Genomic DNA, 95,895 nt, shown 5'->3' with positions numbered 1-95,895 from the left:
CGTGCGGTGAAGACTCGACACCTCCACCACACCGGAGGTCTTCGTCGTAATCAAGACCCGCGAGTGTCAACAACGCTCGTGATCAATACACCTAGCGCCACGACGCCCTCACAGCCCATTCCGCCGAAGAACCGCCCGACCCAGACCACCGAACGTCAACCGGACGCCCGCGACTTCGTGCAGCTTCCCAGTGGCATCTTTTCGCTGGACGGGCTGCGGGATGGGACACCGCCCCGGCCCATCTCCCGGCGGCTGGCGCGCGCCTCGACTGGGCTGCGATGAGGCGATCGGCAGCGCATCGGGCAGGCCGCGCGCTGCCTCCCAGTGGGTGGAGGCGGCACGAGGTGTGGACGGGCGTCACCTGACCGGGTGCCGCGGTCGGCACCCTTCGGTCGCACGCCACCGCCCGGCTGCCCCACGGGTGGGTTTGCCTGCATAAAGGGGGTGATGCACCGCCGTGCCGCCCGGCCGGTGAGCTGTGGAGCTTGCCTGGTTTAGAACGTACTTACCCGGCATGTCGCGAGACAGCACGCGCGTTCGCAGTCGTCTGATCCGACGATTTGACCGGTCATGGAAGGCGCCGGTAGCAATTTGCGGTGCCGCACCGCTTTCTGGTGTCCAGCCGCCACCTTTCCGGCCCGGCACTTTCTCCCTGTGATCTGCGATCTCGACGTCGCATACCCCCCCGTTCAAGAGGAGCGAAGACTCATGTTCTGTGCCCGCAACCGCATCGCGGCCGCCCTGGTGGCCGTCGCCGCGTCGATGATCACCTTGGGCCAGGCGTCCGTCGCCCTGGCCGCGGATCCCGGGGACAACGGTCCCGCGCGTCTGCCCGTTCAGATCACCTTCCCCGCCCCGGGGAAGATCACCCAGGAGCGCAAGGTGACGAGCACCTACCAGTACGACCCCAAGGCGTCGGGCTCCTCGAGCGACTCCTCCAGCTCTTCTGCCGGCGGCAGCTCCTCCCCGGCCCCGGCCGCGCCTGAGCCGGGTCCGGTGAGCCAGGTCAAGGACACCGCCAACGCCGTGGTCTCCACGGTCGCTTCCGGCGCCTCCGGCACGGCCGACTCGGCCCTGAAGTAGGCACGACGGTCGGGGCCGGCGCAGCTGCCGGCCCTGGCCAGCTATGACCCCAGCTGGTGATCGGCGACCGTTCCACCGCCTTGCCCCCGGCCATCCACCGGCCCCTTCGACGGCAGGCCGAGCGCGCTCAGCACGCTTCCGCCATCGGCCGCACCACCGAGCGCACCGCGTGGTCTTTCCCGGCTATACCGCCGGAACTCACCGCTGCCCCGACCCCCTTGGCTGCAAAATGGCGACGGCACGGACTGCTGACCCACCCCTGCTGCAAAACCGCGCTCCTCGCCCCCGCCGCAGACCTGCCGGCCGCCGTCCTCAGTGACCTCCTCGGCACCAGCATCACCTCAGCCGACCCAGCGTCCGCCGGGACAAGACGGCCTGACCCGCACCAAGGGCAGGCCGGAGCCGGGAGTCTTTCAGCCGCGGGCCGTGGCGGCACATGAAACCGCCGTCCGGCGCCACCTGTTGGATCACCTTTCCGGCTCGTCGGCGACCACGGATCCGGGCCGCCCGTCACTCCCTGCCCGGCGCCCGGTTCCGATGCCGAAGGTACAGACCTTTCCATCCCGCTATGACAGAAACGGAAAGAATCACCCTCATGACGACACACACGAGTCGGCGTGCCGCCGCGCGCCGCACTGCTCTCGCGGTGACCGCGCTGACGTTCGTCACGGCCCACCTGGCCATCGCGCCCCAGACCGCGTACGCGGCCGACCCCGCGGGGTGCACGCGCAGCGGTTCCCACATCACCTGCACCAACGGAGTACCCAAGGGGCAGACCCTCACCGGCACCAGCGGCAACGACACCATTGAGATCACCGGCACCGTCGCCGGCACCGTCGACGGTGGCGATGGAGACGACGTCATCGTCATCAGGGGACGCAACGGCGCCCCCGGCGCGACCTGGCAACATGGCGGCAAGGGAGAAAGCGCCGTTCAAGGCGGACGTGTACTCGGCGGGGCCGGCAACGACATCATCACCATCATCGGAGGAAGCGGCGGCACCGGCGGGGAAGGCATCTACAAGGGGGGCGTCGGCGCGGCTGCCGGAGACGGCGGCGATGGCGGCAACGGCATGTGGGGCGGATATGTGGACGGGGGGTCGGGCGTCAACATCATCACGGTGCAGGGCGGCAACGGCGGCAACGGCGGCTCAGCTAAGAGCGAGCTCGAGCCAGGCCACGCCGGTATCGGGGGCGGGGGCATGGCCGGCGGACAGATGGTCGTGGGCAAGGACAAGCACAGTTCCCTCGACGTCCACGGCGGTAACGGAGGAGCCGGAGGTTCGAACACGAGCGGACTTCGCGGCGGAGACGGGTCAGGTAACTACGGCGTTGAATACGGGGCCAGGATTGAGGGTGGGTCATCACCGGATGGCGTCACCATCTCCATCACCGGCGGCAACGGCGGCACCGGCAGCAAGGGCGGACACGGCGGGGCTGGCATGGTGCGCAGCAAGGTGACAGGAACGCCGGGCGACGACGAGATCACCGCACAGGGAGGCAAGGGCAAGGAGGGCACGGGAGCCGGCCTTGGTGGCAGCGGCGACATCGACGCCAAGGAGGGCAACGACACTGTCACCGTATACAAGAACGCGGGGGGGGACGTCGTCTGCGGCGACGGCAATGACACGTACAAGTGGGCACGGCAGCGTGGGCTGTACGACCGGAAGAGCTGTGAGCACGTGCAGCAAATCAGGTAGCCGGACGGGCGCGGGGCGGGCAGTGGCAACCAGCCGAAGGTGCGCTCGATGCCCGAGCCGGAGCCAGGCCCGGTAACCACCCGAAGGACACCGCCAAATCCGCTGCCCAGTCAGTCACTCCGGCGCCGGGGCCACCGTCTACGCTGCTGCGAAGTAGCACAGCGCCGTCCCGGGCCCGCACGCCGCACCAGCGGTGGTCACGAGCCCGGGACGGCGCGACGCGCCCAGGCAACCCGCAGCGCTCTTGTCCACATCCGTCCGGCCCTTCCGGGCTGTCTCATCGAAGTGGGAGATGTCGTGACACGCGCTAACACCGACCGGGCGCCCGGGGTGCTGGCCGCCCTGGCTCTTGCCGTTCCCATCGCGCGTGACGCCCAGGCCGTGCCCAGCCACATCAAGATGTTCTTCCCGGGGACATCGACCTTCACCGTGCCCGAGGGCGTTTCCTCCATCACCGCCGACCTCTGGAGTGCAGGTGGCGGAGGCGGCGACGGTGGTGCTGCGGGCTCCGCACCGGGGCGCGCGGGCAGTAAGGGAAGCGACGGCCAGGACGGTGGTGACGGTGGCACCGCCACGCTGACCGTGCCCGGCCGTGGCATCGTGGCCACCGCCGGAAGCGGTCAGGGCGGACAAGGAGGTAAAGGAGGGCAGGAAGGAGGCGCAGGCCGCGACCCGGGCGTCTTTCACAGCGGAGGAGTCGGTAGGGATGGCTTCCATGGAGTTGACGGGGCGGGTGGAAGCGGTGGCTCAGGTCAGTGCACCGGTGGTGCCAGCGGCACCAGCACACCCGGTCTCAACGGGCACACAACAAAGGGCGGCCTCCCTTCGGGAGCACATCCCCGCGACGCCGGTGAAGGCGGCATGGGCGGTTCTGGAGGCGGTGGTGGCGATTTCGCGCAGACCGCGCAGGACCACCCGGTGAAGGGAAAGGCGGGCCGGGGTGGTAGCTCCTCTTATGGCTGGTTCGACCGAGGTGAACCAGGATGGGCCACGATCTCTTGGTGAAGGGGTAACCGCTCATTGCCGTGACCGACTTCTCCTCATCGGCCGTGTGATCCGGGTAAGCGTCAGCGCCGGTCCTGCGAGCCTTGGCCGCTCCGCGGCCTGCACTTGTCGCAGAGCGACACGCGCGCCAGCGTTGGTCAGGCCCACCGGGCGGTTCCTCACCTCGGCCCCCTCACGGATCGACACCCCGGGCGGTCGCACCGGCTGCCCACCGTGCCGCCCGCCCAGGTCGCCCGACGGAAGCAGCACCGCCGAGAATCCCGCACAAGCCCGTGAACGGGGCCCCGGGCGTCCGTAGCCGACGAAGACCCGGCGGGGCACCGGCCCCGGGATCCGACGGCAGTGGCGGCAACGGCTGCCGGAGCCATGGCGGCTACGTGGGCACAGATGGCCACGGCCAGAGCGGCAGGACCGAACACCACCAGCCCAGAAAGCACGGCTCACCCGGCCCTAGGGGACAGACCCGCCAACAGGCACTGGCCTGCGACGGCGCCGTCCTCATCGAATGGTGAACCGTCCACAGACGGGCCCCCTGAGGGCGCAGTAGCCGCCGCGAGAACAACATCCACGAACGTAAGGAATTTGGTGTGCCGTACTGTGAACAGCCGCTGAGCGCACGCTCGGCGGTATGGGTGGGGACGGGTCTTGCCGTGACGAGCCTGCTGGCCGGGGCGCTGACTGCGCCCGCGCAGGCCGCGCAGAAGCCACACGGCAACCGCCTCTTCACCAGGAGCAATACATTCAAGGTCCCTGAGGGTGTCACCGAGCTCACCATCTCGGCCTGGGGCGGTGGCGGTGCCGGAAGTGGCGGTGCGGGCGGTGGCGGAGGGGGTGGTGGCGGAGGCGGCGCGAAGGCCGGCGGCACCGCCGGTGGTGGCGGTGGCGGCGCTGGAGCCGGCGGCAGCGGTGGCGGAGGCGGCGGTGGTGGAGGCGCGGGCACCTTTGTGCAGTGCAAGATCACGGTCGGGTCCAAGGGCACGTCCCTGACGGTCGACGTGGACAACACGCCTGTCGGCGGACTCTCTCCGTCGCAGCCCGGCGTCGGCAGCCAGGGAGGGTCCGGCGGCGGCGAGGGCAAGGCGAAGGGTTCCACCTTCGGCGGTGGCACCAACGGCTCGGCCGGCGCGTCCAGCCCCCAGGCCGGCCCCGCCACCGACAGGCCCCTGTTCCACAAGACGGAAGTCGCTCTCTACATGCACAAGCGCGGCTATGTCTCCTACGTCGTAGCTCCGGGAGGAGCCCCGGGCGGCGCGGCGCAGGCCGCTCCAGGGGGCGGAGGCGGTGAGGGCGGCTACAACGGCGAGACCAGCAAGGGCCACCCCGGCGAGGGCGGCGCGCCAGCGGGACCGGGCAAGGGCGGCACGGGCGGCGGTCCGACCGAGCAGGGCATGAAGTGCATCGGCGCTCCGATCAAGCTCGTGAGCGGCACGCCGGGCAAGAGCGGGGGCGACGGCAAGCCCGGCGACCCTGGTGGCGACGGTCGAGACGGAGGCTACGGCGGCATGTCCTTCCGGGGCGGCGACCGCGGCAACGGCGGTCACGGAGCGCCCGGCGTACACGGCAGTATCTACGGCTGCGGTGGCAACGGCGGCAATGGCGCCGGCGGCGGCAACGGCGGTTACGGCGGCCAGGGCGCAAGTGGCCGGTCGAAGGATAACCAGGTGGCCTACGACGGGGGGAATGGCGCAAAGGGCCAGAAGGGGCAGAACGGCACGCCGGGCTGCAAGGGCGCCGTCCGTATCGAGTGGTGAGTTCGGCGGGCCGCAGCCGCAACGGCCTGCGGCCCGCCGACCGCACGCGACACCGCTCACCCGCACCCTTGCCAGCCGGCCCCACCCGCACCGCCGTCGCCGACGGCGAGACCTCCTCGCCCAGCCCGTCGAGAAGACCACTGCCCTGGCCCTCGCCAGCCGCCGCACCAGCCAGCAAACCACCTCTGAGCTGGCATTGAGGTAGAGGCCGCTCTTGTAGGCGCCGTTGACGCCGGTGACGAGCTGGGTGAGCAGGCGCTGGCTGGTCTGGACGGCGATGACGGCGGTGCCGGCCGCGGCGAGCGGGACGCGGCCGGTGGAGGTCAGCCAGATCAGGGTGGCGTAGACGCCGACGGTGCAGGTCCCGGCGAGGGCGTCGCCCGTGATCAGGTAGCGGGCGCTGGTTCTGCCGACCCGCGCGGCATGGTCTTCCAGGCGTGTGGTGACCGTGGTGAACCGGTCGAGGAGCCAGGTGCGCAGGGTCCCGGCGCGGACGTCGAGGGCGGTGGGGCGGCCGGAGGTGTGGAACATCCAGGTGTGGCGCAGGCGGCGGTCGGCCAGGACGTGGCGGTCGGCGAGGTAGGCGGTGCGTCCCGGCACGTGGCCCACACATCAGGCCCGACCGGACGCCTGGGCGGCCGTCCCATCATGCCTACAACTCTGGCCCCGCACCGCATGATCCAGGGCCAAAACAGCCCAACATCTTCACTGGATTCCTAAGGCGTGTACGACGGATCGAGTGGCCATGCCGTGCTGGTGTCGTTCCAGCTAACGTGGGGCGAGGTGATCTACCGGATCGGGAGTGGGCCCGGCTTGAGCCGCACTGCCGAAGAACGCGGGACGGGGCGGGCGGTGGATGTGCCACCGCAGGATGATCAACGGGATCTTGTTCCGGCAGCGGACTGGTATTCCGTGGCGGGATCTGCCGACGCGGGCGGTGCGGGCGCGGACTCGACTGCGTTTCACGCTGGCCGCGTTGGCAACGGCACACTCGCTCAGGCCCTGGGCCAGGAGGCGCTGTACGAGCTCGCGTACTGGTTCGGCGTCCGTCCAGGGGCCGCCAAGTGCCGTTCACGACGGCGATATGCCGCCGGTAGTTGTAGCGGCTGACGCTCCGGCGGCAGGTCGCGCAGCGCCAGCCTTCGATCTTGTACTTGGCGTAGCCATACTGTCGTTCGGCCATGGCTGTGGTTCCGTTCCGGTCGCGGACGCCCCCGGCGGAACGCCGGGGGCGTTTAGGGGGCGTCCGCCGTGAAGCTGGGGGTGAAGGCTCACGGCAATGTTCGCTCGCACAGGTGTCGACGTGTCGGTTAAACCTGCCGGGGCCTGCACATGAGGGTGGTTTGACTGACCGGGTGGTTGTGAAGTGGCGCGTTCTCCGCCGTACGGCGGGAACGCTTGTTTGCCCGTGCTGCCGGGCTTCGTATGGGTGAAACCTTTCGCCGGCTGATGCTATTGCGTGATGGCCGGTCGGCGGGTATTTCTGTATTGCTCTACCTTCTCGACCGTCGACCCCAAATGATGCGGGGCGGCTCTTCAGAAAATCCATGCGCTTCCCGTGGATTCCACGAGGCGCGCAAACGACTCCAGCCTGCGGGAGAAAAATGAATCTTGGAAGGCCCACCCGCTTTGCGACCGCCTTCGCTGCGCTCACGCTCACCGTCGGCGCAATGACGCTCACCGTCCCGACACCTGCTCATGCCGACACTGGCTGCCGCGAGCAGGCGCAAAAAGCCAAGAAGGAATACGACTTGGCCCTCATCCGAGAGAATCACTTCAGCAGTAACCGAGGGGATGCCCTCTGGGAACACCACCTACCGCTTCTAGAACAGCAATTAGGGAAAGCCTATGAGGCAGCACTACGGGGGGCACTGGATTCGTGTAAGGGGACAAAGGCCGGGTCCATTTTGGAGACAGCATCTTACGAAACATATTATAAAGTTCTGCCTCTCGTACCGGGACGCGACCGGAGAAAAAAGGAAGTCCTCTATGTAGCTTACCTGGCTAACTATGCTTTTTTGCTAGCCAGTGGGAAGAAATGAGCCACTACTGTGGATCGCGGATGCTTTCAGTCGGCGTGCGCGAGTACGGCGTCCTCCCGCCGGTTGCGGTCGGCGTGGAGCCACAGGCCGTGGTTGAGGACGACGTCGTCCCCGGCGGCCAGGTGCTCGGCGAGCTCGGGGTGGTCGACGCCGTGGAGGCGGTGGACTTCCTCGTCCACGGGCGGCCGGACCCTACCCCGGCCGGCGAGGACGCGGGCGAGCGGGGTCTTGCCGGAGCCGGTGACGCCCACCAGTCGCGCCGCCGTCGGCTCGCGCGCGCTCACGTCCACCTCTACCTCGGTCGGGTCTCGCGTGGACATGCGGTCACGAGCTCAGCAGGCTCACCTCGCCGGCGACGGACGCGCGGGCCAGCCGGCGAAGCTCCACTCGGCCCGCCGACGAGGCACCGGGGCCGGAAGACCAATGCGGATGCCATTTGGATCTCGACGGACAGCCGCGGGAGGCGGCGACGCAGGGCGGCGGTGCTGGCCCCCGGCTGCGGAGCGGTGAGTGCTTCGTAGGCGGCAAAGTTCACCTTGACCGGACCCCAAGTACCGCAGGGTCGGCTGAGGCCGTCCCCGGTAGCGCGCGTCGTCGTTGAACCCGGAGACCGCCACCGCCAGGAGCCCGCCGCCATGCCCCCTGTCCTCTACTACCGCACATGCTGACCCCCGCTGATCAGGCGTCGTACCGCTGTGCTGGTGAGCTGACGGCCCGGGAAATGCCGGTCCTCTAGGCCGCGCGCCACGACCTGTCCACCGCGCGCCGTCACGCACTGGACTGCCAGGACCCGGCGTGGGCACAGCCGGTTGTGTGGGATACCGGTCGCCAAGGGGCGTCGCAGCCGCCACCGGTTCACGTCGTTCTTGACCGCGACGAGTACGTGTGGGAGCCCCAGCGTGGCATCGAGGACGGCAGTCCCTCGGCCGTCGACCGGTGGACCTCGCTATGCCGTGTGCCGGCACCGCCGCTTCCTTCCCGGGCCGAGCTGACCGGGCACCGTGCTCCGCTGGCGGACTGGGTGCGGCTGTACGGGCCGCAGGCCCCGGCGGCCGAGCGGGCCGAAGGGGCCGGCTGTCGGTGATCCCAAGCCGATGCTGGTCAAGCCCGTCGCCTCGCTCCCTTCCACCGGCCACTACGAGGTCAAGTGGGACGGATACCGGTGTATGACCGCTGTGCTGGACGACGGCTCCGTACAGATGGTCTCGAGGAGGGGCGCCTCCTTGGGGCGCGCGTTCCCGGAGCTCGTCGCGGCCGTGCGGCGCGACTTTCCCCGAGGGACGCTCGTCGACGGCGAGGTCGTGGTGTGGGAGGAGGGCCGTCTGTCGTTCGAACGCCTGCAGCAGCGGGCCTGTCCACTCTCACTCGCCCGCGGTCATTCCCGTGTGGCGTGTGTGCGGTCGAGGAGGGTGACGCTCCTTCACGGCTGGAATAAGGCTCCGGCCCGGGTTGAGTGACCTGGACAGAGCGTGGGGTGGAAGGGTCAGGGAAGGTCACCCACTGCCTGGTTTGTTCCCGGAAGGTGTTCGCGTCACCCGCGCCTTCCATGACCGCAAAACCGGTATAAAGGGCGTGTGCCCGGATTCAGCCTCGCGGAGAGGCCGAATCCGGGCGCCCACTTCTGTCGCATCAGTCCGACTCATCACTTGCGCGGCATGCGCGAGGGTCGGGATACCCGTCCCCGTCGATCACCTTGCGCACGAAGTAATGCGCCTCTTGGAGTCTCTCTTTTGCCGTTTCGGGATTATCCTCCGCCATAAAGGCTTGATGCGCGAAACCGTACGCAATGCACAGTGCGTTTTTGAAGTCGCCCTCGCACCCTGCCATTCCTTGCGCTATGGCAGAGCCGGCCCGACCGATTCGTTCCTCGTTGGGTTTGATGATGGCCAAGTTCAAGGCCTTTTCGGCCTCTTGTGCCAGCTGGCGGCAGCTTTTTGGTTTGGCCGCGTAAGCAGATGGCGGGGCGGCGATGACTGTTGTGCCGGTGGTGAGTGCGAGCGCGGCGAAGGCGGTGAGGACGCGCCTGAGGACGGGGGTGTTCATATTTCTCCAGCCGGGCGAGGTGGTTTCAGGGCATGACGACGAGTGCGGGGAGGCACGGTGCAGCCACGGGCAGCCTGACGGACTGTCTGTCTGGGTGAGGGGGCGGCTCCGGGGTCGAGCGGCGGGTAGCGGTGTCCGCGCCGGTACGACCGCGGTGGCGGGTGGCCGGCCCAGGCTGTGCGGGGCTATTGCAGGGCGGAGTTGGCGGTGGCTCCGGCGCCGGCGGTGATGGACTGGACAGCGGAGTTCGCGGTGTCCTTGAGGTTGGTCACGGCGCCGGGTTCCGACTGGGAGGTGCTTCCCGAGGAACCGGAGGAGGTCGCTGACGAGGAGCCGCTGGAGCTGGATGACTTGGGGTCGTACTGGTAGGTGTCGCTCACCTTGTGCTCCTGGGTCAGCTTGCCCGGTGCCGGGTAGGTGATCTGCGCGGGGACACGCAGGCCGTCGGGGCCGTCGTCCGCCGCCGCCGGGATGGCCGGGCAGGCAGACAGCGCCCCCGCCACAGCGAGAGCGAGAACGGCCGACCGAATACGCACCAGAGACACGTGTGGCTCCTATTGGTAGATGGGATTTCGCGTGTGCGAGAAAAGCCGTGGGGTCGCACCGTATGCGGCTGGAAGAACAGCGACGGCCCCACGACTTCCAGGAAGCCCTCCAGGTGACGCAGAACAGAAATACCTCCCGATCGGCCATCGCGCAATAACATCAGTCTGATGAAAGGTTTCACCTATACGAAATTCGACGACACACGCAAACGGGCGTTCCCGCCACACGGTGGACCACAGGCAACTCCGCGAACACCTTGTCCACCAAACCGCTCTCACGTGTGAAGGCCGGCAGGTTTATCCGCAGCGTTGACATCTTTGCGGGTGACCTTATTCGCAGAGCTTGAGGCCGGTGGCTTCCTGAACTCCGGGGCTTGATCACGGCCGTAGGCGATACGTACCTCCCGTAGAGGGTTGGTTGGCTCACTCCGCCCCTGCGCACTGCGGGCCAGCCGCATCCTCGCCCAGCTCGAAGGCTCCACGAGGTAGGCGAACCCCGCCGCAGGGACTCCCGCGCCTCAACTTCTCGGGCCGATCCACGCCGAGCCCGGACGAAGTCGACTCCAACCCCAAGATCAACTACTGGCGGCCTTCGAGCTTACCTCTGGACCCCTGGAGGGAGCGGCCGTAGCGGTCAAGGGCGGGGACCGCCAGGGTGTCGTCGGCGTCGAGGAGGGCGTGGCATGCCGTGAACTCGGGGCGGAGATCGTTCTTACCGGACGTCTTGTCTGTGACGATCACCCGGCGTCCAACGGCATACCGCCCTTCGGCGGGTAAGAACGTGTCACCGGCTTTTGGGCGGTCGAGGAGGCCCATAGCAGCGCAGGCGCCGGTGAGAGCGCGCTGAGGATGGCGTTTCCGGCATCCGTGCAACCGTGTGCTCCTCCTGAACGGCCCGGCCCTGGCCCATGCCCTCGGTCTACAAGGTGTTTTGTGGGGTGGGGTGGTTTGCGTGGTGGAGGTGGTGGCTGGTGGCGTTGTGGGCGAGGGCGAAGCCGAGGATGAAGACTTTCTGGCGGGCGAGGCCGTAGGAGACCATGCGGCGGTTCCAGAGGCTGGAGTCGAGTTGTTGGTGGAGGGATTCGGTGTCGCTGCGGTAGGGGTAGAGCTGTTGGTGGGCGAGGGTGTTCTGGGGGATGTGCTGGAGGTGTTCGGCGCGGTGGAAGCCGCGCTCGGTATCACTGGGCGGGCGCCGGCCAGTGGCTGGGTCGGCGGCGATGCGGTCGGTGGGGGTGGTGGTGATGCCGACCGGGACGCGGTGGTTGTGGACTCCGTTGCGGCAGGGGATGCGCAGCAGGTGGTACCAGCGGCTTTTCGTCTTACCCCTGCGGTGTTCCAGGCGGAGGATGGGGACCGGTAGGAGGTGGGTGGTGCCGTCGTTGAGGAGGAGGCGTTCGGCGACGCGTCCCTGGTCGCACCACAGCTCATGGCGGCAGCGGGCAAAGCGCAGGAGCTCGTAGGCGCGGGGGTGGGCGGAGCCGTGCTGCTTGTTGATCACCAGCAGGCCCTGGCGGGCGAGGGTGTCGCGGTGGGTGCCGCGGAAGGCGCCGTCGTAGAGCACGCCCATGCACCCCGGCAGCCGGCCGGCGAGCGCGGTGAAGGAGCGCACGGCGACGGCGGCTTCGTCTTCGTAGGCGTCGCCTGGGACGTGGTGGAAGGCGAGGATGATGCGCCGGCTGTAGCCGGTGTGGCGGGCGGAGGCGAAGAACCACTTCGTCCCCCGCGCCACCGTGGCTGTCGGCGGCCACGTGCCTTCCACCCGGGCTTCTACGGTCATGCAGCTGAGCGCAGAACGTGGAGGTACCGAGGGCCGAAGCCTGGCCGAGGCCTTCTGCCGGACTGCCTCGACCGGGTTGGCAGATCAGCCGTCGATGGCCTGGTAGAGCGTGGTCCAGAAATCGTGGATGGCTCGTGCCGAATCCAGAGTGGACGTCCCGGTCGTGGTGAGCAGGATGCCGACGAGCTGGATTGTGAATCGGCGTAGGTCGTGGTGCCAGCTCCGCCGTCCCAGTCGAACTGGCCGATGGACGCCGGAAAAAGGCCCTGGCTCTTCCCAGGAGCACCGAAATTCCACGTCAGCTGCCTGGAACCGCTTTTCGGGAGGGTTCGCCGTCGGCAGAAGAGAACGTCGGCAAGAGGACTCGACGTCATCCTGCTGGCATGTCAACGTATAGCGTCCCCTCGAAGACCGCCGAATTGGAGGAGGGTGGGGAGAAAGCCGTGGTGTGGAACTGCTTAACGGGATTACTTACCCTCATCAGCGTTTGGAGTCTTGACCGTCTAGCCGATGACGGTCTGAGGCGTGCTCTGGGACGCCGATCCTCTGTGGCTAGGGCTGGGGCTCCAGTCCGGAGTACGCTGAGCGCTTTATAGGCGACGATCCCCGGTTAGCGAAATCGGGAATCTTCCGGATCATCGATGTCGTTCGCATCGGCTGTGCTTGGCGGTGGAGTCGAGCGGACACAGTGGGCCGCGCCGCGCGTTCCTGAGAAGTGTGCTTGGCGCTGTTGCCTGCTGTTCTTGCTCCCACGTGCTGTCCGCCAGGCGCTAGGTGACAAACACCTGAGTGGTGAGCGGTAGGACTTCCATATGCCTCCGGCAACCTCTCCGAAGAGATTCGCTATGCGCCGTACCGCACTTCCGCCCATCCCTTCCGCTTCCGACTTCCCTCCCTGTGCTCCACGCGCGGCTTTCCTGACGGTAAAAGACGCCGCTGCGTATCTCGGCCTTTCGCCCCACACGCTCTACGTCTGGCGGCACCGGCGGCAGGGGCCGCCGAGCTTCCGCATGGGGCCGCGCGGTCGCGTCATGTACCGGAGGGAAGCTTTGGATGCCTGGGTCCATGACCAAGAACAGGCGGATTCCCGTTCCAACGAAGCCCTGAGCCCGCTCAGCGACGCCGCTCTTCAGCGTCGGTCTGGCTACATAACCAGAACCTGACCCGCCGGACGCCGTAGAGCGCCCCACCTTCCCCCTCGAATCAGGAGAAAAAGATTGGCCGGATACATAGAAGATCGCTGGATTAAAAAGAAGAAGGACCCGGTAACGGGCAAGAGGGAAAGAACGGCCCGATACGGCAAGGGCAAGCGATACAAGGTCGCCGGCATACCAGGGGTTCGGGATCGTTCCTTCGAGACCTTGGAGGATGCCAAGGCGTGGCTTCGTCGCGCAGCCACCGACGAGGAGCGCGGGGAATTCGTGGACCCGCGCGACGGATCCATCACGCTGGCCGACTACATCGCGATGCACTGGGCGCCGGGCAGGGGAGGAGCTCCGAAGACGCAGCAGAACCAGGAGCGGAGGGCGCGACTGCACATCGTGCCGTACCTCGGCGAGCTGCCTCTCAGAAGCATCACGGCCGCCGAGCTACGCGCCTACGTCGCGAGATTGGACGCCACTGTCTCCTCGGTCGATTACCGGCGCGGCATCCTGTCCGAGCTATCGAGCATCCTGGAGGCGGCCGTTGACGACAAGCGGCTCGCCAGGAATCCCATGCATGCGAAGTCTGTGAGGTGGCCCAAGGCGCCGCGGGAGCGTCGAGAGGCGTGGTCGTTGGAGACGGCGCTCCGAGTCCGGGACGTGATCAATTCGCGGAACCGGATAGCCGTCGTGCTCGGCCTGGGGTGTGGGCTACGTCAAGGAGAGGTGTTCGGGCTGAGCCCCGAGGACATCGACCATGCGAGGGGGGTTCTTCACGTCCGTCGGCAAGTTCAGTCGGTCGGCGGGAGATTGTACTTTGCCCTGCCGAAGGGGGCGAAGACGCGGATTGTCGACATGCCTCCGTCCGTGGCTGCGGAGTTGAAGCGGCATGTCGAGGAGTGCCCTCCGGTGGAGGTAGAGCTGCCGTGGGGGAGGCCTGAGGCCGACAGGCAGCGCAGAAAGTACTCCCTTCTCCTCACCACGCGATTCGGCAACGCTGTGGCCGTCAACACGTGGAACACCTACACCTGGAAGCCGGCGCTGGCCAAGGCGGGCATCATTCCTCCGCGCCCTAAGGAGGCGAAGCAGTGGCAGTGGGAGGCGGCTCCGAAGGACGGGTTCCACGTGCTGAGGCACACTTACGCCTCGATCATGCTGGAGGCGGGGGAATCGGTGGTGACTTTGGCGCGCTGGCTTGGTCACTCGTCGCCGGCCGTCACGCTTGGTTACTATGCTCACTTCATGCCGGAGGCCGGAAGTAAGGGCCGCACCGCCATCGACGGGCTGTTCGGGAGGGGAGGGGAGTGACAGGTCAGCCGAAACTCCCCATATTCTCCCCAAGGCTGATTGCCGGGTGCCTCCCCGAAGAGCACCCGTTGGAGTGGGTCATGGATTGTAAGGTAAAAGAGCTGCGGAGCCTGGGATAATGCTGCCAGAAGTCACCGCGACCCGCTATGTCGCGCCCTTGCGTGAGGGTGGTTCGCTCCCGGGCATCGTCGAGGCCGACGATCTCGGGACGTACGTCGTCAAGTTCACCGGGGCGGGCCAGGGGCGCAAGACGCTCGTGGCCGAGGTGGTGTGCGGGCGGCTCGCCCGCGCGCTCGGGCTGCGGGTGCCCGACCTGGTCGGTGTGCGGATCGACCCGGTGATCGGGCGGGGGGAGCCGGACCAGGAGGTGCAGGCGCTGCTGAAGTCGAGCGGCGGCCTGAACCTGGGGATGGACTTCCTGCCCGGCGCGCTCGGCTTCGACCCGCTGGCCTTCGAGACGGACGCCGCCGAGGCCGGGCGCGTGGTGTGGTTCGACGCCCTGGTGGGCAACGTCGACCGGTCCTGGCGCAACCCCAACCTGCTGGTCTGGCACGGCGCCCTGTGGCTGATCGACCACGGCGCCACCATGATCTGGCACCACAACTGGCCCTCCGCCGGCGCCGCCGCGGAGAAGGGGTACGACGCCTCGGACCACGTCCTGGCCACCTTCGCCCCCGACCTCGCCGCCGCGACGGCCGAGCTCGCCCCGCGCGTCACCGAGGAGCTGCTGACCGAGGTCGTCGCCGCCGTCCCCGACGTCTGGCTGGAGGACGAACCGGGCTTCGACGGGCCGGACGCGGTGCGCCGGGCCTACGTCGAGGTGCTGCTCGCCCGGGCGGCCGGCATCGGTGACCGGATCACGCTCGGCGAACGCAGCGCCGACAAGCCCTCGCAGGCGCCCGAATGGGTGCGGGTCAGGCTGGACCACAGGAAGGCCGGGAAGTGACGGACCGTATGAAGGACGTCAGGACGAAGGACGTCAAGGAGCGGGACGTCTTCGAGTACGCGCTGCTGCGGGTCGTGCCGCGCGTCGAGCGCGGGGAGCAGATCAACGCGGGCGTCGTCGTCTACTGCCAGGCGCGGTCGTTCGTCGAGGCCCGCGTCCACCTCGACGAGGCCCGGCTGCTCGCGCTCGACCCCGCGGCGGACGTCGCCGGGGTGCGGGCCGCGCTCCGCGCCGTCGAGGGCGTCTGCGCCGGTGGCGAGCGGGCCGGGCAGGCCGCCTGCGACGACGCCGGACGCCGCTTCCGCTGGCTGATCGCGCCGCGCAGCACGGTCGTCCAGCCGGGCCCGGTCCACACCGGGCTGACGCTCGACCCGAGCGGGGAGCCGGAGCGGCTGCTCGACCTGCTGGTCCGGTGAGCCGGGGCCGCCCGCCGGGGCGTTGACAGCGGGTGGCGGGGCTTCTAGCGTCTGATCGGCCGAAGCTACTGAGCGGTTGCTCACCCACCGTCCGAGGGGCCGCCCGGCCCGCTCGCACCGGCCGGGGACGCCGCCCGAGGTGAGGAGAGTCCCCATGTTGACCAGCGAACGGCGGGTGGCCGTCGTCACGGGCGCCGCCCGCGGCATCGGCGCCGCGACAGCCCTGCGCCTCGCCGTGGAAGGCCGCGCGGTCGCCGTCCTCGACCTCGACGAGGCGGCCTGCGCGGACACCGTCGAACAGATCACCCGGGCCGGCGGCGAGGCCCTCGCCGTCGGCTGCGACGTCTCCGACGCGGACCAGGTCGCGGCCGCCGTCACCCGCGTGGCCGCCGAACTCGGCGCGCCGACCGTGCTCGTCAACAACGCCGGGGTGCTCCGCGACAACCTGCTGTTCAAAATGAGCGAGGACGACTGGGACACCGTCATGAACGTGCACCTGCGGGGCGCGTTCCTGATGGCGCGCGCCTGCCAGAAGCACATGGTCGACGCCGGCTGGGGCCGGATCGTCAACCTCTCCAGCAGCTCCGCCCTCGGCAACCGGGGCCAGGCCAACTACTCGGCCGCCAAGGCCGGTCTGCAGGGCTTCACCAAGACCCTCGCCAAGGAGCTCGGCAAGTTCGGCGTCACCGTCAACGCCGTCGCCCCCGGGTTCATCGCCACCGACATGACAGCCGGCACCGCCGCCCGGATCGGCATCGGGTTCGAGGACCTCCAGGCCGCGGCGGCCGGCGAGATCCCCGTGGGACGGGTGGGGCAGCCGGACGACGTCGCCCACGCCATCGCCTTCTTCGCCGGCGAGAACGCCGGCTTCGTCTCCGGCCAGGTGCTGTACGTGGCCGGCGGGCCGCTCGACTGAACGGGGACGCGCAGCCATGACCACCCAGGACACCCGCGGCCCTGCCGGCGGGAAGGTGACGCTCGTCACCGGGGCGAGCCGCGGCATCGGGTACGCCATCGCCGAGGCCCTGGTCGCCCGCGGCGACCGCGTCGTCATCACCGGCCGCGACGCCACCGCCCTGGCGGAGGCCGTCGGCCGGCTGGGCGAGGACCGGGCGCTCGGCGTGCCCGGCAAGGCGCACGACGAGGCCCACCAGGCCGCCGCCGTCGAACGCGCCATGGAGACCTTCGGCCGCGTCGACCACCTCGTCAACAACGCCGGAACGAACCCGGTGTTCGGTCCGATCACCGAGACCGACCTCGGCGTCGCCCGCAAGGTCTACGAGACCAACGTCGTCTCCGCCCTCGGCTTCGCCCAGCAGACGTGGCGGGCGTGGCAGAAGGAGAACGGCGGGGCGATCGTCAACATCGGTTCCATCACCGGCCTCTCCGCGTCCCCCTTCGTCGGCGCCTACGGCATGAGCAAGGCCGCCATGGCCAACCTCACCCTCCAGCTCGCCCACGAGATGGCCCCCGGCGTCCGCGTCAACACCGTCGCGCCCGCCGTGGTGAAGACGAAGTTCGCCGCCGCCCTCTACGAGGGGCGCGAGGAGGAGGCCACCGCCGGCTACCGGCTCGGCCGGCTCGGCGCCCCCGAGGACGTGGCGGGCGCGGTGGCGTTCCTGCTGTCCGACGCGGCGGCCTGGATCACCGGGCAGACGCTCGTCCTCGACGGGGGCCTGTTCCTCAACGCCGCGCTCTGAGCGGTGGGGACCGGGGTCCGCGAGGGCCCCGGACCCCGCGCGGCGGGCGTTGTCAGTGGTCACCGGTAAGTTCTTGGACGAGATCGAGAACCGACCCCGGAGGTTGCTGAAGTGACGGTCACCGACGTACTGCCCGAGTCCTGGCGCGCAGTCCTCGGCGAGGAGCTGGAGAAGCCCTACTTCAAGGAGCTGACCGACTTCGTCGAGGACGAGCGGGCGAAGGCGCCGGTGTACCCGCCGCGCGGCGAGGTCTTCGCCGCCCTGGACGCCACCCCCTACGACCAGGTCAAGGTCCTCATCCTGGGCCAGGACCCCTACCACGGCGCCGGCCAGGGCCACGGCCTGTGCTTCTCCGTGCGCCCGGGCGTCAAGACGCCGCCCTCCCTGCGCAACATCTACAAGGAGATGCGCGAGGAGCTCGGCTACGACGTGCCCGACAACGGCTACCTCATGCCCTGGGCCCGGCAGGGCGTCCTGCTGCTCAACGCGGTGCTGACGGTGCGCGGCGGCGAGCCCAACTCCCACAAGGGCAAGGGCTGGGAGAAGTTCACCGACGCCGTGATCCGCGCCGTCGTCTCGCGGCCCGACCCGGCGGTCTTCGTGCTGTGGGGCAACTACGCCCAGAAGAAGCTCCCGTTGATCGACGAGTCGCGGCACGCCGTCGTCAAGGGCGCCCACCCGTCGCCGCTGTCGGCCAAGCGGTTCTTCGGCAGCCGCCCCTTCACCCAGATCAACGAGGCCGTCGCGGCCCAGGGGCACGAGCCGATCGACTGGCGCGTGCCGGATCTGGAGGTCTGACGGGGCGGGGGCCGGGGCTGGTGGGGGCCGGTGGAGGGCCGGCCCCCGTCGCCCGGCGGTGTTCAGCCGAGGCCGAGGGAGTGCTCGAACCGGTAGGGCACGGCCTTGACGCCGTGCTCCGCCGTGTACGAGCCGCTGCCCGTGAGGCCGGTCAGCTCGCCGCTCCCCGAGCCGGGCACCACCTCGAACGAGCAGCGCACCGTGCCCCGTTCGTCGAAGGTGCCCTCCTCGCGCACCGCGAAGCCGCCCTTCCGCCCCGCGACCGTGCCCTCGAGGAGCTGGTAGCCGGAGAAGGTGCCGGTCCCGTCCGGGGCGTAGGCGATGGTGTACGCGCAGTGCGTGTCCGCCGCCTCGACGGCGCCGCGGTACGTGTTGCGGACGTACGCCCGGGCGAGGCGGGTGCCGCCCTCCGTCCGGCCGAGCTCGTCCTCTTTCCAGTCGAGGAAGGTGAACGTGGAGTCGGCGTGCGTGGTCATGCGGTGGTTCCTCCCGGATCGGACGGCCGCCCGTACGGCCCGGGCGGCTCCCGTACAGCTTCCTGCCCGTACCTGACACCTTCTGTCAGGTTGGCAGCGGAGAGTTGGCCCCGTTCCCGGGCACGGTCGGCGGACGACACCGACACAAACCTCCATACGGATCCGGGCGTTCGGATGCCTCGGCGGGCCGACGCCATGGCCCAAGGGCTGAGGCCGGTCTGACAGCCGGCGATCTGCTGTCAGCGAATCCCCCTGGCCGGGTGATGAAGCCGGTGCTTGTGTGTCGGCATGGAGATCCTGGTTCTGGGCGGAACGGCATGGGTGGCGCGGGAGCTGTCACGGCAGGCGATCGAACGCGGCCATCGGGTGACCTGCCTCGCGCGTGGTGAGAGCGGACAAGTCGCGGACGGGGCGAGACTGGTCGCGGCCGACCGGCGCGACCCGTCGGCGTACGAGCCGCTGCTCGACCGTGTATGGGACGCGGTCGTCGAGGTGTCATGGCAGCCGGGCTTCGTGCGTGGCGCGCTCGACGCGCTGGGCGGCAAGGCCGGGCACTGGGTGTACGTCTCGTCCGTCAGCGCCTACGCGTCCCACGCCACGCCGGGGGCGGACGAGTCCGCGGCCCTGCTCGCCCCGACCGACCGGAGCGAGGTCGACCGCGCGATGTACGGCGAGGCGAAGGTCGCCTGCGAGCAGGCGTCGGCGGCGGCTGTGGGCGACCGTCTCCTCATCGCCCGGGCCGGGCTCATCGGCGGCCCGGGCGATCACAGTGGGCGCTCCGGTTACTGGGCCGCCCGCGCCGCCCGCGATCCGCGGGGGCCGATGCTGGTCCCCGACACACCGGCCTTGCCCACCCAGGTGGTCGACGTGCGGGACCTCGCCTCCTGGCTGCTCGACTCCGCGGAGACGGGAACGACCGGCACGTACGACGCCGTCGGGCCGGTCGTTCCGTTCGCAGAGTGGACCGAGTTGTCCCGCGCGGCCGGCGGGCACACCGGTCCGGTGGTCACCGCCGAACCGGCGTGGCTGCTCGCCAACGGCGTGGCCCAGTACATGGGGCCCGAATCGCTGGCGATGTGGCTGGTCGAGCCGGGCTGGGAAGGGTGGTCGGCCCGGGACGGGTCCTCGGCGCGCGCCGCGGGGCTGCGTCACCGGCCTCCGGCGGAGACGCTGGCCGACACGCTGAGCTGGGAACGCGAGCAGGGGCTGGACCGGGAAAGGCGTGCGGGCCTCAGTGCGCAGCGCGAGCGCGAGCTGCTCGACGCCCTCGGCTGACGGCGCCGGGCCGGGCTCTCCCCGTCCGAGCGGCTGTACAGGCGCCCTCCGTTTCGGCTTCCCGATCCCTGGCGGGCCGGGCCGGGAACCGGTACGGCCGTCCTTGAAGGCCCCTGGGCTTCGCCGGACTCGGCCGGCCGGGGTTCTCGGGCGAGGGTGATGCGGAGCGCCGCGACGGTGGTCAGGCGACAGCCCGGCGGCGACGTGCCGACGCGGGCACCGCGGTCTGCGACAGCACGACAGCCACCGCATGTCAGGCACGGGAACCGATGGTGGGAGCATGCCGGAATGCGTGCAGACCGCCTCCTCTCCCTGCTCCTCCTGCTCCAGAACCGGGGCCGGATGACCGCCCCCGAACTGGCGGCGGAGCTGGAGGTCTCGGTCCGTACCGTCTACCGGGACGTCGAGGCGCTGAGCGCCTCCGGCGTCCCGGTCCTCGCCGACCGCGGTCCGGCGGGCGGCTACCGGCTGCTCGACGGTTACCGCACCCGCCTCACCGGCCTCACCGAGGACGAGGCGGGCAGCCTCGCCCTCGCCACCGTGCCCGGCGCCGCCGCCGAACTCGGCCTGGGCGCCGACCTCGCCGCGGCCCGCCTCAAGCTGGAGGCCGCCCTCCCCACCGGCATGGGGGAGCGGGCGCGGCGCGTCGCGGAGCGCTTCCACCTGGACGCGCCCGGCTGGTTCCGCGACGCCGAACCCGTGCCGCACCTCGCGGTCGTCGCCGACGCGGTGTGGCGGCAGCGTGCCCTGCGGGTGCACTACCGGCGCTGGAAGGGCGAAGTGCACCGGGAGCTGCACCCGTTGGGCCTCGTCCTCAAGGGCGGCATCTGGTACCTGGTCGCCCGCGCGGTGACGGCTGAGGGGGCGGATGGGGCGGATGAGGTGGATACGGGCACCCCTCGCACCTACCGCGTCTCGCGCGTGCTCGCCGTCGAGCCGCTGCCCGGCCGCTTCGAGCGTCCGGCCGGCTTCGACCTGGCGGCCGTCTGGACGGAGACCTCCCGCCGCCTGGAGGGGATGCGTTACCAGGGCGAGGCCCGGCTGCGGGTGTCACCGGGCGTCCTCCGGCTGCTGCCGGCGAAGTTCGGCGCCGCCGGCGCCCGGGCCGCGGCGGAAGCGGGGGCCGCGGCCGCGGACGGGTGGGCGGAGGTCACGCTCCCGGTCGAATCCCTGCCGGTCGCGGTCTGCGACCTGCTCGGCCTCGGCGCGGAGGCCGAGGTGCTGGCACCGCCCGAACTGCGCGCGGCGGTCGCCGCGGCGGCGACGGCCCTCGCCGCGCGGTACGCCGCGGGGGACTGAGGCGGGAGGGCCGCGGGAGCGGGGGCCGACGAAGCGGGCGGCCGGCGGGCCGCGCGGCTGTGGCCGAGGACGCGCGACCGTCGAGCGTCGTCGGGAAGGCGGGCCCGCCGACCCGCGGGTTCGCCGAGTCGCGAACCTGTGGCTCCGCCGAGGCGCGCCGCCGCCGGGGCCGGCGGCTCGGACGGGCCGGCGGCCGACGGGCCGAAAGGCGGCGGGACCGCACCATCGCTGGGTCGAGGAAGGCCGAGCCGGGCCGCCGCCGGGCCGGGGAGGCTCGACGAGCCCCGTGACCCGTGACCCGAGCCGCGTGACGTGTGACCGTCCACGGCCGGGTGATCGTCCCCGCCCGGCCCGAGAGGCCGTCAACCCCCGTACACCTGACGGCAGATGCGCGACGCGTCGCTGCCCGGCTGCCACCGGCCGTACTGCTCGCCCATCGCGCACGTGCCCATGCGGCCGCGGGGCGGCGGCGCGGGGTGCTGCTGTTCGGGTGCCGGGGCCGGCGCGGGTGCCGGGCGGGGGCGTTCCGGCTCGGGGCGGGGCTGGGGGCGGGCCGGGGGCGGGTCCGCTCGGGGCGGGGACGGCGGGGCGTGGTGTTCGGACGGCGGTGGAGCGGCCGGCGGCGGGGGCGCCTCGGAGTGCCGGTCGTCCGCCCGGTCGCTCGCGCTCGGCGAGGAACGCCGGTGCTCGGGGGCGGCGGCGGAGCCGCCGGTGGACGGCGGGGGAGCGGCGGGCCCCCGGGCGTCCGGCCCACCGCGGTACGGCGCCGACGGCCCGTCGCGTCGCGCCGCGCCCGCCCCGGCCGGAGGGACGGCGGACGGCGCGAACGGCGGGCCGAGCACGTCGGATCCCGGGATGCCCGCCCCCGGAAGACCGGGGAGCACCGGCATCGTCGGTAACCCCGGCACCCCTGGCGTCCCCGTCCCCGGAGGCCCCGGCACGCCCGGCACCCCGGGCCCGTCCGTCCCCCGCGGCTCCGGCCCGGTCCTGGCCAGCGACTCGCGGTCGCGCTCCTGCCGCAGGTCCCAGCCGGCCCGGGCGGGAGCGGGCCGGGACGCGTGGTGGCCGGACAGGGAGACGCAGCCGGAGGTGGCCGATAGCGCGGCCACCATCAGCACGGCGGTCATGGGGATCCTGGACATCCGCCCAACCATGCCCGAACAAGGGGCGGTTGGGGATTCCCCTCAGGAGTGACGCCGAGCCGTCACCGGGTCCGCGCGCCCCCGGCGGGCGTCACGAGCCGGTCGCTCCGTCGACGCGCTCCCGGATGAGGTCCGCGTGACCGTTGTGCCGCGCGTACTCCTCGATCATGTGCAGGTGGATCCACCGCAGACCGATCGGCTGTCCCGTCTTGTGGTGCCGGCCGGCGCTCGTCTCCTCCAGGGAGCGGCCGCGTACCGCCGCGCGGGCCGCCGCCACCTCCTCCCGCCAGGCGGTGAGGGCCTCCTCCCAGGTGGCGTCCGCCGGGAACTCGAAGTCGCCGTCCTCGTCCTCGTCGCTGTAGAACCGCGGCGGGGCGTCCTCGCCCGCGAACACCCGGCGGTACCAGTGGCGTTCGACGTCCGCCATGTGCCGGACGAGCCCCAGCAGCGTCAGCGGGGACGGCGGCACGGAGGCGGTGCGCAGCCCCGCGTCGTCCAGGCCCGCGCACTTGTGCTCCAGGGTCGCCCGCTGGAAGTCGAGGAACGCCTCGAGGGACGTGGTCTCGTCGGCGATGTGGGGCGGCTTGTGCCGCTGGGGTTCGGTCATGGCGGTCATCCTGCCCCGGGACGCGGAAACCGGCACACCCTTTTCCGGGGAGGCCCGCGTCCCGGCAGCCGTCGGGGCTCCTGGGGGGCTCCCCCGTATGCTGCACGGATCCACGCATCAAGGAGGATCCGTGAAGATCGGCTGTATCGGACTCGGGGACATCGCGCGGAAGGCGTACCTGCCGGTGCTCGGCGCCCTGCCCGGTCTGGAACTGCACCTCCAGACCAGAACCCCCGCCACCCTGGCCCGCGTCGGGGACGCCCACCGGATACCGGAGGCGCACCGCCACGCCGACCTGGAGGCGCTGCTCGCCGCCCGCCCGGACGCCGTGCTCGTGCACGCCCCCACCGCCGTCCACCCGGAGATCGTCGGCCGGCTCCTGGAGGCGGGCGTGCCGGTCTTCGTGGACAAGCCGCTCGCCCGCGAACTCGCCGACTGCGAGCGGCTGGTCGGCCTGGCCCGGGACCGCGGCGTGCCGCTCGCCGTCGGCTTCAACCGCCGGTACGCGCCCGACTACGCGGCCTGCCTCGACCACCCGCGCGACCTGATCGTGCTGCAGAAGAACCGGGTGGACCTGGCCGAGGAGGCCCGGTCGATGGTCTACGACGACTTCATCCACGTCGCGGACACGCTCCGCTTCCTGGCCCCCGGCCCGGTGACGGACGTGGACGTGCGGGCCAGGGTCGTCGACGGCCTGCTGGAGCACCTCGTGCTCACGCTCGCGGGCGACGGGTTCACGGCGCTCGGCGTCATGAACCGCCGCGGCGGATCCGTCGAGGAGATCCTGGAGGTCTCCGGGCAGGACCGGAAACGGGAGGTCCGTGACCTCGCCGAGGTCGTCGACCACCACGGGGCGCGGACCGTCCGCCGGCGCGGCGACTGGACGCCGGTGGCCCGGCAGCGCGGCATCGAGCAGTGCGTCACGGCGTTCCTCGACGCGGTCCGCGAAGGAAGGATCCCGGACGCCGAGGACGCCCTGCGCACCCACGCGCTGTGCGAGCGGATCGTCAACGCCGTGGAGAAGCGGAGCGCCTGACGCGGGCCCGTACGCCCGTCACGCCGCCGTACAGCGCCAGCGCGGCCAGGGCCGCGTACACCGCCCAGTCCCCGGCGCGTACGTAGGGGCTGGTGCCGCTCGCCAGCGGGACGTCGTACACGGCCGCAGCCGACGCGTCGGTGCCCAGCCGGCGGCCGACCGGGTGGCCGTGCGCGTCGGCCACCGCGCTCACCCCGGTCAGCGTGGCGTGGACCATCGGCCGCCAGGTCTCGGCGGCCCGCAGCGCGGCCAGCGACGCGTGCTGGGCCGGTGCCCAGCCGTGCTGGAACGACGAGGTCGAGGACTGGGCGACGAGCACCCGGGCGCCGTCGGCGGCCAGGTGCCGGCTCATGTCGGGGAACGCGGTCTCGAAGCACACCAGCGGGCCGATCCGCAGGCCCGCGCCGTGTCCGGACGGCAGCGTCATGACGACCTGCCGGTCGCCGCGCCGGCGGTCCTCGGTCGCCGCCTTGCCCACCGAGGTGGCCCAGCCCAGCAGCGAGCGGGCGGGCACGTACTCGCCGAAGGGCACCAGCCGCATCTTGTCGTAGCGGTCGCCCGTGGGGCCGTCCGGGCCGACCGGCACCGAGCTCTTGAAGATGCCGGGCCGGTCCGAGCGGCGCGCGTCCACGTTGACGAGCAGGTCGGCGCCGACCGTACGGGACAGCGTCGCGAGCCGGGCGCGCGGCGCGGGGTCGGCGCCGAGGTCGGTGCCGACGCTGCTCTCGCCCCACACCACCAGGTCCACGCCACGGCCGGCCAGCGTCCGGGTGAGCGCCTCTTCGCGGTCCAGGCGCCGGCCCGGACCGTCGATCACGCCGGGCTGGACGACCGCGATCCGCGCCGTCCCGGCCGCCCGGGGCTGCGGCGCCCACCACCACACCCCGGCGGTGACCGCGGCGCAGCCGGTCAGCCCGGCCAGGCCGGCGAGCCGGGCGCGCGGCAGCGCGAGCACCGCGGCGAGCGCGGTGTTGACGGCCACCAGCAGCAGGCCGACGAGCCAGACGCCCCCGACGGACGCCAGCCGCAGCGCCGGCGGAACCTGCCACTGGCTCGCGCCCAGCAGCCCCCAGGGGCCGCCCAGGTACTCCCAGGAGCGGACGAGTTCGGCCAGCAGCCAGCCCGCGGGCACCAGGACCAGGGCCGCCGCCACCCGGCCGGGCCCCGGACGGCCGCCCAGCAGCCGGTGGACCAGCAGTCCCCAGGGCACCCACAGCAGCCCCAGCAGCGCCGCCAGCACCAGGATGAAGACATGGAGACTGGGCAACAGCCAATGATGGACGGCGAGCAGGAAGCCGGCGCCGCCCAGCCACGCCTCCCGCGCGGCCCGGCGCGGCGAGCCGGCCGAGCGGACCAGCAGCAGCCAGGGGACGAGGGCCGCGTAGGCCAGCCACCACAGGGACGGCGCCGGAAAGGCGAGGGCCGGGAAGGCGCCCGCGACGACCGCGCCGGGCACGCGCCACCGCCCCCCGGCGGGGGACGGCCCCGACGCCGGCGCCGGGAACCTCCCGGACGTCCGCTCCGGGAACCTCACCCTCATCACGTTCTCCCTCGTCGGGGCCGGATTCCCGGCCGGAGATCCAGTGTGCGCGGCACGCGGCGGGAGCAGCCGTGGGGCGGCTGCGACGCACCGCGTCGCCCCGGAAACAGGGGGACGCCGTGAAAGGGCGCACCTTCACAAGTGGGAGCGCCCCCTACGTTCGTCCGCACACCATACGCACGAGCGGGATCCGGCCATCTGCCGGGCGTCCGGATATCGGTCCTTGGCGAGGCCAAAACCCCGACAACAGCGTGCAAGTTTCAGCCTTTCTCATCTCAACGAGGCGGGGAAACGGCGCTATACGGTCCAAAGTGAAGCGAAACGATCCTGGCCCGCGGCGTCAGAAAGGCGTAGGCCGGTACGTATCACGGGTTATCGCCGTCCCGCCCTGGGCAGGTACCGGGCAAAACTGGACAGGAATGCTGGTCGCTTGTTGCTGGGGGGCGGCGTGACTCGCGCATGTGATCGAACGGCAATCCAGTCGCCGCCGGGCACGGGGACCACCCGCGGCCTGACTCCCCTTCCACCCGTCCACCGATCGTTGACGTCCCGGAGGGATCCCATGGACAACCTTGTCGCCGAGGTGACCGCAGTTTCCGATGCGGCGTGTGATGAGGCCCAGGTGCCGTCGTACTACTCCAGGAAGACCGCCGAGATCCTCCACAAGTACGGCCCCGGCCCCCGGATCCACTTTCACGTGGGCATGTTCGAGCCCGGCGTCCACCCCAACACCACCGTCTCGCAGCGCGTCCTGCGCAACCGGCTGCGCGCCTCGCAGGAGACGGTCCTCGACCACGCCGCCCGCCTCTGGGGCGTGCCGGACAACCCGCCGCACCAGCTCTTCGACATCGGCTGCGGCATCGGCGGCGGCTCCATCTACTGGGCCCAGGAGTACGGCAGTTCCGTCACCGCCATCACCGTCACCGCCAAGCACGTCCCGGTGATGGCCGACCTCGTCCGCGAGGCCGGCGTCGAGGACCTCGTCACCCCGGTCCTCGGCGACATCCACGACCTCTGCGAGGAAGCCAGCTACGACGCGGCCGTCGCCATCGAGAGCTCCGGCTACATGGACCGCGAACGCCTCTTCCGGGTCGTCGCCAAGTCCCTCCGCCCCGGCGGCTGGTTCGGCATCCAGGAGCACTTCCTCTGCCGGCCCGAGTGGACCACCTTCATCGACGGCTACTACAAGACCCGCCTCGGCACCCTCGCCGAGTACATCTCCGCCGCCCGCGCGGCCGGCTTCGAGCTCGAACAGGACGAGGACATCACCGACCGCGTCGCCGAGTTCTGGGTCCAGTCCATGGCCTGGACCACCGCCGAACTCGACCGGGTGCAGCGGACGGAGGACGAACCGTCCCCCATCACCGTGGAGCGGCTGCACGAATCCGCCCTCACCCACGGCAAGCTCTTCCGCGCCTGGCGCGATCACGCCGTCGAAACCCGCCTGCTGCTCTTCCGGATGGAGGGCAACTGAGCATGGTCGTCCCCTACGGACCCCCGCCGCGCGCCAGCGCCATCGGCTGGCGGCTGCCCCCCTTCTACTGCCCGATCCCCGACGCCGTCCACCCCCGGCGCGATGAGCTCGAACGGCGCGCCATCGACTGGCTGGACGCCACCGGCATCTTCCGCGACGCCACCGACCGCGCCTGGAGCATCGCCACCCACAGCACCGACTTCAGCTGCCGGATGATCCCCCACGGCCGCGACGAACCCCTGCTCCTCTTCATCGAGTGGAACCACTGGGCGTTCGCCCTCGACGACATCTGGCACGACACCGGCGCCGCCGATGTCAACACCGCCCACATCGTCGACCTCAACGCCCGGATCTCCCGCTGCCTGGAGGCGCCCGGCTCCGCCATGCTCGGCGACTCCCCGTTCGACCGGGCCCTGGAGGACCTCGCCGCCAGGACCCGGGCCGTGGCCACCCCGGTCCAGCTCCGCCGGGTCGCCGAAGGCATGCGCGACTGGCTGTTCGGCGCCTCCTGGCAGGTCAGCAACATCGAACGCGGAGTGATGCCCACGCTCTCCGACTACGTGGCGCTGCGCCCCTCGATCAACGGCACCCGCTTCTCCCTCGCCTGGAGCGAGATCGCCAACGGCATCGAGGTGCCCGCTCCCGAGCTGGCCTCCGCCCCCGTGCAGGCGCTCATCGAGGCCGCCGGGTTCATCGTCAGCTGCGACAACGACCTGTTCTCCTACGCCAAGGAGGACGACCACGAGACCACCGACCAGAACATCGTCAACGTCCTCGTTCACCACAACGGCACCTCCGCCGACCGGGCGCTCCGGGAAGCCCTCGCCATAAGGGACCGGGCCATGACCCTGTTCCTGGCACTCCGCGACCGGATCGCCCGTGACGCGGGACCCGACCTCACCCGTTACCTCGAAGCGCTGGGCCACTACATCGCCGGCTGCATCCGGTGGATGAACGCGGCCCCCCGCTACGCCAGCCCCCGGAACCGGTACGACCTTCCGGTGCCGGGGGCCACCTACGGCATCACCTGGCGGGACACGCCCAGCGATCCGGCGACCGGACCGCTGCCCATCCCCTCCGCCGCCTGGTGGTGGGACCAGCTCGACGCGCTGTTCCACGCGGCGGATCACTCACCCCGGAACCACCGGACGAACGACCGCCACCACGCGCCGCGCGACCGGCCCGCGGTCGAGGGAGCGTCGGCGGGCGGCGCCGGGACGCGCGTCGAACGGTCGCCGGCCGAGGTCTGACCACCGGAGCCGCCGTTCTCCTCCCGCACCGGGGGCTCGTACTCCGGCTCGGGAGGGGCCGGCGGCAGCGGCGCCGCCGCCGTGAACTTGGTGGGCAGAGCCACCAGGTGACGGGACATCAGCGACGACGACCAGCGCAGCTCCGTCTCGGAGACCGCCAGCCGGACGTCCGGCAGCCGGGTGATCAGCGCGTCGATGCCGGTGTCCGCGATGGCCCGGCCGATGTCCTGGCCCGGGCACTCGTGGGCGCCGCCGCTGAACGCCAGGTGCGAGCGGTTGCCGTGCACCGGCGTGGTGGGGTCCGGCCGGATGGCCGTGTCCACGTTGGCCGCGGCCAGCCCCAGGACCAGCGCGTCCCCGGCCCGGATCCGGTGCCCGGCCAGCTCGGTGTCCTGGGTCGCCCAGCGGCCGAGGATGGTGATGAACGGCGGCTCGTCCCACAGCGTCTGCTCGACCGCGTCCGGCAGCGTCATATGGCCGCCGGCCAGGTTGGCCCGGCACCGGGGATCGGTGAGCACCATCCGCAGGGTGTTCGCGATCAGGTTCGCCGTGGTCTCGAAGGCCGCGATCAGCACCAGCCGCAGGTGCTGCTGCACCTCCTCGTCCGACAGCTTGGACTCGTGCTCCAGCAGCCAGCTGGTGAAGTCCGGTCCCGGCTCGCGGTGCTTGCGCTCCACCGTCCGGCGCAGCGCCGCCTGGACGAACGCGTTGCTGCGGACGGCGGTCTCGGTGCCCTTGATCATGTCCCGGGCGGCCTGCACCAGCTCCGGGCTGTACTCCTGGTGCATGCCGAGGAGTTGGGTCATCACCATCATGGGCAGCGGTTCCGCGAACGCGTGCACCAGGTCGGCGGTGCCCGTCGCGCAGAACTCGTCGATCAGTTCGTTGGCGAACCGGGTGATGTGCCGCCGTACGCCCCGCCGGTCGAAACGGGCGATGGAGTCGTTGATGGCGCCGCGCCACCGCTCGTGCGCCTGCCCGTCGGCCATCGAGCAGATGGGCTGCCAGGTGGCGATGGGCGCCAGCGGGTGTTCCGGGCCGATCCGCCCCTCGCGCATGTCCCGCCAGATCCGCGAGTCGCGGGAGAACCGCGACGGGGTCCGGGTCACGTCGAGGTTCTCCCGGTAGCCCAGCACCAGCCAGGCCGGGACGTCCCCGCTGAGCAGGACGGGGGCCACCGCCCCGTGCCGCTCGCGCAGTTGCTCGTACAGGCCCATCGGGTCGTCCTCCGCGGTCGGCCCGTACAGGCGGGCGACGCCGCCGTCCCCGTAGGCGTGGGCCGGGCACTGCGGCGGGGGGGCCGCCTGGGCGGCGTCGGCGCGGGAGTGCTCGTCGGGAGGGGTCACTGTGGCTCCGGGGTGGTGTGAGCGAGGCTGTACAGGTACCGCATGAGGGTCATCAGGGCGTCGCGGCAGGAGGCGCGGTCCCGGGCGTCGCACGCGAAGATCGGTACGGACTCGGGGAGGTCCATCGCCGCCCGCAGCTCGGAGACCGGGTGGACGGGGGCGCCCGGAAAGGCGTTGACGGCGACCACGAAGGGCACGCCGCGCTCCTCCAGGATGCCCACGACCTCGTAACTGACCTCCAGCCGACGGGTGTCGAGCAGCACCACCGCGCCCAGGGCGCCCTCGAAGAGGCCGTCCCAGAGGAACCAGAACCGCTCCTGCCCGGGGGTCCCGAACAGGTACAGCACCAGTTGCTCGTTGATGCTGATGCGGCCGAAGTCCATGGCCACGGTGGTCTCGATCTTCTGCTCGATCCCCGCGATGTCGTCCACGCCGACGCCGGCCTGGGTCATCGTCTCCTCGGTGGTGAGCGGTCTGATCTCGCTCACCGAGCCGACGAGGGTGGTCTTGCCGACTCCGAAGCCGCCCACGATCACGACCTTCACCGCCGCCGCGGCGGTGGCCGGGAGGATGTCCTCCCTCCTGGGGCCGGTGTAGGGGTCAGAGGTTTTGTAGTCCATGCATCACCGCCTCCAAGAGGCCAACGTCAGGAAGGGCAGCGACGGGGACCGGGGGCCTGGCTTCCACGTGACCGCGGCTGAGCAGGTCGTTGAGGAGGACGGTCACCGTGCTGACGGGCAGCGTGAGGTAAGCGGATATCTCGGCGACGGACAGCGGGTAGTCGCACATGTGCACGATCGTCCCGTGCTCGGGCTGGAGACCGGGGTCGGTCTCCGTACGGGCGACGATCAGGGTCACCAGGTCCAGCCCGGTGGAGTTCTGCTTCGATTCGCCGCAGCCCTTGGTGACGATGTACAGCCGGTCCGGATTGCCGGGATCCCATACCCTTTCGGGTTTGCTCATGCCACCGGCCCGGTGACGCGCGGGGGACTGGTGAGATGCTCGCCGATCCTGGCCACCAGGTCGCGCATCCGGTGCCCCATCAGCCCGGCGTCGACGTCGTCGTCGGCGAGCACCGCCAGGAACGCGCCGGCCCCGGCGGCCATCAGGTAGAAGAAGCCGCCGTCCACCTCGATCACCACCAGCCGCATCTGCCCGTCGCCGTGCGGGAATTCGGCGGCCACCGCCGTGGACAGGCTCTGCAGTCCGGCGCACGCGGCGGCGAGGCGGTCCGCCGCGTCGGTGTCGGTGCCGTGCTGAGCCATGCGCAGGCCGTCCGAGGACAGCACGATCACGTGCCGGATCTGGGGCACGCTGGATGCCAGATCCTTGAGCATCCAGTCCATGTTGAACCGCTGCTGCGTCACTTGGCTACTCTTTCTCGTCTGACGGGTCATCACTTGACTGGCCCCGGTCGCCAGCCGGAGCGTCGCCCTTGAGGGCGCTGGTGAACGCGGCCAGCCACAGGCCCGGCTGGGTGGGCTCGGTCTCCGGCTCCGTGCGCGGGGCGGCCTCGGCCGGTGTCGGGGCGACCGCCGCCGCGCGGGCGGCCATGCCGAGGGCGCGCCGGCGGCGCTGCGGAAGGCCGTTGGCGGTGTGGGTGCCCACGGCGGGGGTCTCCATCGCGGGCGGCGGGTCGGGGAGCGGACGGCCGGGCTTCTTGCGGACCTTGGGGGGCGGCAGCGTGGCGGCGCGGGCGATCTCGCCGCCCGGGGTGGCGCTGGCGGTGACCAGTTCGGCGGGGACGATCAGGACGGCGCGCACCCCGCCGTACGCCGAGGGTCGCAACGACACCCGGAAGCCGTAGTTCTTCGCCAGCCGGCTGACGACGGCCAGGCCCAGCCGCGGGGTCTCCCCGAGGTCGTCGAGGTCGAAGCCGCGGTCGGCCATCTCCAGCACCCGGTCGGTGCGGCGGCGGTGTTCGTCGGTGAGGCCGACGCCCGCGTCCTCGATCTCGATGGCGACGCCGGACTGGATCTCGACGGCCGTGAGGTGCACCCGCGTCTCGGGCGGGGAGTACCGGGTGGCGTTGTCGAGCAGTTCGGCGGCGGCGTGGATGACGGGCTCGACGCCCGGCCCGGTGATGGCGACGTCGGCGACCGAGTGCAGGTCGACCCGGCGGTAGTCCATGATCCGGGACATCGCGCCGCGCAGCACGTTGTACAGCGGGATCGGGTTCTTCCACTGGCGGCCGGGGCGGGAGCCGCCGAGGACGGCGATGCTGTCCGCGAGCCGGCCGATCAGCGCGGTGCCGTGGTCGAGGTGGAGCAGATCGCTGAAGACCTCGGGGGTGTTGCCGTGCCGGTCCTCCATCTCGCGAAGGTCGGTGGCCTGTTGGTGGACGATCGCCTGGACGCGGCGCGCGATGTTGACGAACGCCCGGTGGGCCGAATCGCGCAGGCCCTCCTCCGCCTGGACCGCCTCGACCACGAACCGGATGACCTGGCGGTGCTCGGCGGCGTACGGGGAGCTGTCCGAGGGGGACGGCGCGACGGCGCGGACCACCTCGTCGGCGAAGGCGCCGCGCTGGAGCATCTCCACGGCCCTGGGGAGCAGCTCGCTCGCCAACCGGGCGGTGGCCGCGTCCTGTTGGGCCAGCTGGTGGCGGAGGGCTGCCTCCTGTTCGGCGCACCGGCGCCGCAGGGAGTTGATGACACGGCCCCGGCGGGCGGCCTCCGACGAGGTCAGGGCGACCGCCACGGTGGCGGCGGCCCCGCACCAGGCCGTCGGGGTGCGGACGTCCAGGGGGGCCAGCAGGGCAGCGGTGGCGGTGCAGACCGCCAGCACCACAGGAGGGACCAGCCATATGAGGGACGAGGCGGGCCGCCTGACTTGAGGTGACGATCCAGTACCAACCATCGAGTTCCTCGGGGGCTTGGGGGAAATGAGTCGGGGGGCGACGTGGAACCACTGGGGAGGCGTCGCCGCCGGCGCCCGACAGGGGATGCGGACGGTGCGAACGGGTGCGAGCAGAGGCCGAGGTTCCCGGATTCCCCGGGATCTCCCCGGGTTCACCGGGGTTCGCCGGGGTTCTCCGGTCGCGTCGGCGCGGCGGTCGGCGGCAGCGAGCCGTAGTCGCCACGACCGCTGCGGGAATGGAGCGTAGCCTGTCGCGCGGTCGTCCGGCGCGAAGTTGTCATATTCGCGGAAAGGGCTGACGGGGGAATTCGAAAGGCATCACAATGGCCCCGGGGGCGGATTCTCGAAAACATTTTTGAGTGGCCTGAAAATGCGTTCGGGGGATCGGCGGATCGGACTCTCGGGGCCCTCGGAGACTCCCCGGGGCTCTCGGCAACCCCCGGGAGCCCTCGGGGTCTCCCGGGTGGTCAGTCCGACGAACCCTCCCCCCGGCGTCCGGACGTCCGGCTAGGCTCGCTCCACCACACTCATACGGGAGACACGTCATGACGCGGCAAGAGCACGAACGACGCCCGTACACCGCCCTGTTCGAGCGCGAACAGGAGGTGGCCGCCGCGGAGCGGGCCGTGGAGGCCCTGTGCGGCGGCGCGGACGGAAACGGCCGGCCGTCCGGCGGACTCCTCCTCTTCAACGGCGACGCGGGCGTCGGGAAGACCGCCCTGCTCGGGGAGATGCGCAGGCTGGCCGCCGAGCGCGGCGGCTGCACGGTCCTCGCCGCCCGCGGCGGCGAGCAGGCGCAGTCCGTCCCCTTCCACGTCGTACGGCAGCTGCTCCAGCCCGCCCTGGCGCCGATGGAGGAGCGGCAGCGCCGGGAGATCCTCGGCGACTGGTACGACATCGCGGGCCCCGCCCTCGGCATCGCGCCACCGGTCGGACCACAGGCCGACCCGCAGGGCGTGCGCGACGGACTCGACTGGCTCGTCACGCAGTTGGCCTGTACGAAGGAACGGCTCGTCCTCGTCGTCGACGACGCGCACTGGGCCGACGCGGCGTCGCTCGCGTGGCTGACGTCCTTCACCGTCCGGCTGACGGAACTGCCGGTCCTGCTCGCCGTCGCCTACCGGCCGGACGAACTCCCCAAGCACTCACCGGCCTTCGCGGACCTGGTGAACGGCCGCGGCAACCGGCCGGTCACCCTGCACCCGCTCACCCCCGGCGCGGTCGCCCAACTGGTGCGCACCGCCATGGGCCGGGAGGCCGACGACCCGTTCTGCCGCGAGGTCTGGGCCGTCACCGGCGGCAACCCCTACGAGGCCGTCGAGCTCGTCGCCAAGGCCAGGGACCGCAGCCTGCGGCCCATGGAGGAGTCCGCCGCCCTGCTGCGCGAACTCGGCGCCGCCGCCCGCGGCAGCGGACTGGTCGCCCGGCTGGAGCGGCTGGGCAACGCCACCACCCGGTTCGCCTGGGGCGCGTCGGTGCTCGGCACCGAGATCCAGGTACGGGTGGCGGCCATGCTCGCCGGCATGAGCCCGGCCGAGGGCGCCGTCTGCGCCGACCGGCTGCGCGAGGCCCGCATCCTCACCGGCGCGGCCGAGCTGGAGTTCGTCCACCCGCTGATCGCCACGGCCGTCTACCGGGCCATCCCGCCCGCCGCCCGCACCGCGATGCACGGCCTCGCCGCCTGGGCGGTCACCAACGCCGGCCACGGCCCGGCCGCCGCCTCCCGGCACCTGCTGGAGGTCCACCCCGACGGCGACCCCGACCTCGTCCGGCAGCTGCGCGAGGCCGCCCGCGAACACCTGGCCGTCGGCGCGCCCGAGGCGGCCCAGCGGTGTCTGGAGCGCGCGCTGGCCGAGCCGCCTCCGGAGGAGGAGCGCGCCGAGGTCCTCTTCGAACTGGGCTGCTCCGCCCTGCTCACCTCGCCGCCCACCACCATCAACCACCTGCGCTCGGCCCTGGCCCTGTCCGGGCTGCCCAAGAACCTGCGCGTCGACGCCACCTACCGGCTCTCCCAGGCGTACGCCCACAACAGCCAGCTCGCCGAGGCCGCCGAAGTGGTCGCCGAGCACGCCGGGCAGACCCCCGACGGCCCCGGCCGGATGCGCCTCCAGGCCGCCCACTACCTCTGGAAGGGCATCCAGCTGGAGGAAGAGGGCGCCCACGCCCGGTCCCAGGAGATCGCCGACCTGGCCGAACGCCTCAGCGGCCGGGACAACGCCGAACGGGCCCTGCTCGCCCTGCGGGCCTTCGACGCCATGATCCAGGGCGAGGACGTCCTCCAGGTCGTCGAGCTCGCCGACCGCGCCCTGGTCGACGGACGGCTCGCCGACGGCATGGGCTGGACCAACACCGAGTGGGGCTTCGAACTGCCCAGCATCATCGGCATCACCTACGCGTTCTGCGACCGGCTGGACAAGGCCGGGGAGCTGTTCGAGGAGGCGATCCGGGAGTTCGAGATCTCCGGCTGGCGCGGCGGGCATCTCGCCTTCGCCCACGAGTTCCTCGGTCTCGTCCACCGCCGCCGCGGCGACCTGCGGAAGGCCGAGGCCCTCCTCCGCGAGGGGCTGCGGCTCGCCGACCGGCTGGGTCCCGGCGTCCCCATCCAGTGGGACGGCAGCTGCCTGCTGATCGACACCCTGCTCGCCAAGGGCGACGTCGCGGGAGCCCAGGCCGTCGCCGAGAAGTACTCCTTCGGCCCGCCCTACCCGCCCGCCATGGTCATGCCCGACGCCGCCTGCGTCCTCGGCAGGCTGCTCCTCGCCCTCGGCCGCACCAAGGAAGCCGTCACCGAACTGGAGGCGGCGGGCCGGCGGCTGGACGAACGCGGCAGGCACAACGTCCTCTGGGCGCCCTGGTCCCTCGACCTGGCCACGGCCGTGGCCCCCGAGGAGCCCGAGCGGGCCCGCGAGCTCGCCGACCGCTCCCTGAAGTACGCGAACCGGTTCGGCACCGAGACGGCGATCGGCGAGGCACTGCGCCGGGTCGCCTCCCTCGCCGGCCCGGACGCACCCGAGGAGGCCGTCCCCCGCCTGGAGCAGGCGGTCCGGCATCTGGGCGAATCTCCGTGCCGGTACGAGCGGGCCTGCGGCTTGATCGACCTGGGCAAGGCCCTGCTGCGCGTCGGGCGCGGCGAGGAGGCGGTGGACCGGCTCCGGGAGGGGTTGCGGATCGCGGAGGAGTGCGGGGCGGAGGGGGTGGCGGGCGTGGCTCGCGCGGAGCTTGCCGAAGTCGGGGTGGGGTGAGCCCCGGTCCCGCCCTTTCACCGTTTCCTGCGGGGGAGCCCCCAGACCCCCTTGTCCTCAAACGCCGGACGGGCTGAAATCAGCCCGTCCGGCGTTTGACGACAGCGCCCGAAGGGCGCTTCGGGGGTGCGGGGGCTCCCCCGCAGGAAACGGTGAAAGGGCGGGACCGGGGCACTCCGACATGCGATCTCCGCCGCACCGGGGTGCCATGGAGGAAACCCTTGAGGCGGAGGACGTCATGGCGCACGCGGTCTGGAGCGGAGCCCTCACCTTCGGACTGGTAGCCCTACCGGTCCAGATGTTCTCGGCCACCGAAACCCACACCATCCGCTTCAACCAGCTCCAGCGCGGCACCTCCGACCGCGTCCGCAACAAGCGCGTCAACGAGCGCACCGGCGAGGAAGTCCCCCTCGCGGAGATCGTCAAGGGGTACGACATGGGGGACGACTACGTCGTCGTCGAACCCGGCGAGCTGGAGGAGATCGCCCCGGGCCGCTCCAAGGCGCTGGAGATCAGCGGGTTCGTGGACCTGGACACCATCGATCCCATCTACTTCGACAAGACGTACTACCTGGGCCCCAAGAGCAAGGAGTACGCCAAGGTCTACGCGCTGCTCCACGAGGCGCTGAGCCGGTCGAACCGGGCCGGGATCGCCACGTTCGTGATGCGCAACCGCGAGTACCTGGTCGCGGTGAAGGCCGAGGGCGACATCCTCACCCTGCACACCCTCCACTGGGCCGACGAGATCCGCGACCCCCGCACCGAGATCGGCACGCTCCCCGAGCGCGCCAAGGTCGCCGAGCGCGAACTGGCCACGGCGGTACAGCTCGTGGAGGCGCTGAGCGTCGACTGGGACCCCGAGACGTACCACGACACCTACCAGGAGAAGGTCCTCGAACTCGTTCAGACCAAGCGGGCCGGCGGCACGGTGGAGAAGAGCGAGCCGGCGCCGCGCTCGACCAACGTCATCGACCTGATGGGCGCCCTGCAGGCCAGCATCGAGAAGGCGAAGACCGGCGGCGGCAAGGCTGAGGAGGCCGCGGAAGGGGCGGAGGAGGCCGAGCTCCGGCCGCCCGTGCAGCTCAAGGACGCGGCGGAGAAGCGCCGCACCCGGCAGGCGGACAAGGCGGCGGCCAAGAAGGGGACGAAGAAGGCCGCCACGGCGGAGCTGGAGGGGCTGAGCAAGACGGAGCTCTACCAACGGGCCACCGACGCCGGGATCCCCGGCCGCTCCTCGATGAGCCGCGAGGAACTGGTGAAGGCCCTGGCGTCCCACGCCGCCGAGCCGTCCGGCGGCGGCCGGCGCAAGAAGCGGGCGTCCTGAGGGAACGGGCGCCCTCGTGCCCGCCGCACCAGGCCGCCAGACGGTGGAGATCGAGGGCCACCGGCTCTCCCTCTCCCACCTCGAACGGGTCCTGTTCCCCGCCACCGGCCAGACCAAGGCCCACGTCCTGCACTACTACGCGCGGATCGCCCCGGCGATGCTGCCGCACATCAGCGGGCGTCCCGCGTCCTTCGTCCGGGCCCCGGAGGGCGCGGCGGGCGAGAGCTGGGTCGCCAAGAACCCGCCGCCCGGCGCGCCGGACTGGGTGCCGCGGGCCACGGTCCGGCACCGGGACGGCACCACTCAGCAGGTGGTGATCGACTCGGTCGCCGCGCTGGTCGCCATGGTCAACCTCGGCGCGTACGAGGTGCATGTACCGCAGTGGACGGCCGCGGCCGGGCGCGACGCCCACGACCGCGTCGTCCTCGACCTGGACCCCGGCCCCGGCACCGACCTCGTCGTCTGCTGCCGCGTCGCCGAACGGCTGCGCCAGCTCCTCGACGAGGACGGCCTCACCGCCTTCCCGGTCGTCTCCGGCTCCAAGGGGCTCCACCTGTACGCCCCGGTCCACCCCGCCCCCGGCCGCGCCGTCAGCGCCTACGCGAAGGGGCTCGCCACCCGGCTGATGAACGAGCACCCCGGGCTGGTGGTCGTCTCCATGGCGAAGCTGGAGCGGCGGGGGAAGGTCTTGATCGACTGGTCCCAGAACGCGAGCGCCAAGACGACGGCCGCGCCGTACACGGTGCGGGTGCGGGGGGAGCGGGAGGGGGTGGCGGCGCCGGTGACGTGGGATGAGGTGGGCTCCTGTCGGGAGCCCGGGGATTTGGGGTTCGGGTTGGAGGGGGTGGTGGAGCGGGTGGAGGAATTCGGGGATCCGTTGGGGCCGTTGGTGGGGGATGCGGTGCGGGGTGCGTTGCCGTGAGGGGTGCCCCGGTCCCGCCCCTTCGCCGTTTCCTGGGGCTGCGCCCCAGACCCCGCTTGTCGCGGCTTCGCCGCTCGTCCTCAAACGCCGGACGGGCTGGTTTCCAGCCCGTCCGGCGTTTGAGGACAACCGCGCGGAGCGCGGTTTGAGGGGGTCTGGGGGCTCGCCTCCAGGAAACGGCGAAGGGGCGGGACCGGGGCCTACTTCCCCCGCGCCCACTCCAGCAACGCACCGCACCCCCACGTCGTGACCACCCGCTCCGCCGGCACCCCGCACTCCTCCGCCCGCGCACACCCCAGCACCTGCCAGTCCAGCTGCCCCGGCGCGTGCGCGTCGCTGTCGATCGCGAACAGCGCCCCCGTCTCCAGCGCCAGCCGCAGCAGCCGCCGTGGCGGGTCCAGCCGGTCGGGCCGGCTGTTGATCTCGACGGCGGTGCCGAAGCGTTCGCAGGCGGTGAAGACGAGTTCGGCGTCGAAGACGGACTCGGGGCGTTTGCCGCCGACGAGGCGGCCGGTGCAGTGGCCGAGGACGTCGACGAGAGGGTTGGCGACGGCGGCGACGAGGCGGCGGGTCATGCTCTCGGCGTCCATGCGCAGCTTGGAGTGGACGGAGGCGACGACGACGTCGAGCCGGTCCAGGAGCTCGTCCTCCTGGTCGAGGGAGCCGTCGGGGAGGATGTCGCACTCGATGCCGGTGAGCAGCCGGAAGCCGTCCCCGAGCTGCTCGTTGACCTCGGCGACCACGTCGAGCTGCTGCCGCAGCCGCTCGGCGGACAGGCCGCGGGCGATGGTCAGGCGGGGGGAGTGGTCGGTGAGTACGGCCCACTCGTGGCCGAGGTCGCGGGCCGCGCGCGCCATGACGTCGATGGGGCTGCCGCCGTCCGACCAGTCCGAGTGCAGGTGGCAGTCGCCGCGGAGCGCCGCGCGGAGCGCCGCGCCGCCCTCGGTGAGCGGCCGGTCCGCCTCCTGCTCCAGGCGGGCCAGGTAGGCGGGCGTCTCGCCGCGCAGCGCCTCGGCGACGACGGCCGCGGTCTTCGGCCCGATGCCCTTGCGGTCGGTGAGCGACCCGGCCTCCACATGGCGGCGGACGTCCTCGGCGGGCAGCGCGGCGACCACGCCCGCCGCCGTCCGGAACGCCTGGACGCGGTAGGTCGGCGCCCCGTCGCGCTCCAGGAGGAAGGCGATCCGTTCGAGTGCCTCCACGGGGTCCATCCGGTTGCCTCCTCTCTCCGGAATCACGGCCGCCGCAGCGCCGCCGGTGGCAGGAACTCGCGCACCAGCTCGCGGTGCCACCACGCGCCGGTCGTGCGCAGCTCGCGCCAGGTGGTGAAGCGGTAGAGGTAGAGCCGGGCGCGGACGTGGGCGGGTGGCGCGTCGGGGAACGGGTTGTGGCGGAGGAGGCGCAGGGTGTCCCGGTCGTTGTCGAGCAGCCGTTCGACGAAGGGTCCGAACCAGTCCCGGGCGTAGGCCGGGGAGATCCCCGCGAACCACATCAGCCAGTCGAGCCGCAGATGCCAGGGCGCGAACTGCCGGGGCAGGCGGTACGGATCTCCGGGCTTGCCCCGGAAGCCGTACTCCTTCCACTCGGTCTCCGGGCCGAGGACCGGGTCCGACGTCCCCTCGACCACCACCTCGTACCGGCTCCGGCTGACGCTGCCGAAGGCGCCGTACGTGTTGACCAGGTGGTACGCGTTGAAGGACATGTTCATGCGCTGTCCGCGCGAGAGCAGGTTGCGCACCGGCCACCAGCTCAGCACGGCGACGAGCACGGTCACCGCGACGACCAGGACCTCGTACCAGACCGGCGCCGAGGGGGCGGGGGAGGGGCCGGTCACGGAGAACAGGTCCGCCATGGCGTCGCCGTCCACCGCCGCGAAGGCCAGCACGATCGTGATCCAGTTGAGCCAGGCGAAGTTGCCCGAGGCGACCAGCCAGAGCTGGGTGACGATCACCAGCCCCGCCGCGACGCTCGCCACCGGCTGCGGCGCGAAGAGGCCGAAGGGCACCACGAGCTGGGCGACGTGGTTGGCGGCCGTCTCCACCCGGTGCAGCGGGCGCGGCAGCCGGTGGAAGAACCAGCTCAGCGGGCCGGGCATCGGCTGCGTCTCGTGGTGGTAGTACAGGCAGGTCAGGTCGCGCCAGCAGCGGTCGCCCCTGATCTTGATCAGCCCGGCGCCGAACTCCACCCGGAAGAGGAGCCAGCGCAGCAGGAACAGCACCAGCACCGGCGGATCCGTCCGCGCGTTCCCCAGGAACACCGCCAGGAACCCGGTCTCCAGCAGCAGCGACTCCCACCCGAAGCCGTACCACGTCTGGCCGACGTTGACGATCGACAGGTACAGCCCCCACAGCACCAGCCACATCAGCATCGCCGCCCACAGCGGCACCAGGTCGGCGGCGCCCGCCGCCACCGCGGCGGACAGGAGCGCCCCGCACCAGGCGCAGCCGGCGAAGAAGCGGTCCGAGTAGTGCCACCGGAAGAGGGTCGGGATCCGGCGCGCGGGGACGTACGCCAGGTAGCGCGGCACGGGCAGCATGCCGCGCTCCCCGATCAGCGCCCGGAACTGCAGTGCCGCCGAGGCGAAGGCGACCACGTAGAGGACGGCCAGCCCGCGCTGGAAGACCAGCCGGCTCAGCCCGTACCCGGAGGCCGTGAACCACTCCATGCCCCTCCGAGTACCCCGCGCGCCCCCGTCGACCGCGCAGTCACATCGAAGAAACGGACAAAAGGTGGCAGAGTGAATCCATGGTTGATCGGGGAGCCACGCCTGCCTCCGGAGCGCTGCCGGACGACTGGCCCGCCCGTCCGGAGCGCTGCCTCGCCCTCAACCACGTCGGCACCTTCGACTGGGACCTCCTCAGCGGACGGCTCCACCTCGACCCCATCGCCCTCGACATCCTCGGCGTGCCGCCCGGCGAGTTCCACGGCAGCGTCACCGACCTCGCCGTCCGGGTGCCGCGCGCCGACGGCGCCCGGCTGGACGCCCTGGTGTCGCGGGCCCTGAAGGACGGCAGCGAGAGCTACGGCGCCTACCACCGGGTGCGCTGCCCCGACGGCCTCCGCTGGGCCTACACCCAGGGCCGCATCGAGCGGGACGCCGCCGGCCGGCCCCGCCGGATCCTCGGCATCCTCCGCGAGGCGAACGAGGAGCTGCGGCTGCCGGACCGGCCGGGCGAGCGGAACGGCGACCGCCGCCACACGACCACCGTCGTCGAGACCACCACCGCGGCCCTCGCCCACGCCAGGACCGTCCAGGACGTCATCGACTTCTTCAAGGACGCCCGCGCCGTCGAACACCTCGGCTCCGACCTCCTCGTCCTCGGCCTGGTCGAGTCCGGGCGCGTCCACCTCGTCGCCGAGGGCCCGTCCGAGCACTTCATCCCCGGCACCCGCTACACCCGGATCGACGACGACTTCCCGATGAGCGAGGTCATCCGCACCATGACCCCGCGCTTCATCGAGTCCCGCGAGGAGTGGGCCCGCTGCTACCCCTGGCTGTGGGAGCGGATCAAGGGCATCGGCATCTCGTCGGCCGCCTACCTGCCGCTGATCGCCCAGGCCCGGCCCATCGGCGCGCTCGGCCTGCTCTACCGCGAGGCCCGCGGCTTCACCCGGCAGGAGCGCGACCTCTTCATCGCCCTCAGCAGCAGCCTCGCCCAGAGCATCGCCCGCGCCATGCTCTTCGACCAGGAGCACGACCTGGCCGAGGGCCTCCAGCAGGCCATGCTGCCGCGCCGGATCCCCGAGGTGCCCGGCGCCCAGATCGCCGTCCGCTACCGCTCGGCCCGGATGGGCCGCGACATCGGAGGCGACTGGTACGACGTGGTCCCGCTGCCCGGCGGCCGGGTCGCCGCCGTCATCGGCGACGTCCAGGGCCACGACACCCACGCCTCCGCCGTCATGGGCCAGCTCCGCATCGTCCTGCGCGCCTACGCGGCCGAGGGGCACTCCCCGGGCACGGTCATGGCCCGCGCCTCCGCCTTCCTCCACGAACTGGACACCGACCGCTTCGCCACCTGCTCCTACGCCGAGGCCGACCTCACCACCGGGTCCGTCCAGCTCGTCCGCGCCGGGCACATAGACCCGCTGCTCCGGCACGCCGACGGCACCTCCCGCCGGCTGCCCGTCGCCGGCGGGCTGCCGCTGGGCCTGTCCGCCGAGTTCGGGCGGCTCGACTACCCCGTCACCACGGTGGAGATCGAACCCGGCGAGACGCTGATGATGTTCACCGACGGCCTGGTCGAACAGCCGGGCTCCGACCTCGACGAGGGCATCCGGCTGCTCGCCGGTCTCGTCCAGGAGGGCCCCGACGACCTGCACGACCTCGCCGACCGGCTGTGCGACGTCGTCGAGGAGCGCGTCGGCGAGGACGACATGGCCATCCTCCTGCTGCGCCGCCAGGGCACCGTCGCCCGCCCGGGCGGGCGCCTCCAGCAGCACATCGCCCCCGCCGACCCCGAGGCGCTGTCCGCCGCCCGGCACATGATCCGCACCGCGGTGCGGGCCTGGGGCGTACGGGACCGGGCCGACGACATCGAGCTCGCCGCCGACGAGCTGGCCACCAACGCCCTGCTGCACACGGACGGCGCGGCCGTGGTCACCATCCGCATGCTCCCCGGCGCAGGACGCCGGCTGCGCGTCGAGGTCGAGGACCGCTCCAGCGCTCTGCCCCGCCGCCGCGAACCGGGCGAGTCGGGCGTCTCCGGACGCGGCCTGCTGCTCGTGGACCGGCTCGCGGACGTGTGGGGCGTGGAGTCGCGGGGGAGCGGCAAGTCGGTGTGGTGCGAGTTCGACCTGGGGCCGGCGTCCCGGGAGGGCTCCGGGCCGCCGGAGCGGCGGAGTCCGTAGGGCCGCCGGAACCGTGCTGACCGGAGGGCGGGTAGCGTGCCGCCATGGACACTTCCGGGGGAGACACCCTTCAGTCGGCCGTCATGTCGACGGCCCGTCAACTTCTCGCCACCACAGGGCCGGCCGGGCTCACGCCCGACGCCGTGGCACGGGCGGGCGGTCTGCCCGCCACCGAGGTCGCGGGCGTCTTCCCGCACCGGGACGAGCTGCTGACCGCCCTGCTGATCGACGCCTACGACACCTCCGCCGCCGCGCTGGAGGAAGCGGACGGGCGGGCCCGCGAGGCCGGGGCGCCGGCCGGCGCGCGGCTGCTGGCCGTCGCCCGGGCGGCGCGGGCCTGGTCCCTCGCCCACCCCGCCGAGTTCGCCCTGCTCTACGGATCGCCCGTGCCGGGCTACCACGCCCCGCCCGAGACCATCCCGCCCGCCGCGCGCACCCCCGCCGTGCTGGCCGGCGTCCTGCGGGCCGGGCTGGAGGCCGGGGAACTGACCCCGCCGCGGCGGGCCGTGCCCGGGCCGCCCCTGATCCGGCCGGAGGCGGTGGCGGTGTTCGGCGAGACCCCCGGCGAGCCGTTCGCGGACCTCATCGAGCGTGGGATCGTGCTCTGGAGCGGCCTGATCGGCCTCCTGTCCTTCCAGGTCTTCAGCCGCACCCACGACAGCGTCCGGGATCAGGCGGCGTTCTTCGACTACGCGGTCGCGGTGGTGGCGGAGGGCGTCGGACTCACCGTGCCCGCGGGCGAGGACGGTCAGCCCGCCGGGGGCTGATCCGCCCGCCGGAAGACGACGGCGGCGCCGAGCACGGCGGCACCGTTCGGGTGCCCGGTGAGGCGGGAGGTCCGGGCCGCCGGGGCCAGGTCCGCGATCACGCCGACGCGGCCCTCGGCCACGGCCCCCCGGCCGCCGCCCGTCGAACTCCGGCTTCGCGCCGGCACCCGCCGGACGGCGGAGCGTGTTCACCCCGCCGTGCCGCCCCACGGGCCGCTCCCGGCCCGGCCGGTGAACCGGCGCGCACCCGCGCACGACCGGCACACCCGCCGCCCCGTTCACATCGCGAAGAGGCCAAGGTCACAGCCTTGTCCCCTGCTGCACAGCGCGCCGGACCCCCTAGCCTTCCCCCCATGACGGTCCTGCCCGAAGAAGGCTTCTCCCTGGCCGCCGAATTCCCGGACGCGACCCGCGAGCAGTGGCAGCGCCTCGCCGAGGGCGTACTGCGCAAGGCGGGGACGGAAGCCGGGGGAACGGCGGCGGAGGACGCGCTGGCCACCGCCCTCCAGGACGGGCTGAGCACCCGTCCGCTCTACACGGCCGACGACCCGGCCCCGGACCCCGGCCTCCCCGGCTTCCCGCCGTTCGTCCGCGGCGGACGCCCCGAGGGAACGGCGGTCTCCGGCTGGGACGTACGCCAGCTCCACGCCGAGCCTGACCCCCGCCGCGCCAACGAGGCCGTCCTGGCCGACCTGGAGAACGGCGTCACCTCCCTCTGGCTCACCGTCGGCCCCACCGGCATCCCCGTCGACGGCCTCGCCGCCGCCCTGGACGGCGTCTACCTCGACCTCGCGCCCGTCGTCCTGGACGCCGGAGCCGACGCGGAGGCCGCGGGCCGGGCGCTGCTGCGGCTGTACGAGGAGCGGGGCGTCCGGCCCGGCACGGTCCCCGGCAACCTCGGCATCGACCCGCTGGGTACCCTCGCCCGTACCGGCGGCGAAGGCCCCGGTACCGCCCTTGCGGTGCGCTGCGCACGGGAGTTCCCCGGCCTGCGCGCCCTCGTCGTCGACGCCCTGCCCTACCACGAGGCCGGCGCCTCCGCCGCGCAGGAACTCGGCTGCGCCCTCGCCACCGGCGTCGCCTACCTCCGCACCCTCACCGACGCCGGCCTGGACGTCGACGCGGCGTGCGGGCAACTGGAGTTCCGTCTCTCCGCCACCGCCGACCAGTTCCTCACCGTCGCCGCCCTGCGCGCCGCCCGCCGGCTCTGGGCCCGCGTCGCCGAGGTCTGCGGCGCGTCCCCCGCCGCCCGCGCGCAGCGCCAGCACGCCGTCACCTCACCGGTGATGATGACCCGCCGGGACCCGTGGGTGAACATGCTGCGCACCACCGTCGCCTGCCTCGGCGCGGGCGTCGGCGGCGCGGACGCCGTCACCGTCCTGCCGTTCGACAGCGCCCTCGGCCTCCCCGACGCGTTCGCCCGGCGGATCGCCCGCAACACCTCGTCGATCCTGCTGGAGGAGTCGCACCTGGCGCGGGTCGTCGACCCGGCGGGCGGCTCCTGGTACGTCGAGCGGCTGACCGACGAGCTCGCGCACGCCGCCTGGGCGTGGTTCCAGGAGATCGAACGGGCCGGCGGCCAGGAGGCCGCGCTGCGCTCCGGGATGATCGGCGAGCGGCTCGCCGCCACCTGGGCGGACCGCTCCCGCCGCCTCGCCACCCGGCGCGAACCGGTCACCGGCGTCAGCGAGTTCCCGCACCTGGACGAGCGGCCCGTCGAGCGGCCGGCCGCGCCCGCCCGGCCCGCCGGCGGCCTGCCGCGCGTCCGCCGCGACGAGGCGTTCGAGGCGCTGCGCGCCCGGTCCGACGCCCACGCCGCCGCCACCGGCGCCCGCCCCCGCGTCTTCCTCGCCGCCCTCGGCCCGGCCGCCGCGCACACCGCGCGGGCCGGCTTCGCCGCCAACCTCTTCCAGGCGGGCGGTATCGAGCCCGTCCACGACCCGGTCAGCGTCGACGCGGACACCGCCGCCGACGCGTTCCGCCGCAGCGGCGCCACCGTCGCCTGCCTCTGCTCCTCCGACGCGCTCTACGCCGAGCGGGCCGAGGACGTCGCCCGCACCCTCAAGTCCGCAGGCGCGACACGGGTGTTCCTCGCCGGCCGCCCGGGGGACCGGCGCGACGACTGGCAGCGCGCGGGCGTCGACGCCTTCGTCTCCGCCGGCGACGACGCGGTCGCCCTCCTCTCCTCCGTCCTCGACCACCTCGGAGTGGCGCGATGAGCATCCCCGACTTCTCCCGCATCGACCTCGACCCGGCCGGACCGGGGGCGCAGGCCCCCGCCGACGCCGGGCAGTGGCGGGCGGCCCTGAAGGAGAGCACCGGACGGAGCGCCGACGACCTGCTCTGGGAGACCCCGGAGGGCATCGGCGTCAAGCCCCTCTACACCGCCGACGACCTGCACGGCCTGGACTTCCTCGGCACGTACCCCGGCATCGCGCCCTACCTGCGCGGCCCGTACCCGACGATGTACGTCAACCAGCCGTGGACGATCCGGCAGTACGCCGGTTTCTCCACCGCCGAGGAGTCCAACGCCTTCTACCGCCGCAACCTCGCGGCCGGCCAGAAGGGCCTCTCCGTCGCCTTCGACCTGCCCACCCACCGCGGCTACGACAGCGACCACCCGCGCGTCACCGGTGACGTCGGCATGGCGGGCGTCGCCATCGACTCGATCTACGACATGCGGCAGTTGTTCGACGGCATCCCGCTGGACAAGATGAGCGTGTCGATGACGATGAACGGCGCCGTGCTGCCCGTCCTCGCGCTCTACATCGTCGCCGCGGAGGAGCAGGGCGTACCGCCCGAGAAGCTGGCCGGGACCATCCAGAACGACATCCTCAAGGAGTTCATGGTCCGCAACACCTACATCTATCCGCCGAAGCCGTCGATGCGGATCATCTCCGACATCTTCGCGTACACCTCGCAGCGGATGCCGCGGTACAACTCCATCTCCATCTCCGGCTACCACATCCAGGAGGCCGGGGCCACGGCCGACCTGGAACTCGCCTACACCCTCGCCGACGGCGTCGAGTACCTGCGGGCCGGCATGGGCGCGGGGCTGGACGTGGACGCGTTCGCGCCCCGGCTGTCGTTCTTCTGGGCGATCGGCATGAACTTCTTCATGGAGATCGCCAAGATGCGGGCGGCGCGGCTGCTCTGGGCGAAGCTGGTGCGGCAGTTCGACCCGAAGAGCCCCAAGTCGCTGTCCCTGCGCACCCATTCGCAGACGTCCGGCTGGTCGCTGACCGCGCAGGACGTCTTCAACAACGTGACGCGCACCTGCGTCGAGGCGATGGCCGCCACCCAGGGACACACGCAGTCGCTGCACACCAACGCCCTGGACGAGGCCCTCGCCCTGCCGACGGACTTCTCCGCGCGCATCGCCCGCAACACCCAGCTCCTGCTGCAACAGGAGTCCGGCACCTGCCGGGTGATCGACCCGTGGGGCGGCAGCGCGTACGTCGAGCGGCTGACCCACGACCTGGCGCGCCGGGCCTGGCAGCACATCCAGGAGGTCGAGGCGGCGGGCGGCATGGCCCAGGCCATCGACGCCGGCATCCCCAAGCTGCGCGTCGAGGAGGCGGCGGCCCGCACCCAGGCCCGCATCGACTCCGGCCGGCAGCCGGTCATCGGCGTCAACAAGTACCGGGTGGACAGCGACGAGCAGATCGAGGTCCTCAAGGTCGACAACTCCTCCGTCCGCGCCCAGCAGATCGAGAAGCTGCGGCGGCTGCGGGAGGAGCGGGACGAACGCGCCTGCCAGGACGCCCTGGACGCGCTCACCCGCGCCGCCGGCGGCGACGGCAACCTGCTGGAGCTCGCCGTGGACGCGGCCCGCGCCAAGGCCACCGTCGGCGAGATCTCCGATGCCCTGGAGAAGGTGTACGGACGTCACGCCGGCCGCATCCGTACCATCTCCGGTGTGTACAGGCAGGAGGCCGGACCGTCGTCCGGCGTGGAGCGCACCCGCGCGCTCGTCGAGGCGTTCGAGCGGGAGGAGGGCCGCCGGCCCCGCATCCTGGTCGCCAAGATGGGCCAGGACGGGCACGACCGCGGCCAGAAGGTGATCGCGACCGCCTTCGCCGACCTGGGCTTCGACGTGGACGTCGGCCCGCTGTTCCAGACCCCGGCGGAGGTCGCCCGGCAGGCGGTGGAGGCCGACGTGCACGTCGTCGGCGTCTCGTCGCTGGCAGCGGGGCACCTCACGCTGGTGCCGGCGCTGCGCGAGTGCCTGGCCGAGGAGGGGCGCGAGGACATCATGATCGTCGTCGGCGGGGTGATCCCCCCGCAGGACGTGCCGACGCTGCTGGAGATGGGCGCGACCGCCGTCTTCCCGCCCGGCACGGTGATCCCCGACGCCGCCCACGACCTGCTGGGGACCCTCGCCGGGGCCGTCGGCCACGCGCTGTGAGCCGGGCGGCCGGCTGATGGCGCGCGCGATCGATCTGGACGCGGTCGTCAAGGGCGTCCTGGACGGGAAGCGGGCGGCGATCGCCCGTGCCGTCACCCTCGTCGAGTCCACTCGCGCCGACCACCGGGAGCTCGCCCAGCGGATGCTGGTGCAGTTGCTGCCGCACGCGGGCGCGGCACGGAGGATCGGCGTCACGGGCGTGCCCGGGGTCGGCAAGTCGACGTTCATCGACGCCCTCGGCACGATGCTCACCGGGCTCGGCCACCGGGTCGCCGTGCTCGCCGTCGACCCGTCGTCGACGCGCACGGGCGGCAGCATCCTCGGCGACAAGACGCGCATGGAGCGGCTGGCCGTCGACCCCGCCGCCTTCGTCCGGCCGTCGCCGACGGCGGGCACACTCGGCGGTGTCGCCAAGGCGACCCGCGAGACGATCGTGGTGATGGAGGCGGCCGGTTACGACGTCGTGCTCGTGGAGACCGTCGGCGTCGGCCAGTCCGAGACGGCCGTCGCCGGCATGGTCGACACCTTCCTCATGCTCACCCTCGCCCGCACCGGCGACCAGCTCCAGGGCATCAAGAAGGGCGTCCTGGAACTGGCCGACCTCGTCGCCGTCAACAAGGCCGACGGCCCGCACGAGCGTGACGCGAAGTCCGCCGCCCGCGAACTCGCCGGTGCCCTGCGGCTGTTGCGCTCCTCCGACGCGGCCTGGAACCCGCCCGTCCTCACGTGCAGCGCCCGCGAGAACACCGGCCTGGACGTGCTGTGGGACCGCCTGGAGCAGCACCGCCGCGTGCTGGAGGCGACGGGCGAACTGGCCCGGCGGCGCAGTGAGCAGCAGGTGGAGTGGGCGTGGGGCATGGTCCGCGACCAGCTGCTGGGCGAGCTGCACGCGCACCCGGGGGTGCGCGCGGTGACGCCGGACGTCGAACGGGGGCTGCGCGACGGCACGTTGACGGCGACGCTGGCGGCGGAGCGGATCCTGGGGGTGTTCCGGGGGGAGCGCGGGGGGACGGAAGGCGGGCCCGGCGCCGGTTAGGGCTCGCGTGGGTGCCGGGGCGGAGGTTCGGCACGCGGACGGGTCCCGGAGCGCCGCCCGCGCGGGCGCCCTACACCGGCGCCGGGCGGTGGCTCCCCCGGCCTCACCGAGGAGCCCGCAACCCGCTGATCACCATATGGATCAGCAGGTCGAAACTCTCCTCCAGCCGCTCGGGGAGCCCGAACGCGGCCTCGGCCTCCAGCACGGCGAAGCCGTGGAGCGCGGCCCGCAGGCAGCGGGTCGCGTGCACGGCCGCCGACTCCGCCATGCCGTACGCGCGGAGCGCGGCGAACACGATGCCGAGCAGGCGCTCCCCGGCCTCGGCTGTCCGGGGCTCGGGGCGCTGTACGAGCACCGCGTACCGGTGCGGGTGGCGCAGCGCCCAGTCCCGCCAGGCGAGCATCAGCGCGCGGATCGCGTCGTCCGCCGAGCGGCCGAGCACGGCGCGGCCGACCTCGTCCGTGAGGTCGTCCAGGATCCGCGCCGACATCAGGTCGCGCAGCTCGGCGAGGTTGCGGACGTGCTTGTAGAGCGACGGGGTGGCGACACCGGCCCGGCTCGCGACGGCGGACAGCGTCAGGGCGGCGGGGGAGCCCTCGTCGACGATCGCCAGGGCGAGATCGACGACGGCGTCGGGGGACAGGGCGGCCCTAGGCACGGACGCCCTCCCCGAGGCCGAGGAAGGCCAGCACGGCGGCGGTGACGCGGTCGGGGCACTCGACGTGCGGATAGTGCCCGGCGCCCTCGATCATCTCCAACCGGCCGAGCCCGGGCGGGAGTTCCGCCACGATGCCCTCCCCCTCGGCCCGGGGGTCGGGCCAGTCCGGATCCAGACCGCCCTGGACGATCAGCACCGGGCGCCGGACGCCGGCGAGCCGGGCCCCCGCGTCGGTGGGCGCGGACATGCCCATCCGGGCCACCGCGGCCATCCGCCCCGGCCTGCGCAACTCCGCCTCCAGGGCGGCGAGGCGGGCGGGTTCGACACCGGCGGGGTGAGCGTGCCGGAGGTACCGCTTCCACAGCCCGACGCTCCGGAATACCCCGGCGCCCAGGAGCAGGGCGAGCCCCTTCCGGTACCGGGCGTCCGAAACCAGCGCGCCGACATCGACGCGCTGGGCGCGGGTGAACGGCCCGATGCCCACGACGGCACGGACGAGCCCGGGCTCCTCGGCCGCGGCGATCACGGCGGCCCCGCCGGCGAACGAGTGCCCCACGACGACGGCGGGACCCCCCAACCGCCGCACCAGCGCCACCAGATCCCCCGCCACCGCCGTCCGCGACCACGCCCCCCACCCGGCATCCGACTCCCCGTGCCCCCGCAGATCCGCCCGCGCGACCCGGTACCCCGCCGCGACCAGCCCGCCGGTCATATCGCGGTACGCGTCCCGGCTGTCCCCCATCCCGTGCGCGAGCACGACGAGCGGTCCTTCGCCGGCGACGTCGTAGGCGATCCGCTTGCCGTGGACGGTCAGGTATGCGGTCATGGTTCCCCCGTGCTCGCTTATGTTGTTAGCCATGAAGCTAATGTCCTTAGCTTTCGTTGGCAAGGGCCCGTCGGCCGCGGGCGCGGTGGAGGCGGCGGGGCCCGGCGGGCGCCGGGATAGCGTGGTGTGTCGAGAATGGGTGGAAAGCCGAAGGAAGGAAGGCTGTCCGTGGGCGACGAGGCGGCGGGGCGGGCCGAGGAGATGGTGGAGGCGTTCAAGGCGCTGGCCAATCCGGTGCGGTTGCAGATCATGCGGTGGCTGAGGGATCCGGACCGGGAGTTCGCGGAGTACGAGCCGATCGCGGACCGGCGGGTCGTCGGCGTGTGTGTCAGTCACATCCAGGCCAAGAGCGGGCTGGCGCAGTCGACCGTCTCCTCCTATATGGCCGCTTTGGAGCGGGCGGGGCTGGTGCGTTCCACGCGGGTGGGCAAGTGGACGCACTACCGGCGGGACGAGGGGCGGTTGCGGCGGCTGGCGGATGCGATCGGTGAGCAGATCTGAGCGGTTCGCGCGCCCCTTGATCTATCGACGTATCGGGATATTGCGATATGATCGCTTCCATGGATGCGACGACACCGAGCAAGTCCGCCCTCATTGTGCACGCCCACCCCGAGCCCGGCTCCTTCAGTACCGCCCAAATGCGGGCCGCCGCCGAGGAGTTGCGGCGCTCCGGCCACTCCGTGCGGGTGGTGGACCTCTACGTCGACGGGTGGTCCCCGGTCCTCGACCGGCATGAGTTCGGGCCGGTCGAGGGGCACTTCAAGCCGCAGGCCGAGCAGCGGAAGGCCGTCCGGGAGGGGACCCTGCCCGTCGAGGTACGGGCCCATCTGGACGCGGTGCTCGACGCCGATCTGCTGGTGCTGTCGTTCCCGCTGTGGTGGTTCTCGGTGCCCGCGATCCTCAAGGGCTGGATCGACCGCGTCTTCGCCATGGGGGCGGTCTTCGGCGGCGACCACGGCGTCTTCGACCGGGGCGCCCTGCGCGGCAAGCGCGCCATGGTCCTCGTGACCACCGGCGGCACGGCGGAGTCCTTCGCCCGGGGTGGCTCGTTCGGGGCGATGGACGACTTCCTGTACCACATCCGGCGCGGGATGCTGGAGTTCGTCGGCTACGAGGTGCTGCCGCCCGTCGTCACCTACGGGCCGGCCCATATGACCGACGCCGACCGCCTGGCCGCGCTGGAAGCCGTCCGGGAGGCCTTCGCGGGGGCCGTCCCGGCGCTCGGCGACGCCCGCGCGGCGGCACCGGCGGCGGTCTGAGCCCCTGCTGCGGGCGTCAGTCGTCCTCCGTCCACGGGAACTCCCCGATGTCCCGCAGGCGTTCGGGCCGGGACAGGGCCGCGGTGAAGGCGCGCCAGCAGGCGAGAGGGAAGATCAGGATCGCCCGGCCCGGGTTCTTGCTGTCCCGGATGAGCACCCTGTCGGCGAAACGGTCGGACGCCTCGACGCACTCGCCCCGGCCGGGATCGCTGTGACTGGACCGGCGCCAGGCGGCGGCGCCGCGTGCGACTGCGGGCGTGCGGGTCACGGTGACTCTCCTTCGCTGACGGCGGCGCCTCGGCGTGCACGGTTGCCAGCCTCCCCGAGGAGACGCCCGCTGGATAGCCCGCCCGTTCGCCCGCCGCGCGTTCGCCTCCACCGGGTGGGGCAGGCTACGAGTCGCCCCGCTGTCCACCGGAGGGGAGCCACGTCCACCGCGCCCTCCGATCCGGTACCGCCGACGCGGTCTTCCTGGGCAGCGGTGAGCCGGTCGGCGGCCGGGAAGCGATCGAGAGGATGTTCCGGGACACGGTGATCGTCCACGCCGACGGAACACCGCGCACCCAGCACGCCGTCACCGACATCGCCGTCGAGGTCGACGAGCGGGCGGTCGCGCGCTCGTACGTCACCGCCCTGCAGGCGCTGCCCGGCCTGCCGTTGCAGCCCGTCGCCGCCGGCCGGTACCGCGACCGCTTCGCGCGCCACGACGGGCCGTGGCGCTTCGCGGAGCGCCGGGTCTGTATCCGCCTGGCCGGCGATGTGAGCCGCCACCTGAGGCGGCCCGTCGCCGCGTCGTGACAGCCCGCGGAACGACGAAGGCGAGGAGTCCTCTCCTCGCCATGTTCAACATATAGCGCACAGGGGGCCTTGCGGCAAGGCCCCGGTCATAGCGCAGAATCTCCAGCCGAAGCCCGAAGAGCTGCGGAAACGGCGGAATCACGTCCTTCCGTGGCCGGGTGCACAGTGATCTCGTGGAAGTGGGCGTGGGGATGTTCGACGTAATCGTGGTCGGCGGCGGTCCGACCGGTCTGATGCTGGCCGGCGAGCTGCGGCTGCACGGTGTGGACGTGGTCGTGCTGGAGCGGCTGGCCGAGCCGACCAAGGAGACCCGGGGGCGAGGCCTGCACACGCGCAGCGTCGAGCTGATGGACCAGCGCGGGCTGCTGGACCGGTTCCTGGCGGTCAGTGAGAAGTTCCAGGTCGGCGGCCTCTTCGGCGGCATCGCCAAGCCGTGGCCCAAGGGCCTGGACACGGGCCACCCGTACGGCCTCTCCACCCTGCAGCCGGTCACCGAGCGGCTGCTGGAGGAGCACGCGCGGGAGCTCGGCACCGAGATCCGGCGCGGCAGCGAGGTCGTCGGACTCGACCAGGACGAGGACGGGGTGACCGTCGAACTGGCCGACGGTGCGCGGCTGCGCTCCCGCTATCTCGTCGGCTGCGACGGCGGCCGGAGCACCGTGCGCAAGCTGGCCGGCATCGGCTTCCCCGGCGAGCCCGCTACCGTCGAGACGATGCTGGGCGACATGGAGATTGCCGACGACCCCGAGGAGGTCGCCGCCGTCGTCGCGGAGGTCCGGAAGACGCAGCTGCGGTTCGGGACGATCCCCAACGGGGACGGCACGTTCCGCGTCATCGTGCCCGCCGCGAGCGTGTCGGAGGAGCGGAACAAGCCGACGACGCTGGAGGAGTTCAAGGAGCGGCTGCGGGAGGTCGCGGGCACCGACTTCGGCGTGCACTCGCCGCGCTGGCTCTCCCGCTTCGGCGACGCCACCCGGCAGGCCGAGCGCTACCGGGCCGGCCGCGTGCTGCTCGCCGGCGACGCCGCGCACATCCACCCGCCGACCGGCGGCCAGGGCCTCAACCTCGGTGTGCAGGACGCGTTCAACCTCGGCTGGAAGCTGGCCGCCGAGGTCGCCGGCTGGGCGCCCGAGGGCCTGCTGGACACCTACCACGCCGAACGGCACCCGGTGGGCGCCCGTGTCGTGGCCAACACCCGCGCGCAGATCACCCTGCTCGGGACCAGCCCGGGCGCCGTCGCCCTGCGCGAACTCTTCGCCGAACTGATGGACTTCGAAGAGGTCAACCGGCACATGACCGCGATGATCACCGCGGTCGGGGTCCGCTACGACTTCGGCGAGGGACACGATCTGCTCGGCCGCCGGCTGCGCGACATCCCCCTGAAGGAGAACGGCCGCCTCTACGAGCTGATGCGCGGCGGCCGCGGCCTCCTCCTCGACCAGACCGGCCTCCTCTCGGCGGAGGGCTGGGCGGACCGCGTCGACCACGTCGTCGACGCCGGCGAGGAGTTGGACGCGCCGGCGGTCCTGCTGCGTCCGGACGGGCATGTCACCTGGGCCGGCGACGATCAGCGGGAACTGCGGGAACACCTGCTCCGGTGGTTCGGCGCCGCCGCCTGAGGGGGACGGTCCCGCCTGGGGCGGACGGCGCTGTCCGAGGCGGGCCGTCCCAACCGGTACCGGTTCGTGGCCGATCCGTGCTGTTGACAGGGCGGCCGACGGGGCACTCAGGTGACGTGTACGTGTCACGCTAGGAGCCCGTCATGATCCACGGTGTCGACGTCAGCAGCTACCAGAGCGAGAACTACCCCGTCGCCGGCCAGGACTTCGCCTTCGTCAAGGTCACCGAAGGCATGTCCTACACCAACCCCAAGTGGGTGGCGCAGCGGGACCGGGCCCGGGCGGCCGGGCTGGTGGTGGGGTACTACCACTACGTCACACCCGGATCGATGTCCGCGCAGGCGGACCGGTTCCTGGGCAAGATCGCGCTGAGAGCGGGGGACGTCCTCGCCCTCGACTGGGAGGAGGCCGGCGTCTCCTGCGCGGACAAGGACCGCTGGCTCGCCCGGGTGGGCGCGCGGGCGCCGGAGCACCGGGTCGTCCTCTACTGCAACCGGGACTTCTGGTTCCACCGGGACACCACCAGCCGCGCCGGCGACGGGCTGTGGATCGCCGACCCCGACCACGCCGCGGGCCGGCCCGGAGTCCAGTTCCCCTGGACGTTCCACCAGTACGGCACGTCCGGCGGGATCGACCGCAACGTCGCCCGGTTCGCGGACCGGGCGGCGCTGCGGTCGTGGGCGCGCCGGGAGGAGCGGGAGGCGACCTGATCCGCGTCTTCCGGGGCGGCTCCGAGGTCAGGCCAGGGCCCGGCCCACGGACGTCAGGCCACGGCCCCGTCCAGCGCGCGGCGCAGGGCGTCCGGGCGTTCCGCGGCCGGCCGGTGCTCGACGAGCCGCACCGCGCAGCCGATCGCCGCCGCGCCGCCGTCGGCCGCCGCGCTGTCGCCGACCATCAGGACGTCCTCGGGCCGCCGCCCGATCGCCCGGCAGGCGGTGCGGAAGAGGCGGGCGTCCGGCTTCTGCACGCCGTGCGCGTACGAGAGCACGAACGCGTCCACGTACGCGTGCAGGCCGTGCGCGCGGAACACCGGCCGTGGGTCCCAGCCGATGTTGCTCACGACGGCGACCGGTATGCCGCGCTCCCGCAGTGAAGCGAGGGCGCCGGGCGCGTCGGGGTACGGCAGCCACGCGTCGGGTTCCATGTGGCGCGCGTACAGCGCCTCGTACAACCCCTCGTCCGGGAGGGCGACTTCGCGCGCCAGCCCCAGGTAGGCGGCGCGGTGTTCGGCGGCGGAGCGGTCGCGGTGCGCCCACGCGTCCGTGAGGTGCGGCGGAACGGTCACCGGCGGCGGGCCACCGGGCTGGGCACCGGCCGCGGCCAGGGCGGCGGCGAGGCGGGTGAGTTCACCGTCGTCCAGGGGCGGGCCGTGGCGGGCGGCGGCGTGGCGCAGCCAGGCGGTGGGGGACTCGATGCGGAAGAGGGTTCCGGAGAAGTCGAAGAGCACACCCGTCACGGTCATGGCGGCAGCCTGCCAGGCGGCTCGGGGGGACCGGAACCCTCGGGCGCGGCCTCTGACCCGATGCGGGCTCGGTCGTGGATCCGATGCCCGGCCCGGTTCCGGTCCGTGCCGGCTCGGCTTCCGCGTCGGTCCCGCGTCGGGTCCGCCCGGGCGTCGGGTGAGTCTTGGACTCGGCCGTGGCGCTGGTCTTGCGTCAGCCCGGGCCCGGGTGGTGGTTGTGCCCCGGTCCCGCCCTTTCTCCCCCAGCCACCGCTGGGAGGTGCCCCCAGTTTCCTGGGGGCTGCGCCCCCGGACCCCGTTTTCGCGGCTTCGCCGCTCGTCCTCAAGCTCCCCCAGAGGGGGCGCCCCCAACGGGCTGGATTCGGCGGGCCCTCCCCCTGCCCCCGTCACCCGTCCGGGCCACGCCTCCTGCGGGCCGTCGGGGCGGATGGGACGCTGGGGCCGGTGCCATCGCCCAGGTGGAGGGAACGCACGCCGTGAGGACGACCAGCCCCGGGGACATATCCGATCGCGGCGGCCGCACGCGGCGGCGACGGCCGGCCCGGCCACTGGCGGCGGTGGCCGCCCTCGCCCTCGCCGCGGCGGCCTGCTCGGCGGACGGCTCCGCTCCGGCCGGGGCCGCTGGCGCCGGGGAGTCGCCGGCCGAGGTCCGGCTGGACGGGCACACCTACCGGGTGCCGCAGCCCCTGCCCCCGGCCCCGCCCGGCACCCCGGTCGCCGCCACCCGGCACGGCCCGGACCCCCGGACCGGGGCGGCGGAGCGCTGGACCGTCGTCCACCACTCCGCCGACGCCCACGGCAAGGACATCGCCGTGAGCAGCACCCTCCTCGTCCCCCGGGGCGCCCCGCCGCCGGGCGGCCGGCCCGTCCTCGCCTGGGCGCACGGCACCACCGGCATCGCGGACGCGTGCGCGCCGTCGCAGGCGGCGAACCTCGGGTTCAACGTCTACGCCCAGGAGGCGGGCGCCTTCCTGCGCGCCGGTTACGCGGTGGTGGCCACGGACTACCCGGGGCTCGGCACGCCCGGCCCGCACACCTACCTGGTCGGGCCGGACGAGGGCAACGCGGTCGTCGACAGCGTCACCGCGGCGCACCGGCTGCTCCCGGACCTCGCGCCGACGTGGTTCGCCGTCGGGCACTCCCAGGGAGGGCAGGCCGCCCTCTTCGCCGCCCGCGCGGCCGGACGGGCGCCCGGGACCCGGTTCGGGGGCGCGGTCGCCGTCGCCCCGGCGAGCCATCTCGACGCGATGCTGCCCGGCATCATCGCCGCCCACCAGCCCGGCAGCCTGGCGTTCGCCCTCTACTCGCTGGCCGGACTGGGCGCGACCGATCCCGGCGTCGACCTGGCCCGGCTGCTCGGCCCGTCCGCCACCCGGACCGCGCGCCAGGTCTTCGAGGAGTGCCTGACCGCTCCGCACCCCGCTCTCGCCCGGACCACCACCGAGCAGGCGCTGCCGCTCGACCGCGCCCAACTGGCGGTCGTCGGCGGCAAGATGGCCGCCTACGGCAACCCCGACCGGGCGGCCGTCCACGCCCCCGTCCTGATCGTCCAGGGCGGTGCCGACCAGGACGTGCCCGCCGCCTGGACGGCTCAGGTCGCCCGGAACCTCCGTGCGCTCGGATCGCCTTCGGTCACCGAGCGGATGTACGCGGGCGCCGGCCACGACGACGTGCTGGGGCGGTCGTTCTGCGACGTGCTCGCCTTCCTCGGCGCGCACGGCGGGACGCCGGCGAAGGGGTGCGTGCCGTTCCGCGCGGAACCCGGGTGACGGCCGTTCAGTCCCCGCCCTTGGCCAGCCGCTCGAAGACGGTCTGGTACTCCTCGGGCGTCGGGGTGGCGTACGCCTCGTCCGGGGCGCCGTAGGCGTGGAAGGCGTCTTCGGTGGGGCAGTGCGGCCGGGCCGGGGTGATCTTTCCGGAGGCCACGAGGTGCCCGTCGCGGACCGCACGGAGGTCCAACAGGTAGGGGCCGGACCGCAGGGGAACGGTGCGACCCCCGTAGGAGCAGGTCAGCCCGGTGTCGTAGTGGCTGTCCTTGTCCACTCCGGTGCAGCCGACGAACCGGACGCGCCGGGCGTCCCGCTGCTTCCAGCCGAGCCGCGGGCCGTCGGGGCGGGAACTCATGTCGATGCGGTCCCGTCCGGGATTCCCTCCGTTCTGGCTGTGGTAGAGCCAGACGGACGTGGGGTCGACGGCCGGCCGGCCGGTGGTCTTCGGGAAGTACTTCGGCGGAAGCTCGCACAGCCCGATCAGACTGCTGTCCGCGGTGAGCGCGGTGTCCTGCTCCTGCGGCGTCTCGTAGTGGGAGATCGTCAGCGCCGCGACGGCCACCAGCGGCCCGACCGTCAGGACCGCGACCGACGCGCACCCGAGGGCCCCGCCGGCGGGCGACTGCCAGATTCCCCAGTCACCGATTCCCATGCGGCGAGCCCCCCTGCTCCGGACCACACGGTGTGGCCGATCGCCCTAATGATCACCCATCGCCGCACCCGGCCACTCCGCCACCCGCCGCCCCACCCGCCGCGCGTGCTCCTCCAGTGCGCCGGCCGGGTCGTCGGTGAAGAGGTGCAGGGCGGTGGCGGCGGTGATGATGACGTCGCAGAGTTCCGCGGCGACGTCCGACCGGTCGTGGGTGACGCCCTTGCGCGGGTTCTGGCCCGTCATGCCGAGGTACGCCTGAACCACCTCGCCCACCTCCTCGCCGAGCTTGAGCAGCCGCAGCGCGGTCTCGTGGGCACCCGTGCCGTTGGCGGCGTCCAGAGCGGCGGCGGACCGGCGGGCCGTGGTCCAGAGAGCGGATTCGCCGGCGGGGGCGGTTGTCATGGGTGACCTCTCTCGGCTCGCGGCGGCGGGCGTCTCACCGGCGTGGGCCGGGACCTTCGTCGACGAGATCCTGCCGCATCAGCTCCTGCAGCGCCGACAACGCCTCGTTATAGGCCACTTTGCTGTCCACGTAGGCCGAGTCGGTCTCGCCCGCGCCCTCGATGACGCTGTCCCGGAAGTCGCGGAGGCGGCGGAACGCCTCGTCGGACGCCCGGACGACGTCGGCCGGGGCGGTGATGGCCATCTGGTACCGCAGCCGGATGCAGGGCGCGAACGCCTCCCGGGCGGTGGTGAACCGGTCCGCCGGGTCCATGGCCGTGTTCCGCGCCAGGACGGCCCCGGCGGACCGTGCCTCCGCCAGCCCCGCCAGGTACTCGGCGTACAGCGCGCGCCGTACCGCCACGTCGCGCTCCCCGCGCTCGCGCCGCCAGCGCCGGCGTTCCAACAGGGCGCCCGAGGCGGTCGCGATGACCGCGCCCAGCGCCGTACCGGCAAGACTCGTCCATTCCATTGACGGAACGTTAGTGCGGCTCGTCGGCGTGTACTTCGCCGTCCCACTTCCGCCTCATGGGACACGGCGACAGCGCAGGTCACGGGCTGGGGCGTCCCATGAACACCCGCTTTCCCAGCAGTCCCTGGCGGGGCGGCGGGGCCGGCCGCCAGAGTCGGTGGTGTCAACGGGCGGCGCGGGTTCCCTCCGCGCCGCCGTCCCGCACCACGGGGGAAGGAACCCGAATGACCCACGTACGCAAGCGCGTCGTCCTGACGGCCGCGACCGCCGTCCTCGGCGGCGTCCTCGCCGCGACCCCGTCCATGGCCGCGCCCGCCCGGCGCCGGCGGGGACGCGGCACTCAAGACCACTTGGGTGCACGTCTGGGGTCCGGCGAAGGTCTCGGCCGCCTACCTCAACTCGCACGGCAAGCAGTGGCAGTCGCAGAACTACACCATGCCGCGACCCGCCAACACGGCCCGGGTCAAGTTGCAGTGCTGGAACAACGGCGACGGCGGCAAGGCCCAGGTCGAGATCAGGGACATGACCCTCAACAAGAGGATCGCCACCAGCCGATTCCGGCCGTGCGACTGGAAGCCCTACTACGCCGTGGGCAGCTACTACACGGGCCATCGGATTCGGGTGATGCTGAAGGTCAAAGGCAAGGCGCACACCGTCGACGTCACCGCCGAGCGCGGGTACTGATCCCGGGGTGTCGGCCGGCCGGTCCTCCTCGCGGAGGGCCGGCCGGTTCGTTCCTTCCCCGTCCCTCGGGTGCGCCCTACCCCAGCTCCAGGCTGGTCACCGCGAACGCCCGCTCCGCCGGGGTCCCCGGGACCGGGCCCGCGTACATCCGGATGGAGTGCCAGTCCGTGGTCAGGCCGCGGTCCTCGGCGAGCGCGGTGGCCGCCGTGTTCGGTTCGGGCATGTCGAGACAGACCTCCTCGTCGGGGCCGAGGTGCGCGGTGAGGGCGTCGAAGAGGGCCTCGGCGTCCTCGCGGGTGTCGGCGAAGAGGGGGCCGACGCGGTGGCCGTCCTGGGAGGGGCGGATCAGGCCGTAGCCGGTGACGCGCCCGTCGCGCAGCAGCACCCGGGCGGCGCGGCCGGGGCCGTCGAGCCAGCGGGCGAGGAAGGCGCGGCGCTCGACGGGGAAGAAGCCCCGGTCGTAGGCGGCGACGGCGTCGAGGCGGTCCGGGGTGACGGGGTGGACGCCGGCCGCCGTGGTGCCGCTCCTGGCCGGGCGGCCGGTCCAGCGGAGCGTGCGGTAGGCGGGGACGAACCCGGAGCGCTTGTACGTCTCCTCCTGCTCGGGAACCGCGTCGAGGCCGACCGTCCGGGTGCCCGCGTGCGGGAAGGCCGCGCGCCAGGTGGCCAGGCCGAGGCCGCGGCCGCGCTGTTCCGGGGCCACCAGGTAGAAACCCAGGAAGGCGTAGTCCGGACCGTGGTTGACGACCGATATGGCGGTGACGATCCGTCCGTCGAGCCGGCCGGTGAAGAAGCCCTCGGGGTCGGTGGGGAGGAAGCGGTCGGCGTCGCCGTGTCCGGGGTTCCACCCCTCCTCGGTGGCCCACGCCACGACCTGCCGCCAGTCCTCGGCCGAGGCGGTGGTGACGGTGAGTTCGGCTGCGTCGATGGGGTGCATGGTGCTGGAGTTCCTTCCGGTGTGTACGTCGGGTGGTGCGGGCGTCAGATGAGGTCCATCGCCGCCACCTCGTCCGGACTGCCGTAGCTGACCGGCCCCTTGAAGCGCCGCCGCGCGGACGCGAACCACCACACCGTGGCGATCAGCAGGACCACGCCCAGCGCGATCGGCGCGTAGTTGAAGGACTCGGCGGTGATCGGGGACGCCTGCGGCAGCATGAAGAGCAGGTTACTGATCACGATCCAGGCGACGGCGACGAAGGCCACCGGCCGTCCGAACCGGCCGAGGTGCCACGGGCCGGGCTCGAAGTCCTTCAGCCGCAGCCGCAGGAAGATGGGCACACCGTAGGCGAGGAAGAGGCCCACGACGTTGACGCTGACGACGGCCGTGAACGCGACGTGCGACCACCAGCCGGGGATGACGAGCACCAGGGCGCAGGCCGCCGCCAGCCACACGGCCTTGACGGGCGTGCGGGTGCGGTCCGAGACGGAGTGCCACAGCCGGGAGCCGGGCATCGCGCCGTCGCGCGAGAACGCGAAGATCTGCCGGGTGTTGCTGGTCATGTTGGCGAGCCCGCAGAAGAGCATGGCGCCGATGACGAGCAGCAGGAGCAGCTTGGCCGTGGTCAGCCCGAGCGCGTCGATGAGGATCTGCACCGGCGGGGCGGAGGCGGCGGCCTCGGAGGCGTAGTCGCGGACGGCGTACACCAGGGCGAGCACCAGGACGAGGCCGGTGAGGGCGGAGCAGGCGATGGCCCGGATGATGCCGCGGGGCGCGTTCACCGTGGCCCGGACGGTCTCCTCGGACATGTGGAAGCTGCCGTCGAAGCCGGTGAACGTCCAACTGGTCACCAGCAGGCCCAGCATTCCGGCGTAGACCGCGTTGGAAAAGCCGGTGTTGTTGACGAAGTGGGTGGCGAACGAGGCCGACTGGTGCTCGGAGGGCACGGTGATCAGGCAGGTGACGATGACCACCAGGCCGATCAGCAGCCACCACACGGAGATCCGGTTGACGATGGCGACCAGCCGCACGGTGTAGGTGTTGGCCAGCGCCTGGATCAGCAGGATGACGGCGGTGATGCCGACGGTCTGCTGGGCCGTCGGCTCGTACGACGGCCATTGCAGGGCGACGAACGACTGGATGAAGGTGGCGGCGGCGAAGTCGGTGGCGGCGGTGCCGCCGACCTGCCCGATGAAGTTGAGCCAGCCCGTGTACCAGGACCAGGCGCCCTTGTGCCGCTTGGCGAGCTTGCCCGCGGAGAAGTAGAGCGCGCCGCTGGTCGGGTAGGCGGAGGCGATCTCGGCCATCGAGGCGCCGACGAACAGCACCATGACCGAGACGCCGATCCAGCCGAAGACCAGGATCCGGGGCCCGCCGGCGTTCATCCCGAAGCCGAAGGAGGAGAAGATCCCGGAGAGGATGTTGATGATGGTGAAGGAGATGGCGAAATTGTCGAACGCCCGGAATCTGCGCGTGAGTTTGCGCGGGTAACCCATGGCGTGCAGCGTCGCGTCGTCGTCCATCGCGACGTGGGCGGCCTGCCGGTGGGCTCGGGCGTGAGCGGGTGAGAAGGACTCCGACACGGACAGCGGCTTTCTGCGAGGGGACGGGTGGACGGGGCAGGACGCCGGGCGGCTCACGCGACGTCCGGTGGCGCGGGTGGTGCGGGTACTCGCCGTGGTGCACGTGGTGCGGCCCGGCGGCCGTCAGGGCGAGCCGGGCGCCGGCAGTCCGCACCGCCGGCGGGCCTTGCTGAGCTGTTCCTCCGGGCTGCCGAAGACGCTCCACGGCATGCGGGACGCGTAGGGGCCCATGGTGGTGAAGACCGTGCGGGCCTCGTCGAGGCAGCCCGCCATGGAGAGCGCGTGCGCAAGGTAGGCGAGGTCGAGGACGGGGGTGAACCGGTACCCGGGCACCTCGGGGAGCCACCGCGCGTAGACCTCCAGCGCGAGCGTCCGCCAGCGGCGCTGGCCCCAGGCACGGTCCGCGAACGGGTCGACGCGCGGGTCGTAGTCCTCCACCAGCGTCACCAACGGCAGCAGCCGCAGGGGGGAGTTGGCGGGGGCGCGGTTGGCCAGGAACTCGGCCACGTCCCAGCGGGCGCTCGCCGAGCCGCCGTGCCGGGCGAAGTAGAAGGAGAGGAAGCGGTGGTGCGCCTCCCGGTTCCACGGGTCCAGCGTCAGGGCCCGGGAGAACAGCGACCACGGGCCGGACGGCGCGGTGAGCATCCCCGGGGGAGCGGGGTCGCGGACCCGCCCGGTGCGGGCCAGCGCCAGCCGGGCCACCCAGGGGGTGGGGTCCTTGGGCGCCATCTGCGCGGCCTGGTCGCAGGCCGCCTCGGCGATCCGGAGCAGGGACGCGGTCCTGCGGTCCCGGATGTCGGCCATCCGCAACGCCCGTAACATCGCCACCCGGGCCCACAACAGGGCGGCGTCCGGGCCGGGTTCCTCGGCCAGCCAGCGCTCCGCGAAGTCCGAGTCGGCCGCCATGGAGGCGAGGACGAGCGACCGGTGCGCCCGCGTCGCGAAGTCGTCCCGGACGTCGTGCAGGACCGCGTGGGCGTTGTGGTACCGGCCCGCCTGCACCTCGACGCACGCCTGGGCCAACTCGTGGTCGTCGGCGGCCGGATGCCATACGTACCGACCTTCGAACGAGCCAGCGACCATGCTCACCTGCCACCCTGTCGCATCATCGGGACGCGTCCCGCCGGGACGCACCGCACCGGATCCGCACCGCACCGAAGTCGCGCAACTCGCCCGAGCCGGACGGCATCCGGAACCCGCGCGTGGTCGGACGCTCACCGGCCGTGAACCCCACCCTACTCAGGACGGCCGCCTCCCGAGAGGCATCCGGACGATCCAATCCCGCATGCTTTCGATTTTTTGTCACCTCCGACAGCTGGCGGAGGGTAACCGGAGTGAAACCTTCCGTAAGACTTTACGTTGGTCCGATGCACGAAACCCCCCTGTGGAACGCCATTACCGGCGAAGGGGAAGAGAGCGCGCCACCGCGACGCCTCCCCGTGCGGCACGGCGGACTCGGCAGCGGCCCGCCGGGCCCGGTACATGATCAAAACGACCGGAGGGACCACCAGTTCCGTGAACCCACATCACACGGCCGACCTGTTGAGCGCGGCGGTCTTCGCACGCGTCTTCGGCAGTGACGCCCTCGCCCTGCTGCGCCGCGCCGCCGCCGCCGGTGTCCGCATCGGCATCAGCGAACTGCGCCGCGGCCCCCGCGGGCGGCGGGGAGGCGAGAGGTGACGGCACCCTCCCGAGCGAGTACGTTTCCCGTGACCGGACTGCCCGCCGACTACCGGGCGTTCCACCAGCTCTACCGCGCCGCCTACGTGCACTGGGCCGAGCTCTACCTCGGCAACCGCCACGACGCGGAGGAGGCCGTCGACCAGGCCTTCGAGGACCTGTACTTCACCTGGGCCGAGGTCCTGAGAACCGAGAACCCCAACGCCTACGCCTGGGCCGTGGTCAGACACCGGACGATCGACTGCGCCCGGGCGCGCGGCCGCCGTCCCACCGTCATCGACACCGCGGCCTTCGAGACCAGCGCGCTGCGGCACGCCGTCGACCCCATCGGCGAACTGGAGCAGAGCCTGTCCGTCTACAAGGCGATCTGCGCCCTGCCGGCGCGCCAGCACGACGTCATCGTCCTGCACTACTGCCTCGGCTACAGCGTCCGGGAGACCGCCGACATCATGGGCATCACCGAGGGCGGGGTGCGCTCCACCGCCCGGCACGCCCGCCACCGCCTGTACGACGCGCTCGGACTGGAGAGAGAAGAGGAGCACCGGTGACCGGAACACTCGACCACGTGCTGGCCAAGGCCCGGCTCGACCCGCGCCCCTACCCGAGCGCGGAGGTCGACCGTGCCGAGGCCCGGCTCGCCGTCCGGCTCACCGAGCGCATGTGGCACGGCGCCCTGTACTTCGACGACCAGATGGAGCCCGCGCGCACCGCCGCCGTCCGCGCCGCCCAGCGCAACTACCTGCCCCACCGCGCCTTCTACCGCCAGTTGCGCAGCCTCTGCAAGACCGTCGTCGCCCACGACCTCCACAAGCTCGGCGCCCTCCTCGCCGACCGCCTCCTCGAACCCGAGGGCGCCCTCGTCCTCGGGTGCGTCCTCCAGCTCGCCGACCGCGAGGACAGCGCCCGCTTCTGGTGGCAGTTCGGCGCCGGGGCCGACGACACCGGCGCCGCGTGCTGCCTGTACCTGCACCACATGGCGCTCGGCGAGCGGCGGGAGGCGGAGCTGTGGCGCCGGCAGGCGGGGCTGGAGGCGTTGATGCCGGAGACTCCGGAGGAGATCGACCGGAACGATCTCAACATGGCGCTGCAGATGCTGGACGGGTTGCGGGAGGGGGAGGGGTTCTCGCCCGCGGCGACGGCGGTGATCGCTTACGTGCCGGACGCGCTCGGGTTCGTCGAGGAGGTCGATCTGCCGCTGCCGCAGCCGGACTTCCCGGAGCGGATCGGGGAGTTGACGGCGGTGTGCTGAGCCCCTCCCGGAGCGGGGGTGGCTCGGACGCGCGGTCAAGGTGGCCATGACCAGGCAGTCGTTCGGGCGAAGTCCGGTCAGCGTTGGTGGGCGGCGTTCACGCGGGTGAGCGGGTTTGCGGTGCTGGGCGGCGGATTCCGGCGAGGTACGACGGGTCTCCGCGTCGACCGCTGTCGGGCGGGTGTGCGGACAGGGGGCGGGAGTTCGGGTGTGAGGTGCTGATCTCCGGTCGGGTGTTTTGACTGCCTGTTCATCGCACCGGTACCTCTCGTGGCCCCTGGACAGGCCCGAGAGGAACCGCCATGAACGTACTGCCGCATCGGGAACGCGGAGGGGGCCGACGTGCCCGGTCCGTGGCCCGCACTCTGTTCGCCGCGAGCCTGCTCGCCGCGAGCCACCTGGGCGGGCAGGCCGCCACCCCCGCCCAGGCCGCTCCGCAGCACGGCCGGGCGTTGTTCGACAAGCCTTCACTCAAGGACATCCAGTCCTGGAAGGTGCCCAAGGGCGTGACGGCCGTCACGGTGTCGCTCTGGGGCGGTGGTGGTGCGGGCGGCAGCGGCGCCGGGGGCGGTGGGGGCGGCGGCGGTGCCGGCGGCGGGAACCCGGGCCCCACGTCCGGTGGGGGCGGCGGTGGAGCGGGCTCCGGGGGTGGTGGCGGCGGTGGGGGAGGCGGCGGAAGCGCGGGCGGGTTCATCAAGTGTCACACCACCGGCCTGAGGGCCGGCCAATTCCTCGTCGTGTGGCCGGGTTTCGGCCGGAGCGTCGGACACGAAGGAAAGGGTGGTGGCGGCGGGAAGGCGGGTGTGGGCGGAGGCAGCGCCTTCGGCGGCGGCACCGACGGGCGCGACGGCGGCCCTGGTGGTGACGGCCAAGCGGCTGTGGTCGGTAGGGCGAACCTCTCCCAGTCCTGGGTGGCGACCGCCGGAAAGAGCGACGCCCGGATCGTCCAGGCACCCGAAGGCGTAGACGGTGTGCCCGGCAAGGGCGGTGTGCCCGGTCGGCACGGTTCGGGCGGTTACAACGGCCACACCAGCGGCGGCTACTCCGGTGATGGCGGCAACGAGACGGTCGGAGGGCCGGGAGGGTCCGGCGGCCGGTTCCGGGCGGAGGACCGGTTCGTCTGCGACACCCCCTCGGGCAAGCCCGCGCTCCCCGTCGAAGTCCTGAACGGCGCGGACGGGAGCGGTGGGAAGGCCGGCGGCCGGGGCGCCTTCGGCGGTCACGGCAAGCCCGGTGGTTACGGAGGGTCGGCGTTCGCCGGTGGTTCGAACGGGGCCGGGGGCGGCGGTGCCGGTGGAGCGCACGGCCGGCGCTACGGCAGCGGAGGCAGCGGCGGCAGCGGCGGACACGGAGGTCACGGCGGCGCCGGCGGACAGGGCGGCAGCGGTCGGAAAGAGCACCACCAGGACACCGAGAGCGGCGAGGCGGGCTCTTCCGGCACGAGCGGGACCAAGGGAAAGAGGGGCGGGGACGGGGCCGTTCTCATCGAATGGTGACCGGCCCCTCCGGGAGCCGCTCAAGCGCCGGACGGACCGATTCAGCCCGTCCGGCGCTTGAGGACGAGCGGCGGAGCCGCGACAGCGGGGTCTGGGGCGCAGCCCCGGGAAACGGTGAAGGGGTGGGGCCGGGGCACGGCTCCGCCGCAGGCGCCTACCCGAGCGCCCGCAACCCCGGCACGAACGTCACGAGCACCGGCACGAACGGAACCAGCGCCGCCGTGGCGGTCAGGCGGAGGCGGCGGGCCGGGGTGAGCCGGGGGGCCGGTGCGAGCAGTCGGTCCACGCGGCCCGGCAGCTGGGACGTCCGGGCCGCGCAGGGGTCGAACACCCCCCGGTCCTCGTTGAGTTCGACGAGCGCGAGCGCCGTCGTCAGACGCCCGAACCGGCGCGACGCGACATCGTCCGCGGCCAGTTCCACCAAATGGTGCACCCGGTCGCGGAAGGCGGCGAAGACGGGCACCTGGGGGAAGCCGTTGGCGAGCGCGGAAGAGCAGTGGAGCAGCCAGTCGTGGCGGGCCCGGACGTGGCCCTGCTCGTGGGCGAGGAGCGCGTCGAGCTGGGAGTCGTCGAGCCGGCGCAGCGCGCCGGTGGTGATGACCAGCTGCGGGGCGGGACCGCCGCGCAGCAGCCACGCGTCGGGCCGGTCGGACTCCAGCAGCACCAGCCGCTCGCCGCCCGGCTCCTCGCCGGGCAGCCGCGGCGAGCGGACGAGGAGGCCGGCCCGGCGCCGCCGGCGCCGGGCGCGGGCGCCGCGGATCTCGCGGGTGAGCATGGCGGCCGTCCAGACCGCCCCGCAGGCGAGCACGACGGCCAGGGGCGCGGCCAACGAGCCGTAGCCGCCCAGGGCGTACGCCTCGACCACACCGCTCGGCGCGGGGGCGAACACATTGCCGCGCACGGCCTCCCAGGCCGCCGCGGCACTCAGGGCCATGGCGAGCGCGCAGCACAGCAGGACGGCGGCCACCACGCACTGCCACACCCACAGGGCCAGCACCGGCTCCCGGTCGGGCCAGTCCGCGCGGGCCAGGAAACGGGGGGCGAGCGAGGCGAGCAGCGCGCCGAGGGCCAGCAGCGCGAGCGGGACGAGCATGGGTGGGCCTTCCCTCGGATTCGTCCACGGCGGCGTGGAGTCCTGTGGGTCCAGTGCTGGGGCAGACAGTAGTGGACCTACGCATCCGCGTGCAGGGGCGGGACCTACGCCTTTTGGCCGAGGGCTCGGCCTAGGGCTCCCATGCGTCCCTCACATCGTCAGCAGCATCGCCAGCATCCCTATCCCCATGGAAACCCGGCAGGCGCCGGTCAGTTCCAGCCGGACGCGCGGCAACGGCGGCGCGGTCATCCCCGGAGACGTGCCGGGCGGAGCCGCCCGCGCCGCCGGTACCGGGACGATCGCGGCGAGCGTCCGCACCACGTACACCGCGAAGTAGACCAGCAGCAGTCCCGTCAACAGCGGTGTCCCGGCCGGGTGATGGCCTTCGCCGTGGCCCGCTCCGCCCGCCCCGCCATGGCCACCCGCCGGTGTCCCCGCCATGGCGAGCGCCATGTAGACCATCGCGAACGCCCCTACCGCATGGTGCAGTCGGTGGGCGTCGGCGCCGCGCCGGGCCGCCACCAGCGCGTGCACTCCCGCCGCCGCGAACAGCGCCGCGAACGCCACCGCCCCCCAGGGCCGGCCCGCCGGCACCGTCACCGGGGCAGCCATGGCCGCCATGCCCAGCCCCATCACCGCGTCGCCCCGGGCGGCCCGGCGCTCCCCCGCCGCGCCGGACCGGGCCCGGTGCAGGCAGTACACGCCCGCCGCGGTGCCCACGACCACCAGCAGCCACCCGACCAGCGGTGGACCGTGCACGCCCCACCTCCTCGGACGTCCCCGACGTGCGCTTCCCCTGGGCAGAATGCCCGCGCCGAGGGGTTCGTACGGGAGCGCACGGGCGCAGGGCGGGGGCGCGGTGGTACGGGCGCGCCCCTCGCTGGGTGGCCGGAGGGCCCGAACGCCGTTGCGGCGCGCGTCAGATGCCCGGCCGGTACCGCAGCGGATGCCCCTCCGGCACCTCCACCACCGCGATGCGCACCCCGTCGGGGTCGGCGATCCACATCTCGATCAGCCCCCAGGGCATCCGCTCCGGTGGCCGCAGGATCCGCACCCCGCGCTCGCGCAGTTCGTCGTGCGCCGCCGCCGCGTCGGCGACCTGGAGCCACAGTTCCAGCCCCGGGGCCGGCGGCGCCTCCGCGCGTCCGGAGAGTTCCAGGAAGCCGCCGCCCAGGAAGTAGACGGTGCCGCGCTCCTCGCCCGTGCCGAACTCCCGGTAGACCGCGAGGCCCAGCGCCCCGCCGTAGAACGCCCGCGAGCGCTCGGGATCGGTCGGTCTCAGCAACACCCTGCCGCTCAGTACGTGCACCATGCCGTCCGACTGTACGCACCGGCCTGCGGTTAGTCTCGGGAGCGACCGCACCGGACACAGGAGAGGACCCCCGGAACGCCATGGAAGCCATGGAGACCGCCCGCCCCGGCCAGGACCGGCCCGTGATCCGCGCCGCGACCGCGGCCGACGTCCCCGCGCTCGTTCCCCTGATCGAGTCCGCCTACCGAGGGGACGCCAGCCGCGTGGGCTGGACCACGGAGGCGGACCTCCTGGACGGGCAGCGCACCGACGAGGAGGGCGTCACGGCCGTGGTGACCGCCGAGGACGGCCGGGTGCTGCTGGCCGAGGACCCCGGACAGGCCGAGGCCCCCGCCGCCTGCTGCCACATCGAACACCGCGGCGAGCACGCCTACTTCGGCATGTTCGCGGTCCGCCCCGGCCTCCAGGGCGCGGGGCTCGGCAGGGTGATGCTCGCCGAGGCCGAGCGGGTGGCGCGGACCGAGTGGGGCGTCCGCGAGATGCACATGACGGTGATCCGGCAGCGCGAGGAACTGATCGCCTGGTACGAGCGGCGGGGCTACCGGAGGACCGGGAAGATGGTCCCCTTCCCGTACGGCGACGAGCGCTTCGGCATACCGCGCCGCGCGGACCTGGAGTTCGAGCTGCTGGTGAAGGAACTGCCGTAGCCCGCCTCCCGTGACGGACGGCTGCCGGACGCGGACGCTCCGCATCCGGCGGCTCGCGGAGGTCTCCCGCATTCGGCAGCCTCCGACAGGAAAAACGTCGGCGGCCCCCCGGGGCCCGCAGGATAATTTGCAGCAGCACCCCTTGAGGAGGAGAACCACGCATGGATACGGTGTCTTAACGCCAGGTTCTCCAGGGAAGGGGTTGTCATGACGGAAATTCTCGCGTCAAGGGCGATAGCCGCCGACGAATCGTCCGAGGCGTCCGTGGAGAGCGTCACCGGGCACCCCGCCTGGTCACAGCTCAAGGACGCCGTCGAGACGATCAGGCCGTGGCAGTCCGCCGACGGCTCGATCGACCTGGAAGCCGACGGCGCCCCGCCGGGCGAGCTCGTACGGGCCGAGGTCGAGCGCGTCGTCGCCGCCGTCGAGCAGCTCTCGCCGCTCCTTCCGCACGACGCCGAGTACCACGCCGCCCTCGTCTCCGACCTGCGGAAATGGGCGGACGCCGGCTTCGCCGTGCCGGACTTCCTGGACTCGCTGCTCGCCTTCCGCCCCGCCGAGCGGCGCGTCGACGGCCGGCAGCACCTGGTCGTCTTCCCCATGTACACCCAGAACGGCAACCCGGACCGCAACCTGGAGGCCGTCGTCCTGCGCCTCGTGTGGCCCGAGTGGCTGTCCGAGCTGGAGCGCACCCGCTACGACAACCCCCTCTTCCTCGGCATCACCTTCGAGGACTTCACGGCGGGCTATGACACGAACTCCGCGGTCCTCTTCCCGGAGACCATCGCCGTCCGCGAGGCCCCCGACCGCTTCACCTGGGGCGGCATCTTCTGCGACCGCGAGGCCGCCCGCTTCCGCCGGGTGACCGAGGCGGCCGTGGACATCCTCGGCCTGGAGCTCCCGGACGACATCGCCGCCATGCTGGACGACCAGGAGCGCTGCCAGCAGGCGTTCGTCCTCTGGGACATGGTCCACGACCGGACGCACAGCCACGGCGACCTGCCGTTCGACCCCTTCATGATCAAGCAGCGGCAGCCGTTCTGGATGTACGGCCTGGAGGAGCTGCGCTGCGACCTCACCGCCTTCAAGGAGGCCGTGAAGCTGGAGGCCGACGGCTACGCCCAGGGCCGCGACGTGCAGTACGCCGTGCTCTTCGACCGGATGTTCCGCTTCCCCGTCACCGGCGAGCGCGTCCGCAACTACGACGGCCTCGGCGGCCAGCTCCTCTTCGCCTACCTGCACCGGCACGACGTCGTACGCTGGACGGACAACACCCTCCACATCGACTGGGACCGCGCCCCGCGGGTCACGAACCAGCTGTGCGGCGAGATCGAGAAGCTGTACCGCGACGGCATCGACCGCCCCAAGCTCGTCCACTGGCTCGCCGCCTACGAGCTCGTCTCCACGTACCTGGCCCCGCACCCCGGCTCCACCTGGGCCAAGGGCCCCGACGCCCTGGACCTCAGCCTGCCGCCGCGCAAGCTCGTGGACGACGTGCTTCCGGACGAGTTCCCGCTCAGCATGTTCTACGAGGCCCTTGCCAAGAAGCTGCGTACCGTGATCGCCTCGACCAAGGGGATCACCGCGGCGAGCGTGGCGAAGGTGGCCGCGTGAGCACCGGAGACAGCGTGGTGGACACCGAGAACAGCGCGGGGAACGAGGAGGCGAAGACCATGAGCACTCCGACCAACGGCGACGGCCGGCTGGACGGCGCCGTCGTGGCGGTGGCGGGAGCGGCCGGCCCGGCCGGCCGCGCGGCCCTGCTGCGGCTGGCCGAGGCGGGGGCGACGGTCGTCGCCGCCGACGCGGACGCGGCCCGCCTCGCCGAGGCGGTGGACGCGGCCCGCTACGCCCACGGCGGCGCCACCGTCATCGGCGACACCGTCGACCTGCTCGACCTGGACGCCACCCGAGCCTGGGCCGACCGCACGGAGAAGGAGTTCGGGCGCGTCGACGGCCTGGTCCACCTGGTGGGCGGCTGGCGTGGCTCGGCCACCTTCGCCGAGACCGACCCCGCCGACTGGGAGCTGCTGGAGAAGCTGCTCATCCGTACGGTCCAGCACACCTCGCTGGCCTTCGAGGGCGCCCTCAACCGCAGCGGCAACGGCCGGTACGTGCTGGTCAGCGCGGCCGGCGCGAGCAAGCCCACCGCGGGCAACGCCGCGTACGCCGCCGCCAAGTCGGCGGCCGAGGCGTGGACGCTGGCCCTGGGCGACGCCTTCCGGAAGGCCGGCGGCGACCCCGCGGAGGGCGGTGGCCCCTCCGCCGCCGCCACCATCGTGATCATCAAGGCCCTGGTGCACGACGCCATGCGCGCCGAGCGCCCCAACGCCAAGTTCGCGGGCTTCACCGACGTCAAGGACCTCGCCGAGGCCATCGTCGGCGTCTGGGAGAAGCCCACCTCGGAAGTGAACGGAACCCGTCTGTGGCTGACTCCCCACACGTGAGCGACCCGCACGTGAGCGAGACCGACGCGATACGCCGGCACGACCCCCGGGTCCGCGGCTTCGCCAGTGACAACTACGCCGGCGCGCACCCGGAGGTCCTCGCGGCCCTCGCCCTCGCCAACGGCGGCCACCAGATCGCGTACGGGGAGGACCAGTACACCGAGCACCTCCAGGAGGTGTTCCGCTCCCACTTCGGGCCCACCGCCGAGGCGTTCCCCGTCTTCAACGGCACGGGCGCCAACGTCGTCGCCCTCCAGGCGGTGACGGAGCGGTGGGGCGCGGTGATCTGCGCCGCCTCGGCCCACATCAACGTCGACGAGTGCGGCGCGCCCGAGCGCGTCGGCGGGCTGAAGCTGCTCACCGTGCCCACCCCGCACGGCAAGCTCACGCCCGAGCTCATCGACCGCGAGGCGTGGGGCTGGGACGACGAGCACCGCGCGCAGCCGCAGGTCGTCTCGATCGCCCAGACCACCGAACTCGGGACCTGCTACACCCCCGAGGAGATCCGGGAGATCTGCGACCACGCCCACGAGCGGGGCATGAAGGTCCACCTGGACGGCTCGCGCGCCGCCAACGCCGCGGCCACGCTGGGCGTTCCGCTGCGCGCCTTCACCACGGACGCCGGTGTCGACCTGCTCTCCTTCGGCGGCACCAAGAACGGGCTGCTGTTCGGCGAGTGCGTCGTCGTGCTGAACCCGGGCGCGGTCAAGGCGATGAAGCACCTGCGCAAGCTGTCGATGCAGCTCGCCTCCAAGATGCGCTTCGTCTCGGTGCAGTTTGAGGCGCTGCTGGCCGGCGACCTCTGGCTGCGGAGCGCGTCCCACGCCAACGCGATGGCCGCCCGTCTCGCCGAGGGTGTCCGGGCCGTCGACGGCGTCGAGGTGCTGCACCCCGTCGAGTCGAACGCGGTCTTCGCGCGCCTGCCGCGCGAGGTGAGCGAGCGGCTGCAGAAGCGGTACCGCTTCTACTTCTGGGACGAGGCGGCGGGCGACGTCCGCTGGATGTGCTCCTTCGACACCACGGAGGACGACGTGGACGCGTTCGTCCAGCTCGTCAAGGAGGAGACGGCGCGGGGCTGACCCGGCGCCGGGAAACGGCCGAAAGGCCCCGCACTCGGGAGAGTGCGGGGCCTTTCGCGGTCCTGTCCCGCCTCGTTTCGGGCGCGGCGGTGTGTGTGGTGTGTGTGGTGTACGTGGGGGAGCGGGGCTGTGTGGCGTGCGTGGGGGAGCGGGGCGCCCAAGGGGCGCCCCGGCGCCTTGCCGGGCCCCTGGCGGCCCTCCAGCGCCCCCCGGAGCCCCGCGCTCCTTAGACGCCCTCCAGCGCCGCCACCTGTGCCGGCGTCGGGGCCGTCCCGCCCAGGTGCGCGGGCACCCACCACGTGTCGTCCGGCCCCTTCGGCCGCACCGGGTACGCCCGCTGCGCCGCCTCCAGCAGCTCCTGCACCCGGGCCCGCAGCCGCTCGGTGACCTTCTCGGCCGGCTCGTCCGGGTCCGCCTCGACGGGAGCCCCCACCCGGATCGCCACCGGTATATGGCTGCGCCCCAGGTTCCGCTTGCGTCCCTTGGTCCACAGACGCTGCGTGCCCCACAGGGCCATCGGCAGCAGCGGGACCCCGGCTTCCTGCGCGAGCCGCGCCGCGCCGGTCTTGAAGGTCTTCAGGGTGAAGGAGGGCGAGATCGTCGCCTCAGGGAACACCCCGATGATCTCCCCCGAGCGCAGCGCCGACAGGGCGTGCTTGTACGCGTCGAGGCCCGCCGAGCGGTCGACGGGGATGTGCTTCATCGCCCGCATCAGCGGCCCCGACACCTTGTGCCGGAAGACCGACTCCTTCGCCATGAAGCGCACCAGCCGCTTCGCCGGGCGGGCGGCGAGGCCGCAGAAGACGAAGTCGAGGTAGCCGATGTGGTTGCTCACCAGCACGGCCCCGCCGCGCTGTGGCACGTGCTCGGTGCCCTGGACGTCGAGGCGCAGGTCGGCGGCCTTGAACATGGTGCGGGCGACGCCGATCACCGGGGGGTACACGAGCTCTGCCATATCGGTCCTTCGGGGGCCTGGGGAGGATGCTCCCGCTGAAGTTACGCAGCCGTAGGGTGGCGGCTTCCGGCAGATCGTGCCCGAATGTCCGGCCCGCAAGCCAGTCGGGGGCGGTTCTCGGCCGGGAGATCCTCATCACGTCGCCCGATATGCCGGATTGGGTGGGGAGGTGGCGGGGATTCCGGCGGGAATTCCTCCCCCACGGGCGGTGCTGGACGGAGGGACGGAACGCCGCCGCGGGGCAACGGCGTCGAACGGGATAACGGCGTCGAACGGGACGACGCGGGCGGCCGGATCCGCGCGACAAGGCGCGGCACGGCTCGACAAGGCGCCACACGGCGCGACAAGGAGAGAAAAGAGTGCGGCACCAGACAGAAGGGCGAGAGGCCGGCGCGCCGCGGCTGGACGCCGCCGCGCTCGGCGCGGAGCTGGGCGAGCGGGCCACCCTCGTGCAGTTCTCCAGCGCGTTCTGCCAGCCCTGCCGGGCCACCCGGCGGGTCCTCGCCGACGTCGCGGACATGGTCGAGGGCGTCGCCCACGTCGAGATCGACGCCGAGGCGCGGCTCGGGCTCGTCAGATCCCTGGACATCACCGCGACGCCGACCGTTCTCGCCCTCGACGCCGGCGGCCGCGTCGTGCGCCGCGCCGAGGGCGAACCGCGCAGGGCGCACGTCATCGCGGCGATCGGGGCGGCCGTGGAAACCACGTGACGCGCAGGGGGACCACCTGACGCGCGTCGGCGCCGCCCCCGTCGATGATCGTGATCCGAGTCCCATCCGCCCGGCGGCCCTTGACGCCGCTCGCCGCGCCTCGCCAAGGTGACGCCATGTGGCCTGGACTTCTCTCGCAGTTAGACACGTACGTGGACGTACCGGTGGCAGCCGGCGCGCGCTGTCCGAGCCCGTGAGTGTCCTCGACCGCACCACTCCGGCTCGATCAGCTCGACTTGTTCGACATGAAGGGGACAGCCCATGTCGGTCTCGCCCGACCTCAGCACCCTCCGCGCCGCCGGCCCCGAGCTGCTGCGCTCGGTCTTCCGCCGGCACGCCGCCGGCGTGGCCGTGATCACCGCACAGGGTGACCGCCCCGTCGGATTCACCGCGACGTCCCTCACCTCCGTGGCCGCCGAGCCCCCGATCGTCTCGTTCGGCGTCGGCACCGGCTCGTCCAGCTGGCCCGTCCTGGCCGAGACCGAGTACGTCGGCGTGCACATACTCGGCGAGCACCAGCGGGAGCTGGCCGCCGTCTTCGCCCGCAGCGGCGCCGACCGCTTCGCCGCGCCCACCCGGTGGCGCGCCGGGCCGGAGGAGGTGCCTCTGTTGGAGGGTGTGCTGGCGTGGCTGGTGTGCCGGGTGGTGGCCCGGGTGCCCGCCGGTGACCACTGCCTCGTCCTCGCCGAGGCGGTGACGGGCGAGGCCGCCGGCACGGGCCGTCCCCTGCTCTACCACCAGGGACGCTTCAACGGTTTGCGGGACTGAGACGTCCCTGCCCCGCGCGTTGGGCACATCACAGGTCAACGGCCTTGCGCTCGGGTAATACGCTCGATGTACTGACGAGTAACATTCCGGTGCGGGCATCACCAGCCCCGCCCGGGGTCCGCCCCCCGAGGCGCCTATGCTGCCTGCCAAGGCAGCTTTGAAGAGACGATGCAGTAGGAGAGCCGGCGTGAGCTTGAGGATCGTTGTCTGTGTGAAGTACGTGCCCGACGCCACCGGCGACCGGCACTTCGCCGAGGACCTGACCGTCGACCGCGACGACGTGGACGGCCTGCTCTCGGAGCTCGACGAGTACGCGGTCGAGCAGGCGCTGCAGATCGCCGACGAGGCCGATGACGCGGAGATCACCGTGCTCACCGTCGGCCCGGAGGACGCCAAGGACGCGCTGCGCAAGGCGCTGTCCATGGGGGCGCACAAGGCCGTCCACGTCGAGGACGACGACCTGCACGGCACCGACGTCATGGGCACCTCGCTGGTGCTCGCCAAGGCCGTCGAGCACGTCGGCTACGACCTGGTGGTCTGCGGCATGGCCTCCACCGACGGCGGCATGGGCGTCCTCCCGGCCCTCCTCGCCGAGCGCCTGGGCGTCCCGCAGGTCTCCCTGCTCTCCCAGGTCGCGGTCGAGGACGGCAAGGTGACCGGCCGCCGCGACGGCGACGCCGCCACCGAGCAGCTGGAGGCCGCCCTCCCGGCCGTCGTCTCCGTCACCGACCAGTCGGGCGAGGCGCGTTACCCCTCCTTCAAGGGCATCATGGCCGCGAAGAAGAAGCCGGTGGAGTCGCTGGACCTGTCCGACCTGGGCATCGAGGCGGACGAGGTCGGCCTCGACGGCGCCTGGACCAAGGTCGACAGCGCCGCCGAGCGCCCGGCCCGCACGGCCGGCACGATCGTCAAGGACGAGGGCGAGGGCGGCAAGCAGCTCGCCGAGTTCCTCGCGGGCCAGAAGTTCGTCTGAGCCCGGAACCCCGCAACCGCCCTCACACTTCCCGCAGGAGAGCAACGCCATGGCTGAAGTCCTCGTCTACGTAGACCACGTGGACGGCGCCGTCCGCAAGCCCACCCTCGAACTGCTCACCCTCGCCCGCCGCATCGGCGAGCCCGTCGCCGTCCACCTCGGCGCCGGCGCCGACGAGGCCGCGAAGGTACTCGGCGAGTACGGCGCCGTCAAGGTGCTGACCGCCGACGCCGCCGAGTTCGCCGACTACCTGGTCGTCCCCAAGGTGGACGCCCTCCAGGCCGCGTACGAGGCCGTCAACCCGGCCGCCGTGCTCGTCCCGTCCTCCGCCGAGGGCAAGGAGATCGCGGCCCGCCTCGCGCTCCGCATCGGCGGCGGCCTCATCACCGACGCCGTCGACCTGGAGGCCGGCGACGAGGGCCCGGTGGCCACGCAGTCCGTCTTCGCGGCCTCGTACTCCACCAAGTCCCGCGTCACCAAGGGCACCCCGGTCATCACCGTCAAGCCCAACTCCGCCGCTCCCGAGGCCGCCCCGGCCGCGGGCACGGTCGAGCAGCTCTCCGTCGCCTTCGGCGAGCTGGCCACCGGCACCAAGGTCGTCTCCCGCACCCCGCGCGAGTCGACCGGCCGCCCCGAGCTGACCGAGGCCGCGATCGTGGTCTCCGGCGGCCGCGGCGTCAACGGCGCCGAGAACTTCCCGCTGATCGAGGCCCTGGCGGACTCGCTCGGCGGCGCCGTCGGCGCCTCCCGCGCCGCGGTGGACGCCGGCTGGTACCCGCACACCAACCAGGTCGGCCAGACCGGCAAGTCGGTCTCCCCGCAGCTCTACATCGCGGCGGGCATCTCCGGCGCCATCCAGCACCGGGCCGGCATGCAGACCTCGAAGACGATCGTCGCCATCAACAAGGACGAGGAGGCGCCGATCTTCGAGCTGGTCGACTACGGCGTCGTCGGCGACCTCTTCGAGGTCGTCCCGCAGCTGACGGACGAGATCAAGGCCCGCAAGGGCTGATCCCTCCGGGGTTCGTGACAGGGCTCCCGCGCGCGGCGGCGTGCGGGGGCCCGTCGCGTTTCCCCGGGGTGTTGACCGCCGGACGGGGACACGGCTAGCTTCGACTGGCTTCAACGAACTGTTGAACTCCCGGCGTGGATTGGCGGGTGGGGCCCTGTGCACCGGAGCGTGACGACGACCTTCGACAGCACGCTGACGGACCGGCTCACGGCCCGGCTGGCCGGCGTGGACGCGGACCTCGCGCGCCGCTACCCCGGCGACCCGGGCACCCGGCAGCCGGTGCACACGGTCTACGTCCCGGCGGACGCCTTCGCGGCGGACACGGTCCGTACGTGGGGCGAACGGGCGCTGGCGGCCCTCGACGAGCACGCGCCGGACGCGGAGGCGCTCTCCGCCGCGCTCGGCCTGGACACCACCGCCGTCCACGACCGCGTCCGGGCCAAACTCGCGCGGGAGCCGGTGGAGGACCTGCGCATCGACTTCGAGGACGGCTACGGCCGCCGCTCCGACGCCGAGGAGGACGAAGCGGCGGCCCGGGCGGCCGAGTTGACGGCGGCGTCGGTCGCGGACGGCAGCGCACCGCCGTTCACCGGCATCCGCGCCAAGTCCATGGAGGCGGCGGTACGGGACCGGGGCGTCCGCACCCTCGACGTCTTCCTCACGGGCCTCATGGCGAGGGGAGGACTGCCCGCCGGGCTCGTCCTCACCCTCCCCAAGGTCAGCCACGCCGAGCAGGTCACGGCGATGGCGGAGGTGGCGGGGGAGTTCGAGAAGGCGCACGGCCTGGAGGCGGGCCGGATCCGCTTCGAGGTCCAGATCGAGACCACCCAGGCCGTCCTGGGCCCGGACGGCCGGGCGACGGTCGCGCGGCTGCTGGACGCGGGGGAGGGCCGGGTGAGCGCCCTGCACTACGGCACCTTCGACTACAGCGCCGCCTGCGGGATCGCCCCCGCCCACCAGGCCCCCGACCACCCGGCCGCCGACCACGCCAAGGCCGTCATGCAGGTCGCGGTGGCGGGCACGGGCGTCCGCCTCTCCGACGGTTCGACGAACGTCCTCCCGGTGGGCCCGCGCGAGCGGGTGCACGCGGCCTGGCGCCACCACCACGCCCTGGTCCGGCGGGCGTTGGCCCGCGCCTACCACCAGGGCTGGGACATGCACCCCGCCCACCTGCCGACGCGGTACGCGGCGGTGTACGGCTTCTACCGCGAGGGCCTGGAGCCGGCGGCGGCCCGGCTGGCCGCGTACGCGCACGGCGGGACGGCCGACGGCGGTGCCGTCCTGGACGAACCCGCCACGGCCCGCTCCCTCGCCGGCCACCTTCTCCGCGCGGTCGACTGCGGCGCGGCCGACATGGCGGAGGTCGCCCGGCTGACGGGCCTCACCCGCCCGGAACTCGACGCACTGGCGGGCCGCGCGGGGTGAGGCCGCGAGGGCAGTGACGCGCACGGCTGCGCTTGGGCGGCGTCCACTCGCCTTCGTGTCGGCCGCCGCCGGACGAGCCCTGACGGGCTGTGAGCCGGGTTACCCCGGACTCGAAATCCCCGGCGCCGTGCGGGCCCGGGTACCTAACGTCCGATCATGAACACTCTGGAATTCCGCCGGATCCCCGAGGCGCACCTCGACCGTGCCCTGGACCTCACCTACCTCGCCTTCGAGGAGTCCGCGGACGCGGAACGGCGCCGGCGTCACCGGGAGACGCTCCTCGGCGCCGAGCGTGTCGGCGCCTACGACGGTGACGACCTGGTCGGCATGCTCGCCGCCCGCCCACTCCTGTTGTCCGTCCCCGGCGGCGAACTGCCCTGCGCCGGTGTGACGTTCGTCTCCGTGTCGCCCGACCATCGAGGCCGGGGCGTCCTCAGGGGACTGATCGACGAACTGTGGAGCCGCTGCCAGGCCGCCGGGCAGCCGCTCGCCGCGCTCTGGGCCGCGGACGCCGGCCTCTACGGCCGCTTCGGCTTCGGCGCCGCCACCCACGTCTACGGAGTCGAGATCGACTCCGACCGCCCGCTCGCCCTGCGCATCGAGCCCGCCGACCTCCCCGTGCGCTTCGTCGAACCCGAGGACGCCCCCGCCGTCCTCGCTCCCCTCCACGCCGCCCACCGGGGCCGCCGCGCGGGCCGCGTCGCCCGCGACAGCGCATGGTGGCGCACCCGCACGCTCCCCGAGATCGAGGACGACGCGCCGCACCTCAGCCCGCCCCGGGTCGTCACGCTCGGCACACCGCCCGTGGGCTACGCCGTCTATCGCACCGGCGACGGCCGCGACGTCCCCGGCACCCCCGACGGCATCGTGGCCGTCTCCGAGCTGGAGGCCGACACCCCCGAGGCCGCCGCGGCGCTCTGGTGCCACCTCGTCTCGATCGACCGCACCGAACGGGTGCGCGCCTGGGGCCGGCCCCTGGACGACCCGCTGCTCCACTTCGCCGCCGACCGCGACCAGGTCCGCGTCACCCGGGAGATACCCGCCCTCTGGCTGCGTGTCCTCGACGTTCCCACCGCCCTGAAGTCCCGCTCCTGGGCCGTTCCCTGCGACCTGGTCCTGGAGATCACGGACTCCCGCCCCGCGGAACGCCTCCGCCTCACGGCGGGGCCCGACGGCGCCACCGTCGCCCGCACCGACGAGGCCCCCGACCTCGTCTTCGACGTACGCGAGCTCGCCGCCTGCTACCTCGGCGGGACGGGACTGCGGGACCTGGCACGGGCGGGCCTGGTCACCGAGCACACGCCCGGGGCCGTGGCGCGGCTGGACGCGGCGTTGCGCACGGAGTATCCGGCACACACGGTCGACGAGTTCTGAAAGAACGTCCTGTCCCGGCGGAGGTGCCGGGGCATGGGGTCGCCTGACGCGCCGCGCAGGTTGCGTGGCCGCCGGGCCGCGTGACGGCACCCCGGCCGCCGTCACCCCTCCCGCGACACCCGCCGCTGGAACCAGGCCACGTCCCAGAACCGCCCGAACTTCCGCCCCACCTGCTCATACACCCCGACGGGCCGGAACCCGAAGCGCTCGTGCAGCCGCCGCGACGCGTCGTTGGGCACGGTGATCCCGGCGAGCGCCATGTGCACGTCCTCCCGCTCCAGCACCTCGAAGAGGGAGGAGTACAGCAGCCCGCCGACACCGTGCCCCACGTGCTCCGGTGCCACGTACACCGTGGTCTCCACCGACGTCGCGTAGGCGTGCTTCGCCCGCAATGCGCTGCTGGTCGCGTACCCCAGCAGCTTCCCGCCCTGCTCGGCCACGAGCAGCCGGTGCGGCCCGGAGTCGGGGTGCTCCAGTAGCCAGGGGCGCCGCCCGTCCACGGTGAACGGCTCGATGTCGAAGGTGATCGGCGTCTCGACGACGTAGTGGTTGTAGATCCGGGTCAGCTCTTCGAGGTCGTCCTCGGTGCCGGGCCGGATACGGGTGTCCGGGCCGTCCGCCGGGTGGTCGTTCGTTCGTGCACTCACCCGTCCGACGGTACGGGACCTTCGTTACGCCGTGGTTTCGCCGGTGGGACGTTCGCGGAGCCACCTCCTCCAGGTCGTCTTCCGCGGGGACCCGACCGCGTCGCACCAGATGCCCGGGTCGGGTACGGCGCTCAGTTCGCCGGAGCGGGCCCGGGCGTGGCGGGAGGCGCGTCGCAGTCCACCCACAAGCGGACCAGGCACCTACGGGCCTGCGGGTCGGGCGAGTCGGTGAAGGCGGTGCGGCCGTGCAGCACGACGGCGTTGTCCAGCCAGAGCAGGTCTCCGCGGCGCAGGGGAACGCGCAGGACGGTGCGCGGGTCGGACAGGATCCGGTCGACGGCGTCGAGGGCCGCCCGGTCGTCGGGGGCCAGGGGCGCGCCCGCTTCGTGATGGGCGCGTTCGATGCCGCGCCGGTTGTAGTGCACGCGCAGGTCGGCACCGTGCCGCCGGAAGACGGGGCGGCGCCGGTCGAAGCCGGGTCCCCGGCCGAAGTGGAAGTCCTGGTAGAGGCGGGGCAGGGCCCAGGGGCTGTCGGCGAGCAGCCTGTTGTGCACGGTGTGCCCGCTGGCCAGCAGGGTCTCCCCGCCGTGTGCCGCCTGGCGCACGCACAGCAGCCCCAGCAGCCTCGGGGGGTGGGGCGCCGGGGTGCGGTCGGTGTGCAGGGTCAGGGCGAGGTCGGTCTTGCCCAGCCCGGCGTCGCCGGTCACGGTGACGAGGTCACCGGGGTCCTCCGGCCTCACCGCGCCCAGGAAGGCCGCGAGTCGCCGGCACGTCGTGGCGCGCTCCCGGTCGGTGCGGCCGGCCACCGGAAAGCCGCGGATCACGACGAACCCGCGGCCGCCGCGCAGGCGTTGCGTGACATGCGTGGCCAGATCCGCCAGGGCCGCTTCCTCGAGTTCCCTACCGGATCCCATACCGCCGCCGCGGCCGTCGAGTGCGTGCGAGAGGTCGGGCGGCAGCGGGAGCAGCCACTCCTCCTCGCCGAGGGTGTGGCCGTTCCACGCCGTGAGTGCTTCGACCGGGGCGGGCTGGGTCATCCGCTCACCTTTCCGCGACGGCTGCCTGCCGACAGGTTCCGTCACCGGAACGTACCCGAGGGCGGAGGCCCGGGGCAGTCCCGGTGCGCACTGTTCCGGCCGGGGAGCGCGCTGTCGTCGTCGAGACCGTCCAGGAAGGCGGTCAGGGTGTCGGTGACCTCGTCCAGGCTGCGGGCACTGAAGAGCACGGGCTGGTAACCGGTGATGGTGTAGCCGGTGGTGAGCACCGCGCCGATGTCGAGCGGCCGGATGAGGCAGCGGTGGAGCTGCCGCATCTCGCCGTGGGAGGAGAGCAGGGCCGCGCCGTAGGCCCTGGGCCGGCCGCGCTCCTCCAGGACGCCGTACTCCAGGGTGAACCAGTACACGTCGCTGATCATCTGCAGCACGTCCGGGTTCCCGATCCGCGTCGCCGCCTGCCCGACCAGCCGGTAGAGGTCGGCGAACCGCGGGTGGGCGAGGTGGATGCCGTGGCCGAGGACGTCGTGGATGACATCGGGTTCCGGCGTGTACAGCGGCACCGCCGGGTGACGCACGAACTGCACCGCGTGGAAGTACCCGTGGGCCATCGACCCGAGGAACCGCTTGTTGGCGACCACACCACCGGCCAGGGTGAAGTCGAAACCCGTCAGGGCCCGGAGCCGCGTGCCGACCTCCGTGTGCTGCGGGATCCCGTCCGCCGGGATCGGAGCCTGCTCCCTGGCCCGCAGGGCCACCCGGCAGGCATGCTCGGTCTGCGCCCTCCACACCGCGTGGTGAACCCTGCGCCAAGTCCGGTGCTCCGCCCGGGTGTAGGTCACCGGCGGTGACGGGTCCCCGACCCGGTGGTCGCGAGCGCGCGCGGCGATCGCCTGCCGGCGCCGCAGGTAGGCCGGATCGGCGAACCCCGGATGCGCCAGGGCCGCCCCCAGCCGGCCGTCGGCCGCGACGGGGGTGCGCGACTGCGTATCGGTCACACATCGATGCTGCCACGGCGGGCGCCCCCGAACCGGCCGGGTCCCGCCTACTACCGGGGGGCGAGGCCGCCTTCGGCGGTGAGCGCGGTCACGAAGGCGGACCAGGCGGGGGTGGGGAGGGTGAGGGTGGGGCCGGTGGGGGTTTTGCTGTCGCGGACGGGTATCAGACCCGGGTATTCGTCGGATACCTCAAGGCACTGGTCTTCGTCCATGCTGTAACTGCTGCTTCGCCAGGTGGTTGTGTGCTGGTCGGCGGGGAGGCTAGGCACGGTACTTCTCCTCGATCACTTTGCGGATCAGCGCAGTTGTTGCCTCGCGTGATAGAGCCCAGGCCTGTAGAGAATCGTACAGGGATGCGTACTCGGCAACCTCTGGTGGTTGGGTGATGTAGAAGCTTCTGGCGATTCCGGGGCGTTGCACGACGGATTGACCACTGCGGAGCGTCAGGATCGTCGTCCTGCCCAGGCGCATCAGACCGCCGGGCGGCGGGACGTGATCAAACGCCAGAATATGCAGGCGAATATGCGGCTTTTCGGCTGCGGCCAGGAGATGAACCAGCTGATCCCGCATGACCCGGTGATCCCCGATGCGCCAGTGCAGAGCGGTTTCCGTGATGAGCCCGTGGAATTGCGGTGGCTCGGGCCCTTCGAGTAGGGCGCGCCTTCTCTGGCGATACCTGACCTTCTCCTCCAGGTTGCCTCCGGCCTCCGGCAGCCCGGCCTTGAGGAGCGTCGTCAAGTAGTCGTCTGTCTGGAGCAGTGCGGGGACGGAGTCGGTGTACTGGCGGAACCTCACCGTGCGCGACTCGTAGTCGAATTGCCGTTTGGCCCACTTCGCGTCCGGGCTCTCCTGGATATCGTCCCAGAGGTCGAACAGCGAGCCACCTGCCCCGAGAACCTCGTCCAGTTCCTGAGCCACTTCCTCAGTGGGGAAGCGCTCGCCCGACTCGAACTTCGCGATCGCGCTGTACGACAGGAAGACCTGGTCCGCGACCTCCGCCCGGGTCAAGCCGCGCTCGGCGCGCAGCTCCCGCAACCGTGCCGCGTAGCGCGCGATGACGCCCCGAGACGGGTCGAGCCGTTCCGGATCGGACATGGTGAGAACCCCCCGGCGGTGAGCTGTGGCGCGGCCGAGCTTATGGGGCGGGGTGGGACGTCCGAGGCGGAAACGGAGGCCGGGGGACGGCCGGTTGACGTCAAGACGCCCTCACCTCGGTGGACGTACGGCGCCGTCCAGGGCGGAGCGTGAAGCCGCCAGCCAGGGAAGCAGCACCGGCAGGACATGGGGCGGCTGCATCGCCTGCGTGTGGTCGAGGCCGTCGAGGAGACGGACCGTCCAGCCGGCGGACGCCAGTTCCGCGCGGCCGGCCGCGACCGCGCCGCCGATGTCCACGGTGACGCCGCCCCACCCTTCCCCGTACGGAATCGTGTCGGCGGAGCCGGCGAAGCACAGGCACGGGCAGTGCAACCGTGTCAGCGCCGCCCGTTCGTCGAAGTCCCGCAGCGCCTCGTAGAGCGTCACGAACTGGCGCGTCTCCGCCGCGGTGGCGGATACCTCGACGGACGACCAGTCGTAGTCGTCGGGGGCCGTGGTCCCGCCCGCAGTCTCCCGGGTCCCGGCGGCGGAAGCCGCCATCGAGTGCGCGGCCCGCGTGACGCGCAGCATCTCGGCGTACGGGCCGCCGAGGGGCGGGAAGCCGCCCATGGCCAAGGCCGCGAGGCGGTCGGTGCGCAGGGCGAGTTGGAGGCCGCTCAGTGCCAGCCAGGAGTAGCCGTAGTAGGCGAAGCGGTCGGCACCGGCCGCGTCGGCGACGGCCAGGAGGTCGGCAGTGATGGTGTCCGGGGTGAGGGCGTCCGGCCTGGGGTGGGCCATGAGGTGCTGCTCGTAGGCGAAGGCGGCGACCCGGAACCGGGCGTCGGCGAGGCCGCGTACGAGAGACCGGCCCAGGTCCGGGTCGACGCCCCAGCGCCGCAGCTCCTCGGCGCGCGCGCCGTCCGCGGGGCGCGGGTCGACGGGGAGCAATACGGTCACGGGCCCGGTCCCGTGGACCTCCACGGGGAGGGCGCTTCCGTCGTGGAGCCTCGCTTCGATCACGGCTGTCTCCCTGTTCCGGCCGGTGGCGGCCGATTCCGTAGGGCGTAAGGTGTTCGGCGGGACGACAATAACGTAGGGCGTAAGGAGATCAAAGGTGAGCATCATCGCCGGACAGGGCGACCCGACCGCGTCCATGACGCTGCTCTGGGGCGGCCGGCCGGGCGAGCGACCCGCGCGCAGAGCGCCGGGCCCCAAGCCCGGGTTGAGCGTCGACGTCATCGTGGAGGCGGCGATCGCGGTGGCCGACGAGGCGGCGTCGGCGGCGGGGCTGTCGATGCGCACGGTGGGGGAGCGGCTGGGGTGTTCGTCGATGGCGCTGTACACCTATGTGCCCGGGAAGGCGGAACTCCTCGACCTCATGTACGACCGAGTGCATGCCGAGTTCCCCACCGACCGCGCGGTGGACGGCGATTGGCGGGCGGCGGTGACGGCGTGGGCGGCGGACCTCAAGGCGTTCTGCCTGCGGCACCCGTGGGTGCTCCAGGTCTCGTACGCGCGCCCGGTGCTCGGTCCGCACGAGCAGGCCGTGCTGGAGGCGCTGCTCCGCGCCCTGTCGGGGACCGGGCTGCGGGCGGGAACCCTGCGGGCCGTGGTGAGCTCGCTGTTCCACTTCGTGCACGGCTCGGCGCGGACGACGGCCGAGGCGCGCCGGGCGGCGGCCGTGACCGGCGTTCCGGACCGGGACTGGTGGGGCACCCGCGCGACGCTCCTGAACGAGCTCGCCCCCGATTTCGCCGACCGCTTCCCGCTGTCGACGCGGCTCGCCTCCTTCCAGGGGCCGCCCGCGGGGGACGGGGATCCGGCGGACGTGTGGGAGCGCGAGACCGATGCCGTCTTCGCGGCCGGCCTCGCCGTCCTCCTCGACGGAATCGAGGCGGCGGCCGGATCGGGGGAGGCCGGATCGGGCCGCTGACGATCAGGAGGACGTGGCCTGGGCGAGGGGTTCGGCGGCGTAGTGGCGCAGGAGGAGGCAGGCGTTCTGGATGAGGGAGTCGGGCAGGGTCCAGCCGCTGCTGACGAGGGCCGTGACGGTGGTGCGGCGCGCGGGGCCGAAGCCGATGAAGGCCGTTGCCGTCCGGGTGCACCCTGGCTGGAAGAAGAGGTGGGCGCGAGCCACGCCGCGCTGAGCGACAGGGCGCGCCCGTCACTTCCGTCGATGCGCTTCACCCGATCGTGCACGGCGGCCGAGATCACGCGCAGCTCGACGGGCTGCCGGCCGTCCACCGGAAGCCTCCGAAGGGCTTCGCGGACCGCCTCGCCCTCGTCCGGCGCCATTACCGGCGCGCCGCGCGACAGCGCGGGTGCCGGGGCGTCGCACCCCAGCACCCGGACAGCCGCCAGGGCCGTGTCCGCCTGCGGAGCGGATGCCAGGAACCCGGCCGGCGGCTGATGCCCGTGATCTGTCAGGGCCGAGTGGACCGCCGCTGCCGGCTCGTCCGTGGCCGAGGACAGGTCCGCGCTCGCGGTAATGACGGCCTCCTCGCTACGCCGGGTCCTTCGGCTCCTCCGGCCCCAGAAGGTGGGGCAGAGCGGACATCGGCATGAAGGACGTCATGGCCCCGACAGGCGACTCAGCGGGGATCATCGCCTCGACGACATCCAGTGCGAGATCCACTTCTTGTTCGAGCACCGCTGCCTGCGCCACCATGACGTCACCTCTCTCCACGGGGGATGACACGCCTCGGAGGCGTGCCGGCGGCCGGGAACCGGCCTTCCTCGCAGCCTGAAGCGCCCCTCACGCAAATACATCCCGAGCCGTGGGGGCGGGGCCGGATTGGGCGACGCGCCGAAGGATGTGAGGATGTGGCCATGCACAATGTTTTTTTCGACATCACCATTGACGGCGAGGACGCCGGCCGCATCGTCTTCCGGCTCTTCGACGACGTCGTCCCGGAGACCGCGCGCAACTTCCGCGAGCTCGCCACCGGCCAGAACGGCTACGGCTACGCCGGTTCGGCCTTCCACCGTGTCATCCCGGACTTCATGCTCCAGGGCGGCGATTTCACCGACGGCAACGGCACCGGCGGCAAGAGCATCTTCGGCAAGTCCTTCGCCGACGAGAACTTCACCCTCAAGCACGACCGGCCGTTCCTGCTGTCGATGGCCAACCGCGGCCCGAACACCAACGGTTCCCAGTTCTTCGTGACGACCGTCGTCACCCCGTGGCTGGACGGCAAGCACGTCGTCTTCGGCGAGGTCGCCGAGGGCCAGGAGCTCGTGAAGCGGATCGAGGCGCTGGGCTCGCACAGCGGCGCGCTGAAGGCCGCCGTCGTCATCAAGGAGAGCGGCACCGTCGCCTGACGTTTGCCGCCGCGAGCAAGACGCACGCCGAACGCCTGAGTGCGGATGCTCAGGCGTTCGGCGTCTGCCGGCGGAGAGCGTGGGCTCGTGCGTACGCGCCGCTGGGCCGGCCCCCTGGCAACGTTCGCCGGCGACCTGATCCCCTCCCGGGTGTCAGTCCGAGGGAGGGGCTGTCAGATCAGGTCGTTCCGACGCAGCCAGGACGGCCGTTTCGGTACGCCGTCCGCGTCCACGGCGGTCTCGACCGGCGCGGGCGCCGGGGCGGCGGGCTCCGCCGGGGCGGCGCTGTCCTCCAGCAGCTCCGCCAGCGTGAACCGGGTGGCATGGGACTGCCACGAACCGTCGACGACCAGCAGAAAGCCGTCACCGCTACGGAAAAGGCGGCGGCGCTTGTGGTTGAGGGGGTGTGCCGGCCGGTAGTTCCGGGCGATCTTCTCCAGCCGCGCCAGCGCGTACGCCCGCTCCCCCCTCACCTGCGCCAGCACTTCGGCCTCGATGTGCTTGCGGTCCCCCGACCCTGTGGTCGTTTCGACGATCAGTCCCCACATCGCCATGCCCCGCCCTCTCCCTTCGTCAAGGGGGACCCTAGCCCGCGGTGACGGCACCGGCCACGCCTGGCCGAATCGGTCCGGAGGCGCGAGCCGGCGGGCGCCGCTCAGCCTGCGGGCAGGCGGGCAGCGCGCGTACGGCAGAGGCCGTGGCGCGCACGTGCGCCGGAGGCCGTCACGCGCCTTCCGCCGCCACCCGGGGCCGCGCGGTCTCCTCGCCGGACTCGCCCAGGGGGCCCGCCGCCTCCCAGGCCGCCTCGATCATCCGGAAGACCTCGTCCACCGCCGCCTCCGGGTCGGCCGCCTCGCGGGCCAGCGAGTAGGCGTCGATCGCGAACCTCGCGACCGCCCGGCAGGCCGTCGGGGTCCGCGACAGGCCGGGCTCGGCGGCGATGGCGGTGGCCAGCGACTCCGCGTGGCGGAGCCGCATCGACTCCTCGTACTCCCGCAGGGCGGGCGATGCGTCGATCATGCGCCAGACCGGAGCGGCGCCGTCCGCCGTGCAGTGCCGTACCAGGGCCTGGATCTCGCGGCGCAGCGCGGGGATCAGCGGCTCGTGCGGGGCCCGGTCGGCGACCGCCCGCGCGAGGCGGTGCTCGAAGTCCGCGTCCTGCTCGAACACGAGGGCCTCTTTCGAGGCGAAGTGGGAGAAGAGAGTGGTGACGGCCACGTCGGCCTCGGCGGCCACGTCCCGGATGCCCACCGCGTCGTACCCGCGCTCGAGGAAGAGCCGGAGGGCGGCGTCGGCGATCTTCTGGCGGGTCGCCGCCTTCTTGCGTTCGCGGCGTCCGGGGGGCGCGGTCATGCGCTCACACTAGCAAATGCGGAGGTGGGACGGTTTGTGAAAGCTAACCGTTAGCGCTTCGAGGGGATGGGCCCGGGCGAACCCCCGCCGCCAGGCCGGAAAGCACCTACGGGGGGAGCCCCTCCTTTGCCATGAGAGGCATGTGCCGCTTGCATGTGTCCTGCCGTACGGCATCTCACAGAGGGGGGCATGGCTGTGCCAAGACCCAAGGTTCATACGGCTGGACGGAGAACGGTCACCGCGTGGGGCGGGGCGAGAGGTGCGGCGGCGCTGTTCGGCGTCGCCGCACTCGTCGTCCCGGCGGCGCCCGCCGGGGCGGCGGTGGCCGCGGCGCCACCGGGCGGGGTGGAGCGGGCCGCCGCCGGGCACGGCACCGTGTCCGGCCGGGAGCGGACCGCCGGTGCGGAGACCGCCGTCAGGGATTCCGACGTGCTGCTGGCCGGGACCCGTACGACCGGCGGAGACGGCGCGCCCGGCGCGGGAGGCGGCTGGTGGACCGTGTCCACGGCCGCCGAGGACGGCGCGCGGCCGTACGCGGTGTGGGCCGGGCGCCTGGACGGTACCGGCGAGAAGCAGCGGATCAGCCCCGACGACGGCCGCCACCATGTGCACCCGGTCACCGACGGGAAGACCGTGGTGTGGTCGGCCTACCAAGGCCGGTGGTGCTACCTCCTGGCACGGCCGGTCGACGGCGGGCCGGTACGGCAACTGGACGCCGGCCAGGGCATCGGCTGCGCCTACACCGGGCTGGGCGTCGAGGGAAAGACCGTGACCTACACGGACGTCGGCTACAAGAGCCGCCCGACGCGCGCGATGTACCTGCGCATGGGTGAGGGTGATCCGGTCCCGATCCCTCCCGCCGGGGGCGGAAATCCCCGGACGGTCTCGACGAGCAACCCGTCCCTGCGCAACGACAGGATCGCCTTCGACGACTGCAAGTACACCGGCAGCACCGGCACCCTCTGCCGGATAACCGTCCTCGACGTCACCACAGGCCGGCGCACCGTGGTGGCCGACGCCAAACTCCCCGCGCCGACCGCCATCACCTCCCGGTACGTCTACTGGCTGGAGACGGAGGACCCGGGGTCAGGGCCCGGGGCGCTGCACCGGGTGAACCTCGACGGCTCGGACCCCGTCGTCGTCAGCCCGGCCTCGGGCGAGGACGCCCTGCGCATCGACGGTCTGACCGCCTCCGACGACGCGGTGACCGTCGCCGCCCGAAGCGCCGACGGCACGGCGGCCCCCGAGACCCCGGTCAGGCTGTGGCAGTTCTCGCCGGACGGCTCGCGCCGCGAGCGGGTCTCCTGCGACGGCGGCGACCAGGTGTCGCCGGCCTCCGCGGGAGCACGGCAGGTGGTGTGGATCGACACGACCGGCGGCTCGACCGACCTCGTGACACGCACACGGCCGGCCGGCACCTGCGGCTGACCCGTCCAGGGCCGCCGAACGGCCGAGGCCACCCGCGGAAGCGCGGCGGGCACGGACAGCGGAAAGGCTCCGAGGAGGCCGGACCACCCGGCCACGGGGGACGAGGGCCGGGAACCCCGGTCAGCCGTCCACCGGCGGCAGTTCGCCCGAGCCGCGCGCGATCAGGCGCGTCGGCAGTTCGACGCGGCGGGCGTCCGCCGCGTAGCCGTCGAGGCGCTGGAAGAGGAGCTCGGCGGCGGTGCGGCCGAGGCGGGTGGGGTCCTGGGCGATGACCGTGACGCCGGGGGAGAGCAGGTCGGCCAGTTCGAGGTCGTCGAAGCCGACGAGGGCGACGTCGTGCGGGAGTTCGGACAGCACGCGGACGGCGGCGGCGGTCACCCGGTTGTTGCCGGTGAAGAGGGCGGTGACCGGCGCCGGGCCGGACAGCATGCGCAGCACCTCGCCGCGCACCCGGTCCGGCGCCGTCGGTCCGAGCGAGATCCAGCCGTCGTGCACCGGCAGCGCGGCGGCGTCCATCGCGGCCCGGTAACCCCGCAGCCGCTCGGTCGCGGTGTGGATGCGCGGCTGGTCGCCGATGAAGCCGATCCGGCGGTGGCCGTGGGCGATCAGGTGCGCCACACCCTCGCGGGCGCCGCCCGCGTGGTCGGAGAGGACGGTGTCGGCGGATATCAGCCCGGCGGGACGGTCGACGAAGACCGTGGCCACGCCCGCCGCCATCTCCGGTTCCAGATAGCGGTGGTCGGCACCGGCCGGGATGACGACGAGGCCGTCGACGCGGCGGGCGCAGAGGGCGAGGGCGAGTTCGCGCTCCCGCTCGGGGTCCTCGGCGCTGGAGCCGTTGATGAGCAACGCGCCGTGGTCGCGGGCCACTTCCTCGACGGCGCGGTTGAGGGGGGCGTAGAACGGGTCCGCCAGGTCCTCCAGGACGAGTCCGACGGACGAGGTACGGCCCTTGCGCAGCACGCGGGCGCTGTCGTTGCGGCGGAAGCCGAGGGCGGTGATGGCGTCCCTGACGCGGCGTTCGGTCTCGGCGGTCACGCCCGGCTCGCCGTTCACCACCCGGGACACCGTCTTCAGTCCCACGCCGGCGCGCGTCGCCACGTCCTTCATGGTCGGCCGGGTCCCGTAGCGGGGGCGGGGGCTGTGGGCGGTGTGGGGCACCTGGCGTGTCCTCCATGACCGTTGAGTGCCGACGGGTGCCGGCGGGTGCTGTGCGCGGTGTGTGCGTCGAACGAGCATAGGGCCTGGACAACGTTGTCAACAGTGGCCGAGACTGGCGGGAAAGCGACGGCCGGCCACCCGGGGCCGGCCGCGCCGCGAGTGGAGCAGGAGCGACCGTTCCCCATGCCGTCCGCCACGCCGCCCGACACCTCGTCGTCCGCCACACCCACCGCACCGGGCGCGCTCGTCGCCGCTCTCGACATCGGCGGCACCAAGATCGCGGGTGCGCTGGTGGACGCCGGGGGGCGGCTCCTCGTCCGTTCCCGGCGCCGGACCCCCGCCGAGGGCGACGCGGCGGTGGTGATGGGCGCGGTGGCGGAGGTGCTGGACGAGCTCGCCGCGTCCGCCGACTGGCGGCGGGTGCGCGCGGTGGGCATCGGCAGCGCCGGGCCCGTGGACGCCTCGCGGGGTACGGTCAGCCCGGTCAACGTGCCGGGCTGGCGCGGCTTTCCGCTGGTGGCGGAGGCGGGACGGCGGGTCGGCGGGCTGCCCGTCGTCCTCGTCGGCGACGGTGTCGCGATGACCGCCGCCGAACACTGGCGCGGCGCGGCGCGGGGCCGGGCGAACGCCCTGTGCATGGTGGTGTCCACGGGGGTGGGGGGCGGTTTGGTGCTGGGCGGACGGCTGCATCCCGGGCCTACGGGCAACGCCGGCCACATCGGCCACATCAGTGTGGACCTGGACGGCGACCCCTGCCCCTGCGGAGGCCGCGGCTGCGTCGAACGCATCGCCAGCGGGCCGAACATCGCCCGCCGGGCCGCCGAGTCCGGCTGGCGGCCCGGGCCGGACGGGGACGCGGGTGCGGCGGGCGTCGCCGCGGCGGCCCGCGCCGGCGACCCCCTCGCCGTCGCGTCGTTCGACCGCGCCGCCCGGGCGCTCGCGGCCGGCATCGCCGCGACGGCGGTGCTCACGGAGATCGAGGTCGCGGTGGTGGGCGGCGGCGTCGCGGGCGCGGGGGACGTCCTCTTCGCCCCGCTGCGCCGGTATCTGCGCGCGTACGCGACGCTGTCCTTCGCCGCCGGGGTCGAGGTCGTGCCGGCCCTGCTCGGCGGCGACGCGGGAGTGGTGGGCGCGGCGGCGGCCGCGGCGGAGGCGGTGGGGGTGTGGGAGTGAGGCGGTGGCGGCCGGGGGAGCCGCTGTCGTAGGAGTGGTGGGGCAGGGGGTTTCGCCCGGGGCCGCGTGGGAAGCCGTACGGTCCGGTGTTCGCTGCCGGCGCTCGCGGTCGGTGCTACTGCCGGTGTCCGCTTGCTCGTGAACGGTGGGGAAGTCCCGGGACTCCTGAGAGACTTGGTAGTACTCGAGACCCATGGGGTTCCCGGGAGGCCTGAACCGTACGACGGGTGCGCCGGTGAACCGAGGGCCCCATCCCGCTCGTCCGTCCTTCCGTGGCAAGGTGTTCCGGGCATCGCAAGGGGGCCGCTCGGAGGAGGGGGAACCGTGATCGTCTGGCTGAACGGCGCTTTCAGTGCGGGAAAGACCAGCACCGCGAGGGAACTGACCGGGCTCATGCCGGAAAGCCACCTCTACGACCCCGAGATCGTCGGCGGGGGGCTGCGGCATCTCCTGCCGCCCGCGCGGCTGGCCGAGGTCGACGACTACCAGGACCTGCCGATCTGGCGGCGTCTGGTCGCCGACACCGCGGCGGCGCTGCTCGCGGAGGTGGGCGGGGTGCTCGTCGTCCCCATGACCCTGCTGCGGCAGGAGTACCGGGACGAGATATTCGGAACGCTCGCCGCCCGCCGGATACCCGTCCGGCACATCCTGCTGGCCTGCGATGAAACGATACTGCGCAAGAGGATCGACGGCCGGGTGGAGTTCCCCGGCGACCCGGTCGGCAGCGAGGCCGTCCGGCAGTGGGCCCGGGACCACGTCGACGCCTACCAGGAGGCGCTGGCCTGGCTGTCGGACGACGCGTTCGTCGTCGACACCGGACGGCTCACCCCGCGCGAGGCGGCCGAACGCGTCGCCCGGGCGGTCCGCGACGGCTCCGCCGGGCCGTGCCAGATCGTCGAGACGCCCGAACCGAAGGCCGAGACCCTGGCCGCCGGAGTGCTCCTCTTCGACGAACACGACCGCGTGCTGCTCGTCGACCCCACCTACAAACCCGGCTGGGAGTTCCCCGGCGGCATCGTCGAACCCGGCGAGGCGCCGGCGCGGGCCGGCATGCGCGAGGTCGCCGAGGAGATCGGCATCGAACTGCCGCACGTTCCCAAGCTGTTGGTCGTGGACTGGGAACCGCCCCGGCCCCCCGGCTTCGGCGGCCTCCGCTTCCTCTTCGACGGCGGCCGGCTCACCGAGGCCGAGGCCCGCCGCCTGCTGCTCCCGGGCGCCGAACTGCGCGGCTGGCGCTTCGTCACCGAGGACGAGGCGAGCGCCCTCCTGCCCCCCGTCCGCCACCGCCGCCTCCGCTGGGCCCTCCGCGCGCGCGAACGCGGATGCCCGCTCAACCTGGAGGCGGGGGTACCGGTTGGGTGAGACGGCAGCGGGGCGCGGGCGCGCGACGCGTCCCACGCTCCGCCGGGCGGCGTGCCCATGACGACCGCCGGAACCGGCGACGGGCCATGCCGCACGCCGCCGGTCACGCCAACGGGCACGCCGGGCACGCGGCCGGCCACACCGCCTGGCACGTCGCTTGGCACGTCGCCGGGCACACGGCCGGAACAGCGGACCACCGTCTCGGAAACCGTCACCTACCCGGCGACGTGCCCCGACCGCGGCGCTGCGACGGACCACCACGGCGTCCAGACCCTGCTGACGGACGGCGGTCTGCGGTGGTCCGTGGAATCGACCCGCACGGCCTGCGGAACGGCGTTCGCCGCGTGCGGCGGGGAGGTGCCGGGCGAACTGCGGGACCGGATGCTCGCCGAGCACGGGCCGGCGACGCCGCGCGTCCGCACCCCGCCGCCGACGCCCGCCGTGATCACGCGGGTCCTCCGGGCCGCGCTGGGCGTCGACCCAGCGGGCGCGAAGGCGCTGTCGCGCCGCGTACTGGACGGTGACTGCTCGGGGGCCCTCCCCGAGACGGAACTCCTGGCGAGGGAGCTGCGCGCATCCGGGGTGGACGCCGTGACGGAGCGGCCGGGGCGGCGGGGCGGGCGTCGACCAGCTCCGCCGGCCCGCCGTGAGCACCACCGACCGGGCGACCCCGCCGCACCCATACGGCCAGCGGCGGCACGACGGCACCCGGGCCCGCCCTCAGTGATCGAGCACCGCGAGATCCAGCGCGGCCAGGCGCTCCGGGTCGGTGAGGATGTCGAGGGCGACGATCCGGTCCGCCACGACGGTGAAGGCCATGACCGAGAACGGCGTCCCGCCCGCCGTCGCGACGACTCCGGCCGCGCCGTTGACGAGCGCCGGGCGCGCCGCCTCGGCGACCCGCGCGAACCGCGACGCCTGCCGGGCCACGGCCTCCGCGCCGCGTACGACGTTGAACGTCCGCGCGGCGCCGCCGTCCGACCGGGCGACGACGTCCGGGTCCAGCAGGTCCACGAGCGCGTCGAGGTCGCCGCCGCGCGCGGCGGCCAGGAACGCGTCGACGACCCGGCGCTGCCGGCCGAGGTCCGGGTCCGGGGCGGGGGCCGAGCCCTGCACCCGTCGGCGGGCGCGGCTGGCGAGCTGCCGCGCGGCGGCCGGGGTACGGCCGACGACCGGCCCGATCTCGTCGAAGGGCACGGCGAACATGTCGTGCAGGACGAAGGCGAGCCGCTCCGCCGGCGCAAGCGACTCCAGCACCACCAGCAAGGCCAGCCCCAGTGAGTCCGCCAGCAGCGCCTCCTGCTCCGGATCCACCCCGTCCGCCGCGCTGACCACCGGATCGGGCAGCCGCAGCCGCTCCTCCATCGGCTCCTCGCGCCGCGCGGTGCGGCTGCGCAGCATGTCGAGGCAGACCCGTCCGACGACCGTCGTCAGCCACCCCCCGAGGTTCGCCACCTCACCGGCGTCCACCCGGCTCAGCCGCAACCACGTCTCCTGCACCGCGTCCTCGGCCTCGGCGAGCGATCCCAGCATCCGATAGGCGACCGCCCGCAAATGCGACCGGTGCTCCTCGAACCGCCGTGCCAGAAACTCGGTGTCGTTCGCGCTGTCCATTCCTCGCCGTTCTGCTCGCGGTGGCGCCCTCTCATCTCGCGCGCCGCCTGATTGCCCGACCGGAACACTGACGCGCCGGGCGGCACGGATGTGACAGCGACGCGGAGAACGTGTGCCCGCTCACCTGCTCGTCGGCTCGATGGCACGCGTCCCGCAGCCAAAGGGAAGGAGATACTCCATGTGCTCCTTTGAGAGCGCACGGTATTGTCCTGCGTCAGGAGGAACCGGTGTGCTGACATTGCGTGAAGAATTAACGGCGTTGTATGTGGGTGAAGTTGAGCCGGCG

92 protein-coding genes and 3 pseudogenes are annotated in these 95,895 nt (G+C 72.7%); 52 read left to right on the top strand and 43 right to left on the bottom strand.

The features are described from left to right. Positions 1 to 708: 708 nt before the first annotated feature. The 5 genes and pseudogenes from ACH4PU_RS33380 (at position 709) to ACH4PU_RS33360 (ending at position 7,580) form a co-directional block, all read left to right on the top strand. Positions 709 to 1,083, top strand: a complete 375-nt coding sequence (locus ACH4PU_RS33380) for a hypothetical protein (RefSeq protein WP_398280763.1) — start codon at positions 709 to 711, stop codon at positions 1,081 to 1,083. Positions 1,084 to 1,678: 595 nt separating this feature from the next. After that, complete coding sequence (locus ACH4PU_RS33375; RefSeq protein WP_398280760.1) at positions 1,679 to 2,782, top strand: hypothetical protein; 1,104 nt, start codon at positions 1,679 to 1,681, stop codon at positions 2,780 to 2,782. A gap of 1,592 nt (positions 2,783 to 4,374) precedes the next feature. Further along, complete coding sequence (locus ACH4PU_RS33370) at positions 4,375 to 5,538, top strand: hypothetical protein (protein ID WP_398280757.1); 1,164 nt, start codon at positions 4,375 to 4,377, stop codon at positions 5,536 to 5,538. A gap of 773 nt (positions 5,539 to 6,311) precedes the next feature. Then, a pseudogene (locus ACH4PU_RS33365) lies at positions 6,312 to 6,472 on the top strand (transposase); the annotation flags it as partial. 736 nt (positions 6,473 to 7,208) lie between these two features. Beyond that, positions 7,209 to 7,580, top strand: a complete 372-nt coding sequence (locus tag ACH4PU_RS33360; protein WP_398280754.1) for a hypothetical protein — start codon at positions 7,209 to 7,211, stop codon at positions 7,578 to 7,580. Between the two features lie 26 nt (positions 7,581 to 7,606). Here the strand turns inward: ACH4PU_RS33360 and ACH4PU_RS33355 are convergent, their stop codons facing one another. Further along, entirely contained in the window at positions 7,607 to 7,900 is a 294-nt protein-coding gene (locus tag ACH4PU_RS33355) for a hypothetical protein (RefSeq protein WP_398280752.1), read from the bottom strand. 774 nt (positions 7,901 to 8,674) lie between these two features. Here ACH4PU_RS33355 and ACH4PU_RS33350 point away from each other — a divergent pair. Beyond that, complete coding sequence (locus ACH4PU_RS33350) at positions 8,675 to 9,037, top strand: hypothetical protein (protein WP_398280749.1); 363 nt, start codon at positions 8,675 to 8,677, stop codon at positions 9,035 to 9,037. Between the two features lie 172 nt (positions 9,038 to 9,209). Here the strand turns inward: ACH4PU_RS33350 and ACH4PU_RS33345 are convergent, their stop codons facing one another. From ACH4PU_RS33345 to ACH4PU_RS33330, 4 genes are all read right to left on the bottom strand, one after another. After that, a complete protein-coding gene (locus ACH4PU_RS33345) occupies positions 9,210 to 9,623 on the bottom strand; it encodes a hypothetical protein (RefSeq protein ID WP_398280746.1) in 414 nt (137 codons plus the stop codon). 185 nt (positions 9,624 to 9,808) lie between these two features. Continuing rightward, a complete protein-coding gene (locus tag ACH4PU_RS33340; RefSeq protein ID WP_398280743.1) occupies positions 9,809 to 10,168 on the bottom strand; it encodes a hypothetical protein in 360 nt (119 codons plus the stop codon). A gap of 579 nt (positions 10,169 to 10,747) precedes the next feature. Next, the gene (locus ACH4PU_RS33335; protein ID WP_398280740.1) at positions 10,748 to 10,909 is read right to left on the bottom strand and encodes a recombinase family protein; all 162 of its coding nucleotides are present in this window, start codon (positions 10,907 to 10,909) and stop codon (positions 10,748 to 10,750) included. 178 nt (positions 10,910 to 11,087) lie between these two features. Next, positions 11,088 to 11,945 (bottom strand): hypothetical protein, encoded by an 858-nt coding sequence (locus tag ACH4PU_RS33330; RefSeq protein ID WP_398280737.1) that lies wholly within the window; start codon positions 11,943 to 11,945, stop codon positions 11,088 to 11,090. 812 nt (positions 11,946 to 12,757) lie between these two features. Between ACH4PU_RS33330 and ACH4PU_RS33325 the strand changes: the two genes are divergently transcribed. From ACH4PU_RS33325 to ACH4PU_RS33295, 7 genes are all read left to right on the top strand, one after another. Beyond that, the gene (locus ACH4PU_RS33325; protein WP_398280734.1) at positions 12,758 to 13,108 is read left to right on the top strand and encodes a helix-turn-helix transcriptional regulator; all 351 of its coding nucleotides are present in this window, start codon (positions 12,758 to 12,760) and stop codon (positions 13,106 to 13,108) included. 54 nt (positions 13,109 to 13,162) lie between these two features. Beyond that, positions 13,163 to 14,395, top strand: a complete 1,233-nt coding sequence (locus ACH4PU_RS33320) for a tyrosine-type recombinase/integrase (protein ID WP_398280731.1) — start codon at positions 13,163 to 13,165, stop codon at positions 14,393 to 14,395. A gap of 118 nt (positions 14,396 to 14,513) precedes the next feature. Beyond that, complete coding sequence (locus ACH4PU_RS33315; protein ID WP_398280728.1) at positions 14,514 to 15,341, top strand: HipA family kinase; 828 nt, start codon at positions 14,514 to 14,516, stop codon at positions 15,339 to 15,341. Between the two features lie 8 nt (positions 15,342 to 15,349). Next, positions 15,350 to 15,757 (top strand): DUF3037 domain-containing protein, encoded by a 408-nt coding sequence (locus ACH4PU_RS33310; protein ID WP_398280784.1) that lies wholly within the window; start codon positions 15,350 to 15,352, stop codon positions 15,755 to 15,757. 154 nt (positions 15,758 to 15,911) lie between these two features. After that, positions 15,912 to 16,673 carry a 3-oxoacyl-ACP reductase FabG gene (gene fabG / locus ACH4PU_RS33305; protein WP_398280725.1) on the top strand — a complete coding sequence of 254 codons (762 nt, stop codon included), beginning with the start codon at positions 15,912 to 15,914 and terminating at the stop codon, positions 16,671 to 16,673. Between the two features lie 16 nt (positions 16,674 to 16,689). Next, the gene (locus ACH4PU_RS33300; RefSeq protein ID WP_398280722.1) at positions 16,690 to 17,457 is read left to right on the top strand and encodes an SDR family oxidoreductase; all 768 of its coding nucleotides are present in this window, start codon (positions 16,690 to 16,692) and stop codon (positions 17,455 to 17,457) included. A 111-nt stretch (positions 17,458 to 17,568) separates the two neighbouring features. Beyond that, a complete protein-coding gene (locus ACH4PU_RS33295) occupies positions 17,569 to 18,255 on the top strand; it encodes a uracil-DNA glycosylase (protein ID WP_398280719.1) in 687 nt (228 codons plus the stop codon). A 62-nt stretch (positions 18,256 to 18,317) separates the two neighbouring features. On the opposite strand, the gene ACH4PU_RS33290 is transcribed toward ACH4PU_RS33295, so the two are convergent. Beyond that, the gene (locus ACH4PU_RS33290; protein ID WP_398280717.1) at positions 18,318 to 18,731 is read right to left on the bottom strand and encodes a DUF3224 domain-containing protein; all 414 of its coding nucleotides are present in this window, start codon (positions 18,729 to 18,731) and stop codon (positions 18,318 to 18,320) included. A 288-nt stretch (positions 18,732 to 19,019) separates the two neighbouring features. Between ACH4PU_RS33290 and ACH4PU_RS33285 the strand changes: the two genes are divergently transcribed. After that, a complete protein-coding gene (locus ACH4PU_RS33285; protein ID WP_398280714.1) occupies positions 19,020 to 20,006 on the top strand; it encodes an NAD-dependent epimerase/dehydratase family protein in 987 nt (328 codons plus the stop codon). A 288-nt stretch (positions 20,007 to 20,294) separates the two neighbouring features. After that, positions 20,295 to 21,305 (top strand): helix-turn-helix transcriptional regulator, encoded by a 1,011-nt coding sequence (locus tag ACH4PU_RS33280; RefSeq protein WP_398280711.1) that lies wholly within the window; start codon positions 20,295 to 20,297, stop codon positions 21,303 to 21,305. Positions 21,306 to 21,667: 362 nt separating this feature from the next. Here ACH4PU_RS33280 and ACH4PU_RS33275 read toward each other — a convergent pair whose 3' ends face one another. Both ACH4PU_RS33275 and ACH4PU_RS33270 read right to left on the bottom strand, forming a co-directional pair. After that, a complete protein-coding gene (locus tag ACH4PU_RS33275) occupies positions 21,668 to 22,447 on the bottom strand; it encodes a hypothetical protein (RefSeq protein WP_398280708.1) in 780 nt (259 codons plus the stop codon). A gap of 91 nt (positions 22,448 to 22,538) precedes the next feature. After that, entirely contained in the window at positions 22,539 to 23,054 is a 516-nt protein-coding gene (locus ACH4PU_RS33270) for a DinB family protein (protein ID WP_398280705.1), read from the bottom strand. 130 nt (positions 23,055 to 23,184) lie between these two features. Between ACH4PU_RS33270 and ACH4PU_RS33265 the strand changes: the two genes are divergently transcribed. After that, entirely contained in the window at positions 23,185 to 24,090 is a 906-nt protein-coding gene (locus tag ACH4PU_RS33265) for a Gfo/Idh/MocA family protein (protein ID WP_398280702.1), read from the top strand. Here ACH4PU_RS33265 and lnt read toward each other — a convergent pair. Then, positions 24,062 to 25,630 (bottom strand): apolipoprotein N-acyltransferase, encoded by a 1,569-nt coding sequence (gene lnt, locus ACH4PU_RS33260; RefSeq protein WP_398280699.1) that lies wholly within the window; start codon positions 25,628 to 25,630, stop codon positions 24,062 to 24,064. The genes ACH4PU_RS33265 and lnt overlap by 29 nt on opposite strands. A gap of 562 nt (positions 25,631 to 26,192) precedes the next feature. Between lnt and ACH4PU_RS33255 the strand changes: the two genes are divergently transcribed. Next, the gene (locus tag ACH4PU_RS33255; protein WP_398280695.1) at positions 26,193 to 27,104 is read left to right on the top strand and encodes an SAM-dependent methyltransferase; all 912 of its coding nucleotides are present in this window, start codon (positions 26,193 to 26,195) and stop codon (positions 27,102 to 27,104) included. Between the two features lie 2 nt (positions 27,105 to 27,106). Beyond that, positions 27,107 to 27,937 (top strand): annotated as a pseudogene (locus ACH4PU_RS33250) (terpene synthase family protein); the annotation flags it as partial. A gap of 293 nt (positions 27,938 to 28,230) precedes the next feature. Here ACH4PU_RS33250 and ACH4PU_RS33245 read toward each other — a convergent pair. From ACH4PU_RS33245 to ACH4PU_RS33225, 5 genes are read right to left on the bottom strand one after another with little or no spacing between them, the layout of a single operon-like run. Then, on the bottom strand, positions 28,231 to 29,700 hold the full coding sequence (locus tag ACH4PU_RS33245; RefSeq protein WP_398280692.1) for a cytochrome P450: 1,470 nt from the start codon (positions 29,698 to 29,700) through the stop codon (positions 28,231 to 28,233). After that, the gene (locus ACH4PU_RS33240) at positions 29,697 to 30,320 is read right to left on the bottom strand and encodes a GTP-binding protein (protein WP_398280689.1); all 624 of its coding nucleotides are present in this window, start codon (positions 30,318 to 30,320) and stop codon (positions 29,697 to 29,699) included. The genes ACH4PU_RS33245 and ACH4PU_RS33240 overlap by 4 nt, the downstream gene beginning before the upstream one ends. Beyond that, positions 30,301 to 30,663: a DUF742 domain-containing protein gene (locus ACH4PU_RS33235; RefSeq protein WP_398280686.1), complete on the bottom strand. Its 363-nt coding sequence runs from the start codon at positions 30,661 to 30,663 to the stop codon at positions 30,301 to 30,303. The genes ACH4PU_RS33240 and ACH4PU_RS33235 overlap by 20 nt, the downstream gene beginning before the upstream one ends. Continuing rightward, positions 30,660 to 31,067, bottom strand: coding sequence for a roadblock/LC7 domain-containing protein (locus tag ACH4PU_RS33230; protein WP_004954301.1), 408 nt, complete (start codon positions 31,065 to 31,067; stop codon positions 30,660 to 30,662). Before ACH4PU_RS33230 ends, ACH4PU_RS33235 begins: the two co-directional genes overlap by 4 nt. A 4-nt stretch (positions 31,068 to 31,071) precedes the next feature. Further along, a complete protein-coding gene (locus ACH4PU_RS33225; protein WP_398280682.1) occupies positions 31,072 to 32,559 on the bottom strand; it encodes a sensor histidine kinase in 1,488 nt (495 codons plus the stop codon). A gap of 545 nt (positions 32,560 to 33,104) precedes the next feature. Between ACH4PU_RS33225 and ACH4PU_RS33220 the strand changes: the two genes are divergently transcribed. The 3 genes from ACH4PU_RS33220 (at position 33,105) to ligD (ending at position 38,047) form a co-directional block, all read left to right on the top strand. After that, positions 33,105 to 35,801, top strand: coding sequence for an ATP-binding protein (locus tag ACH4PU_RS33220; RefSeq protein WP_398280679.1), 2,697 nt, complete (start codon positions 33,105 to 33,107; stop codon positions 35,799 to 35,801). A 208-nt stretch (positions 35,802 to 36,009) separates the two neighbouring features. Then, positions 36,010 to 37,125, top strand: a complete 1,116-nt coding sequence (locus tag ACH4PU_RS33215; protein ID WP_398280676.1) for a Ku protein — start codon at positions 36,010 to 36,012, stop codon at positions 37,123 to 37,125. A 16-nt stretch (positions 37,126 to 37,141) separates the two neighbouring features. After that, positions 37,142 to 38,047 carry a non-homologous end-joining DNA ligase gene (gene ligD / locus ACH4PU_RS33210; RefSeq protein WP_398280672.1) on the top strand — a complete coding sequence of 302 codons (906 nt, stop codon included), beginning with the start codon at positions 37,142 to 37,144 and terminating at the stop codon, positions 38,045 to 38,047. A gap of 200 nt (positions 38,048 to 38,247) precedes the next feature. Here the strand turns inward: ligD and ACH4PU_RS33205 are convergent, their stop codons facing one another. Beyond that, positions 38,248 to 39,258 (bottom strand): PHP domain-containing protein, encoded by a 1,011-nt coding sequence (locus tag ACH4PU_RS33205; RefSeq protein ID WP_398280669.1) that lies wholly within the window; start codon positions 39,256 to 39,258, stop codon positions 38,248 to 38,250. Positions 39,259 to 39,281: 23 nt separating this feature from the next. Beyond that, a complete protein-coding gene (locus ACH4PU_RS33200) occupies positions 39,282 to 40,712 on the bottom strand; it encodes a lipase maturation factor family protein (protein ID WP_398280666.1) in 1,431 nt (476 codons plus the stop codon). A gap of 80 nt (positions 40,713 to 40,792) precedes the next feature. Here ACH4PU_RS33200 and ACH4PU_RS33195 point away from each other — a divergent pair, with 80 nt between their 5' ends. Both ACH4PU_RS33195 and ACH4PU_RS33190 read left to right on the top strand, forming a co-directional pair. Beyond that, the gene (locus ACH4PU_RS33195) at positions 40,793 to 42,895 is read left to right on the top strand and encodes a SpoIIE family protein phosphatase (RefSeq protein ID WP_398280663.1); all 2,103 of its coding nucleotides are present in this window, start codon (positions 40,793 to 40,795) and stop codon (positions 42,893 to 42,895) included. Positions 42,896 to 42,939: 44 nt separating this feature from the next. Beyond that, positions 42,940 to 43,662 carry a WHG domain-containing protein gene (locus ACH4PU_RS33190; RefSeq protein ID WP_398280660.1) on the top strand — a complete coding sequence of 241 codons (723 nt, stop codon included), beginning with the start codon at positions 42,940 to 42,942 and terminating at the stop codon, positions 43,660 to 43,662. On the opposite strand, the gene ACH4PU_RS33185 is transcribed toward ACH4PU_RS33190, so the two are convergent. Beyond that, a complete protein-coding gene (locus tag ACH4PU_RS33185; RefSeq protein ID WP_398280657.1) occupies positions 43,644 to 43,829 on the bottom strand; it encodes a hypothetical protein in 186 nt (61 codons plus the stop codon). The two genes, ACH4PU_RS33190 and ACH4PU_RS33185, sit on opposite strands and share 19 nt — an antisense overlap. Before the next feature lie 186 nt (positions 43,830 to 44,015). On the opposite strand from ACH4PU_RS33185, the gene mutA reads away from it, so the two are divergent. The 3 genes from mutA to meaB are packed head-to-tail and all read left to right on the top strand — an operon-like array spanning position 44,016 to position 49,106. Further along, a complete protein-coding gene (gene mutA, locus ACH4PU_RS33180) occupies positions 44,016 to 45,881 on the top strand; it encodes a methylmalonyl-CoA mutase small subunit (RefSeq protein ID WP_398280655.1) in 1,866 nt (621 codons plus the stop codon). Then, positions 45,878 to 48,070 carry a methylmalonyl-CoA mutase gene (gene scpA / locus ACH4PU_RS33175; RefSeq protein ID WP_398280652.1) on the top strand — a complete coding sequence of 731 codons (2,193 nt, stop codon included), beginning with the start codon at positions 45,878 to 45,880 and terminating at the stop codon, positions 48,068 to 48,070. Before mutA ends, scpA begins: the two co-directional genes overlap by 4 nt. Positions 48,071 to 48,086: 16 nt before the next feature. After that, positions 48,087 to 49,106 (top strand): methylmalonyl Co-A mutase-associated GTPase MeaB, encoded by a 1,020-nt coding sequence (meaB, locus tag ACH4PU_RS33170; protein ID WP_398280649.1) that lies wholly within the window; start codon positions 48,087 to 48,089, stop codon positions 49,104 to 49,106. Positions 49,107 to 49,209: 103 nt separating this feature from the next. On the opposite strand, the gene ACH4PU_RS33165 is transcribed toward meaB, so the two are convergent. Then, positions 49,210 to 49,764 carry a TetR/AcrR family transcriptional regulator gene (locus ACH4PU_RS33165; RefSeq protein ID WP_398280646.1) on the bottom strand — a complete coding sequence of 185 codons (555 nt, stop codon included), beginning with the start codon at positions 49,762 to 49,764 and terminating at the stop codon, positions 49,210 to 49,212. Next, positions 49,757 to 50,590: an alpha/beta fold hydrolase gene (locus ACH4PU_RS33160; protein WP_398280781.1), complete on the bottom strand. Its 834-nt coding sequence runs from the start codon at positions 50,588 to 50,590 to the stop codon at positions 49,757 to 49,759. The genes ACH4PU_RS33165 and ACH4PU_RS33160 overlap by 8 nt, the downstream gene beginning before the upstream one ends. Before the next feature lie 201 nt (positions 50,591 to 50,791). Here ACH4PU_RS33160 and ACH4PU_RS33155 point away from each other — a divergent pair, with 201 nt between their 5' ends. Beyond that, positions 50,792 to 51,091, top strand: coding sequence for an ArsR/SmtB family transcription factor (locus tag ACH4PU_RS33155; protein WP_398280778.1), 300 nt, complete (start codon positions 50,792 to 50,794; stop codon positions 51,089 to 51,091). 59 nt (positions 51,092 to 51,150) lie between these two features. Beyond that, positions 51,151 to 51,849 carry an NAD(P)H-dependent oxidoreductase gene (locus ACH4PU_RS33150; protein WP_398280643.1) on the top strand — a complete coding sequence of 233 codons (699 nt, stop codon included), beginning with the start codon at positions 51,151 to 51,153 and terminating at the stop codon, positions 51,847 to 51,849. Positions 51,850 to 51,865: 16 nt separating this feature from the next. On the opposite strand, the gene ACH4PU_RS33145 is transcribed toward ACH4PU_RS33150, so the two are convergent. Next, a complete protein-coding gene (locus ACH4PU_RS33145) occupies positions 51,866 to 52,117 on the bottom strand; it encodes a DUF397 domain-containing protein (RefSeq protein WP_398280640.1) in 252 nt (83 codons plus the stop codon). Positions 52,118 to 52,314: 197 nt separating this feature from the next. Between ACH4PU_RS33145 and ACH4PU_RS33140 the strand changes: the two are divergent. The 3 genes and pseudogenes from ACH4PU_RS33140 to ACH4PU_RS33130 all read left to right on the top strand — a co-directional run. Further along, positions 52,315 to 52,647 (top strand): annotated as a pseudogene (locus ACH4PU_RS33140) (nuclear transport factor 2 family protein); the annotation flags it as partial. Positions 52,648 to 52,838: 191 nt separating this feature from the next. Continuing rightward, positions 52,839 to 54,266, top strand: a complete 1,428-nt coding sequence (rox, locus tag ACH4PU_RS33135; RefSeq protein WP_398280775.1) for a rifampin monooxygenase — start codon at positions 52,839 to 52,841, stop codon at positions 54,264 to 54,266. A gap of 143 nt (positions 54,267 to 54,409) precedes the next feature. Beyond that, positions 54,410 to 54,976, top strand: a complete 567-nt coding sequence (locus ACH4PU_RS33130; RefSeq protein ID WP_398280637.1) for a glycoside hydrolase family 25 protein — start codon at positions 54,410 to 54,412, stop codon at positions 54,974 to 54,976. Positions 54,977 to 55,029: 53 nt separating this feature from the next. Here ACH4PU_RS33130 and ACH4PU_RS33125 read toward each other — a convergent pair whose 3' ends face one another. Beyond that, a complete protein-coding gene (locus ACH4PU_RS33125) occupies positions 55,030 to 55,728 on the bottom strand; it encodes an HAD family hydrolase (RefSeq protein ID WP_398280634.1) in 699 nt (232 codons plus the stop codon). 476 nt (positions 55,729 to 56,204) lie between these two features. Here ACH4PU_RS33125 and ACH4PU_RS33120 point away from each other — a divergent pair, with 476 nt between their 5' ends. After that, on the top strand, positions 56,205 to 57,497 hold the full coding sequence (locus ACH4PU_RS33120) for an alpha/beta hydrolase family protein (protein ID WP_398280631.1): 1,293 nt from the start codon (positions 56,205 to 56,207) through the stop codon (positions 57,495 to 57,497). A 7-nt stretch (positions 57,498 to 57,504) separates the two neighbouring features. Here ACH4PU_RS33120 and ACH4PU_RS33115 read toward each other — a convergent pair whose 3' ends face one another. Genes ACH4PU_RS33115 through ACH4PU_RS33105 form a run of 3 tightly spaced genes read right to left on the bottom strand, consistent with a single transcriptional unit; the run spans position 57,505 to position 59,062 of the window. Beyond that, positions 57,505 to 58,149 (bottom strand): hypothetical protein, encoded by a 645-nt coding sequence (locus ACH4PU_RS33115; RefSeq protein WP_398280628.1) that lies wholly within the window; start codon positions 58,147 to 58,149, stop codon positions 57,505 to 57,507. A 45-nt stretch (positions 58,150 to 58,194) separates the two neighbouring features. Further along, positions 58,195 to 58,551: a MazG-like family protein gene (locus tag ACH4PU_RS33110; RefSeq protein WP_398280625.1), complete on the bottom strand. Its 357-nt coding sequence runs from the start codon at positions 58,549 to 58,551 to the stop codon at positions 58,195 to 58,197. Between the two features lie 34 nt (positions 58,552 to 58,585). Continuing rightward, the gene (locus tag ACH4PU_RS33105) at positions 58,586 to 59,062 is read right to left on the bottom strand and encodes a hypothetical protein (protein WP_398280622.1); all 477 of its coding nucleotides are present in this window, start codon (positions 59,060 to 59,062) and stop codon (positions 58,586 to 58,588) included. A 354-nt stretch (positions 59,063 to 59,416) separates the two neighbouring features. On the opposite strand from ACH4PU_RS33105, the gene ACH4PU_RS33100 reads away from it, so the two are divergent. Next, positions 59,417 to 59,746 carry a hypothetical protein gene (locus ACH4PU_RS33100; protein WP_398280619.1) on the top strand — a complete coding sequence of 110 codons (330 nt, stop codon included), beginning with the start codon at positions 59,417 to 59,419 and terminating at the stop codon, positions 59,744 to 59,746. Between the two features lie 76 nt (positions 59,747 to 59,822). Here the strand turns inward: ACH4PU_RS33100 and ACH4PU_RS33095 are convergent, their stop codons facing one another. The 3 genes from ACH4PU_RS33095 to ACH4PU_RS33085 all read right to left on the bottom strand — a co-directional run bounded on the left by ACH4PU_RS33095 (position 59,823) and on the right by ACH4PU_RS33085 (position 63,349). After that, positions 59,823 to 60,683: a GNAT family N-acetyltransferase gene (locus tag ACH4PU_RS33095; protein WP_398280616.1), complete on the bottom strand. Its 861-nt coding sequence runs from the start codon at positions 60,681 to 60,683 to the stop codon at positions 59,823 to 59,825. A gap of 44 nt (positions 60,684 to 60,727) precedes the next feature. Beyond that, positions 60,728 to 62,179 (bottom strand): amino acid permease, encoded by a 1,452-nt coding sequence (locus ACH4PU_RS33090; RefSeq protein ID WP_185941044.1) that lies wholly within the window; start codon positions 62,177 to 62,179, stop codon positions 60,728 to 60,730. Positions 62,180 to 62,389: 210 nt separating this feature from the next. After that, the gene (locus ACH4PU_RS33085; RefSeq protein ID WP_398280772.1) at positions 62,390 to 63,349 is read right to left on the bottom strand and encodes a hypothetical protein; all 960 of its coding nucleotides are present in this window, start codon (positions 63,347 to 63,349) and stop codon (positions 62,390 to 62,392) included. Between the two features lie 432 nt (positions 63,350 to 63,781). Here ACH4PU_RS33085 and ACH4PU_RS33080 point away from each other — a divergent pair, with 432 nt between their 5' ends. The 4 genes from ACH4PU_RS33080 (at position 63,782) to ACH4PU_RS33065 (ending at position 66,691) form a co-directional block, all read left to right on the top strand. Continuing rightward, a complete protein-coding gene (locus ACH4PU_RS33080) occupies positions 63,782 to 63,946 on the top strand; it encodes a hypothetical protein (RefSeq protein WP_004938510.1) in 165 nt (54 codons plus the stop codon). Between the two features lie 29 nt (positions 63,947 to 63,975). After that, positions 63,976 to 64,494 (top strand): RNA polymerase sigma factor, encoded by a 519-nt coding sequence (locus ACH4PU_RS33075; RefSeq protein ID WP_398280613.1) that lies wholly within the window; start codon positions 63,976 to 63,978, stop codon positions 64,492 to 64,494. Continuing rightward, positions 64,491 to 65,195: a hypothetical protein gene (locus ACH4PU_RS33070; protein ID WP_398280610.1), complete on the top strand. Its 705-nt coding sequence runs from the start codon at positions 64,491 to 64,493 to the stop codon at positions 65,193 to 65,195. The genes ACH4PU_RS33075 and ACH4PU_RS33070 overlap by 4 nt, the downstream gene beginning before the upstream one ends. Before the next feature lie 353 nt (positions 65,196 to 65,548). Then, positions 65,549 to 66,691, top strand: coding sequence for a hypothetical protein (locus tag ACH4PU_RS33065; protein ID WP_398280608.1), 1,143 nt, complete (start codon positions 65,549 to 65,551; stop codon positions 66,689 to 66,691). A 154-nt stretch (positions 66,692 to 66,845) separates the two neighbouring features. Here ACH4PU_RS33065 and ACH4PU_RS33060 read toward each other — a convergent pair whose 3' ends face one another. The 3 genes from ACH4PU_RS33060 to ACH4PU_RS33050 all read right to left on the bottom strand — a co-directional run bounded on the left by ACH4PU_RS33060 (position 66,846) and on the right by ACH4PU_RS33050 (position 69,096). After that, positions 66,846 to 67,784, bottom strand: a complete 939-nt coding sequence (locus ACH4PU_RS33060; RefSeq protein WP_398280605.1) for a M56 family metallopeptidase — start codon at positions 67,782 to 67,784, stop codon at positions 66,846 to 66,848. A gap of 150 nt (positions 67,785 to 67,934) precedes the next feature. Then, positions 67,935 to 68,543, bottom strand: coding sequence for a DUF5134 domain-containing protein (locus ACH4PU_RS33055; RefSeq protein ID WP_398280602.1), 609 nt, complete (start codon positions 68,541 to 68,543; stop codon positions 67,935 to 67,937). A 160-nt stretch (positions 68,544 to 68,703) separates the two neighbouring features. Next, entirely contained in the window at positions 68,704 to 69,096 is a 393-nt protein-coding gene (locus ACH4PU_RS33050) for a VOC family protein (RefSeq protein ID WP_398280599.1), read from the bottom strand. An 80-nt stretch (positions 69,097 to 69,176) separates the two neighbouring features. On the opposite strand from ACH4PU_RS33050, the gene ACH4PU_RS33045 reads away from it, so the two are divergent. From ACH4PU_RS33045 to ACH4PU_RS33030, 4 genes are all read left to right on the top strand, one after another. Then, positions 69,177 to 69,743, top strand: a complete 567-nt coding sequence (locus tag ACH4PU_RS33045; RefSeq protein WP_398280596.1) for a GNAT family N-acetyltransferase — start codon at positions 69,177 to 69,179, stop codon at positions 69,741 to 69,743. A gap of 207 nt (positions 69,744 to 69,950) precedes the next feature. Further along, positions 69,951 to 71,357: a DUF6421 family protein gene (locus ACH4PU_RS33040; protein ID WP_398280593.1), complete on the top strand. Its 1,407-nt coding sequence runs from the start codon at positions 69,951 to 69,953 to the stop codon at positions 71,355 to 71,357. A 59-nt stretch (positions 71,358 to 71,416) separates the two neighbouring features. Then, complete coding sequence (locus ACH4PU_RS33035) at positions 71,417 to 72,190, top strand: SDR family NAD(P)-dependent oxidoreductase (protein WP_398280769.1); 774 nt, start codon at positions 71,417 to 71,419, stop codon at positions 72,188 to 72,190. Between the two features lie 11 nt (positions 72,191 to 72,201). Beyond that, positions 72,202 to 73,269 (top strand): threonine aldolase family protein, encoded by a 1,068-nt coding sequence (locus tag ACH4PU_RS33030; RefSeq protein WP_398280590.1) that lies wholly within the window; start codon positions 72,202 to 72,204, stop codon positions 73,267 to 73,269. A 226-nt stretch (positions 73,270 to 73,495) separates the two neighbouring features. Here the strand turns inward: ACH4PU_RS33030 and ACH4PU_RS33025 are convergent, their stop codons facing one another. Then, positions 73,496 to 74,224, bottom strand: a complete 729-nt coding sequence (locus ACH4PU_RS33025; protein ID WP_398280587.1) for a lysophospholipid acyltransferase family protein — start codon at positions 74,222 to 74,224, stop codon at positions 73,496 to 73,498. Positions 74,225 to 74,583: 359 nt separating this feature from the next. Here ACH4PU_RS33025 and ACH4PU_RS33020 point away from each other — a divergent pair, with 359 nt between their 5' ends. The 6 genes from ACH4PU_RS33020 (at position 74,584) to ACH4PU_RS32995 (ending at position 80,486) form a co-directional block, all read left to right on the top strand. After that, positions 74,584 to 74,934, top strand: coding sequence for a TlpA family protein disulfide reductase (locus ACH4PU_RS33020; RefSeq protein WP_398280584.1), 351 nt, complete (start codon positions 74,584 to 74,586; stop codon positions 74,932 to 74,934). 261 nt (positions 74,935 to 75,195) lie between these two features. Next, the gene (locus tag ACH4PU_RS33015) at positions 75,196 to 75,702 is read left to right on the top strand and encodes a flavin reductase family protein (RefSeq protein ID WP_398280581.1); all 507 of its coding nucleotides are present in this window, start codon (positions 75,196 to 75,198) and stop codon (positions 75,700 to 75,702) included. Positions 75,703 to 75,889: 187 nt separating this feature from the next. After that, a complete protein-coding gene (locus tag ACH4PU_RS33010; protein ID WP_004938466.1) occupies positions 75,890 to 76,675 on the top strand; it encodes an electron transfer flavoprotein subunit beta/FixA family protein in 786 nt (261 codons plus the stop codon). Between the two features lie 49 nt (positions 76,676 to 76,724). Further along, positions 76,725 to 77,687 (top strand): electron transfer flavoprotein subunit alpha/FixB family protein, encoded by a 963-nt coding sequence (locus ACH4PU_RS33005; protein WP_398280577.1) that lies wholly within the window; start codon positions 76,725 to 76,727, stop codon positions 77,685 to 77,687. A 168-nt stretch (positions 77,688 to 77,855) separates the two neighbouring features. Continuing rightward, on the top strand, positions 77,856 to 79,112 hold the full coding sequence (locus ACH4PU_RS33000) for a DUF6986 family protein (RefSeq protein WP_398280574.1): 1,257 nt from the start codon (positions 77,856 to 77,858) through the stop codon (positions 79,110 to 79,112). A 156-nt stretch (positions 79,113 to 79,268) separates the two neighbouring features. Then, the gene (locus ACH4PU_RS32995; protein ID WP_398280572.1) at positions 79,269 to 80,486 is read left to right on the top strand and encodes a GNAT family N-acetyltransferase; all 1,218 of its coding nucleotides are present in this window, start codon (positions 79,269 to 79,271) and stop codon (positions 80,484 to 80,486) included. A 101-nt stretch (positions 80,487 to 80,587) separates the two neighbouring features. Here ACH4PU_RS32995 and ACH4PU_RS32990 read toward each other — a convergent pair whose 3' ends face one another. From ACH4PU_RS32990 to ACH4PU_RS32965, 6 genes are all read right to left on the bottom strand, one after another. After that, entirely contained in the window at positions 80,588 to 81,133 is a 546-nt protein-coding gene (locus ACH4PU_RS32990) for a GNAT family N-acetyltransferase (protein ID WP_398280569.1), read from the bottom strand. A 131-nt stretch (positions 81,134 to 81,264) separates the two neighbouring features. Continuing rightward, on the bottom strand, positions 81,265 to 82,170 hold the full coding sequence (locus ACH4PU_RS32985; RefSeq protein WP_398280566.1) for a TauD/TfdA family dioxygenase: 906 nt from the start codon (positions 82,168 to 82,170) through the stop codon (positions 81,265 to 81,267). A 41-nt stretch (positions 82,171 to 82,211) separates the two neighbouring features. Further along, positions 82,212 to 83,123: a phenylalanine 4-monooxygenase gene (locus tag ACH4PU_RS32980; protein ID WP_398280563.1), complete on the bottom strand. Its 912-nt coding sequence runs from the start codon at positions 83,121 to 83,123 to the stop codon at positions 82,212 to 82,214. 50 nt (positions 83,124 to 83,173) lie between these two features. Further along, complete coding sequence (locus ACH4PU_RS32975; RefSeq protein WP_398280560.1) at positions 83,174 to 83,392, bottom strand: DUF397 domain-containing protein; 219 nt, start codon at positions 83,390 to 83,392, stop codon at positions 83,174 to 83,176. After that, the gene (locus tag ACH4PU_RS32970; protein ID WP_398280557.1) at positions 83,385 to 84,218 is read right to left on the bottom strand and encodes a Scr1 family TA system antitoxin-like transcriptional regulator; all 834 of its coding nucleotides are present in this window, start codon (positions 84,216 to 84,218) and stop codon (positions 83,385 to 83,387) included. The genes ACH4PU_RS32975 and ACH4PU_RS32970 overlap by 8 nt, the downstream gene beginning before the upstream one ends. A 111-nt stretch (positions 84,219 to 84,329) precedes the next feature. Further along, positions 84,330 to 85,217, bottom strand: a complete 888-nt coding sequence (locus ACH4PU_RS32965; protein ID WP_398280554.1) for an alpha/beta hydrolase — start codon at positions 85,215 to 85,217, stop codon at positions 84,330 to 84,332. 94 nt (positions 85,218 to 85,311) lie between these two features. Between ACH4PU_RS32965 and ACH4PU_RS32960 the strand changes: the two genes are divergently transcribed. Further along, positions 85,312 to 86,130 carry a TetR/AcrR family transcriptional regulator C-terminal domain-containing protein gene (locus ACH4PU_RS32960; protein ID WP_398280552.1) on the top strand — a complete coding sequence of 273 codons (819 nt, stop codon included), beginning with the start codon at positions 85,312 to 85,314 and terminating at the stop codon, positions 86,128 to 86,130. A gap of 3 nt (positions 86,131 to 86,133) precedes the next feature. Here ACH4PU_RS32960 and ACH4PU_RS32955 read toward each other — a convergent pair whose 3' ends face one another. Together ACH4PU_RS32955 and ACH4PU_RS32950 are read right to left on the bottom strand one after the other, a co-directional pair. Further along, the gene (locus ACH4PU_RS32955) at positions 86,134 to 86,334 is read right to left on the bottom strand and encodes a hypothetical protein (protein ID WP_398280549.1); all 201 of its coding nucleotides are present in this window, start codon (positions 86,332 to 86,334) and stop codon (positions 86,134 to 86,136) included. A 366-nt stretch (positions 86,335 to 86,700) separates the two neighbouring features. Beyond that, positions 86,701 to 86,865: a hypothetical protein gene (locus ACH4PU_RS32950; protein ID WP_398280546.1), complete on the bottom strand. Its 165-nt coding sequence runs from the start codon at positions 86,863 to 86,865 to the stop codon at positions 86,701 to 86,703. Positions 86,866 to 87,026: 161 nt separating this feature from the next. Here ACH4PU_RS32950 and ACH4PU_RS32945 point away from each other — a divergent pair, with 161 nt between their 5' ends. Further along, entirely contained in the window at positions 87,027 to 87,518 is a 492-nt protein-coding gene (locus tag ACH4PU_RS32945; RefSeq protein ID WP_398280543.1) for a peptidylprolyl isomerase, read from the top strand. A 173-nt stretch (positions 87,519 to 87,691) separates the two neighbouring features. On the opposite strand, the gene ACH4PU_RS32940 is transcribed toward ACH4PU_RS32945, so the two are convergent. Both ACH4PU_RS32940 and ACH4PU_RS32935 read right to left on the bottom strand, forming a co-directional pair. Further along, a complete protein-coding gene (locus ACH4PU_RS32940) occupies positions 87,692 to 88,072 on the bottom strand; it encodes a hypothetical protein (RefSeq protein WP_398280540.1) in 381 nt (126 codons plus the stop codon). A gap of 169 nt (positions 88,073 to 88,241) precedes the next feature. Then, positions 88,242 to 88,871, bottom strand: a complete 630-nt coding sequence (locus ACH4PU_RS32935; protein WP_398280537.1) for a TetR/AcrR family transcriptional regulator — start codon at positions 88,869 to 88,871, stop codon at positions 88,242 to 88,244. A gap of 189 nt (positions 88,872 to 89,060) precedes the next feature. Between ACH4PU_RS32935 and ACH4PU_RS32930 the strand changes: the two genes are divergently transcribed. Further along, positions 89,061 to 90,299, top strand: a complete 1,239-nt coding sequence (locus ACH4PU_RS32930; RefSeq protein WP_398280534.1) for a hypothetical protein — start codon at positions 89,061 to 89,063, stop codon at positions 90,297 to 90,299. A 120-nt stretch (positions 90,300 to 90,419) separates the two neighbouring features. Here the strand turns inward: ACH4PU_RS32930 and ACH4PU_RS32925 are convergent, their stop codons facing one another. Beyond that, entirely contained in the window at positions 90,420 to 91,409 is a 990-nt protein-coding gene (locus tag ACH4PU_RS32925) for a LacI family DNA-binding transcriptional regulator (protein WP_398280766.1), read from the bottom strand. A gap of 234 nt (positions 91,410 to 91,643) precedes the next feature. Between ACH4PU_RS32925 and ACH4PU_RS32920 the strand changes: the two genes are divergently transcribed. Further along, the gene (locus tag ACH4PU_RS32920) at positions 91,644 to 92,633 is read left to right on the top strand and encodes an ROK family protein (RefSeq protein WP_398280531.1); all 990 of its coding nucleotides are present in this window, start codon (positions 91,644 to 91,646) and stop codon (positions 92,631 to 92,633) included. 324 nt (positions 92,634 to 92,957) lie between these two features. Then, complete coding sequence (locus ACH4PU_RS32915) at positions 92,958 to 93,995, top strand: NUDIX domain-containing protein (protein ID WP_398280528.1); 1,038 nt, start codon at positions 92,958 to 92,960, stop codon at positions 93,993 to 93,995. 720 nt (positions 93,996 to 94,715) lie between these two features. Here the strand turns inward: ACH4PU_RS32915 and sigJ are convergent. Further along, positions 94,716 to 95,609, bottom strand: a complete 894-nt coding sequence (gene sigJ, locus ACH4PU_RS32910) for an RNA polymerase sigma factor SigJ (RefSeq protein WP_398280525.1) — start codon at positions 95,607 to 95,609, stop codon at positions 94,716 to 94,718. Between the last annotated feature and the right edge of the window lie 286 nt (positions 95,610 to 95,895).

The sequence above is a fragment of the Streptomyces sp. NPDC021100 genome, from assembly GCF_044333095.1.
Taxonomy (GTDB): domain Bacteria; phylum Actinomycetota; class Actinomycetes; order Streptomycetales; family Streptomycetaceae; genus Streptomyces.
The sequence above is the reverse complement of the archived record's forward strand: the minus strand, read 5'-3'. Positions and strand labels throughout refer to the sequence as shown.

Excerpts from the sequence above, each read along its gene's own strand:
- ACH4PU_RS33380 (WP_398280763.1), top strand. The coding sequence starts at position 709 with ATGTTCTGTGCCCGCAACCGCATCGCGGCCGCCCTGGTGGCCGTCGCC.
- ACH4PU_RS33375 (WP_398280760.1), top strand. The coding sequence starts at position 1,679 with ATGACGACACACACGAGTCGGCGTGCCGCCGCGCGCCGCACTGCTCTC.
- ACH4PU_RS33360 (WP_398280754.1), top strand. The coding sequence starts at position 7,209 with ATGACGCTCACCGTCCCGACACCTGCTCATGCCGACACTGGCTGCCGC.
- ACH4PU_RS33355 (WP_398280752.1), bottom strand. The coding sequence starts at position 7,900 with ATGTCCACGCGAGACCCGACCGAGGTAGAGGTGGACGTGAGCGCGCGC.
- ACH4PU_RS33350 (WP_398280749.1), top strand. The coding sequence starts at position 8,675 with ATGCTGGTCAAGCCCGTCGCCTCGCTCCCTTCCACCGGCCACTACGAG.
- ACH4PU_RS33345 (WP_398280746.1), bottom strand. The coding sequence starts at position 9,623 with ATGAACACCCCCGTCCTCAGGCGCGTCCTCACCGCCTTCGCCGCGCTC.
- ACH4PU_RS33330 (WP_398280737.1), bottom strand. The coding sequence starts at position 11,945 with ATGACCGTAGAAGCCCGGGTGGAAGGCACGTGGCCGCCGACAGCCACG.
- ACH4PU_RS33325 (WP_398280734.1), top strand. The coding sequence starts at position 12,758 with ATGCCTCCGGCAACCTCTCCGAAGAGATTCGCTATGCGCCGTACCGCA.
- ACH4PU_RS33315 (WP_398280728.1), top strand. The coding sequence starts at position 14,514 with ATGCTGCCAGAAGTCACCGCGACCCGCTATGTCGCGCCCTTGCGTGAG.
- ACH4PU_RS33310 (WP_398280784.1), top strand. The coding sequence starts at position 15,350 with ATGAAGGACGTCAGGACGAAGGACGTCAAGGAGCGGGACGTCTTCGAG.
- fabG (WP_398280725.1), top strand. The coding sequence starts at position 15,912 with ATGTTGACCAGCGAACGGCGGGTGGCCGTCGTCACGGGCGCCGCCCGC.
- ACH4PU_RS33300 (WP_398280722.1), top strand. The coding sequence starts at position 16,690 with ATGACCACCCAGGACACCCGCGGCCCTGCCGGCGGGAAGGTGACGCTC.
- ACH4PU_RS33290 (WP_398280717.1), bottom strand. The coding sequence starts at position 18,731 with ATGACCACGCACGCCGACTCCACGTTCACCTTCCTCGACTGGAAAGAG.
- ACH4PU_RS33285 (WP_398280714.1), top strand. The coding sequence starts at position 19,020 with ATGGAGATCCTGGTTCTGGGCGGAACGGCATGGGTGGCGCGGGAGCTG.
- ACH4PU_RS33280 (WP_398280711.1), top strand. The coding sequence starts at position 20,295 with ATGCGTGCAGACCGCCTCCTCTCCCTGCTCCTCCTGCTCCAGAACCGG.
- ACH4PU_RS33275 (WP_398280708.1), bottom strand. The coding sequence starts at position 22,447 with ATGTCCAGGATCCCCATGACCGCCGTGCTGATGGTGGCCGCGCTATCG.
- ACH4PU_RS33270 (WP_398280705.1), bottom strand. The coding sequence starts at position 23,054 with ATGACCGAACCCCAGCGGCACAAGCCGCCCCACATCGCCGACGAGACC.
- lnt (WP_398280699.1), bottom strand. The coding sequence starts at position 25,630 with ATGAGGGTGAGGTTCCCGGAGCGGACGTCCGGGAGGTTCCCGGCGCCG.
- ACH4PU_RS33255 (WP_398280695.1), top strand. The coding sequence starts at position 26,193 with ATGGACAACCTTGTCGCCGAGGTGACCGCAGTTTCCGATGCGGCGTGT.
- ACH4PU_RS33240 (WP_398280689.1), bottom strand. The coding sequence starts at position 30,320 with ATGGACTACAAAACCTCTGACCCCTACACCGGCCCCAGGAGGGAGGAC.
- ACH4PU_RS33235 (WP_398280686.1), bottom strand. The coding sequence starts at position 30,663 with ATGAGCAAACCCGAAAGGGTATGGGATCCCGGCAATCCGGACCGGCTG.
- ACH4PU_RS33225 (WP_398280682.1), bottom strand. The coding sequence starts at position 32,559 with ATGGTTGGTACTGGATCGTCACCTCAAGTCAGGCGGCCCGCCTCGTCC.
- ACH4PU_RS33220 (WP_398280679.1), top strand. The coding sequence starts at position 33,105 with ATGACGCGGCAAGAGCACGAACGACGCCCGTACACCGCCCTGTTCGAG.
- ACH4PU_RS33215 (WP_398280676.1), top strand. The coding sequence starts at position 36,010 with ATGGAGGAAACCCTTGAGGCGGAGGACGTCATGGCGCACGCGGTCTGG.
- ACH4PU_RS33205 (WP_398280669.1), bottom strand. The coding sequence starts at position 39,258 with ATGGACCCCGTGGAGGCACTCGAACGGATCGCCTTCCTCCTGGAGCGC.
- ACH4PU_RS33200 (WP_398280666.1), bottom strand. The coding sequence starts at position 40,712 with ATGGAGTGGTTCACGGCCTCCGGGTACGGGCTGAGCCGGCTGGTCTTC.
- ACH4PU_RS33195 (WP_398280663.1), top strand. The coding sequence starts at position 40,793 with ATGGTTGATCGGGGAGCCACGCCTGCCTCCGGAGCGCTGCCGGACGAC.
- ACH4PU_RS33190 (WP_398280660.1), top strand. The coding sequence starts at position 42,940 with ATGGACACTTCCGGGGGAGACACCCTTCAGTCGGCCGTCATGTCGACG.
- mutA (WP_398280655.1), top strand. The coding sequence starts at position 44,016 with ATGACGGTCCTGCCCGAAGAAGGCTTCTCCCTGGCCGCCGAATTCCCG.
- scpA (WP_398280652.1), top strand. The coding sequence starts at position 45,878 with ATGAGCATCCCCGACTTCTCCCGCATCGACCTCGACCCGGCCGGACCG.
- meaB (WP_398280649.1), top strand. The coding sequence starts at position 48,087 with ATGGCGCGCGCGATCGATCTGGACGCGGTCGTCAAGGGCGTCCTGGAC.
- ACH4PU_RS33160 (WP_398280781.1), bottom strand. The coding sequence starts at position 50,590 with ATGACCGCATACCTGACCGTCCACGGCAAGCGGATCGCCTACGACGTC.
- ACH4PU_RS33155 (WP_398280778.1), top strand. The coding sequence starts at position 50,792 with ATGGTGGAGGCGTTCAAGGCGCTGGCCAATCCGGTGCGGTTGCAGATC.
- ACH4PU_RS33150 (WP_398280643.1), top strand. The coding sequence starts at position 51,151 with ATGGATGCGACGACACCGAGCAAGTCCGCCCTCATTGTGCACGCCCAC.
- rox (WP_398280775.1), top strand. The coding sequence starts at position 52,839 with ATGTTCGACGTAATCGTGGTCGGCGGCGGTCCGACCGGTCTGATGCTG.
- ACH4PU_RS33130 (WP_398280637.1), top strand. The coding sequence starts at position 54,410 with ATGATCCACGGTGTCGACGTCAGCAGCTACCAGAGCGAGAACTACCCC.
- ACH4PU_RS33125 (WP_398280634.1), bottom strand. The coding sequence starts at position 55,728 with ATGACCGTGACGGGTGTGCTCTTCGACTTCTCCGGAACCCTCTTCCGC.
- ACH4PU_RS33115 (WP_398280628.1), bottom strand. The coding sequence starts at position 58,149 with ATGGGAATCGGTGACTGGGGAATCTGGCAGTCGCCCGCCGGCGGGGCC.
- ACH4PU_RS33110 (WP_398280625.1), bottom strand. The coding sequence starts at position 58,551 with ATGACAACCGCCCCCGCCGGCGAATCCGCTCTCTGGACCACGGCCCGC.
- ACH4PU_RS33105 (WP_398280622.1), bottom strand. The coding sequence starts at position 59,062 with ATGGAATGGACGAGTCTTGCCGGTACGGCGCTGGGCGCGGTCATCGCG.
- ACH4PU_RS33095 (WP_398280616.1), bottom strand. The coding sequence starts at position 60,683 with ATGCACCCCATCGACGCAGCCGAACTCACCGTCACCACCGCCTCGGCC.
- ACH4PU_RS33090 (WP_185941044.1), bottom strand. The coding sequence starts at position 62,179 with ATGGGTTACCCGCGCAAACTCACGCGCAGATTCCGGGCGTTCGACAAT.
- ACH4PU_RS33085 (WP_398280772.1), bottom strand. The coding sequence starts at position 63,349 with ATGGTCGCTGGCTCGTTCGAAGGTCGGTACGTATGGCATCCGGCCGCC.
- ACH4PU_RS33060 (WP_398280605.1), bottom strand. The coding sequence starts at position 67,784 with ATGCTCGTCCCGCTCGCGCTGCTGGCCCTCGGCGCGCTGCTCGCCTCG.
- ACH4PU_RS33050 (WP_398280599.1), bottom strand. The coding sequence starts at position 69,096 with ATGGTGCACGTACTGAGCGGCAGGGTGTTGCTGAGACCGACCGATCCC.
- ACH4PU_RS33045 (WP_398280596.1), top strand. The coding sequence starts at position 69,177 with ATGGAAGCCATGGAGACCGCCCGCCCCGGCCAGGACCGGCCCGTGATC.
- ACH4PU_RS33040 (WP_398280593.1), top strand. The coding sequence starts at position 69,951 with ATGACGGAAATTCTCGCGTCAAGGGCGATAGCCGCCGACGAATCGTCC.
- ACH4PU_RS33035 (WP_398280769.1), top strand. The coding sequence starts at position 71,417 with ATGAGCACTCCGACCAACGGCGACGGCCGGCTGGACGGCGCCGTCGTG.
- ACH4PU_RS33025 (WP_398280587.1), bottom strand. The coding sequence starts at position 74,224 with ATGGCAGAGCTCGTGTACCCCCCGGTGATCGGCGTCGCCCGCACCATG.
- ACH4PU_RS33015 (WP_398280581.1), top strand. The coding sequence starts at position 75,196 with ATGTCGGTCTCGCCCGACCTCAGCACCCTCCGCGCCGCCGGCCCCGAG.
- ACH4PU_RS33005 (WP_398280577.1), top strand. The coding sequence starts at position 76,725 with ATGGCTGAAGTCCTCGTCTACGTAGACCACGTGGACGGCGCCGTCCGC.
- ACH4PU_RS32995 (WP_398280572.1), top strand. The coding sequence starts at position 79,269 with ATGAACACTCTGGAATTCCGCCGGATCCCCGAGGCGCACCTCGACCGT.
- ACH4PU_RS32985 (WP_398280566.1), bottom strand. The coding sequence starts at position 82,170 with ATGACCCAGCCCGCCCCGGTCGAAGCACTCACGGCGTGGAACGGCCAC.
- ACH4PU_RS32970 (WP_398280557.1), bottom strand. The coding sequence starts at position 84,218 with ATGTCCGATCCGGAACGGCTCGACCCGTCTCGGGGCGTCATCGCGCGC.
- ACH4PU_RS32950 (WP_398280546.1), bottom strand. The coding sequence starts at position 86,865 with ATGGTGGCGCAGGCAGCGGTGCTCGAACAAGAAGTGGATCTCGCACTG.
- ACH4PU_RS32945 (WP_398280543.1), top strand. The coding sequence starts at position 87,027 with ATGCACAATGTTTTTTTCGACATCACCATTGACGGCGAGGACGCCGGC.
- ACH4PU_RS32940 (WP_398280540.1), bottom strand. The coding sequence starts at position 88,072 with ATGGCGATGTGGGGACTGATCGTCGAAACGACCACAGGGTCGGGGGAC.
- ACH4PU_RS32935 (WP_398280537.1), bottom strand. The coding sequence starts at position 88,871 with ATGACCGCGCCCCCCGGACGCCGCGAACGCAAGAAGGCGGCGACCCGC.
- ACH4PU_RS32930 (WP_398280534.1), top strand. The coding sequence starts at position 89,061 with ATGGCTGTGCCAAGACCCAAGGTTCATACGGCTGGACGGAGAACGGTC.
- ACH4PU_RS32925 (WP_398280766.1), bottom strand. The coding sequence starts at position 91,409 with ATGAAGGACGTGGCGACGCGCGCCGGCGTGGGACTGAAGACGGTGTCC.
- ACH4PU_RS32920 (WP_398280531.1), top strand. The coding sequence starts at position 91,644 with ATGCCGTCCGCCACGCCGCCCGACACCTCGTCGTCCGCCACACCCACC.
- sigJ (WP_398280525.1), bottom strand. The coding sequence starts at position 95,609 with ATGGACAGCGCGAACGACACCGAGTTTCTGGCACGGCGGTTCGAGGAG.